The organism is Massilia oculi (assembly GCF_017582745.1).
Lineage (GTDB): Bacteria > Pseudomonadota > Gammaproteobacteria > Burkholderiales > Burkholderiaceae_D > Telluria > Telluria oculi_A.
The window spans coordinates 1-110,992 of sequence record NZ_JAFVIM010000021.1 but is presented as its reverse complement, the minus strand read 5'-3'; the positions used below and the strand labels follow the sequence as shown (position 1 = coordinate 110,992).

Annotated in this window: 108 protein-coding genes and 2 tRNA genes (1 of these 110 cut by a window edge); 52 read left to right on the top strand and 58 right to left on the bottom strand. The window is 67.0% G+C overall.

The window, feature by feature from the left end:
- Both ypfJ and J3U95_RS21475 read right to left on the bottom strand, forming a co-directional pair.
- Window positions 1-742, bottom strand: the 5' portion of a protein-coding gene (ypfJ, locus tag J3U95_RS21480) for a KPN_02809 family neutral zinc metallopeptidase (RefSeq protein WP_208280683.1). It extends 140 nt beyond the left edge of the window; the window shows 742 of its 882 coding nt (coding positions 1-742); its start codon is at window positions 740-742; its stop codon lies beyond the left edge, outside the window.
- 22 nt (window positions 743-764) lie between these two features.
- Entirely contained in the window at window positions 765-947 is a 183-nt protein-coding gene (locus tag J3U95_RS21475; RefSeq protein WP_123069679.1) for a hypothetical protein, read from the bottom strand.
- A gap of 147 nt (window positions 948-1,094) precedes the next feature.
- Between J3U95_RS21475 and J3U95_RS21470 the strand changes: the two genes are divergently transcribed.
- Together J3U95_RS21470 and J3U95_RS21465 are read left to right on the top strand one after the other, a co-directional pair.
- Window positions 1,095-2,030 (top strand): methyltransferase, encoded by a 936-nt coding sequence (locus J3U95_RS21470; RefSeq protein ID WP_208280682.1) that lies wholly within the window; start codon window positions 1,095-1,097, stop codon window positions 2,028-2,030.
- Window positions 2,031-2,220: 190 nt separating this feature from the next.
- Entirely contained in the window at window positions 2,221-3,717 is a 1,497-nt protein-coding gene (locus tag J3U95_RS21465; protein ID WP_208280681.1) for a hypothetical protein, read from the top strand.
- Window positions 3,718-3,738: 21 nt separating this feature from the next.
- Here the strand turns inward: J3U95_RS21465 and J3U95_RS21460 are convergent, their stop codons facing one another.
- Window positions 3,739-4,167, bottom strand: a complete 429-nt coding sequence (locus tag J3U95_RS21460; protein WP_208280680.1) for a winged helix-turn-helix domain-containing protein — start codon at window positions 4,165-4,167, stop codon at window positions 3,739-3,741.
- A gap of 234 nt (window positions 4,168-4,401) precedes the next feature.
- On the opposite strand from J3U95_RS21460, the gene J3U95_RS21455 reads away from it, so the two are divergent.
- Entirely contained in the window at window positions 4,402-5,031 is a 630-nt protein-coding gene (locus J3U95_RS21455) for a response regulator (RefSeq protein ID WP_229520005.1), read from the top strand.
- Window positions 5,032-5,261: 230 nt separating this feature from the next.
- Here the strand turns inward: J3U95_RS21455 and J3U95_RS21450 are convergent.
- The 5 genes from J3U95_RS21450 to J3U95_RS21430 all read right to left on the bottom strand — a co-directional run bounded on the left by J3U95_RS21450 (window position 5,262) and on the right by J3U95_RS21430 (window position 9,018).
- Window positions 5,262-5,351, bottom strand: a tRNA-Ser gene (locus J3U95_RS21450).
- 89 nt (window positions 5,352-5,440) lie between these two features.
- Window positions 5,441-6,163 (bottom strand): MOSC domain-containing protein, encoded by a 723-nt coding sequence (locus J3U95_RS21445; RefSeq protein WP_208280679.1) that lies wholly within the window; start codon window positions 6,161-6,163, stop codon window positions 5,441-5,443.
- Window positions 6,164-6,173: 10 nt separating this feature from the next.
- Window positions 6,174-6,827 carry a MarR family winged helix-turn-helix transcriptional regulator gene (locus J3U95_RS21440; RefSeq protein WP_208280678.1) on the bottom strand — a complete coding sequence of 218 codons (654 nt, stop codon included), beginning with the start codon at window positions 6,825-6,827 and terminating at the stop codon, window positions 6,174-6,176.
- Window positions 6,828-6,868: 41 nt separating this feature from the next.
- The gene (locus J3U95_RS21435) at window positions 6,869-8,398 is read right to left on the bottom strand and encodes a RimK family ATP-grasp domain-containing protein (protein ID WP_208280677.1); all 1,530 of its coding nucleotides are present in this window, start codon (window positions 8,396-8,398) and stop codon (window positions 6,869-6,871) included.
- A gap of 71 nt (window positions 8,399-8,469) precedes the next feature.
- Complete coding sequence (locus J3U95_RS21430; RefSeq protein ID WP_208280676.1) at window positions 8,470-9,018, bottom strand: GNAT family N-acetyltransferase; 549 nt, start codon at window positions 9,016-9,018, stop codon at window positions 8,470-8,472.
- 161 nt (window positions 9,019-9,179) lie between these two features.
- Between J3U95_RS21430 and J3U95_RS21425 the strand changes: the two genes are divergently transcribed.
- Both J3U95_RS21425 and J3U95_RS21420 read left to right on the top strand, forming a co-directional pair.
- A complete protein-coding gene (locus J3U95_RS21425) occupies window positions 9,180-9,869 on the top strand; it encodes a hypothetical protein (RefSeq protein WP_208280675.1) in 690 nt (229 codons plus the stop codon).
- Window positions 9,866-10,330 carry a GNAT family N-acetyltransferase gene (locus J3U95_RS21420; RefSeq protein WP_208280674.1) on the top strand — a complete coding sequence of 155 codons (465 nt, stop codon included), beginning with the start codon at window positions 9,866-9,868 and terminating at the stop codon, window positions 10,328-10,330. The genes J3U95_RS21425 and J3U95_RS21420 overlap by 4 nt, the downstream gene beginning before the upstream one ends.
- On the opposite strand, the gene J3U95_RS21415 is transcribed toward J3U95_RS21420, so the two are convergent.
- The 4 genes from J3U95_RS21415 to J3U95_RS21400 form a co-directional block, all read right to left on the bottom strand.
- The gene (locus J3U95_RS21415; RefSeq protein ID WP_208280673.1) at window positions 10,320-11,066 is read right to left on the bottom strand and encodes a hypothetical protein; all 747 of its coding nucleotides are present in this window, start codon (window positions 11,064-11,066) and stop codon (window positions 10,320-10,322) included. The two genes, J3U95_RS21420 and J3U95_RS21415, sit on opposite strands and share 11 nt — an antisense overlap.
- Before the next feature lie 106 nt (window positions 11,067-11,172).
- Window positions 11,173-11,694, bottom strand: coding sequence for a redoxin domain-containing protein (locus J3U95_RS21410; RefSeq protein ID WP_208280672.1), 522 nt, complete (start codon window positions 11,692-11,694; stop codon window positions 11,173-11,175).
- Window positions 11,691-12,233, bottom strand: a complete 543-nt coding sequence (locus tag J3U95_RS21405; RefSeq protein ID WP_208280671.1) for a carboxymuconolactone decarboxylase family protein — start codon at window positions 12,231-12,233, stop codon at window positions 11,691-11,693. The genes J3U95_RS21410 and J3U95_RS21405 overlap by 4 nt, the downstream gene beginning before the upstream one ends.
- A 250-nt stretch (window positions 12,234-12,483) precedes the next feature.
- Complete coding sequence (locus J3U95_RS21400; RefSeq protein WP_208280670.1) at window positions 12,484-13,926, bottom strand: catalase; 1,443 nt, start codon at window positions 13,924-13,926, stop codon at window positions 12,484-12,486.
- 194 nt (window positions 13,927-14,120) lie between these two features.
- Here J3U95_RS21400 and J3U95_RS21395 point away from each other — a divergent pair, with 194 nt between their 5' ends.
- The 5 genes from J3U95_RS21395 to J3U95_RS21375 are packed head-to-tail and all read left to right on the top strand — an operon-like array spanning window position 14,121 to window position 17,040.
- Window positions 14,121-15,095 (top strand): catalase family peroxidase, encoded by a 975-nt coding sequence (locus J3U95_RS21395; protein WP_208280669.1) that lies wholly within the window; start codon window positions 14,121-14,123, stop codon window positions 15,093-15,095.
- Entirely contained in the window at window positions 15,092-15,667 is a 576-nt protein-coding gene (locus tag J3U95_RS21390) for a sigma-70 family RNA polymerase sigma factor (RefSeq protein ID WP_208280668.1), read from the top strand. Before J3U95_RS21395 ends, J3U95_RS21390 begins: the two co-directional genes overlap by 4 nt.
- Window positions 15,664-15,885, top strand: a complete 222-nt coding sequence (locus J3U95_RS21385; protein ID WP_208280667.1) for a zf-HC2 domain-containing protein — start codon at window positions 15,664-15,666, stop codon at window positions 15,883-15,885. Before J3U95_RS21390 ends, J3U95_RS21385 begins: the two co-directional genes overlap by 4 nt.
- A 52-nt stretch (window positions 15,886-15,937) precedes the next feature.
- Window positions 15,938-16,192: a hypothetical protein gene (locus tag J3U95_RS21380; protein WP_208280666.1), complete on the top strand. Its 255-nt coding sequence runs from the start codon at window positions 15,938-15,940 to the stop codon at window positions 16,190-16,192.
- Entirely contained in the window at window positions 16,192-17,040 is an 849-nt protein-coding gene (locus J3U95_RS21375) for an alpha/beta hydrolase family protein (protein WP_208280665.1), read from the top strand. Before J3U95_RS21380 ends, J3U95_RS21375 begins: the two co-directional genes overlap by 1 nt.
- Here the strand turns inward: J3U95_RS21375 and J3U95_RS21370 are convergent.
- Genes J3U95_RS21370 through J3U95_RS21355 form a run of 4 tightly spaced genes read right to left on the bottom strand, consistent with a single transcriptional unit; the run spans window position 17,037 to window position 20,248 of the window.
- On the bottom strand, window positions 17,037-17,324 hold the full coding sequence (locus tag J3U95_RS21370) for an RNA-binding protein (RefSeq protein WP_208280664.1): 288 nt from the start codon (window positions 17,322-17,324) through the stop codon (window positions 17,037-17,039). The genes J3U95_RS21375 and J3U95_RS21370 overlap by 4 nt on opposite strands.
- A 14-nt stretch (window positions 17,325-17,338) precedes the next feature.
- On the bottom strand, window positions 17,339-18,106 hold the full coding sequence (gene fabI / locus J3U95_RS21365) for an enoyl-ACP reductase FabI (RefSeq protein ID WP_208280702.1): 768 nt from the start codon (window positions 18,104-18,106) through the stop codon (window positions 17,339-17,341).
- Window positions 18,106-19,296 (bottom strand): acetate/propionate family kinase, encoded by a 1,191-nt coding sequence (locus J3U95_RS21360; protein ID WP_208280663.1) that lies wholly within the window; start codon window positions 19,294-19,296, stop codon window positions 18,106-18,108. The genes fabI and J3U95_RS21360 overlap by 1 nt, the downstream gene beginning before the upstream one ends.
- Before the next feature lies 1 nt (window position 19,297).
- Window positions 19,298-20,248, bottom strand: coding sequence for a phosphate acetyltransferase (locus J3U95_RS21355; protein ID WP_208280662.1), 951 nt, complete (start codon window positions 20,246-20,248; stop codon window positions 19,298-19,300).
- 113 nt (window positions 20,249-20,361) lie between these two features.
- Here J3U95_RS21355 and J3U95_RS21350 point away from each other — a divergent pair, with 113 nt between their 5' ends.
- Window positions 20,362-20,934, top strand: a complete 573-nt coding sequence (locus J3U95_RS21350) for an isochorismatase family protein (RefSeq protein ID WP_229520004.1) — start codon at window positions 20,362-20,364, stop codon at window positions 20,932-20,934.
- Here the strand turns inward: J3U95_RS21350 and J3U95_RS21345 are convergent.
- Both J3U95_RS21345 and J3U95_RS21340 read right to left on the bottom strand, forming a co-directional pair.
- Window positions 20,925-22,430: a DASS family sodium-coupled anion symporter gene (locus J3U95_RS21345; protein ID WP_208280661.1), complete on the bottom strand. Its 1,506-nt coding sequence runs from the start codon at window positions 22,428-22,430 to the stop codon at window positions 20,925-20,927. The two genes, J3U95_RS21350 and J3U95_RS21345, sit on opposite strands and share 10 nt — an antisense overlap.
- Before the next feature lie 94 nt (window positions 22,431-22,524).
- Complete coding sequence (locus J3U95_RS21340) at window positions 22,525-22,878, bottom strand: ArsR/SmtB family transcription factor (protein ID WP_208280660.1); 354 nt, start codon at window positions 22,876-22,878, stop codon at window positions 22,525-22,527.
- Between the two features lie 103 nt (window positions 22,879-22,981).
- Between J3U95_RS21340 and J3U95_RS21335 the strand changes: the two genes are divergently transcribed.
- Genes J3U95_RS21335 through J3U95_RS21320 form a run of 4 tightly spaced genes read left to right on the top strand, consistent with a single transcriptional unit; the run spans window position 22,982 to window position 26,015 of the window.
- Window positions 22,982-23,455 carry an arsenate reductase ArsC gene (locus J3U95_RS21335; protein WP_208280659.1) on the top strand — a complete coding sequence of 158 codons (474 nt, stop codon included), beginning with the start codon at window positions 22,982-22,984 and terminating at the stop codon, window positions 23,453-23,455.
- The gene (locus J3U95_RS21330) at window positions 23,449-24,729 is read left to right on the top strand and encodes an arsenic transporter (RefSeq protein WP_208280658.1); all 1,281 of its coding nucleotides are present in this window, start codon (window positions 23,449-23,451) and stop codon (window positions 24,727-24,729) included. Before J3U95_RS21335 ends, J3U95_RS21330 begins: the two co-directional genes overlap by 7 nt.
- 20 nt (window positions 24,730-24,749) lie before the next feature.
- Window positions 24,750-25,466 (top strand): arsenical resistance protein ArsH, encoded by a 717-nt coding sequence (gene arsH, locus J3U95_RS21325; RefSeq protein ID WP_208280657.1) that lies wholly within the window; start codon window positions 24,750-24,752, stop codon window positions 25,464-25,466.
- 30 nt (window positions 25,467-25,496) lie between these two features.
- Window positions 25,497-26,015, top strand: a complete 519-nt coding sequence (locus tag J3U95_RS21320) for an arsinothricin resistance N-acetyltransferase ArsN1 family B (RefSeq protein WP_208280656.1) — start codon at window positions 25,497-25,499, stop codon at window positions 26,013-26,015.
- A 5-nt stretch (window positions 26,016-26,020) separates the two neighbouring features.
- Here the strand turns inward: J3U95_RS21320 and J3U95_RS21315 are convergent, their stop codons facing one another.
- The 7 genes from J3U95_RS21315 to J3U95_RS21285 form a co-directional block, all read right to left on the bottom strand.
- Window positions 26,021-26,659, bottom strand: coding sequence for a LysE family translocator (locus J3U95_RS21315; protein WP_208280655.1), 639 nt, complete (start codon window positions 26,657-26,659; stop codon window positions 26,021-26,023).
- 302 nt (window positions 26,660-26,961) lie between these two features.
- Window positions 26,962-27,051, bottom strand: a tRNA-Ser gene (locus tag J3U95_RS21310).
- Between the two features lie 111 nt (window positions 27,052-27,162).
- Window positions 27,163-28,458 (bottom strand): serine--tRNA ligase, encoded by a 1,296-nt coding sequence (gene serS, locus J3U95_RS21305; protein ID WP_208280654.1) that lies wholly within the window; start codon window positions 28,456-28,458, stop codon window positions 27,163-27,165.
- 127 nt (window positions 28,459-28,585) lie between these two features.
- Complete coding sequence (locus J3U95_RS21300) at window positions 28,586-28,765, bottom strand: hypothetical protein (protein WP_109344119.1); 180 nt, start codon at window positions 28,763-28,765, stop codon at window positions 28,586-28,588.
- Between the two features lie 225 nt (window positions 28,766-28,990).
- Entirely contained in the window at window positions 28,991-30,313 is a 1,323-nt protein-coding gene (locus J3U95_RS21295; RefSeq protein ID WP_208280653.1) for a replication-associated recombination protein A, read from the bottom strand.
- 86 nt (window positions 30,314-30,399) lie between these two features.
- Complete coding sequence (gene lolA / locus J3U95_RS21290) at window positions 30,400-31,053, bottom strand: outer membrane lipoprotein chaperone LolA (RefSeq protein ID WP_370662097.1); 654 nt, start codon at window positions 31,051-31,053, stop codon at window positions 30,400-30,402.
- 2 nt (window positions 31,054-31,055) lie between these two features.
- Window positions 31,056-33,518, bottom strand: a complete 2,463-nt coding sequence (locus J3U95_RS21285; protein WP_208280651.1) for a DNA translocase FtsK — start codon at window positions 33,516-33,518, stop codon at window positions 31,056-31,058.
- Between the two features lie 217 nt (window positions 33,519-33,735).
- Here J3U95_RS21285 and trxB point away from each other — a divergent pair, with 217 nt between their 5' ends.
- The 3 genes from trxB to J3U95_RS21270 all read left to right on the top strand — a co-directional run bounded on the left by trxB (window position 33,736) and on the right by J3U95_RS21270 (window position 37,762).
- A complete protein-coding gene (gene trxB, locus J3U95_RS21280; protein ID WP_208280650.1) occupies window positions 33,736-34,704 on the top strand; it encodes a thioredoxin-disulfide reductase in 969 nt (322 codons plus the stop codon).
- A 24-nt stretch (window positions 34,705-34,728) separates the two neighbouring features.
- Window positions 34,729-35,409, top strand: coding sequence for a Smr/MutS family protein (locus J3U95_RS21275; protein WP_208280649.1), 681 nt, complete (start codon window positions 34,729-34,731; stop codon window positions 35,407-35,409).
- Window positions 35,410-35,575: 166 nt separating this feature from the next.
- The gene (locus J3U95_RS21270; protein ID WP_208280648.1) at window positions 35,576-37,762 is read left to right on the top strand and encodes an ATP-binding protein; all 2,187 of its coding nucleotides are present in this window, start codon (window positions 35,576-35,578) and stop codon (window positions 37,760-37,762) included.
- Here the strand turns inward: J3U95_RS21270 and J3U95_RS21265 are convergent, their stop codons facing one another.
- On the bottom strand, window positions 37,763-38,803 hold the full coding sequence (locus tag J3U95_RS21265) for a DUF1176 domain-containing protein (RefSeq protein ID WP_208280647.1): 1,041 nt from the start codon (window positions 38,801-38,803) through the stop codon (window positions 37,763-37,765).
- A gap of 103 nt (window positions 38,804-38,906) precedes the next feature.
- Between J3U95_RS21265 and J3U95_RS21260 the strand changes: the two genes are divergently transcribed.
- Window positions 38,907-39,512: a trimeric intracellular cation channel family protein gene (locus tag J3U95_RS21260; RefSeq protein ID WP_005669569.1), complete on the top strand. Its 606-nt coding sequence runs from the start codon at window positions 38,907-38,909 to the stop codon at window positions 39,510-39,512.
- A gap of 33 nt (window positions 39,513-39,545) precedes the next feature.
- On the opposite strand, the gene J3U95_RS21255 is transcribed toward J3U95_RS21260, so the two are convergent.
- A complete protein-coding gene (locus J3U95_RS21255) occupies window positions 39,546-39,884 on the bottom strand; it encodes a P-II family nitrogen regulator (protein WP_005669566.1) in 339 nt (112 codons plus the stop codon).
- Window positions 39,885-39,908: 24 nt separating this feature from the next.
- Window positions 39,909-41,957 (bottom strand): NAD(+) synthase, encoded by a 2,049-nt coding sequence (locus J3U95_RS21250; protein ID WP_208280646.1) that lies wholly within the window; start codon window positions 41,955-41,957, stop codon window positions 39,909-39,911.
- A 64-nt stretch (window positions 41,958-42,021) separates the two neighbouring features.
- On the opposite strand from J3U95_RS21250, the gene J3U95_RS21245 reads away from it, so the two are divergent.
- Window positions 42,022-43,173, top strand: a complete 1,152-nt coding sequence (locus tag J3U95_RS21245; RefSeq protein ID WP_208280645.1) for a GNAT family N-acetyltransferase — start codon at window positions 42,022-42,024, stop codon at window positions 43,171-43,173.
- Between the two features lie 106 nt (window positions 43,174-43,279).
- Complete coding sequence (locus J3U95_RS21240) at window positions 43,280-45,598, top strand: arylsulfatase (protein WP_208280644.1); 2,319 nt, start codon at window positions 43,280-43,282, stop codon at window positions 45,596-45,598.
- Window positions 45,599-45,602: 4 nt separating this feature from the next.
- Here J3U95_RS21240 and J3U95_RS21235 read toward each other — a convergent pair whose 3' ends face one another.
- Window positions 45,603-46,853 (bottom strand): acetamidase/formamidase family protein, encoded by a 1,251-nt coding sequence (locus J3U95_RS21235; RefSeq protein ID WP_208280643.1) that lies wholly within the window; start codon window positions 46,851-46,853, stop codon window positions 45,603-45,605.
- 328 nt (window positions 46,854-47,181) lie between these two features.
- Between J3U95_RS21235 and J3U95_RS21230 the strand changes: the two genes are divergently transcribed.
- The gene (locus J3U95_RS21230; RefSeq protein WP_208280642.1) at window positions 47,182-50,151 is read left to right on the top strand and encodes a sensor histidine kinase; all 2,970 of its coding nucleotides are present in this window, start codon (window positions 47,182-47,184) and stop codon (window positions 50,149-50,151) included.
- On the opposite strand, the gene J3U95_RS28580 is transcribed toward J3U95_RS21230, so the two are convergent.
- The 11 genes from J3U95_RS28580 to J3U95_RS21180 form a co-directional block, all read right to left on the bottom strand.
- Entirely contained in the window at window positions 50,148-50,276 is a 129-nt protein-coding gene (locus tag J3U95_RS28580) for a hypothetical protein (protein ID WP_267877804.1), read from the bottom strand. The two genes, J3U95_RS21230 and J3U95_RS28580, sit on opposite strands and share 4 nt — an antisense overlap.
- 131 nt (window positions 50,277-50,407) lie before the next feature.
- A complete protein-coding gene (locus J3U95_RS21225; RefSeq protein WP_208280641.1) occupies window positions 50,408-51,337 on the bottom strand; it encodes an ACP S-malonyltransferase in 930 nt (309 codons plus the stop codon).
- A 1-nt stretch (window position 51,338) separates the two neighbouring features.
- Window positions 51,339-52,226 carry a triphosphoribosyl-dephospho-CoA synthase MdcB gene (gene mdcB, locus J3U95_RS21220; RefSeq protein ID WP_208280640.1) on the bottom strand — a complete coding sequence of 296 codons (888 nt, stop codon included), beginning with the start codon at window positions 52,224-52,226 and terminating at the stop codon, window positions 51,339-51,341.
- Window positions 52,214-52,894, bottom strand: coding sequence for a malonate decarboxylase holo-[acyl-carrier-protein] synthase (mdcG, locus tag J3U95_RS21215; RefSeq protein ID WP_208280639.1), 681 nt, complete (start codon window positions 52,892-52,894; stop codon window positions 52,214-52,216). Before mdcG ends, mdcB begins: the two co-directional genes overlap by 13 nt.
- A complete protein-coding gene (mdcE, locus tag J3U95_RS21210; protein ID WP_208280638.1) occupies window positions 52,878-53,594 on the bottom strand; it encodes a biotin-independent malonate decarboxylase subunit gamma in 717 nt (238 codons plus the stop codon). The genes mdcG and mdcE overlap by 17 nt, the downstream gene beginning before the upstream one ends.
- A 2-nt stretch (window positions 53,595-53,596) precedes the next feature.
- Complete coding sequence (locus J3U95_RS21205) at window positions 53,597-54,496, bottom strand: biotin-independent malonate decarboxylase subunit beta (protein ID WP_208280637.1); 900 nt, start codon at window positions 54,494-54,496, stop codon at window positions 53,597-53,599.
- Window positions 54,493-54,807: a malonate decarboxylase acyl carrier protein gene (gene mdcC / locus J3U95_RS21200; RefSeq protein WP_071363328.1), complete on the bottom strand. Its 315-nt coding sequence runs from the start codon at window positions 54,805-54,807 to the stop codon at window positions 54,493-54,495. The genes J3U95_RS21205 and mdcC overlap by 4 nt, the downstream gene beginning before the upstream one ends.
- A gap of 10 nt (window positions 54,808-54,817) precedes the next feature.
- Window positions 54,818-56,485, bottom strand: a complete 1,668-nt coding sequence (gene mdcA / locus J3U95_RS21195; RefSeq protein ID WP_208280636.1) for a malonate decarboxylase subunit alpha — start codon at window positions 56,483-56,485, stop codon at window positions 54,818-54,820.
- Between the two features lie 34 nt (window positions 56,486-56,519).
- Entirely contained in the window at window positions 56,520-57,944 is a 1,425-nt protein-coding gene (locus tag J3U95_RS21190) for an SLC13 family permease (RefSeq protein ID WP_208280635.1), read from the bottom strand.
- A 243-nt stretch (window positions 57,945-58,187) separates the two neighbouring features.
- The gene (locus J3U95_RS21185) at window positions 58,188-59,102 is read right to left on the bottom strand and encodes a LysR substrate-binding domain-containing protein (protein WP_208280634.1); all 915 of its coding nucleotides are present in this window, start codon (window positions 59,100-59,102) and stop codon (window positions 58,188-58,190) included.
- Window positions 59,103-59,145: 43 nt separating this feature from the next.
- Window positions 59,146-60,072, bottom strand: a complete 927-nt coding sequence (locus tag J3U95_RS21180) for a LysR family transcriptional regulator (protein ID WP_208280633.1) — start codon at window positions 60,070-60,072, stop codon at window positions 59,146-59,148.
- A 272-nt stretch (window positions 60,073-60,344) separates the two neighbouring features.
- On the opposite strand from J3U95_RS21180, the gene J3U95_RS21175 reads away from it, so the two are divergent.
- The 11 genes from J3U95_RS21175 to J3U95_RS21125 all read left to right on the top strand — a co-directional run bounded on the left by J3U95_RS21175 (window position 60,345) and on the right by J3U95_RS21125 (window position 72,330).
- Window positions 60,345-62,627, top strand: coding sequence for a TonB-dependent receptor (locus J3U95_RS21175; RefSeq protein ID WP_208280632.1), 2,283 nt, complete (start codon window positions 60,345-60,347; stop codon window positions 62,625-62,627).
- A gap of 61 nt (window positions 62,628-62,688) precedes the next feature.
- A complete protein-coding gene (locus J3U95_RS21170) occupies window positions 62,689-63,561 on the top strand; it encodes an alpha/beta fold hydrolase (protein ID WP_208280631.1) in 873 nt (290 codons plus the stop codon).
- Window positions 63,562-63,581: 20 nt separating this feature from the next.
- Window positions 63,582-64,781, top strand: a complete 1,200-nt coding sequence (locus J3U95_RS21165) for a substrate-binding domain-containing protein (protein ID WP_208280630.1) — start codon at window positions 63,582-63,584, stop codon at window positions 64,779-64,781.
- A gap of 1 nt (window position 64,782) precedes the next feature.
- Window positions 64,783-65,580 carry an ABC transporter ATP-binding protein gene (locus tag J3U95_RS21160; RefSeq protein ID WP_208280629.1) on the top strand — a complete coding sequence of 266 codons (798 nt, stop codon included), beginning with the start codon at window positions 64,783-64,785 and terminating at the stop codon, window positions 65,578-65,580.
- Entirely contained in the window at window positions 65,567-66,325 is a 759-nt protein-coding gene (locus tag J3U95_RS21155) for an ABC transporter ATP-binding protein (RefSeq protein ID WP_208280700.1), read from the top strand. Before J3U95_RS21160 ends, J3U95_RS21155 begins: the two co-directional genes overlap by 14 nt.
- 8 nt (window positions 66,326-66,333) lie before the next feature.
- The gene (locus J3U95_RS21150; RefSeq protein ID WP_208280628.1) at window positions 66,334-67,368 is read left to right on the top strand and encodes a branched-chain amino acid ABC transporter permease; all 1,035 of its coding nucleotides are present in this window, start codon (window positions 66,334-66,336) and stop codon (window positions 67,366-67,368) included.
- Between the two features lie 4 nt (window positions 67,369-67,372).
- Window positions 67,373-68,464, top strand: a complete 1,092-nt coding sequence (locus J3U95_RS21145) for a branched-chain amino acid ABC transporter permease (protein WP_208280627.1) — start codon at window positions 67,373-67,375, stop codon at window positions 68,462-68,464.
- Between the two features lie 111 nt (window positions 68,465-68,575).
- Window positions 68,576-69,697 carry an FAD-dependent monooxygenase gene (locus tag J3U95_RS21140; protein WP_208280626.1) on the top strand — a complete coding sequence of 374 codons (1,122 nt, stop codon included), beginning with the start codon at window positions 68,576-68,578 and terminating at the stop codon, window positions 69,695-69,697.
- A 316-nt stretch (window positions 69,698-70,013) separates the two neighbouring features.
- Complete coding sequence (locus J3U95_RS21135) at window positions 70,014-70,436, top strand: hypothetical protein (protein WP_208280625.1); 423 nt, start codon at window positions 70,014-70,016, stop codon at window positions 70,434-70,436.
- 15 nt (window positions 70,437-70,451) lie between these two features.
- Complete coding sequence (locus J3U95_RS21130; protein ID WP_208280624.1) at window positions 70,452-70,871, top strand: post-PEP-CTERM-1 domain-containing protein; 420 nt, start codon at window positions 70,452-70,454, stop codon at window positions 70,869-70,871.
- Window positions 70,858-72,330 carry a PA domain-containing protein gene (locus J3U95_RS21125; RefSeq protein ID WP_208280623.1) on the top strand — a complete coding sequence of 491 codons (1,473 nt, stop codon included), beginning with the start codon at window positions 70,858-70,860 and terminating at the stop codon, window positions 72,328-72,330. The genes J3U95_RS21130 and J3U95_RS21125 overlap by 14 nt, the downstream gene beginning before the upstream one ends.
- Before the next feature lie 74 nt (window positions 72,331-72,404).
- On the opposite strand, the gene ppa is transcribed toward J3U95_RS21125, so the two are convergent.
- The 5 genes from ppa to hemC form a co-directional block, all read right to left on the bottom strand.
- Window positions 72,405-72,944, bottom strand: a complete 540-nt coding sequence (gene ppa, locus J3U95_RS21120) for an inorganic diphosphatase (RefSeq protein WP_071363340.1) — start codon at window positions 72,942-72,944, stop codon at window positions 72,405-72,407.
- Window positions 72,945-73,033: 89 nt separating this feature from the next.
- Window positions 73,034-74,230 (bottom strand): heme biosynthesis protein HemY, encoded by a 1,197-nt coding sequence (locus J3U95_RS21115; protein WP_208280622.1) that lies wholly within the window; start codon window positions 74,228-74,230, stop codon window positions 73,034-73,036.
- Window positions 74,231-74,246: 16 nt separating this feature from the next.
- Window positions 74,247-75,482: a uroporphyrinogen-III C-methyltransferase gene (locus tag J3U95_RS21110; protein WP_208280621.1), complete on the bottom strand. Its 1,236-nt coding sequence runs from the start codon at window positions 75,480-75,482 to the stop codon at window positions 74,247-74,249.
- On the bottom strand, window positions 75,482-76,270 hold the full coding sequence (locus tag J3U95_RS21105) for a uroporphyrinogen-III synthase (RefSeq protein WP_208280620.1): 789 nt from the start codon (window positions 76,268-76,270) through the stop codon (window positions 75,482-75,484). Before J3U95_RS21105 ends, J3U95_RS21110 begins: the two co-directional genes overlap by 1 nt.
- Window positions 76,263-77,246, bottom strand: coding sequence for a hydroxymethylbilane synthase (gene hemC, locus J3U95_RS21100; protein ID WP_370662096.1), 984 nt, complete (start codon window positions 77,244-77,246; stop codon window positions 76,263-76,265). The genes J3U95_RS21105 and hemC overlap by 8 nt, the downstream gene beginning before the upstream one ends.
- Window positions 77,247-77,395: 149 nt before the next feature.
- Here hemC and ppc point away from each other — a divergent pair, with 149 nt between their 5' ends.
- Window positions 77,396-80,197 (top strand): phosphoenolpyruvate carboxylase, encoded by a 2,802-nt coding sequence (ppc, locus tag J3U95_RS21095; RefSeq protein ID WP_208280618.1) that lies wholly within the window; start codon window positions 77,396-77,398, stop codon window positions 80,195-80,197.
- Between the two features lie 75 nt (window positions 80,198-80,272).
- Here ppc and rpoD read toward each other — a convergent pair whose 3' ends face one another.
- On the bottom strand, window positions 80,273-83,005 hold the full coding sequence (gene rpoD / locus J3U95_RS21090; protein ID WP_208280617.1) for an RNA polymerase sigma factor RpoD: 2,733 nt from the start codon (window positions 83,003-83,005) through the stop codon (window positions 80,273-80,275).
- 563 nt (window positions 83,006-83,568) lie between these two features.
- On the opposite strand from rpoD, the gene J3U95_RS21085 reads away from it, so the two are divergent.
- The 5 genes from J3U95_RS21085 (at window position 83,569) to budC (ending at window position 87,687) form a co-directional block, all read left to right on the top strand.
- Window positions 83,569-84,078, top strand: a complete 510-nt coding sequence (locus J3U95_RS21085) for a ProQ/FINO family protein (protein WP_208280616.1) — start codon at window positions 83,569-83,571, stop codon at window positions 84,076-84,078.
- Window positions 84,075-84,692 (top strand): 3'-5' exonuclease, encoded by a 618-nt coding sequence (locus tag J3U95_RS21080; protein ID WP_208280615.1) that lies wholly within the window; start codon window positions 84,075-84,077, stop codon window positions 84,690-84,692. Before J3U95_RS21085 ends, J3U95_RS21080 begins: the two co-directional genes overlap by 4 nt.
- Window positions 84,693-84,782: 90 nt before the next feature.
- On the top strand, window positions 84,783-85,502 hold the full coding sequence (locus J3U95_RS21075) for a c-type cytochrome (protein WP_208280614.1): 720 nt from the start codon (window positions 84,783-84,785) through the stop codon (window positions 85,500-85,502).
- A complete protein-coding gene (locus tag J3U95_RS21070) occupies window positions 85,499-86,767 on the top strand; it encodes a c-type cytochrome (protein ID WP_208280613.1) in 1,269 nt (422 codons plus the stop codon). The genes J3U95_RS21075 and J3U95_RS21070 overlap by 4 nt, the downstream gene beginning before the upstream one ends.
- 158 nt (window positions 86,768-86,925) lie before the next feature.
- On the top strand, window positions 86,926-87,687 hold the full coding sequence (gene budC / locus J3U95_RS21065; RefSeq protein ID WP_208280612.1) for a meso-2,3-butanediol dehydrogenase: 762 nt from the start codon (window positions 86,926-86,928) through the stop codon (window positions 87,685-87,687).
- 35 nt (window positions 87,688-87,722) lie between these two features.
- On the opposite strand, the gene J3U95_RS21060 is transcribed toward budC, so the two are convergent.
- From J3U95_RS21060 to J3U95_RS21050, 3 genes are all read right to left on the bottom strand, one after another.
- On the bottom strand, window positions 87,723-88,121 hold the full coding sequence (locus tag J3U95_RS21060) for a VOC family protein (protein ID WP_208280611.1): 399 nt from the start codon (window positions 88,119-88,121) through the stop codon (window positions 87,723-87,725).
- Window positions 88,122-88,228: 107 nt separating this feature from the next.
- Window positions 88,229-89,350, bottom strand: a complete 1,122-nt coding sequence (locus tag J3U95_RS21055; RefSeq protein ID WP_208280610.1) for a type IV pilus twitching motility protein PilT — start codon at window positions 89,348-89,350, stop codon at window positions 88,229-88,231.
- A gap of 69 nt (window positions 89,351-89,419) precedes the next feature.
- On the bottom strand, window positions 89,420-89,902 hold the full coding sequence (locus tag J3U95_RS21050) for a DMT family transporter (protein ID WP_208280609.1): 483 nt from the start codon (window positions 89,900-89,902) through the stop codon (window positions 89,420-89,422).
- Window positions 89,903-90,084: 182 nt separating this feature from the next.
- Here J3U95_RS21050 and J3U95_RS21045 point away from each other — a divergent pair, with 182 nt between their 5' ends.
- The gene (locus J3U95_RS21045) at window positions 90,085-90,855 is read left to right on the top strand and encodes a head GIN domain-containing protein (protein ID WP_208280608.1); all 771 of its coding nucleotides are present in this window, start codon (window positions 90,085-90,087) and stop codon (window positions 90,853-90,855) included.
- Between the two features lie 18 nt (window positions 90,856-90,873).
- Here the strand turns inward: J3U95_RS21045 and J3U95_RS21040 are convergent, their stop codons facing one another.
- On the bottom strand, window positions 90,874-91,416 hold the full coding sequence (locus J3U95_RS21040) for a YaeQ family protein (RefSeq protein WP_208280607.1): 543 nt from the start codon (window positions 91,414-91,416) through the stop codon (window positions 90,874-90,876).
- Window positions 91,417-91,531: 115 nt separating this feature from the next.
- Between J3U95_RS21040 and J3U95_RS21035 the strand changes: the two genes are divergently transcribed.
- The 4 genes from J3U95_RS21035 to J3U95_RS21020 all read left to right on the top strand — a co-directional run bounded on the left by J3U95_RS21035 (window position 91,532) and on the right by J3U95_RS21020 (window position 94,132).
- On the top strand, window positions 91,532-92,563 hold the full coding sequence (locus J3U95_RS21035) for an NADP-dependent oxidoreductase (RefSeq protein ID WP_208280606.1): 1,032 nt from the start codon (window positions 91,532-91,534) through the stop codon (window positions 92,561-92,563).
- A gap of 65 nt (window positions 92,564-92,628) precedes the next feature.
- Window positions 92,629-93,033: a phasin family protein gene (locus J3U95_RS21030; protein WP_208280605.1), complete on the top strand. Its 405-nt coding sequence runs from the start codon at window positions 92,629-92,631 to the stop codon at window positions 93,031-93,033.
- 151 nt (window positions 93,034-93,184) lie between these two features.
- Window positions 93,185-93,532 (top strand): KGG domain-containing protein, encoded by a 348-nt coding sequence (locus J3U95_RS21025; protein WP_208280604.1) that lies wholly within the window; start codon window positions 93,185-93,187, stop codon window positions 93,530-93,532.
- An 84-nt stretch (window positions 93,533-93,616) separates the two neighbouring features.
- Window positions 93,617-94,132, top strand: a complete 516-nt coding sequence (locus J3U95_RS21020; RefSeq protein WP_005669502.1) for a M48 family metallopeptidase — start codon at window positions 93,617-93,619, stop codon at window positions 94,130-94,132.
- Here the strand turns inward: J3U95_RS21020 and J3U95_RS21015 are convergent.
- A complete protein-coding gene (locus J3U95_RS21015) occupies window positions 94,129-94,542 on the bottom strand; it encodes a hypothetical protein (protein ID WP_208280603.1) in 414 nt (137 codons plus the stop codon). The two genes, J3U95_RS21020 and J3U95_RS21015, sit on opposite strands and share 4 nt — an antisense overlap.
- Before the next feature lie 247 nt (window positions 94,543-94,789).
- Here J3U95_RS21015 and J3U95_RS21010 point away from each other — a divergent pair, with 247 nt between their 5' ends.
- The 5 genes from J3U95_RS21010 to J3U95_RS20990 are packed head-to-tail and all read left to right on the top strand — an operon-like array spanning window position 94,790 to window position 100,971.
- On the top strand, window positions 94,790-96,055 hold the full coding sequence (locus tag J3U95_RS21010) for a hypothetical protein (protein ID WP_208280602.1): 1,266 nt from the start codon (window positions 94,790-94,792) through the stop codon (window positions 96,053-96,055).
- A gap of 38 nt (window positions 96,056-96,093) precedes the next feature.
- A complete protein-coding gene (locus tag J3U95_RS21005; protein WP_229520002.1) occupies window positions 96,094-96,507 on the top strand; it encodes a phosphate ABC transporter substrate-binding protein in 414 nt (137 codons plus the stop codon).
- A gap of 7 nt (window positions 96,508-96,514) precedes the next feature.
- Window positions 96,515-99,223 (top strand): bifunctional diguanylate cyclase/phosphodiesterase, encoded by a 2,709-nt coding sequence (locus J3U95_RS21000; protein WP_208280600.1) that lies wholly within the window; start codon window positions 96,515-96,517, stop codon window positions 99,221-99,223.
- Window positions 99,220-100,320, top strand: a complete 1,101-nt coding sequence (locus J3U95_RS20995) for a diguanylate cyclase (RefSeq protein ID WP_208280599.1) — start codon at window positions 99,220-99,222, stop codon at window positions 100,318-100,320. Before J3U95_RS21000 ends, J3U95_RS20995 begins: the two co-directional genes overlap by 4 nt.
- A 33-nt stretch (window positions 100,321-100,353) precedes the next feature.
- Window positions 100,354-100,971, top strand: a complete 618-nt coding sequence (locus tag J3U95_RS20990) for a YdcF family protein (protein WP_208280598.1) — start codon at window positions 100,354-100,356, stop codon at window positions 100,969-100,971.
- Here J3U95_RS20990 and J3U95_RS20985 read toward each other — a convergent pair.
- From J3U95_RS20985 to J3U95_RS20955, 7 genes are all read right to left on the bottom strand, one after another.
- Window positions 100,923-101,525 carry an LOG family protein gene (locus J3U95_RS20985; RefSeq protein ID WP_208280597.1) on the bottom strand — a complete coding sequence of 201 codons (603 nt, stop codon included), beginning with the start codon at window positions 101,523-101,525 and terminating at the stop codon, window positions 100,923-100,925. The genes J3U95_RS20990 and J3U95_RS20985 overlap by 49 nt on opposite strands.
- 10 nt (window positions 101,526-101,535) lie before the next feature.
- Window positions 101,536-102,231: a TetR/AcrR family transcriptional regulator gene (locus J3U95_RS20980; protein ID WP_208280596.1), complete on the bottom strand. Its 696-nt coding sequence runs from the start codon at window positions 102,229-102,231 to the stop codon at window positions 101,536-101,538.
- Between the two features lie 91 nt (window positions 102,232-102,322).
- A complete protein-coding gene (locus J3U95_RS20975; RefSeq protein ID WP_208280595.1) occupies window positions 102,323-103,150 on the bottom strand; it encodes a response regulator in 828 nt (275 codons plus the stop codon).
- Between the two features lie 60 nt (window positions 103,151-103,210).
- Window positions 103,211-104,176, bottom strand: coding sequence for an esterase/lipase family protein (locus tag J3U95_RS20970; protein WP_208280594.1), 966 nt, complete (start codon window positions 104,174-104,176; stop codon window positions 103,211-103,213).
- Window positions 104,173-105,792: a GMC family oxidoreductase gene (locus tag J3U95_RS20965; RefSeq protein ID WP_208280593.1), complete on the bottom strand. Its 1,620-nt coding sequence runs from the start codon at window positions 105,790-105,792 to the stop codon at window positions 104,173-104,175. The genes J3U95_RS20970 and J3U95_RS20965 overlap by 4 nt, the downstream gene beginning before the upstream one ends.
- Entirely contained in the window at window positions 105,789-106,346 is a 558-nt protein-coding gene (locus J3U95_RS20960; RefSeq protein WP_208280592.1) for a hypothetical protein, read from the bottom strand. The genes J3U95_RS20965 and J3U95_RS20960 overlap by 4 nt, the downstream gene beginning before the upstream one ends.
- 47 nt (window positions 106,347-106,393) lie before the next feature.
- Window positions 106,394-107,155 carry an RNA methyltransferase gene (locus J3U95_RS20955; protein ID WP_208280591.1) on the bottom strand — a complete coding sequence of 254 codons (762 nt, stop codon included), beginning with the start codon at window positions 107,153-107,155 and terminating at the stop codon, window positions 106,394-106,396.
- A gap of 182 nt (window positions 107,156-107,337) precedes the next feature.
- Here J3U95_RS20955 and J3U95_RS20950 point away from each other — a divergent pair, with 182 nt between their 5' ends.
- The 3 genes from J3U95_RS20950 to J3U95_RS20940 all read left to right on the top strand — a co-directional run bounded on the left by J3U95_RS20950 (window position 107,338) and on the right by J3U95_RS20940 (window position 110,929).
- Entirely contained in the window at window positions 107,338-108,117 is a 780-nt protein-coding gene (locus tag J3U95_RS20950) for an inositol monophosphatase family protein (protein WP_040777633.1), read from the top strand.
- Between the two features lie 252 nt (window positions 108,118-108,369).
- On the top strand, window positions 108,370-109,722 hold the full coding sequence (locus tag J3U95_RS20945; RefSeq protein WP_208280590.1) for a DEAD/DEAH box helicase: 1,353 nt from the start codon (window positions 108,370-108,372) through the stop codon (window positions 109,720-109,722).
- A gap of 559 nt (window positions 109,723-110,281) precedes the next feature.
- Window positions 110,282-110,929: a hypothetical protein gene (locus J3U95_RS20940; protein WP_229520001.1), complete on the top strand. Its 648-nt coding sequence runs from the start codon at window positions 110,282-110,284 to the stop codon at window positions 110,927-110,929.
- The last annotated feature ends 63 nt before the right edge of the window (window positions 110,930-110,992 follow it).

Sequence of the window (110,992 nt, the reverse complement as noted above, 5' to 3'; positions counted from 1 at the left end):
AGGCATCGTCGCCGATGGCGCTGGCCGCGTTCAGGGCCGTTTCCACATCGCCCTGCTCCAGGATTCTCGCGCGCTGGTTGGTGCGGTTGGCCCACACGCCGGCAAAGCAATCGGCCTGCAGTTCCAGGCGCACCGACAAGGCATTGCCCTGGGTTTCGCTGGCGCGCTGCTGGGCCGCATGTACTTTATTGGAGATGCCCAGCAGGTTCTGCACGTGGTGGCCGACTTCGTGCGCGATCACATAGGCCTGGGCGAATTCTCCCTCGACGTTGAAGCGCTGCTGCATGGTGCGGAAGAAGCCCAGGTCGATATAGACCTTGCCGTCGGCCGGGCAATAAAACGGGCCGGTCGCGCTCTCGCCGGTACCGCAGGCGGTGGCGGTGCGCCCTTCGAACAGCACCAGCCTGGCTGGCGTGTACTGCGCGCCCTGTTCGCTGAACAGCTGGGCCCAGGCATCCTCGGTATAGGCCAGCGTGGTGCGCACGAAGCGCGTTTCGCGATCGTCGGCGCGCTCGGTACGCGGCTGCTCGACCTGCGCCTGCTGTTGTGGCGGCGCGCCGCCCGACAGCAGGCCGAGGATGGTGGCAGGCGAGACGCCAAGGAAATAGGAAGCGACCAGGGCGACGACGATGGTGCCGATGCCGATCGAGCGGCCGCCGAAGCCGAAGCCTCCACCGCCGCCTCCACCGTCGCCACGCCGGTCTTCTACATTGTCGCTTTCACGGTCGCCTTCCCAACGCATCGATGCTCCTTGTGTTTGCTGCTCAGTTGCCGCCGCGCCTGAGATTGCAGGTGTCGGCGCGCTCGCGCGCATCCTTGCCGCGCAAGTCGTCCAGCGCGCCCAATCCGGCGCGCAGCTCGTCGTGCAGCGCGCGCTCGCGGCGTTCGCGCGCGATCTCGCGCGCCATGCGGCTGCGCGGCACTTCGTCCAGTTCCAGGCTCGTCATGATTTCTCTCTCGCTCTCGATTATTCCGGTCGGTTTTCCATCGTCTCCCGGTTGATCACATAATGCACCAAATCCGGCCCGCGCACGAACACATCCTGCGTGCGCGGGCGCACGGAGCGGCCGTGGCGCCTGTGACACGCTGCCGGCATGAACTCATCCAATGCCAACGCCCTCCTCGCCCTCGGCACGGCCCTGCGCCAGGCCGGTTACCGCTTCATGACGGTCACGCCCTCGACCCACCGCCGCATCAACAACCGTCCCGGCAACGAGCGCGCGCACGACCTGCGCGGCGTGTTCGGCTGGAGCCGGCCGTTCGACCGTGAGCTGCTGCCGGCGAGCGTGGTCGCGCTGATGGGCGATGCCGACGTGCTGGAAGAAAAAGAAGGTGGATTGCGTTCGCTGGTACGGGCATCGACCCTGGACGACATGCTGCTGTTCCACTCGGCCTGGCCGACACGCGACGACGACGCCGTGTTCTTCGGTCCCGACACCTACCGCTTCGTCAATGCCATGCGGCGCGGCTTCGACTTCGTCGGCGCCGGGCCGGAACGCGCGGTCGACATCGGCTGCGGCGGCGGCGCCGGCGCGCTCACGATCGCGCGCGCATTCCCGCACGCCGAAGTGATCGGCGCCGACGTCAACCCGAAGGCGCTCGAGCTGGCGATGGTCAACGCCCGCCTGAACGGGGCGTCCAACCTGGCGCTGGCCCAGAGCGACCTGTTCGACGGCCTGCAGGGCGAATTCGACCTGGTGGTGTCAAACCCGCCCTTCGTGGCCGATCCGGATGGTCGCCGCTATCGCGATGGCGGCGGCGAACGCGGCGCCGAACTGTCGCGCCGGATCGTCGAACAAAGCCTGGGACGCCTGCGCCGCGGCGGCAGCCTGATGCTCTACACCGGCGTCGCCCTGTGCGGCCAGCGCGACCACTTCCTGGAAAGCCTGCGCCCGACCCTGGCGGCGCAATGCGACACCTGGACCTACGAAGAGCTCGATCCCGACATCTTCGGCGGCCAGCTGGGCGAGCCGGGCTACGAGGACGTCGAGCGGATCGCGGCGGTGTGGCTGCACGCGGTCAAGCGCTGAGACTGGATTGATGGCTGGCTCGTGACCGGTTCGGGCCCAATCCATGCGGGGTGAATAAACGAAGTCGGGATGACGCGCGAATACTGGTACTCGCCTGGACAAGGCATTACAATCTGGCAACTACTGTAAAATCAGCGCGGACATCGCGCGCCTGCCATTGATGCAAGTCACTCCTCCCCGCAAGCAAGCCTTGCTGCGCTTTCTCCTGTCGGTGTTCCTGGTCCTGGTGGTGGTGTTCTGCACCACCGAAGTCAAGCGCTATGGCGACTTCCTCGAATACGGCCTGACCACGGTGGCCGTCGCCGAGCACGGCACGCCCTACATCGTGGCCAGCGACGTCGAGCGCATGATCGAACTCACGCCGCAGAACGAGGTCGAGTTTCGCACCGTGCTCGGCACGATCCGCGACCGGATCAACGCCGGCGAGCAAGTCCCGATCCCCGGCCTGCTGCTGTCCGAGCGCGGCCACTACATGTCGATCCACTTCGTCGGCTATTCGATGCTGACGGCGGTTCCGTTCGTCATCCTCGACGGCATCGGCGTCAATCCGTGGAAGGCCTACCAGGTGATGAACTACCTGCCGCTGCTGGCGCTGGCCGCGGCCTGCTACCTGCTGCTCGGCTCGGCAAGGCGCGCCTGGGTCGGCATCGCCCTGTTCGTGCTGTGCGGCGCGCTGCCCTACCTCAACTGGACCAGCCCGGAAGTGTTCACCATGGGCTCGCTCCTGGCGGGCCTGATCCTGTTCACCATCGGACGCCCGATCGCGGGCGCGATCCTGGTCGGCCTGGCCGCGACGCAAAATCCGCCGCTGGTGTTCTTCGGCCTGTTCGCACCCTTCATCCGCACGGGCTGGCTGATCGTCTCGGAAGACCTGGCGTGGCAAGCCGCGCTGCGCCGTGTCGTCAACTGGCGCAATGTCATCGCCTGCGCGCTGCAGATGGGGCTGTCGGTGGTGCCGATGCTGTTCAGCTTGTGGGAGTTCCACGAACCGAGCCTGATCGCCAAGTTCTCGACCGACCCGGCGCTGGTCACGCCAGGCCGCCTGGGCTCGTTCTTCTTCGACCCGAACCAGGGCGCCATCATCGCCTTCCCGGCCGTTACCCTGCTGCTGGCGTGGCTGCTGTGGCAGCGGCGCGCGCAGCGCCCGCTGTGGCACCTGGCCGCGACCGTCGGCCTGATGCTGGCGCTGGCGATTCCGGCGCTGTCCACCGTCAACTGGAATTCCGGCGCCTCGGGCCCGATGCGCTATGTAGTGTGGGGCGCCTCGCCGCTGCTGTACCTGGCGCTGGCCTGGCTGGCCCTGCAGCGGCGCTGGCCGCTGGCCCTGATCACGGCGGTGCTGGTGCTGCAGTTCGGCGCCATGTGGCACGCCAAACGCTACGAATACACCTGGTTCAGTCCGCTGGGCCAGTGGGTGCTCGAAACGGCGCCGTCGTGGTACAACCCGGATCCGGAGATCTTCTACGAACGCACCACCCACCAGGACGGCTCGTTCAGCGTGGATGGCGTGATCGCCTATCCGAGCGCCGAACAGCCGCTCAAGACCTTGTACAACGTGCGCAATCCAACAGCGCATGAGACCCTGTGCGGGCCGGGACGCAAGCTGGACGAGACCGACGTGGTGGTGATGGGCCAGGGCTGGCGCTATATCAACGGTTCGCCGGTGTGCGCGGCGGCGGGCGGCTAGCGACGGCATGGCCGCACGCGGTCAGGCGCTGAGCGCCGCCGCCCCGGCGCGTGCCGGCGCGCGCAGCTCCCTCACCTCCCGCGCCTCCTCCTGCCAGCCGTCGTCGGCGCCGTAGCGCATCAAGGGCCGCCGCACGGGCGCGGTGAAGCAGTAGCCCTGGCCGGCGACGTTGACCAGCCAGGGGCAATCGCCCCCGCCACCGAGCACCTTGCGCAGATTGACGACCTGCGCGCGCAGGTTGACGTCTTCCACCACCGTGTTCGGCCACACGCCCTGCATCAGCGCGCGCTTGCTCAGCACCTCGCCGGCGTGGGTGGCCAGCAGCACCAGCAGGTCGAAGGCCCGGCCGCCAATCGCGACCGCCTGCCCGTGGCGCCGCAGGCGCCGGGCCGCCGGCACCAGCTCGAAATCCAGGAATATCAGTGTTTCATATCCAGGTCCGCCTTTCATCTCGCTCTCCCTCGCTGATTGACAATGCCGCCCCGACGCCATGTGCCATCCCGCAACTTGTATTGATTTGTAACCGGGAGGCGGCATAATGGGAGGATAGCGGTCACATTCCACCTCCAGCAGGCCCGATCGGGGGGGAACGTGACGACAATCGCCAATACAATCGTTCAGGAAGTTCATGGGAAGGTCCACCGTCATTTTCGCGCCGGGCATGCGCCGCGCCGGCGAACCGCAATGAGCGAGCGCGCGACGCCGCCGATCCGGGTCCTGCTGGTCGACGACCATCCCTTGATGCGGCGCGGGATCGCGGGCGTGCTCGAGGACGAGCCGGACATCGCGATCGTGGCCGAGGCCGACGACGGCTTCAAGGCCCAGGAACGCTACTTCGACCTGCTGCCCGACGTGACCCTGATGGACCTGGCGATGCCGCGCTGCGGCGGCATCGAGGCGATCCGCGCGATTCGCGCCAGGGACCCGCAGGCCTGCATCATCGCCGTCACCACCTATGCCGGCGACGGCCAGGTGCAGCGCGCGCTGGAGGCCGGCGCCTCGGGCTACGTCCTCAAAAGTTCGCTGGGCACGGGCGTGGCCGACCTGGTACGGGCGGCCCACGCCGGCCGCCGGGTGCTGGCCCCGGACCTGGCCCAGCGCCTGACCCAGGCCAGGCCGGAACAGCTGACCGCGCGCGAACGCGACGTGCTGGCCCTGGTCGCCCAGGGCCTCGGCAACCGCGAAGTGGCGCGCGCACTGGGGATCGCAGAAGAGACGGTCAAGGGTTACCTGAGCAATGTGCTGCAAAAGCTGCAGGCCAGCGACCGCACGCACGCGGTGGTGATAGCGCTGCGGCGCGGGATGCTGGACTGAGAAGCGCCATACACCTCTGTGGCGCCCCGGAATGAAAAAAGCCACCTTGCGGTGGCTTTTTCCATGCTACTTGGCGGAGAGCGTGGGATTCGCCTACATCCTGCAGGCCGCGGCATCGCGAACCCGCGATGCCCTTCGAATCCCCACACATAGGGCGCGCAGGCGCCCTACTCCTCTGTGACGTTCCGGAATGAAAAAAGCCACCTTGCGGTGGCTATTTTCATGCTACTTGGCGGAGAGGGTGGGATTCGAACCCACGGTACGGTCACCCGTACGCCTGATTTCGAGTCAGGTACATTCGACCACTCTGCCACCTCTCCTGAATCGGTGTTGCGTGGTCGCGTAAGCGAGGCCGCATTATAGCGGACGCCTGGCGAAAACTGCAAGGCATGCGCGCCAGGAAAAATTTTTATGCCGGCGGGCCGTTCAGCCGCAGATTCCAGTCCTCGATCCTCCCGCTCGCCAGGCGCCGCTCGAAGGTCATGCGCCAGCGCTCCGCCAGCGGCGCCAGTCGGGCCGCCTTCTCCCACTCGTCACGCAGGCCCGGCGCCTGCGCATCAATCGGGAACATGGCCGCGATCGCGCGCGCCAGTGGCCATTCCGGACATGGCCGGTCGACCAGCTCGAACGCATCGCCCACCGCCAGCCAGCCTTCGCGCAGCACGCGGTAATACCAGCCGGTGCGCCCGCTGGCCTGCAGCGCCAGCGCCGCATCGGGCCGCCCGAAACGCAGGTTGACGCGAAAGCACGGCTGGCGCCCCTGCGACACCTGCACCAGCGTCTCGCCGACCCGGAACACGTCGCCCACGTGCACCTCGCGCTCGCTCATGCCGACGGTCGACACGTTTTCGCCGAACGCCCCGGCCAGCCAAGGCACCGGGCTGTCCGGATACCGGGCGCGCCAATGCGGATAATGCTCGAACGCGTAGTGGTGCAGCGCCTTCTCGGGACCGCCGTGGTAGACGCGGTCGCCCTGCTCGTCGCCCTCGAGGCCATCGAGCGCCAGCCATAAAGCGCCCTGGCGCGCCTGTTTGCCGATGCCGCTCAACACCTCGAGCGTGCCTGGCGTGCCGATCATGCGCGCGCGGCCAGTCAGCAGCGTCGCGATCGGGCGCGGTCGGAATGCTTCCATGCTTGTTCCCTCAGGCGAAGATGGCCCAGTTGCGCTGCTGCGTGACGGGATCGGTCGGTTCGTGCTCGGCGCAATCGATGCGCAGGAAGGAAATCGGCAGCGGCGCACCCACCAGCGCGCAGTGGTGCGGCACCTCGGCGCCCGGGTATTTATTGGCCTCGAAGTGGCGGCACGACAGGCAGGCGCGCAGTTCGGGGAAGCGGTCGGTCTTCTGCAGTTCGGCGATCAGCTTGAACAGGCCGGTGAGCATCTGCACCTGCTGGCCGGACGGCAGCCGCGAGGCCGCATTGTCGGCGAACGACAGCGCGTGGCCAAGGCGCTCGGCCACCCGCTCGCCGTCGGGCGTCAGGTGCAGCGCGGTGGCGCGGCCGTCGTCCTCGGCGCGCGCCTTGCGCACCAGGCCCTTTCCCACCAGCGCGGCCACCGAATCGCTGGCGCTGGCCGCCGAGATCGAGAGCTGCCTGGCGAGCCACGACAGGCGTACGCCGCGCGTACGGTGCTGCAGCAGGTGCAGGATCTCGGCCTGGGCCGGATTGAGGCCTTCGCTGGTCGAGACTTCCCACATGCCGGCGCGCAGCACCGTCGCGATGCGGCCGATGGCGGTGACGATGCGGGCGGAAACGTCGGGCGTGCTGTCCCAGGGGGTTTCGGGTTGGATGTCCATGTGCTTCAGGATAGCAAAGCACGCGGGTTTGTCAAGGAGTCCTAATTAGGATTCGTCCCGTGCAGCGAGTCCAGGCGCCGCACGAAGTCGCGCAGCACGATCCGGTACAGTTCGTCGCCGAGCACGCTGTCCTCGGCGCCGGCATCGATGTTCGGATTGTCGTTCACCTCGATCACCACCGGCCCGCGCGGCGTCATCTTCATGTCCACGCCATACAGGCCGTCGCCGATCAGGTTGGCCGCCCGCAGCGCGTAGTCCAGCAGCTCGGGCGGCGCTTCGTCCAGCGGCACGGCGGCCGCCATGCCGAATTCAGCCTTGCCGCTGGCGTCGCGTTTGGCGACCTGCCAGTGGCCTTTCGACATGAAGTATTTGCTGGCAAAGATGGCTTGCCGGTTCAGCACCCCGATGCGCCAGTCGAAATCGGTGTACAGGTATTCCTGCACCAGGATCAGGGCCGACTGCCGCAGCAGTTCCTGCGCCACGCGCCGGAATTCATCCGCATCGCGCACCTTCACGACGCCGCGCGAAAAGGCGCCGTCCGGGATCTTCAGCACCATCGGATAGGCGATCCTGGCCTCGATGGCGGCCAGCGCGACGGCATCGGCCTTCTGCAGGGTCAAGGTGAGCGGCGTGGGGATGCCGTGCCGCCGCAGCAGGTCGGCCAGATACACCTTGTTGGTGCAGCGCAGGATCGAGGACGGGTCGTCGATCGCCACCAATCCCTCGCTCTCGGCCTTTTTCGCGAACAGATAGGTGTGGTGGTTGATGGCGGTGGTCTCGCGGATGAACAGGGCGTCGAACTCGGCCAGGCGCGAAAAATCCTGGCGTGAGATTGGCGCCAGCTCGAGGCCCAGTTCGCGGCCCACGGCGACGAAGCGCGCCAGCGCGCCCGGATTGCTCGGCGCCAGCTCCTCGTGCGCGTCATGCAGCATGGCGATGCGATAGCGATAGCGGCGTGCGCCTGGTGCGCGTCGCGGCAAGCCTTCCCAGGCGGCCGCCAATGCGGCGCAGGCGCTGCGTTCCGTGTCGCCCAGGCTGCCGGCGCCCTGCATCCGGATCGCGGCGATATGCCATGCGTCGCCGCGTGCGAAGTCGACCCGCAGCAGCGGCGCCGGGAAGGTGTCGAAGATGCTGCGCGCCAGGCCGGCCAGCGGCGTGTAGTCGGTCATCCCGAAACGGATGTCGAGCGAGAACGCGACCGGCATCGGCACCCCGCCGGCGCCGAGCGCCTCGTTCAGCGCGCGGTCGAGTTCACCCGTGTCGAGGGTATAGATCGCCTTGCGCGACAGGTCGTTGATGGTCTTCACCGACGGCAGCACCTGCTGCCCCCTGGCCTGCGCCATCAGCGAGCAGTAGTAGCCGACCGACAGGTATTTGTAGCTGCCGCACAGGTTGATCACCAGGGCGCCGTCGTCCGGCGCGCTCGCCGCCAGGAAGTCGTCGGCCTCGATCACGGTGCAATCGCCGTCGGGCGTGCGCCAGTCGCGCGCGTGGTCGACGACCACCAGGCGGCGCGTTCGCGCCTCGCTGTCGGGATCAGACTCGGAACAATTCGTGGAGTGCGTGGTCATGGTGGCGATGCCGGAGTTGGGTTGCCCGCCACTCTAGCGGCGCAGCCATAAAAACCGTATAAAGAACCGCCCTACTCATGGCAAGCGAGTGTAAACGCCCACAGGTCGACGTCGCGGGTCGCGCCGCCGACGCGCCAGCGGGCAGGCAGGCGTCGTTCGCGGCGAAAGCCGAGGCGCGCCAGCAGCGACTGCGACGCGACGTTGTGCGGCGTGACCTCGGCCTCGATGCGTTCCAGTCCGAGGGTCGCGATGCCATGTCCCAGCAGGGCCTGCAGCGCCTCGCGCGCCATTCCCCTCCCCCAGTACGGCGCGGCCAGCAGGTAGCCGAGCGTGGCGCGCCGCTGTTCGGGCGCGATGTCGTACAGCGCGCAGCTGCCGGCCAGGCGGCCATCGAAGCGCGTTTCGATCGCCAGGTGCAGCGCGCGCCCGCTGGCCAGGTCGCGCCGCGCCTCGTCGATCGCCGCCTGCGCCTGCGCCAGCGCGGTCCAGGGCGGATGGATCCAGTGGCGCATTACCTCGGCATCGGCGTACAGCGCCAGCAGCTCCGGCGCATCGCCTGGGCGCAGTGCGCGCAGGCGCAGGCGCTCGGTGGAAATCACAGGAAAAAGAAGGTCGGGCATGGCGACTCCAGGATTGATCGGGGATCGGCACCTTATCCCGGCAAGACGGATCGCGGTAGCGCGCATTTACACTGCATTGACCTGCCCTGCCCTGTCTTTTTCCCTGTTTTTACGGCCGCCCCGCTACGCTTGCCGTCATCGAACCTGGACTGGAGGCCACCATGATCATCGCCATCGTCAACCAGCATGGCAATCCCGACCGCAGCGTCATCGCGCGCAATCTCGCGGTGCTGCGCGCGCGCAGCGGGCGCCGGGTGTGCCTGATGAATACCGCACGCGACGACGGCTGGGGCGCCGAGCGCGGCGCAGCGGCAGTGCGGCCCTGGATCGACACGCGCCAGGTCGGCAGCCGCGCGATCAAGACGCGGCTGGCCGCGCTGCGCCCGCTGTTCAACGACATCCTGGTCGACGCCGGCGCGCGCGACACCGAGGAATGCCGCTGCGTGCTGGCCTCGGCGCGGCTGGTGGTGGTGCCGGTGCGCGGCGCAGAGATCGATCTCGATTGCCAGTACCGGCTGCTGGCACGCCTGAACGCCGCGCGCGCCTTCAATCCCGGCATGCGGGTGCTGTTCGTCGCGGTCTGCGGCGCCAAGGGTCCCCTGGTGGAAGAGCGCGCGGCCGTGCTGGCGCACGTGGCGCGCGTGCAGGACGCCAGCCTGGCCAACGTCGTCCTGCACCGGCCGGCCGCGCATGACTATGGTCCCGGACGCTGCGTGAGCGACGCCGAAACCTGCGACCCCGAGTCCGCCGCCGAGATGCACGCGCTGTACGACGAGGTGTACGCCACCTTGCCGAAGCTGTCGACATTGCCGGTGGCGCAACTCGGGGCGGCGCACGCACTGTGGGGATGAACAACATGCACATCCGGCGCGCCACCCTGGACGACGTCGCGGCGCTGGTCGGCATCGAGGACGCCAGCTTTCCCGGCAACCGGCTCGACCGGCGGCGCTTTCGCTACCTGCTCGCCAGCGCGCATGGCGCCCTGCTGGTCGACGCCGATGACGACACGTCCTTGCGCGGCTACGTCCTGCTGCTGTTTCGCGCGAACTCGACGATCGCGCGGCTGTATTCGATCGCGACCCACCCGGCCCACCTGGGCCGGGGCGTCGGCGCGCGGCTGGTCGATGCCGCCGAACGGCAGGCGCGCGCGCTGGGCTACACCTGCCTGCGGCTCGAGATCCGCGCCGACAATGCGGCCTCGCTGGCGCTGTTTCGCGGACGCGGCTACCGCGAATTCGGCCGCCACGCCGCCTACTACCACGACGGCATGGATGCGCTGCGCCTGCAGAAGCCGCTCCCGCTTACTGGTTGACCTTGCCCGGCAGGCTCAGGTTGCTTGATGCGACCTTGAACACGTCGGCCACGCAGACCAGCGGATTGTGCACGCTCTCGTTGATGCGCAGGGCCGCGGTCACGCCGTCGAAGCTGGCCGCATTAAGCGCGCCGATGTCGTCGAACGGCACCTTCACTTCGAGCGTGTCGCCCTTGAAGACCGGGCTGTAGGCCGGGCTGTCGATCAGGATCGGCAGGCCGGGCCAGGTCTTCGGCAGCTTCGGCTTGGCGCCTTCCGGGATGTCGACGATCTTGAGCGCGTCCTTGCCGCAGGCGGCATCCTTGGTCAGCACCACCCAGTGCGAGTGCCACAGGTCGCCGTCGTTATCGAGCTTGCCGTCGCCGTTCTCGTCGTACAGCGGGGTGTCGTCGAAATCCGGGTGCGAGGTCACGGCGAAGGCCAGGATGCCGGCGCCGCGCTCGAAGCCCACGGTCGACGGATCCATCGTGGTCGGCCACACGTAAGAAAACACCTTGCTGCCGGCCAGCTTGCCGGTCTTGGCTGGCTTCGATGCGCCGGCCTTGCCCGAGACCGACACGTGGAAGGTCGCGATATTGCCCTCGGTCGTGATCTTGGTGTGGTGGATGTCGAATGGCGCTTTCACGCCTTTGGTCGGGGCACTCTTGATGCCGCCTTTGTGGTCACCCTGGTGGGCGAAGGCGCCGAGCATGGTCAGCGACAGGGCTGCGGCAAGGGTGGTCTGGATCAGTTTCATATCAGGTTCTCTTTCTTGTTCTGCGGGTGAATCGAATCGTTCGATGGTGGCCGGCGGCGCCCCGCTCCCAGGGCGCGCCGCACCGACGCGGTTACTTTTGCTGTTGCTAGCGCACGCTGCAGGCGTCGCCGTCGCAGCCCGCGGCCTCGACGGGTTCGGCCAGCAGCCGGCCGATCAGCGCGCCGACCTGCATGTCCTCGACCCGGCCGAACAGGCTGTGACGCAGCACACCCTGGCGGTCGAACAGCAGCAAGGTTGGCGTGCCGCGCAAGCCATAGCGTTCCATCGTGCGCGGCACCGGTCCCGTGTCGCTGGCGCGGTCGATGCCGACCGGGAAGCCGATGCGGTACTCATGGACGAAGGCTTTCAAGGCGCCCTCGTTCATGGCGTCGTGGTGTTCGAACACCGTGTGCAGGCCCAGCACCGCGACCTCGTCCTGTCCGAACAGCTGGCGGATGCCCTTGGCCTGCGGGATGCCGTGCGAGACGCAGCCCGGGCACAGCATCTGGAAGGCGTACACCGCCACCACCCGGCCGCGCAGGGACGCCAGCGTCGGCGCCTGCGTGGCGTTCAGCCAGCCGCTGACCTCGAACTCGGGCGCGGGGGCGTTGTGGAGTGGCGCGTTCATTTTGCGCGCAGCTTCACGCCAGGGAAGTCGACCGGCACGTCGAAGGCCACGTTCACGTAGTTGGTGAACAGGTTGAGCGCAACGTGGGCCATGATCTCGACGATCGCACCGTCGTCGAAACCGGCGTTGCGCAGGGCCTGCACCTCGGTCGCGTCGACGTGGCCGCGCTTCTCGACCACGGCCAGCGCGAAGCGCAGGGCGGCGGCGGTCTGCGGGTCGCTCGACTGGCCGGCCTGGGCTTGCGCCATCTCCTCGAGCGTGGCGCCGGCTTTCCGGCCGAGTGCGGTGTGGGCCGCCAGGCAGTAGTGGCACTCGTTGCGGTCGGCGATCGCGACGGCGATCTGCTCGCCCAGGCGGGCGCCGATGGTGCCGCCGCCGAGGGCGCCGAACGAGCCCCACATGCTAGTCAGCGCTGCCGGCGAATTGGCCACGCCACGGAACATGTTCGGCACGACGCCGAAGGCGCCCTTGATCTGTTGCAGCAGTTCGCCGCTGGCGCCCTGGGCGGTGGTCGGGTTGACGAGTTCGATACGGGACATGATGTTTCCTTTCAGTCGATTGGCCGGGTCGAAGGGTGCGGCCACATCACCCATTTACAAAGGAGTCCTAACTATTAGCTTTAAAAAAAGGCAGTCATGCCGCCGACCTCGCGACGCCCGGCATGCGGCGGCATGCGCGGGACGTCCTGCTTCTTTACTGCCTGGATGCTGCGGTGTCGGCTGCCTGGCTGCCTGAGAACACAGGATAGCAGTTGCTGGGATAATGTCAAGGACTCCTAACTAAAAATCTTCAAATACCTTCATCGTGGCGGGCGATGGCCAGGGCCACGCCTTCGCCGTAGGCCGGGTCGCACAGGTTGCAGTTGGCGATATGGCGCGCCTTGACCTCGCTCGAGGCGCCCGCGATGGCGCGCGCCGTGTTCTCGAACAGCAGGTCTTGCTGGGCCGGCGACATCTTCCTGAACAACAGCGCCGGCTGCGAATAATAGTCGTCGTCGACGCGGTGGTTCCAGTGGTCGGCCGCACCTTCAAGCGATAGCGGCGGCTCGCGAAAGTCCGGCTGCTCCTGCCATACGCCATGGCGGTTCGGCTCATACGCCGGCGTGCCGCCGCGGTTGCCGTCGACCCGCATGGCGCCGTCGCGGTGATAGCTGTGCACCGGACAGCGCGGCGCGTTCACCGGGATCTGGTGATGATTCACGCCCAGCCGATAGCGCTGCGCGTCGCCATACGAGAACAGGCGGCCCTGCAGCATCTTGTCGGGCGAGAAGCCGATGCCCGGCACCACGTGGGCAGGGCTGAATGCGGCCTGCTCCACTTCGGCGAAGTGGTTCTCGGGGTTGCGGTTCAGTTCCAGCACGCCGACCTCGATCAGAGGATAGTCCTCGTGCAGCCACACTTTCGTCAGGTCGAACGGGTTGTAGCGATACGTGGCCGCCTCTTTCTCGGGCATGATTTGCACATACATGGTCCAGCGCGGGAAGTCGCCGGCCTCGATGCTGTCGTACAGGTCGCGCAGGTGGCTTTCGCGGTCGCGGCCGATCAGGGCCGCGGCGCGCGCATCGTCCAGGTTGGCGATGCCCTGCTGGGTCTTGAAGGTGAACTTGACCCAGAAGCGCTCGTTGTCCGCGTTGATGAAACTGAAGGCGTGGCTGCCGAAGCCGTGCATGTGGCGGTAGCTCTTCGGGATGCCGCGCTCGCTCATGACGATCGTCACCTGGTGCAGCGCCTCGGGCAGGCTGGTCCAGAAATCCCAGTTGCTGTCGGCGCTGCGCATGCCGGTGCGCGGGTCGCGTTTCACGGCGTGATTCAGGTCGGGGAACTTCAGCGGGTCGCGCAGGAAGAAGACCGGCGTGTTGTTGCCGACCAGGTCCCAGTTGCCCTGCTCCGTATAGAACTTCATGGCGAAGCCGCGGATGTCGCGTTCGGCGTCGGCCGCGCCGCGCTCGCCCGCCACCGTCGAAAAGCGCATGAACAGCTCTGTCTTCTTGCCGATTTCCGAGAACAGCCGCGCCTTGGTATAACGCGTGATGTCGTGGGTCACGGTGAAGCTGCCATAGGCGCCGGCGCCCTTGGCATGCATGCGGCGCTCTGGAATCACTTCGCGGTCGAAGTGGGCCAGTTTTTCAAGGAACCAGACATCCTGCAGCAACAGGGGGCCGCGCGGCCCCGCGCTCATGGTGTTCTGGTTGTCGACGACGGGTGCGCCTGCGGCGGTGGTCAATGTATTCATCAAGGTCTCCTTGGATGGTGGGGTTGCTTTGCTTTCGCTCTGCGTTGAAACTGGAGATAAGATTAGGACACCTAATTTTTTTGGGCAAATTGAAAATTGCTCTCGCAGCGATTGGAAAAATAAAACGCCGCAGGCTGTAACGAGTTGGCCGGTACGCCGACTTAACGGCACCAACCATCAAACAGGAGTCCAATATGAACACCACACTCGCCGCAGCCGTGCTGGCGATCGGCGCCGCCGGCGCCCCTCTCGCACAAGCCCAGGACACCAGCCCCGCCGGCCTGGTCGACGCCCTCAACGGCACCTTCGGTTCGCACGCCGGCATGCGCGCCTCGCACGCCAAGGGCTTCTGCGCGGCCGGCGAATTCCAGCCCGCGAAAAGCGCGCGCGACTTCGCCGACGGTCCGCTGTTCGGGAAAAACAGCGTGCCGGCCAATGTGCGCTTCTCGGTCGGCGGCGGCAATCCGAAGGCCTCGGACAAGAGCCGCAGCGTGCGCGGCATGTCGATGCGCGTGGCGGGCGCAAACGAGACCTGGGACCTGCTCCTGATCTCGGAGCCGGCCTTCTTTGCCGCCACGCCGGAATCCTTCGTCAGCTTCCTGCAGGCGCGCGTGCCGGATCCGGCCACCGGCAAGCCCGACCCGGCCAAGATTGCCGCCCACAACGCGGCCCATCCGGACGGCACGCGCCAGCCGGCGCTGCTGGCCGCGCATGCGGCGCCAAGCTCGTATGCCAGCACGCCCTACTTCTCGAACAACGCCTTCGTGTTCAGCGGCCGCGGCAAGAAGGTCCAGCATGCGCGCATCGTCGCCGAACCTTTCGCGCCGGTACAGTTCTTGAGCGCCGACGAAGAAAAGGCCCTGCCCGACCTGTTCCTGCAGGACGAACTGGCCACGCGGCTGGGCGCAGGCCCCGTCGGCTTCACGCTGTATGCCCAGCTGCCGGCCGCCGGCGACTCTCTGCTCGATCCGAGCACCGTGTGGCAGGGCGCCGGCAAGGTCGAGCTGGGCCGCCTGCTGGTCAAGGGACAGGCGCCGCACGATGCCTGCAACGGCGTGGTCTATATGCCGCTGGCGCTGCCCACAGGAATCGCAGCCAGCGACGATCCGATCCTGCACGCGCGCGGCGCCGCCTACGCGGTCTCGCTGTCGCGCCGCCTCGCGCAATGATGGACGGGTCGCGCGATCCGTGGCAGGCCCTGGCCGGCGAGCGCCCCTTCCTGCTGCGCCTGGCGCGCCTGCAACTGGGCAGCCAGGCCGATGCCGAAGACGCCGTCCACGATACCCTGGTCGGCGCGGCGCGCGGCTGGAACGGCTACGCCGGCCGCGCCACCCTGCGCAGCTGGCTGACCGGGATCCTGCGCCACAAGATCGTCGACCTGATCCGCAGCCGGCGTCCCGGACCGATTGCACAGACGCCGGCCTGCGCGTCCGATGGCGAGGACGAATTCGACGGCCTGTTCACGGTCGATGGCGCCTGGCACCCCGACACCTTCGTCGACACCATGTGCGGCGCCACCCTCGCCGCCCAGCGCCAGCTGCTCGACATCGTCGAGCTGTGCATGCGCCGCCTGCCGGAGGACACGGCGCGCCTGTTCCTGATGCGCGAATACCTGGGCATGGAACTGAAGGAAATCGAAGAGCACTGCATGCTCACCAATGCCAACCTGCGCGTGGTGCTGTACCGCGCGCGCATGCGCCTGCGCGAATGCACGGTGCGCAGCTGGGGAGAACCCGAATGACCGACACCACCGATACCACCAGCGCGATCACCTGCCGTGACACCACCTGGCTCGTCTCCGGCGCGCGCGACCAGCCACTCACGCCGCACCAGGCACGCCAGCTGGCCGCGCACCTGGCCGGCTGCGCCGCCTGCCAGGTGGCGTCGCGCCAGTTCGCCCAGCTGTTCGCGCAGCTCGACACCCTGCTCGCGCGCGATGCGGCGCCGGACGATGCTTGACAGGGCGCGCCATTGAATTATCATTAGGAATCCTAATCATATCGAGGCAATCATGACCCCGCTCCCCTCCCCATCCTCCGATGCCGGCGCGCCCATCCTCTATCACGACGGTTGTCGCCTGTGCCTGGACATCGCGCTCACCCTCGGCGCCGCCATTCCCGGCTTGCGGGTGGTCGACCTGTGCCTGCATCCAGGGCTGGTGCCGCAGGCGAAGGAACGCGGCGTGATCGAGTTGCCCAGCCTGGTCATCGGCGCCAAGGTGCTGCCGGTCGCGCCGCATTCCACCCTCGCGCATACCCAGGCCTGATGGCGACCCCGATCACCATCCGCGCCCGGGATGGCTACCTGCTCGAGGCGGACCGCTTCGAGGCCCAGGGACGGCTGCGCGGCCACCTGGTCGTGGCCGGCGCGACCGCCGTGCCGCAAGGTTTCTACCGGCGCTTCGCCGAGCACGCGGCAGCGCGCGGCTATGCGGTCACCACCTTCGACTACCGCGGCATCGGCCGCTCGGCCCCGCCGTCGCTGGCAGGCTTCGGTGGCGATTTCCTGGACTGGGCCCGGCTCGACCTGGCGGCGGTGATCGATTCGGTGCCGCACGACGCCGCCCCGCTGCTGCTGGCCGGCCACTCGTTCGGTGGCCAGGCGCTCGGCCTGCTGCCGAACCACGCGCGGGTCGCAGGCCTGGCCGCCTTCGGCACGGGCGCGGGCTGGCATGGCTGGATGCCGCCGCTGGAGCGGCTGAAGGTGCACTTCCTGTGGCGCGTCGCCGGTCCCTGGCTTGTTTGGCGCCACGGCTACCTGGCCTGGAGCCGGATCGGCATGGGCGCCGACGTGCCGCGCGGCGTCTACCGCCAGTGGAAGGACTGGTGCCGCTTCCCGCGCTACTTCTTCGACGATCCGGCGATGCGCGAGACCGCGCTGGGCTTTGCCCGCGTGACCACGCCGATCATCGCCTGGAATGCGCTCGACGACCGCTGGGCGCCGCCGGCCTCGCGCGACGCCTTCATGGCCGGCTACGACGGTGCGCCCGTGAAGGCGGTGAACGTCGCCGACCTCCGGCTCGGCCACATGGGTTACTTCAAGCCGCAGGCCCGGCCCTTGTGGGATGCGGCGCTCGACTGGTTCGACACGCTCGTGGCCGCAGGCGCCCGCTAGCGGATATCGACCCGCTGGTGCGGCTCGAACTCGTGATAGATGTCTGGTTGGTGCAGCGGGATGTACATGTGCAGGCGTTTGCCGCGGTGGAAGACGCCGCGCAGCGCATTGCAGGCTTCCCAGGCGCGCTCGTAGGAATCGGCGATGTGCAGCACGGCCCACGGGCTGTCGGGCGAACCTTCGCGGATCATCTCGACGTGGCGGATGTGGAAGAACGGCGCGAAGCTTTCGACGATGGCGGTTTCGCAGGCGTCGCCGTGCAGGCCGGACAGGATGACTTTCATGGTTGCTCCAGGGTTCAGGCGATGATGTTCAGGCCGCCGTCCACATAGACGGTGCTGCCCGTCAGGCGGCGCGCGAAATCCGAGGCGAGATAGGCGCATACCTGGCCGACGTCGTCGATGTCGACCAGTTCTCCCAGCGGCGAACGCGCCACCGCATCGCTCAGCAGCAGGTCGAAATCCTTCAGGCCCGAGGCGGCGCGCGTCTTGAGCGGCCCCGGCGAGATGGCATGCACGCGGATGTCGCGCGGTCCGAGTTCGTGGGCCAGGTAGCGGCAGCTCGATTCCAGCGCCGCCTTCACCGGTCCCATCACGTTATAGTTCGGCACCACCTTGTCGGCGCCGTGGTAGCTCATCGCGAACATGCTGCCGCCCTGCGTCATCAAGGGCGCGGCCAGCTTCGCCATGCGCACGAAGGAGTGGCAGGACACGTCCATCGCCTGCAGGAAGCCGTCCAGCGAGCAGTCGAGCAGGCCGCCCTGCAGGTCGGCCTTCGGCGCGAAGGCGATCGAGTGCACCAGGATGTCGAGCCGGCCCAGTCGCGCCAGTTCGGCGAACAGCGCTTCCAGCTGCCCCGGCTCGCGCACGTCGAGCGGCAGCAAGCGCGCGCCGAGCTGCGCGGCCAGCGGTTCGACGTGCGGGCGCGCCTTGTCGTTCAGGTAGGTCAGCACCAGCTCGGCGCCCAGCGCATGGAACGATCTGGCGCAGCCCCAGGCGATCGAATGCTCGTTGGCGACGCCGACCACCAGCGCGCGCCTGCCTTCCAGGATGGGATGATGGTGCATCATGCGGTCTCCAGCAGGTCGAGGGTATGACGGGCGATCATGAGCTCTTCGTTGGCCGGCACCAGCCATATCGAGACCCGGCTGGCCGGCGCGCTGATGCGGGCGACGCCGGGCGGCGGCGCGCCGTTCAGGCCGGGATCGAGTTCGGCGCCGAGCCAGGCGGCGCCCTCGCAGACGGCGGCGCGCAGGCGCGCGCTGTTCTCGCCGATCCCGCCCGAGAACACCAGCGCATCCAGGCCGCCCAGCGAGGCCGCCAGCGAACCGAGCTCGCGGCCGATCCGGTAGACCAGCAGATCGATCGCCAGTTGCGCGCGCGGATCGCTGCTCGCCTCCAGCGTGCGCATGTCGGACGACAGGCCGGACACCCCCAGCAACCCCGATTCCTGGTACATCAGGCGCTGCACGGCGGACACCTTCATGCCCAGTTCCTCGATCAGGTAGATCACCACGCCCGGATCGAGGGCGCCGCAGCGCGTGCCCATCGGCAGGCCGTCGACGGCGGTGAAGCCCATGGTGCTGGCCACGCTGCGCCCGCCGCGCATCGCGCACATGCTGGCGCCGTTGCCGAGGTGGGCAGCGACCACCCGCGCCCCGGCCAGCGCGGGCTCATGCTCCGGCAAGGTGGCCGCGATGTATTCGTAGGACAAGCCGTGGAAACCGTAGCGGCGGATGCCCAGGTCGGTGATCTCGGGCGGCAGCGCGAAGGCCTGGGCCAGCGCCGGCTGCGCCGTATGGAAGGCGGTGTCGAAGCAGCCGACCTGCGGCAATCCGGGCGCCAGCGCCATCAGGGCGCGCACCGGCGCCAGGTTGTGCGGCAGGTGCAGCGGCGCGAGCGGCACCAGCCGCTCCAGGCGTTCGAGCACGGGATCAATCAGGCGTTGCGGGCCGCTGTAGTCGACGCCGCCGTGCACGATGCGGTGGCCCACCGCTCGCACGCGGTAGCCATCGAGTTCACGCTCGGCGAAGTCGATCAGGAAGGCCATGCCGGCGTGGTGGTCGAGCGCGTCCGGCCAGGTGTGCTCGCCGACCGTGGCGCCGCCGGCGTCCTGGGCGATGAAGCGGGTCGCGCCACGGTACAGGTTCTCGATCCGGCCCTTGAAGGCCAGCCCCAGGTCGGGCAGGCGGTGGACCGAGAACTTGATGCTGGACGAGCCGGCGTTGATGACGGCGACGCAGTCGCTGGCTCCCATCTCAGCGCCCCGCCAGCTGGGCGCTGGCCAGTTGGTGGCGCGCCAGCAGCACCGCCACCGCGCACGAGGCCAGGCGCGCCGCGACCGTGTCGGCGCGGCTGGTGAGAATCAGCGGCACGCGGGCGCCGAGCACGATGCCGGCCGCCGCCGCGCCGGCCATGAAGCTCAGGCTCTTGGCCAGCATGTTGCCGGCTTCGAGGTCCGGCGCCACCAGCACGTTGGCGCGGCCGGCCACCGGCGACACCAGGCCCTTGACGGCGGCGGCCTGCAGGTCGATCGCATTGTCCATCGCCAGCGGGCCGTCGAGGATCGCGTCCGTGATCTGGCCGCGGTCGGCCATCTTGCACAGGGCCGCGGCGTCGATCGTCGACGGCATCTTGTCGCTCACGGTTTCCACCGCCGCCAGGATCGCCACCCGCACGCCCTCGAAGCCGAGCACCCGGGCCAGGTCGATCGCGTTCTGCACGATGTCGCGCTTGGCCGCCAGGTCGGGGATGATGTTGATGGCGGCGTCGGTGATGATCAAGGGCTCGCCGCGGCCCGGCACGTCCATCACGAAGCAGTGGGAGAGGCGCCGCGCCGTGCGCAGGCCGGTAGCGCCCGACACCACGGCGCCCATCAGTTCGTCGGTGTGCAGGCTGCCCTTCATCAGCACCGATGCCCTTCCCTCGCGCACCAGTTCCACAGCGCGCGCGGCCGAAGCGTGGCTATGCTCGGTATCGAACAGGGCCAGCGCGCCGATGTCGAGGCCGGCCGCGTCGGCCGCAGCGTGGATGCGCGCTTGCGGGCCGACCAGCAGTGGCGTGATCAGGCCGATGCGCGCCGCATCCAGGGCCGCCTCGATCGCGTAGCGGTCGCAGGCATGCGCCACCGCCACCGTGACCGGCCCCTGCTCGCGCGCGGTGGCGATCAGCCGGTCATAATAGGGATGCGTGGTGTTCACCGGTTCCATGGCTGTCTCCTCGTGCTGTGACCGCAAGATGGTAGCATTAGATGGTACCAAAGCAACGGTTTTATGCTGCATTGCAGCAGAACTTAATCTGGCTTAAGAAAATCCGAGGCCGAATGACGATGAACGCAATCGATGCCCGGGCCAGCAGCCTGGTGCTGGTCGACTACCAGGCCCGGATGATGCCGGCCATCCAAGGCGCGGACGACGTCGTCGCCAGGGCGCAGGTGCTGGCGCGCGCTGCGGCGCTGCTCGAAGTGCCGGTGCTGGGGACGGAGCAGAACCCCGACCGTCTCGGCCCGAATACCGATGCACTGGCGCGGCTATGCGTGCAAACGGTGGCGAAGACGCATTTCGACGCCTGCGCGGATGGCCTGCTGGCGGGGCTCGACGCGCAGGCGCCCGGACGCGGGCAAGTGGTGCTCGCCGGCTGCGAAGCCCACGTCTGCCTGCTGCAAACGGCGCTCGGCCTGCTGCGCGCCGGACGAGAGGTATTCGTGGTGGAGAACGCCAGCGGCTCGCGCCGCCCGTCGGACCACGCCGCCGCCATGCGCCGCCTGCGACATGCCGGCGCGACCATCGTGACCCACGAGATGGTGCTGTTCGAGTGGCTGCACGATTGCCGCCATCCGCACTTTCGCGAGGTGCTGGCGCTGGTCAAGTCCGAGCCCGTCAGCGCTCACCAGTAGCCGAGGACCTTCCACCAGGCGCCGCCGACGATGGCGAACACCGCCAGCTCGAACACGCACATGATGAAGCCGATGCGCCACCACGCCCCCATCGTCACGTAGCCGCTGCCGAAGATGATCGGCGAAGTGCCGGTGGCGTAGTGGGTCAGGGTCATCATGATGGCCGAGGCGGCGGTCATCATCAGCAGGAACAGGACCAGGTACTCGCCCGGCACCAGCGCCGCGCCCACCGACAGGAAGGCGAACATCATGGCGCTGATGTGGGCCGTGGTGCTGGCGAACAGGTAGTGCGAGAACACGAAGGCCAGCACCAGCACGGTCGCCGCCGCACCCCACCCCATGCCGCTGGCGGCGATCGCATCGCGCATGCCGTTCGACGTCCAGGTGATGACGCCCAGTTTATTGAGCTGCTCGGCCAACATGACGAGCGCGCCGAACCAGATCAGCGTATCCCAGGCGCTTTTCTCGGACAGCACATCGTCCCAGTCGAGAGTGCCCGTGATGATCAGGGTGAACAGGCCGAGGAAGGCGACCACGGTGGGATCGAGCGTGAATGCAGGCCCGAATAGCATGGCAGGCACGTTCGCCCACAGCACCAGCAGCAGGCCAAAGGTGCCGAGCATGACCTTCTCTTTGGCCGACAAGGGTCCCATGCGCGCCAGTTCGCTGCGCGCGAAATGCACCGCATCCGGCGTCTTCTTGAGTTCGGGCGGCGCCAGCAGGTAGACGACGAGCGGCATCAGGAACAGGCAGACCAGGCCCGGCAGCACCATGCACAGGGCCCAGGTGGTCCAGCTCAAGTGAAAACTCTGGCCGCTGGCGCGGGCGACGAAGTCGACCACCAGCGGATTGGGCGCGGTGGCGGTCAGGAACATCGCCGATGTGATCGGATTGGCGTGGTAGTTGACCAACGCCAGATAGGTGCCCACCTTGCCCTGCGTGCCCTTGGCCGGGTCGGAATCGAAGGCGCTGGCAATCGACTTCATGATCGGGTGCACGATGCCGCCGCCTCGCGCGGTATTACTGGGCGTGAACGGCGCCAGCACCAGTTCGCACACGGCCAGGCCGTAGCCGATGCCGACCGTGCGCTTGCCCAGCAGCGCGATGAAATGCAGCCCGATGCGGTTGCCCAGGCCCGTCTTCTTGAGGCCGCGCGAGATCAGCACGGCGACCACGATCAGCCAGATGAGCGGGCTCGAAAAACTGCTCAGGGCGTCGGCCATGGCGCCCTTCGACGAGCCGGACGTCACCTGCGACAGCGAGACGATGACGATGGCCATCAGCGCCATGACGCCGATCGGCATCACCTTCAGGATGATGGCGACGATGGTGGTGAGGAAGATGGCGACCAGGCCCCAGGAATCGGGGTTCAGCCCCTCGGGATGGGGCAGCGCCAGTAGCGTGAAGAGGACGGCGGTGGTGACGAGGGCGGGAACCAGGCGGAACGGCACTGCCTGGTTAAAGTAACGAAACATGGCCTGCAATTGCGACAGCATGACGATTCCTTCCTAACAGTACAACCAGATAACGACAACTGGTTAATATGTTAGCAGAGGAATGTTGCATTGCATCAATTGTTGACCGCGATGGTCAGGAACACCGCCGCTGCACAGCGTCTGGCGGTGGGCAAGCGCTGCCCGGCGTGTCGATCCCGCAGGGAACGCCGGCGCAGCAGTTCTCGGTGAGAAAACCGACCAGCCCGCTCATCGTGTCGAACTGCGCCGTGTAGATGACGAAGCGCCCTTCCTGGCGTGCCGTCACCAGGTTGGCGTGAACCAGTTCCTTCAGGTGGAAGGACAGCGCCGACGAGGCGATGCCCAGTTCCTCGCCGATCTTCCCGGCTGGCAGTCCCGCTGGACCGGCCTGGATCAGCAGCCGGAAGATCGCCAGCCGCGATTCCTGGGCCAGGGCGGCGAGCGCCGCCAGTACCTGTTTCGTTTCCATCCTCGACATTCCAGTTGAACCATTTCAGTGCCTCGATTATAGTCGAGGCATCATCTCAATATCTATTGAAATATTGAGATCAACTCCGACACCATCCACTTCCATGAACTTCCTGTTCCTTTGCACCGGCAATTCCTGCCGCTCGATCCTGAGCGAAGCCGTATTCAACCATCTCGCCCCGCATGGCTTCGAGGCCATCAGCGCCGGCAGCCAGCCGATCGGCCGACTCAACCCGGATGCGGTCGCCCTGCTGCGCCGTCACGGCATCGCGGTCGACGGCTATGCCAGCAAATCCTGGCACGACCTGCCGCTCACGCCGGACGTGGTGGTGACGGTCTGCGGCAATGCCGCCGGAGAGACCTGCCCGGCCTACCTCGGCGACGTGGTGCGCGCGCACTGGGGACTGGCCGACCCGAGCGAGGTAACAGGCACGCCAGCGGAAATCGCGGCAGCCTTCGAGGCCACCTACGCGATCGTGCTGGCCCGCGTCCAGGCGCTGTTCGCATTGCCGCTGGCCGAGCTGGCGGGCGACCGTGCAGCGCTGAAGGCAGCGCTGGACCGCATCGGCGCATGCTGACCGCCTCGCTCATCTTCGTCGCCACGCTGGCGCTGGTGATCTGGCAGCCGCGCGGCCTGGGCATCGGTTACAGCGCCGCCGGCGGCGCCGTCGCCGCCCTGCTCCTCGGCGTGGTCCAGCTGTCCGACATCCCGGTGGTCTGGAACATCGTCTGGAACGCCACCGGCGCCTTCGTCGCCGTGATCGTCATCAGCCTGCTGCTCGACCGCGCCGGTTTCTTCGAGTGGGCCGCGCTGCACGTGGCGCGCTGGGGCAAGGGCGATGGCCGGCGCCTGTTCGTCCTGCTGGTGCTGCTCGGGGCCCTCGTTGCGGCGCTGTTCGCCAACGACGGCGCGGCGCTGATCCTGACCCCGATCGTGATCGCCATGCTGGCCGCGCTGCGCTTCCCGCCGCGCGCGACGCTGGCCTTCGTGATGGCGGCCGGCTTCGTCGCCGACACCGCCAGCCTGCCGCTGGTGGTGTCGAACCTGGTCAACATCGTCTCGGCCGACTACTTCGGCATCGGCTTCGCGCGCTACGCCGCCGTCATGGTCCCGGTCAACCTGGTCTCGGTGGCGGCGACCCTGGCCATCCTCTACCTGTTCTTCCGCAAGGATATCCCGCGCCACTACGACCTCTCCCAGCTGCGCCGGCCGGCCGATGCGATCCACGACCGCGCGACCTTCGTCGCCGGCTGGTGGGTGCTGGCGCTGCTGCTGGCCGGCTTCTTCTGGCTGGACGACGCCGGCGTGCCGATCAGCGCCGTCGCGGCCGGCGGCGCCGCCATTCTGCTCGTCGTCGCCGCGCGCGGCCACCGCATCCCGACGCGCGCGGTGCTAAGCGGCGCGCCTTGGCAAGTGGTCGTGTTCTCGCTCGGGATGTACCTGGTGGTGTACGGCCTGCGCAACGAGGGCCTGACCGACGGCCTGGGCGCCCTGCTCGAGCGCTGCGCCGCCTACGGCGTCTGGGGCGCGGCGCTGGGCACCGGCTTCATCGCCGCGGCCCTGTCATCCATCATGAACAATATGCCGACGGTGCTGGTCGGCGCGCTGGCGATCGACGCCACCGCCACGGCCGGCGCGGTGCGCGAGGCGATGATCTACGCGAACGTGATCGGCAGCGACCTGGGACCCAAGATCACGCCGATCGGCAGCCTCGCCACCCTGCTCTGGCTGCACGTGCTGGCGGCCAAGGGCATCCGTATTTCGTGGGCCTACTATTTCCGCGTCGGCTTGGTACTGACCTTGCCGATCCTGCTGCTCACGCTGTGCGCGCTCGCGCTGCGTTTGGGCTGAACCTTTTTTCGAGAACGACCATGGACCAGATTCCCGAGCTTCCGAACATCGATCCGGCGCGCCTCGACCTGCCGGCCGCCGAACGGCTCGCTCCCGCGGACGCCATCGACCATCCGCCGCGCATCCTGATGCTGTATGGCTCGCTGCGCGAACGCGCCTTCAGCCGCCTGCTGACCGAAGAAGCGGCGCGCATCCTGCGCCACTTCGGCGCCGACGTGAAGATCTTCGATCCCACCGGGCTGCCGATGGTGGGCAGCGTGCCCGAAACCCATCCGAAGGTGGCCGAGTTGCGCGAGCTGTGCATCTGGTCCGAAGGCCAGGTGTGGTGCAGCCCCGAACGCCATGGCGCCGTCACCTCGGTCTTCAAGAACCAGATCGACTGGATACCGCTGGAGCAGGGTTCGGTGCGGCCGAGCCAGGGCAAGACGCTGGCCGTGATGCAGGTCTGCGGCGGGTCGCAGTCGTTCAACGTCGTCAATACCTTGCGCCTGCTGGGCCGCTGGATGCGCATGTTCACGATTCCGAACCAGTCGTCGGTGCCGATGGCCTACAAGGAATTCGGCAACGACGACCGCATGCGCCCGTCCGCCTACTACGAGCGCGTGGTCGACGTCATGGAGGAACTCTACAAGATCACGCTGCTGATGCGCGGCAGCAGCGCCTACCTGACGGACCGCTACAGCGAACGCAGCGAGCGCGCGAACCGGGCGATCGACCGCCAGATCGCGCAGCTGTAAGCTGCTTCCACGAGCTGCTACCATGAAGCCATGACCGACATCCGCCCCGCCACCAGCCTGGACGCCGCGCGCATCTGCGCCATCTACAACCACTACGTTGGCACCACGACGATCTCGTTCGAGGAAGAGCCGGTCATGGAGCCCGACATGGCCGGGCGCATCGCGGACGTGACGCGCGGCGGCCTGCCGTGGCTGGTGCTGGAAGTCGATGGGGAGATCGCCGGATATGCGTACGCCACCAAGTGGCGCGCCCGGCCGGCCTACCGGCATGCGGTGGAGAGCAGCGTCTATCTCGATCCCGCGCTGGCGGGCCGGGGCCATGGCCGGCGCATCTACGCGCGCCTGCTCGACGAACTGCGCCTGGCCGGCCTGCATACAGTCATTGCCGGCATCGCCCAGCCCAACGAGCGCAGCGTCGCGCTGCACGAACGCCTGGGTTTCCGCAAGGTCGCCCACTTCAGCGAAGTGGGCCTCAAGTTCGGTCGCCGGATCGACGTCGGCTACTGGCAGCTGATGCTCGCGCTTCCATCGGACATCCAGGCTGGCTGACTACCTCACTTCACCGTCAGCAAGGCGCCGCCCATGCCGACGAACAGCGCCGCCGTGCCACGTTTGGCCAGGCGCGCGCTGGCGGCGCTCCCCTTTACGCGGCGCTTCACCCAGGTGGCCCCGGCCACGTAGAACAGGTGCGACAGCAGCGTGCAGGCGGTGAACGCCGACGTGAGCATGAGGAAGCGCGCGACGTCGACGCGGTCCAGCGGCATGAACTGCGGGAAGATGGCGGTGAAGAACAGGATCGCCTTGGGATTGCTCACTGCGACCAGCAAACCGGCGCGGAAGGTGGCCAGGCGGCTCGCCTGCAGGATCGTCGGCGCGCCGTTGGACCCCGACGCCGGGGTGGACTCGCGTGATGCCCGGCGCCAGGTCTGGACCCCGAGATAGATCAGGTAGGCGGCCCCTGCTACCTTGACCAGGCCGAAGGCCAGCGCCGACGTCTTGAGCACCAGGCCGAGGCCGGCCACCGCGCCGGTGGCGACGATGAACACCCCGAGCGCATTGCCGGCGGAACTGTACAGGGCGCGTCCCGCGCCCTGGGTGCTGGCGGTGGTGATCGCCATCAGCACGCCCGGCCCTGGCGTGAAGGCCGCCGCCAGCGAAACGGAAAGAAAAACCAGCCAGGTCGACCAGGTCATGCGCTCACCTCGACGTTTGAGTTTTGCAGTTCAACAATAACAGCGTGTCGAGTATGCCATGGCAGGCGCGCCGCTGCTGTCGCGTCGATAGATAGGGCTGAAATGAAAACAGCCACCTTGCGGTGGCTGTTTTCATGATACTTGGCGGAGAGGGTGGGATTCGCCTACATCCTGCAGGCCGCGGCATCGCGAGTACGCGATGCCCTTCGAATCCCCCACACGTAGGGCGCGCAGGCGCCCTACTCCTCTGTGACGTTCCGGAATGAAAAAAGCCACCTTGCGGTGGCTGTTTTCATGATACTTGGCGGAGAGGGTGGGATTCGAACCCACGGTACGGTCACCCGTACGCCTGATTTCGAGTCAGGTACATTCGACCACTCTGCCACCTCTCCGGCTTTGGTCGATCCTTGCAGTGGGCTGCAAGAGACCGCCATTATAGACACATTCCCGAAAAATGGAAGGGGAAATTGCACCGAAGTGACATCCCCTCCTTCGGCAAGCGATCAGGCAGCCGGCGCCAGGCGCTCCAGCCCGCCCATATACGGACGCAGCACCTCCGGCACGATCACGCTGCCGTCGGCCTGCTGGTAGTTCTCCAGCACCGCCACCAGGGTGCGGCCCACGGCCAGGCCCGAGCCGTTCAGGGTATGCAGCAGTTCCGGCTTGCCGGCGGCGTTGCGGAAGCGCGCCTGCATGCGGCGCGCCTGGAAGGCTTCGCAGTTCGACAGCGACGAAATCTCGCGGTAGGTGTTCTGCGCCGGCAGCCACACCTCGAGGTCATAGGTCTTGGCGGCCGAGAAGCCCATGTCGCCGGTGCACAGCTGCATCACGCGGTATGGCAGGCCGAGCGAGGTCAGGATGAATTCAGCCTGGCCGACCATCTCTTCCAGCGCCGCGTACGACTGCTCCGGATGCACCACCTGGACCAGCTCGACCTTGTCGAACTGGTGCTGGCGGATCATGCCGCGGGTGTCGCGGCCATAGCTGCCGGCTTCGGAACGGAAGCACGGGGTGTGCGCGGTCATCTTGATCGGCAATTCGTCCAGCGCCACGATCTCGTCGCGCACCACATTGGTCAGCGAGACTTCGGAGGTCGGGATCAGGTAGAAGTTCTCGCCCTCGCCTTCCGCGCCGCCCTTTTTCACCGAGAACAGGTCGGCCTCGAACTTCGGCAGCTGGCCGGTGCCGCGCAGCGAATCGGCGTTGACCATGTACGGGGTGTAGCATTCAAGATAGCCGTGCTGGCCGGTGTGGCTGTCAAGCATGAACTGCGCCAGCGCGCGGTGCAGGCGCGCCATGCCGCCCTTCATCATCGAGAAGCGCGAACCGGTGACCTTGGTCGCGGTCTCGAAGTCCAGGCCCAGGCGCTCGCCGATGTCGACGTGGTCGCGCACCTCGAAGTCGAACGCGGCTGGCGTACCGACCTTGCGCACTTCGACGTTGGCGCTTTCGTCCTTGCCTTCCGGGGTGCTCTCGTGCGGCAGGTTGGGCAGCGCGGCGATGAAGCTCGCCAGCTTGGCCTGGACCTCGCCCAGCGCCACTTCGTTGGCCTTGAGCTCGTCGCCCAGCCCGGCCACCTCGGCCATCACGGCCGTCGTGTCTTCGCCTTTGCCCTTCAGCATGCCGATCTGCTTCGACAGCGAATTGCGCTTGCCCTGCAGTTCTTCGGTGCGCGTCTGGATCGCCTTGCGTTCGGCCTCCAGCGCATTGAAACTGGCCACATCGAGCTGGTACTTGCGGGTCGCCAGGCGGGCGGCGACGTTGTCGATGTCTTTGCGGAGAAGTTGGATGTCAATCATGTCTGGTTGGACTGGGCTGTGTATCGAAAACACAATTGTACCAAGCCGACCGACATTATTTGCGAGATTCGGCAACCATGCTGCCGGGGCCTCGTCAAGCTGCCCCTAAAACCGGCTTGCGCCGGTTTTAGCGGACTGCCAGGCGCGGTGCGCTGACGATCACGGTCTGGATGCTGGCCATGTCGATGGCAGGGACGGTCGATGCGGCGATCTCGACCGGACGCTCGTTGGCGGTGGCGAAGCTGGCGACCAGGCCCAGGGCGGCGACGGCGAGGAACAGGGCTTCGAAGTTTTTACGGATGTTCATGATGGCTCCTTCAGGGGTTAGGTTGATTCGCGAATTGCTTTGCGATGGTGGTACTTTAGCCACCAGCCCCTGGAATCGCCATCGACTTGCGACGAAGCGCATGAAACGCGGCGCAGAATGCATCAATGCGGGACCAAGCGCGAGATGCCGGCGCATTGCGCGCCGTTGAAGGAAGAAAGGAAGGAGGAAGAACTGGCGCCGGGCTCGCCGGCGCCATACGCATGCCTACGAACCGTCTCCGTTGGCGCGCGCCTCGTCGTCAAGGCTGCGCAACCACGCCAGCTTCTCCGCGATCTTGCTCTCGATCCCGCGCGGCACCGGCTGGTACCAGCCGGGTTCTGGCATCCCATCCGGCAGATAGGTTTCGCCGGCCGCGTACGCGTTCGGCTCGTCGTGCGCATAACGGTATTCGTGGCCATAGCCCAGCTCTTTCATGAGCTTGGTCGGCGCATTGCGCAAATGCACCGGCACCTCGCGCGACTTGTCCTTGCGCACGAAGGCCATCGCCGCATTGAAGGCGTTGTAGCCGGCATTGCTCTTGGATGCGACCGCCAGATAAACCACGGCCTGGCCCAGCGCCAGCTCGCCTTCGGGCGAACCGAGCCGTTCATAGGTGGCGGCGGCGTCGTTGGCCAACTGGATCGCGCGCGGATCGGCGATGCCGATGTCTTCCCACGCCATGCGCACGATGCGGCGCGACAGGTACTTGGCGTCGGCGCCGCCGTCGAGCATCCGGCAAAGCCAGTACAGGGCGGCGTCGGGGTGCGAGCCGCGCACCGATTTGTGCAGGGCCGATATCTGGTCGTAGAAATTGTCGCCGCCCTTGTCGAAGCGGCGCGCATTGAGCGTCAGCGCGTTCTCGACGAACTCGGCGGTGATGCGATTGGTGCCGGCGGTATTGGCCGAGGTGCTGGTCTGCTCGAGCAGGTTCAGGAAGCGGCGCGCATCGCCGTCGGCATAGCCGACCAGGGTGTCAATTGCCAGCTCGTCGAATTCCAGGTGCTGCAGCGCTTCCTTGCGGGCGCGCGCCAGCAGCTGGCGCATCTCGACGTCGGTCAGGGCCTTCAGCACGTACACCTGCGAGCGCGACAGCAGCGCCGAGTTGACTTCGAACGACGGGTTTTCGGTGGTGGCGCCGATCAGCGTCACCAGGCCGCTTTCCACGAACGGCAGCAAGGCATCCTGCTGCGATTTATTGAAGCGGTGGATCTCGTCGATGAACAGGATCGTGTGCTTGCCGCGGGCCAGGTACTGCTCGGCCTGCTCGATCGCCGCACGGATATCCTTGACACCCGACAACACCGCCGACAGCGCGATGAATTCGCAGTCGAAGGCGTAGGCGGTCAGGCGCGCCAGCGTGGTCTTGCCCACGCCCGGCGGACCCCACAGGATCATCGAATGCGGCTTGCCGGATTTGAAGACCAGGTTCAGCGGCTTGCCGGGGCCCAGCAGGTGGCTCTGGCCAACCACCTCGTCGATGGTGCGCGGACGCAGGGCTTCGGCCAGCGGCGCGGCCGGCTCGGTCTTGAACAGGTCATCCGTGGACATGGATGTGGAAAGGCGAAAGGTTGTGCATGGGCGTAGTGTAGCCGATGCACGACGGGGCCGCGCGGCGCGCGCACCCCGTTAATGGCTTACTGGCTCACGACGTCGGCGCCCTGCGGCACCGTGAACTTGAACTGCTGCGCACCCAGCTGCGGGTTGCGCTGGAAGTTGGTGAAGGTCAGGCGCGAGGTCTGGCCGAAGGTGTCCTTCAATTCCATCGCCATCGGCACGCCACCCTTGAGGCCGATGCTGATCTGCTCGAACGAGGTGTCCTTGGCCTTCGGCGTGGCGTTCAGCCATTCCATGCCGTCGCGCGCGCCGGCTTCGCTCAGCGTGAAGTTTTCTTCCAGCTTGTTGCTGCCGAACAGGATCGCGGCCGGCGAGCTGCCCAAGGCATTGCCGAGCTTGCGGGTAGTGACTTGGTTCAGGTCCTTGTCGTAGATGTACAGGGTTTCGCCGTCCGCCTGCAGCACTTGCTCGTAGGGCTTCTGGTAGGTCCAGATGAACTTGCCCGGGCGCGCGAACACGAAGCTGCCGCTCGAGGCCGGCGTGGCCTTGCCACTCTTCGATTTACCCAGTTGCTGCTGGGTGAATTCGCCCTTGGCCGACTGGGTCGAGGCGACGAAGGACTTGAACTGGTCGAGGGCGGCGGCGCTCGCCATGCCCGAAAAGGCGAAGGCGCTCGCGGCCACCAGCGCGGCAAAACTGAATTTGGTCATTGCTTGCATCCGGAATTCCTTTATTGTTATTCGGCGCTGGCAGTCGGCACCAGGATGTCGCGATTGCCGTTCGACTGCATCGGCGACACCATGCCGTTCTGCTCCATTTGCTCGATCAGGCGGGCGGCCCGGTTGTAGCCGATGCGCAGGTGACGCTGCACCAGCGAAATCGAGGCCTTGCGGTTCTTGAGCACGACCTGCACCGCCTGGTCGTACATGGCGTCGGATTCCCCGCCGCCCTCGCCCGCCACCGCGCCGTCGGCGCCACCTTCTTCCAGGGTGCCGCCTTCGAGGATGCCCTCAATATAATTGGGTTCGCCCTGCTCCTGCAGATGTTTTACAACTCGATGCACTTCGTCGTCCGACACGAAGGCGCCGTGCACGCGGATCGGCAGGCCGGTGCCGGGCGGCATGTACAGCATGTCACCCATGCCCAGCAGGGTCTCGGCGCCCATCTGGTCGAGAATCGTGCGCGAGTCGATTTTCGAAGAAACCTGGAACGCGATGCGGGTCGGGATATTGGCCTTGATCAGGCCGGTGATCACGTCGACCGACGGGCGCTGGGTAGCGAGAATCAAGTGGATGCCGGCCGCGCGCGCCTTCTGGGCGATACGCGCGATCAGCTCTTCCACCTTTTTGCCGACGACCATCATCAGGTCGGCCAGCTCGTCGATGATGATGACGATGGTCGGCAGTTTTTCCAGCGGCTCGGGCGCGTCCGGCGTGATCGAGAACGGGTTCGGAATGTGCTCCTCGCGCTTGGCGGCCTCGAGAATCTTGCCGTTGTAGCCGGCCAGGTTGCGCACGCCGAGTTTACTCATGAGCTTGTAGCGGCGCTCCATCTCGTTGACCGCCCAGTTCAGCGCATGGCCGGCCTGGCGCATATCGGTCACCACCGGCGCCAGCAGGTGCGGAATGCCTTCGTAGACCGACATCTCCAGCATCTTCGGGTCGATCAGGATCAGGCGCACGTCGGCCGGATCGGCTTTATACAGCAGCGACAGGATGGTGGCATTGATGCCGACCGATTTACCCGAACCGGTGGTACCCGCCACCAGCAGGTGCGGCATCTTGGCCAGGTCGGCCACCACCGGCTTGCCGGCGATGTCCTTGCCCAGGGCCACGGTCAGGCTCGAAGCGCTGTCGCCATACACCTTGGAGCCGAGGATCTCGGTCAGGCGCACGATTTGCCGCTTCGGATTCGGCAATTCGAGGGCCATATAGTTCTTGCCGGGGATGGTCTCGACCACACGGATCGAGGTCAGCGACAGCGAACGCGCCAGGTCGCGCGCCAGGTTGACGATCTGGCTGCCCTTGACGCCGGTGGCCGGCTCGATTTCGTAGCGGGTCACGACCGGGCCCGGATAGGCGGCCACGACCTTGGCTTCGACGCCGAAGTCGGACAGCTTCTTCTCGATCAGGCGGCTGGTGAATTCCAGCGTCTCGACCGCCACCGTTTCCTGGGCCGCCGGCGCATCGTCCAGCAGGGCCAGCGGCGGCAGGCCGGATTCGCCATTCAGGTCCTGGAACAGCGGCGACTGGCGTTCCTTCTCGGCGCGCTCGGATTTCGGCACGCTGACCATCTGCGGCTCGATCTTGATGCTTGGCGCCACCGCCTGGGCCGACGCCAGGGGCGCCGAAGCCGGAGCGGCAGCCGGTTTCGGGGCCGGCGGCGCCATCTCCAGCGATGGCTCGGTCTTCACGACCGGGATCGGCTTGTCGGCATGCTTTTCGGTAAACTTGGCGCGCTCGTTGACCACCACTTCGTCGCGCTTGACGGCGGCGGCCTCGCCATGGCGGCGGTCCTCGATGTCTTCCATGCGCAGGCGGAACCAGTCGATGGTGCCGTCGAACACGGCGCCGATGCGCTCGGCCACGTTCAGCCACGACACCTGGAAGAACAGCGAAAAGCCCAGGAAGAACAGCAGCAGCAGGAGCAGGGTCGCGCCGGTCGAGCCGAAGGCGACGTGGCTCGCGTGGCCGATCAGCTGGCCCAGCACCCCGCCCGGGGCGCGCGGCAGCTCGACGTCCCACGACCACATGCGCAGGTATTCCAGGCCGACGCTGCCGGCGAACATCAGGGCGAAGCCGATCCAGCGCACGTACATCTCGCCGTGGTGCGGTTCTTCCACCTTGGTGCCGAGCTTGTCGGTGAGCCGGCGCCAGCCGCGCCAGACCTGGCGCAGGAAGATCACGCCCCACCACCAGGCCGAGAAACCGAAGATGAACAGCAGCAGGTCGGACAGCCAGGCGCCGGCGCGCCCGCCCAGGTTGGCGATGCGCGGCACCACGTTGGCGTGCGACCAGCCGGGATCGAGCTTGCTGTAGCTGATCAGGATCAGGACGAAATACAGGAAGGCGACGGCGCCGGCGATCCAGCGCGCCTCGGACAGCAGGCGCGCGAGGCGGCCCGGCAGCGGACGGCGGGCGGCGGCGCTGGCCTGGGTGCGGGTGTATCCGGAGGTGCTGGCTTGGCTATTCTTGCTCATTACAGGTACTGCGGAAGTAAGTACTATCGACGATCCACCCATTCTAAGCGATATACGGCCGCGTTGCCCCTACGATTCATGCACATCAGCATGATCGACTATAATCGGCGCTCTTCGGACACCCTCAGCCAGAGTCAGGTGGCCCCTTGATTCCTGTCAGGCCGCCCCCAATTGCCGTGTGTCCATATAACAACCACGTGAAGCAAAGAGCGCCGCCATGACTACTACCAAACACGCCAAAGTCCTCATCCTCGGTTCCGGGCCAGCCGGCTACAGCGCCGCGGTGTACGCCGCCCGCGCCAACCTGAAGCCGATGCTGGTGACCGGCGTCGAGCAGGGCGGCCAGCTGATGACCACCACGGACGTCGAGAACTGGCCGGGCGATCCGCTGGGCGTGCAGGGTCCGGAGCTGATGCAGCGCCTGCTGCAGCATGCCGAGCGCTTCAACACCGAGATCGTGTTCGACCACATCCACACGACCTACCTGAACGAAAAACCGATCCGCCTGGTGGGCGACAGCCATACCTTCACCTGCGACGCCCTGATCATCGCCACCGGCGCCTCGGCCCAGTACCTGGGCCTGCCGTCGGAACAGGCCTTCATGGGCCGCGGCGTGTCGGCCTGCGCCACCTGCGACGGCTTCTTCTACCGCAACCAGGAAGTCGCTGTCATCGGCGGCGGCAATACCGCCGTCGAGGAAGCCCTGTACCTGGCCGGCATCGCCTCGAAAGTCACCCTGATCCACCGCCGCGACAAGTTCCGCGCCGAGCCGATCCTGGTCGATCGCCTGATGCACAAAGTCAGCGAAGGCAAGATTGTCCTGGAATTGAACCAGACCCTCGACGAAGTGCTGGGCGACCAGAGCGGCGTCACCTCGCTGCGCCTGAAGTCGGCGCTTGATGGCGCGACCAAGGAACTGAACGTGCACGGCCTGTTCGTGGCAATCGGCCACAAGCCGAACACCGGTATCTTCGAAGGCCAGCTCGAGATGCACAGCGGCGGCTACCTCGTGACCAAGTCGGGCCTGGAAGGCATGGCGACCGCCACCAGCGTGCCGGGCGTGTTCGCCGCCGGCGACGTGCAAGACCACATCTATCGCCAGGCGATCACCAGCTCGGGCACCGGCTGCATGGCCGCGCTCGACGCCCAGCGCTACCTGGAAGCGCTGGAAGACGATCCAAAGTAATCACGGTAAAAAAGGCAGCAGGCGATGGCGGGCATGAAGGATTTCGGCGAGCTGAAAGGCTTGCGCGACCGGCTCAAGGAAGAGGAGCGCGTGCGCGCCATCGAGCAGGCCGAACGCGAGAAGCGCGAACGTATCGCGCGCGAGCGGGCGGTCGAATTCCGCACCTCGATGGAAGGCGTGCACAAGCTGCCCGAATCGGACCGCTACGTCCACCGCCCGGTGTACGTCGCGCCCAACCGCGCGGCGCAAGCGCGTGCGCAACTCTCCCCCGAGGAAGAAACGGCGGACGTGTTGCGCGCCTCGATGTCGGATGAACTGTCCGACCTGTTCGACGTCGAGGGCATGCTCGACGAAGACCCGTCCATGAGCTATGCCCGCGACGGCGTCGGCCCCGACGTCGTGAAAAAGCTGCGCAAGCGCCACTGGCCCATCCAGGACGAACTCGACCTGCATGGCCTGACCCGCGACGGCGCGCGCGACGCCCTCACCGATTTCCTCCATCGCGCCAACCGGCGCGGGGTGCGCTGCGTGCGCATCATCCACGGCATCGGCTACGGTTCGCCCAAAGGTGAACCGGTGCTGCGCAGCATCGTGCACAGCTGGCTGGTGCAAAAAAACGAAGTCATCGCCTTTTGCGCCGCCGGCCGCACCGACGGCGGCCATGGCGCCCTGATCGCCCTGCTGCGCCCCGCCCTGCACGATTGATGTTGCGCGCGTTGGACGCTATGCTCCATCTCGTGTGACAATCGCTCATTTCAAACGGGCAATTCCGCCAGAAATTGTCTGTTAATTGTAGAATGCCTCGTACCCGGACATTTCCGGACTGACCGCAAAGGGGATGTGTGAATTGAACGCGACGCAAGCAGTTCCAATGGAACACGGACGGCAGGTCGACCTGCAATCCTGCGCCGACGAACCGATCCACATCCCGGGCTCCATCCAGCCGCACGGCGCCCTGCTGTTCTTCCAGGAAGACGGCCGGCTCGAAGGATGGAGCATGAACGCGCCGGCAATGCTCGGCATCGCGCCCGCGCTCGGCCTGCCCTATGCCGACCTCGGCCTGCCGGCTGACGCAGTCGACGCCATCGCCGACTGCATCGCCGCGCAGGGCGACGACGACGCCGCGCCGCTGGTGGCCGGCCTGCGCGTCGGCGACGCCGATTATGACTGCGTGGTGCACGCCGAAGCCGGACGCATCGTGGCCGAATTCGAATTGCGCGAGACCTCGAGCGAGGAAGTGTCGCGCTTCGCGATCAAGGCGCACGGCTCGATCGACCGGCTGCGGCGCCAGAAGACCATCGACGCCCTGCTCGCCTCGGCGGTGCAGCAGGTGCGCGAGTTCACCGGCTTCGACCGCGTGATGGCCTACCGTTTCCGCGCCGACGACAGCGGCGACGTGGTGGCCGAGAGCCGGCGCGACGACCTGGTGCCCTATCTCGGACAACGATACCCTGCGGGAGACATCCCGGCCCAGGCGCGCCGCCTGTACACGCTCAACACCCTGCGCATGATCGCCGACATGGACTACGCCGCCGTGCCCCTGTGCGGCGCGCCGGGCGCCAGGCCGCTGGACATGAGCTTCGCGGTGCTGCGCAGCGTCTCGCCGGTGCACGTCGAATACCTCAAGAACATGCAGGTGCGGGCGTCGATGAGCGTGTCGATCGTGATCAACGGCCGCCTGTGGGGCCTGATCGCCTGCCACCACATGGCGCCCAAGCTGGTGCCGCATGCGATCCGCATGGCGGCCGACGTGCTGGCCCAGGTGATGGCCTCGACCATCCACAGCATCGAGTCGCGCGAAGACGCCTCGCTGGCCGAACAGTCGGCGCGCGTGCGCACCGCGCTGGTCGAATCGCTGCTGCTCGACGACGACCCGCTCGACGCACTGGGCGAACACGCGCGGGCGCTGATGACGGCAAGCGGCGCGCAGGCGATGGTGGCGACCCAGCATGGCAAGATCGCCACCCACGGCGACCTGCCGGCCGGCCTGGCCGAGGCAATCGTTGCCTCGCTGCCGGAAAACCAGCACGACCTGGTGACGCGCGAGATGCGCGCCGACTGGCCGGAGGACCTGCGCGAACGGCTGGGCAAGTGGGTCGGCCTGCTGGCCCTGCCCTTCGACCCGCTCGGCCACGGCTGGTGCATCCTGCTGCGCGTCGAGCAGATCGAGACCGTGGCCTGGGGCGGCCGTCCGGACAAGATCGAAGCCATCGGCCCGCTGGGCGCGCGCCTGACGCCGCGCGGCTCGTTCGACGCCTGGCACGAGACGGTCCGCGGCTGCGCCCACCCCTGGGAGCACAGCGTGCTGGCCAATTCCCGCCTGACCCTCGCCGAACTGGTGCGCGCCGTGAACGCGCACCGCTCGCAGACCGAGGCCACCCGCGCCCAGCTGCTGGCGATGCTCGGCCACGACCTGCGCGACCCGCTACACTCGATCAATATGGCCGGCATGGTGCTGGAACGCACCGGCGGCGCCAGCGGCACCGGCAGCAGCCAGCCGACCCTCGGCAAGCGCATCCAGTCCTCCACCAACCGCATGCAGCGCATGATCAGCCAGGTGCTGGACATGAGCCGCATCGACCGCGGCATGGGCCTGGGCGTGACGCTCGAGCCGGTCGACCTGAAGGCCTTGCTGGTCGACCTGATGGACGAGGCGCGCCTGGCTTATCCGTCGATCCCGCTGGACCTGGTGTGCGACGACCCGGCCACCGTGAATGCCGACAGCGGCCGCCTGGCCCAGGTGCTGTCCAACCTGCTAAGCAATGCACGCCACCACGGCGAGCCGGGCCAGCCGATCACGGTCTGCCTGCGCGCGCGCGAGGGCGCAGCCTCGGTGGAGGTATCGAATGCGGGAAAGCCGATCCCGCCGGAGACCGTGGCGACCCTGTTCAATCCCTTCAAGCGCGCCTCGCTGAACAATCCGCGCAACCGCACCGGCATGGGCCTGGGGCTGTACATCGCGCAACAGATCGTGCGCGAGCACAGCGGCGAGATCGCCTACCGCTACGAGAACGAGCGGGTGGTGTTCACCCTGCGCCTGCCGCTGGTCGACGCCTGATCAGCGCCGCACCTGGCTGACCAGCGTCGGCAGCGTCCAGCCGCCGCCAGCGGCGATGCCGCGGCACATTCCGGTCGTGCTCGATGCCGTGTGCACGAAACGCCGGCCGTCCCACACCCATTCGTCGTGGCCCCAGCAGTCGCCGATGCCGCGGCCCTTGTGCGCCGCGCCGATGACGCCCTTGTCGTAGTCGGTGCCCGATTGCGTCACCAGATGCGGGGAGAACGGCGGCTTACGGTTAGCGACCCAATAGCCGTGACCTTCGTTGTAGGCGCCGCGCCAGCAGCGCGCCGAGACCAGCATCGTCATCGACGTGAGCGGCGCATAAGTGAATTTGCTCTCGCCGGTGGCGATCGCCTCGAGGTCGGCGCAATCCTCGTTGCCGGCGGTCTTGCGCAGGGTCGCCAGCAGGATCCGTTCTTCTTCCTTGCCAGGGGGCGCCAGCTCGCCGGCCGCGACCTGCGACGCCGTGACGAGCGGCGCCGGCAGCGCCGGCAACACGTCCCGCTCCGGCCTGCCGCCCTTGCGCATGGCGGCGCCCGGCGTGCCGAGGCGGCCCTGGAATTCATCCATCTTGAGCAGGACCGCCGACGCGCCTTTGCCGGACAAGGTCCAGGTGCGGCCGTTGGCACGCCAATTCACCTTGCCGGCGCCGGACACCGCGCGCAGCAGCGCCTGGGCCTGGGAAGCGTTCAGGCGGCCGATCGACTCCTCGCCTTTCAGCTCCACCGTGCCGAGCACGCGGCCGTCGACCTGCATTGCCAGCGTTGCAGGGAGATCGATGCCGTCATCGGACTCGCCCAGCCGCAGCTTGGCAACGAAGGGCTCGTCCGGGCCAGCCTTGCGTTCCAGGAGAACGGACAGCGGCGGATTGCGGCCGTCCTCCGCGTGGTAGCCGGCGACGCGGCAGGTGCGGGTGTTGTCGCAGGCGAGTTCCCAGTCGTGGTGCTGGAAGGCCAGTTGCGGCAACCCGGTCGCATGCAGTGGAATGGCGTAGTGGGCGGCGGCCAGGGCCGCCATCGGAATCATGGCGAAGCGCATGCGCGGAGGTCTTTCCGTTGTCGTTGGCAGGGGCGCAGATTTACCTTACGTAAGTCTGCAGGCGCATGGTAGTCTAACAACACTTCCCGCTTCCTGCTGCTGCATGACCCTCATCAAGTTCATCGAAATCATGGCGATCCTGGTCGGCGCGTTTTCCGGCTTCATCGAGGCGCGGCGCAAGCGCATGGATCTGGTCGGGGTCTTCACGGTGGCCTTCATCACCGCCTTCGGCGGCGGCACCCTGCGCGATATCCTGCTCGACAAGCGTCCGCTGTTCTGGGTCACCCACCAGGAATACGCGATCGCGATCTTCGTGCTGGCGCTGGTGGCGTCGCCCCTGATCCGCACGCTGCGCCAGATCGTGTCGGAACGCCTGATCGTGGTCGCCGACGCGGTGGGACTGGGCCTGTTCTCGATCGCCGGGACCTCGGCGGCGCTGGCGGCCGAGATGCCGATCTTCATCGCCTCGATGATGGGCGTGATTACCGGGATCTTCGGCGGCGTGCTGCGCGACATCGTCTGCAACGAAGTGCCGATGGTATTTCGTGACGGCAAACCGTATGCGATCTGCGCCTTCCTCGGCAACTGGCTGTTCCTGCTGATGGGTAAATACGGCGTGTCGCACGACTTCGCGCTGTGGTCGAGCTGCCTGTTCATCAGCGGCTTGCGGCTGCTGACGTGGAAGTTCGATATGCGGATGGGACGGTAAAACATGGGGCGGTGAACGCCGCCCCGAATGCCCTTACACCGCGTCCGCGCCGGTCTCGCCAGTACGAATACGAATCACCTGCTCCACGTTCTGCACGAAGATCTTGCCGTCCCCGATCTTGCCAGTGCGCGCGGCCTTGATGATGGCGTCGACCACCTGCTCGGCCATCGGATCGTCCACCACCACCTCGATCTTCACCTTCGGCAGGAAGTCGACCACGTATTCGGCGCCGCGATACAGCTCGGTGTGGCCCTTCTGGCGGCCGAAGCCCTTCACTTCGGTGACGGTCAGGCCGGTCACGTTCACCTCGGCCAGCGCTTCGCGCACTTCGTCGAGCTTGAACGGCTTGATCACGCAGGTAATCTGTTTCATGGTGCAGGTCCTTTCAGATACGGGTTAATCAGGGATGTTGGCCAGGTCGTCCAGCCACACGGTGGCCTCGGAGTCGGACGGCGCGCGCCAGTCGCCGCGCGGCGACAGCGAGCCGCCGTTGCCGACCTTCGGTCCGTTCGGCACGCAGGAACGCTTGAACTGGCTGGTCTTGAAGAATCGGAACAGGAAGATCGACAGGTTACGCTTGATGGCGCCAAGGTCATACTGGTTGCGCGTGCCCAGTTCCTCGGGCCAGCGTCCAAGTTCGCGATCCTGCCAGGCCGAATACGCGAGGAAGGCCGTCTTGCTCGGCTTGTAGCCGTAGCGCAGCGTGTAGAACAGGTTGAAGTCCTGCAGCTCGTAGGGGCCGATCCGGTCCTGTGTGCTTTGCGCCGGCTTGTCGTCGTTTTCGCCTCCAGGCACCAGTTCGGGGCTGATCTCGGTGTCGAGGATGTCGAGCAGCACCTGCGCCTGGCTGCCCACGACGTCGCCGGTCTCGGCCACCCAGCGCACCAGGTAGGAGATCAAGGTCTTGGGCACGCTGGCGTTGACGTTGTAGTGCGACATATGGTCGCCCACGCCGTAGGTGCACCAGCCCAGCGCCAGCTCGGACAGGTCGCCGGTGCCGATCACGATCCCGTTATGGAAGTTCGCCAGGCGGAACAGGTGGTTGGTGCGCTCGCCCGCCTGCACGTTCTCGAAAGTGATGTCGTATTCGGCCTTGCCTTCGACGTAGGGATGGCCGAGGTCCTTCAGCATCTGGATGCAGCTTGGGCGGATGTCGATCTCCTGCGCGCTGCAGCCGACCGCCGCCATCAGGTCGCGCGCCTGCCTGAGCGTGCGGCCGCTGGTCGCGAAGCCCGGCATCGTATAGGCCAGGATGTTAGTGCGCGGCAGGCCGAGGCGGTCCATGGCTTTCGCGCAGACCAGCAGCGCATGGGTCGAATCGAGTCCGCCCGAGACGCCGATCACCACTTTCTGGATGCCGCTCGACGACAGGCGCTGGATCAGGGCCTGCACCTGGATGTTATAGACCTCGGTGCAGCGCTCGTCGCGCCGTGCGCGGTCGGCCGGCACGTAGGGGAAGCGCTCGATCGTCCGTGCCAGCGGCAGGATGCGATCCAAAGGCAGGTCGAGCTCGAAGCCAATCACGCGGAAGTTCGACACCTCGTTCGCGTGACGCCGCACCGACTGGGCGAAGGTGGTCGCCTTCATGCGCTCGGTCGACAGGCGGTCCAGGTCGACGTCCGCATAGATGATGTGCGAATCGTCGGCGAAGCGCTCGGACTCGGCCAGCAGCTCGCCCTTCTCGTAGATCAGCGACTGCCCATCCCAGGCCATGTCGGTGGTCGATTCGCCGCGGCCGGCCGAGGTGTACAGATAGGCCGCCATGCAGCGCGCCGACTGCTGGGCGACCAACTGGTGGCGGTAGCCGCTCTTGCCCACCACGACGTTCGAGGCCGACAGGTTGACCAGCACCGTGGCGCCGGCCATCGCCGCGAACGAGGATGGCGGCACCGGTACCCAGACGTCCTCGCAGATCTCGACGTGGAAGCGCAGCAGCGGCAGGTTGGCGACCTCGAACAGCTGGTTCGGGCCGAACGGCACGAGCGCGCCGAACAGGTCGATCTGGTCGACCGCCGCGCAATCCGCGGGGGTGAACTGCCGGGATTCGTAAAACTCGCCATAATTAGGCAAGAAGCTCTTTGGCACCACGCCTTGCACCTTGCCGCCCGCAACCACCACGCCGCAGTTGAACAGCATGTGGTTGACCCGCAGCGGCATGCCGATGACCATGGCCAGCGGCAGCGCTTTCGATTCCTCGACGATGGCCGCCAGGCCCTCGAGGCAGGCGTCGAGCAGCGCGCGCTGGTGGAACAGGTCGTCGCAGGTATAGGCGGACAGGCCCAGTTCGGGGAATGCGACCAGGGCCGCGCCCTGCCCGGCAGCCTGGCGCGCGAGCAGGATGGTCTGCAGGGCGTTATACGCCGGGTCGGCGATCCGCACGCGCGGGATGGCCACCGCGACGCGGGCGAAATGGTGCGAATAGAGATTGAAGAATGGGCTGTTCATAAAATGATCTTCGCAGTGAGACAGGTCGAGGCTGCATCGGTGCCTGTCGTCACTCACCTCGTCAATGGAAGCAATTTTGAATTATCGCACGCATATCGTTTCCGATCTGTCCGAAGTAGGCCAAGCCTCCTGGGACGCACTGGTCCAGGCCCAGGCGGCGCCGACGCCGTTCCTCTCCTACGCCTTCCTGCATGCGCTGCACGCCTCTGGCAGCGCCTCGCCCGACACCGGCTGGCAGCCGCAATTCCTGCTGCTGTTCGATGAGCAGGATGTGCTGGCCGCCGCCCTGCCCCTGTACGTCAAGGGCCACTCGTATGGCGAATACGTGTTCGACTGGGCCTGGGCCGACGCTTATCAACGCCATGGGCTCGACTATTACCCCAAGCTCTTGAGCGCCATACCATTTACCCCGGTGGCCGGTTCGCGCCTGCTGGCGCGCGATGCCGGGGCGCGTGCCGCCCTGGTCGACGTGTTGTGCGCCACCCAGCGGGCGACCGAGGTGTCGTCGACCCACGTACTGTTCCCGCCCGAGGACGAGGCAGAGCAGCTGCGCAACGCCGGCTTCCTGCTGCGCAGCGGGGTGCAGTTCCACTGGCTCAATCAGGATTACCGCAGCTTCGACGAGTTCCTGGCCACGCTCGAGCAGAAGAAGCGCAAGAACATCCGCGCCGAGCGGCGCAAGGTCATGGAGGCCGGCGTGACCATGCGCCGGGTCCGCGGCGTGGACGCCACGCGTGAGGACTGGGTGCTGTTCAACCGCTGCTACCGCAACACCTACCGCGAACACCACTCGACGCCCTACCTCAACCTGGATTTCTTCCTGCGCATCGGAGCAACGATGCCCGACAATATCCTGCTCGTGATCGCCGAGAAGGAAGGCCGGGCGATCGCGGCCTCGCTGGTGATCCACGACCAGGACACGCTGTACGGCCGCTACTGGGGTGCGCTCGAGCACCTGCCCTGCCTGCACTTCGAGGCCGCCTACTATCAGCCGCTGGAATTCTGTATCGAGCAGGGCATCGCCACCTTCGAGGGCGGCGCCCAGGGCGAGCACAAGATGGCGCGCGGCTTCCTGCCGACCCGCACCTGGTCGGCGCACTGGCTGGCGCATCCGTCGTTCGCGGATGCGGTCGAACGCTTCCTGGAGCGCGAGGCGGGAGGGATCGACGACTACATGGATGAGCTGAACGAACGCAACCCGTTCCGGACGCGCTGACGGGCGAGCGCCGCTCGCCGCGTGCGGCAATGGTCCAATGGCGGCGCGCGCACTGCCCGCCTAGACTGCGAAGATGCCGCGCAGCCGAAGCGCGAAAGGAGCGGACATGAACCCCGATTTCAAAGGTGTAATCGAACTCGACGTGCGCGACTCCACGCCGGACTGGGAACCGTTCCTGGCCCGGCGCGCGCCGCTGGGTGCGCCCAACGTGCTGGTCATCCTGTACGACGATACCGGCCTGGCGGCATGGGAACCCTTCGGCGGCCGCATCGAGATGCCGACGCTCAAGCGCCTGGCCGACGCGGGATTGACCTACTCGCAATGGCATACGACGGCGCTGTGTTCGCCCACGCGCTCGTGTTTCCTGACCGGCCGCAACCACCACCAGAACGGCTTCGCCACGATTTCCGAGACTGTCAGCGGCTTCCCCGGCTATAACTCGCACGTGCCGCCGCAGTGCGCCACCATGGCCACGGTGCTGCGCGAGGCCGGCTGGAGCACCTTCTGGGTCGGCAAGAACCATAATGTGCCGGTCGACGAATGGACCATGGGCGCGTCCAAGAAGCGCTGGCCGCTGGCGATGGGCTACGACCGCTACTACGGCTTCATCGGCGGCGAAACCAACCAGTGGTATCCCGACCTGGCCGAAGACAACCACTACGTCGAGCCGCCGTACTCGCCGGAAGAAGGCTACCACCTGTCGAAGGACCTGGCCGACAAGGCGCTCGAATTCATCCGCGACTCGCGCCAGACCGAGCCTGACAAGCCCTGGTATCTGTGGTTCTGCCCGGGCGCCAACCACGCGCCGCACCACGCGCCCAGGGAATACATCGACAAGTACAAGGGCTGGTTCGACGACGGCTACGAGGCGTATCGCGACTGGGCGCTCGCGCGCATGATCGACAAGGGCATTCTTCCGCAGGGCACCGGGCTCACGCCGCTCAACCCCATGCGTGAAGGCACGTTCAGCCCACTCGACGCGGTGCGTCCGTGGGACACGCTGAGCGCCGAGGAGAAGGCCTTGTTCAGCCGCATGGCCGAAGTGTACGCCGCCATGTCCGAGTACACCGACGTGCAGATCGGCCGCATCGTCGACTACCTGGAGGAATCGGGGCAGCTCGACAACACCCTGGTCATGTATTGCGCCGACAATGGCGCCTCTGGCGAGGGATCCCCGAACGGCTCGATCAACGAAGGCAAGTTCGCCAACGGCTTCCCCGACGATATCGGCCAGAACCTGGCGATGCTGGACCAGCTGGGCACGCCGGCGACCTACAACCATTATCCGACCGGCTGGGCGGCAGCGTTCTCGACCCCGTTCCGGATGTTCAAGCGCTATTCTTACCAGGGCGGCGTCGCCGATCCGCTCGTCATCTGCTGGCCCAAGGGCATCAGGGCGCGCGGCGAAGTGCGTCATCAGTACCACCACTGCACCGACATCGTGCCGACCATCCTCGAATGCTGCGGCGTGGCGATGCCGGACACGGTCGATGGCGTGCCGCAGACGCCGCTGCCGGGCGTCTCCATGCGCTACTCCTTCGATGACGTTGATGCGCCGACGCACAAGGAGACCCAGTATTACGAGATGCTCGGTACCCGCGGCATCTGGCACAAGGGCTGGAAGGCGGTCACCGAACACGGCCCCTTTTCTGACATCGGCAATTTCGACAATGACCGCTGGCAGCTGTTCCATACGGACGAAGACCGTTCCGAAGCGCGCGACCTGGCCGGCCAGCACCCGGACAAAGTCGAGGAGATGGCCGCGCTGTGGATGAGCGAGGCAAGGAAATACGATGTCTTGCCGCTGTGCGACCTGGGCGTCATGGGCATCCTCAAGATGGAGTTCAAGCCGCCCGTGCCGCCGAGCCGCCAGTACGCCTATTACCCGGGCACCAGCACCGTGCCCGAACATTCCGCCGCCAATACCCACGGCGTCTCGTTCAAGGTGCTGGCGGACGTCGAGTTCACTGCCGACAGCCAGGGCATCCTCTTTGCCCACGGCTCGCGCTTCGGCGGCCATGCGCTGTTCGTCAAGAACGGCAAGCTCATCTACGTCTACAACTTCCTCGGGATCCCTCCCGAGCAGCGCCTGGTCGGCGATGCGCCCCGCTCCGGCAAACACGTGGTCGGCGTCGAGTTTACCAAGGAGAGGATGGGCGAATACAAGGAATCGTATGGACCGGCGCGCCTGTACGTCGATGACCAGGTCGTGGCCGAAGCCCAGATCCGCACGATGACGGGGCACTTCGCCATCACCGGCGAAGGCCTGTGCATAGGCTACGATTCGGGCGACGGCGTGTCGCGCGATTACCGGGCCAAGTTCGCCTTCTCGGGCGGCAAGATCAACAAGGTGGTCTTCGACGTCGGCAGCGACCTGTACGTCGACGTCGAGACGCACCTGGTCGCCGCCATGGCGCGCGACTGAGGGTCTAGCGCTTCTTGCTGGTGACGTTGATGAAGTCCGACTTGCGGATCATCCCGTGCACGCCCTTGGTGCCGTCGACGACCTGGCTCACCTGGAAGTCGGAGGCGGCGCTCAGGTAGGCGTAGGCGGTGGCGCGGTCCATGCCCAGCACCTCGGTCAGGAAGCGGATCGATTCGCGCACCGCGTCCTTCATCGCCTCGTCGAGGTCGGGATTCAGGCCGATCGTCACCCAGTGGTCCGGGGTCTCGCCCATCGGGCGGCCAAGGCTGCCGGAACTCGACGGGATGGCCTTGTCGCCCTTCTTGAGCAAGGTGATGCGGAAGGTCGGACGCAGCGAATGCTCGAGCGCGGTCAGCGCGACTTCGCCGTCGCCCTGCACCATGTGCGGGTCACCCGTATAGAAGTTGGCGCCCTTGACCAGCACCGGGAAGTACACGGTGGTGCCGACGCCCAGGTCGTTGATGTCCATATTGCCGCCATGCAGACCCGGCGGAACCGAATGGACCTTGTCGGTGGTCGCCGCGGCCACGCCCATCGTGCCCATGAATGGCGCGGTCGGGAACGTCACCTCGGTGCCGTCCTTCGTCTTCATCACGCCTTCCCATTTGCCATCCTTGTCGCGGCGGATCGGGGTGAACACCGACACGTTGTGATAGGCGGACGGGTTGGCCGCCGAGGCGTTCGCCAGCGGCTTCGGCGTTTCCGGGAATTCTCCCGGCAGCGCGCCCTTGCCGTGGCGGTTCGACACGACGCCATACGGCACCCGCGGGACCGCCGACAGCAGTTCCACCTTCAGCACGTCGCCCGGTTCGGCGCCCTGGATCTCGACCGGTCCGGTCACGATGTGCGGGCCGTCCTTGTAAAAGTCGTGGGCCATGTTCGAGCCGGTGATGGCGATCGCGTCCTTGAGCACCATATTCGCCGGAATGCCCTTGCTGCCGAAGTACTTGACCGGGTCGCGGCCTTGGTCCTCCACCATGCCTTCGTGCGACAGCGTGTCGAACACGATCGTGGCGCCCGACGGGACCGACAGCACCGGCTTCGTCGTCGCATTGGGCAGATAGCCCCACTGGACAGTGTCGACGGTCGACGGAACGTAGTACACCTCGTGCTGGGTGCCCGGCACGACGATGCGGCCTGGCTTGTCGGCCAGCGGCTGGAGCGGGAAGCCGGCGCCGTCCTGGGCGGATGCGGATGCCGGGCCCAGGCAGGCGATGGCGAGTGCGGTCATGAGGGTGATTGTGCGGAACTTCATATGTACTCCGATAGAACTGTTGAGCAGGAATCCCTGTATCAGCAACATGCATGCCAGACCCCGCTCGGCGTGTTTCCCTGTCGGATGCACCATGAAAGTGCGCCCGGAGGCCTGATGAGTGCACAAAGTATTCCAAAGTGATTCGTCAGAACGCAACAATCCAGCAACTAAGTATTATCACTGAGTACCGGCGCGATACGCCCGACCTGCCCGTGCGCCGGCTCCTGCGCGACGCCGATAGACCATCCGTCCATCTCCCATGGTGACTGCACGGGTCGATTGCCACATAATGCAAACGCACCGATCCCTCCAGAAGGATGCTTCGCTCATGCTCTCGCTACCGGCCCTGCTTCGCCTGATCCCTGCACTGCCGATCGCGGCGCTCCTGTTCTGCGTGCCCGCGGACGCGCGCGGCCTGAAGGATTACCGGCATACGGTCTGGACCCACCTGGATGGCGCGCCGTCCGACATCACCGGCCTGGCGCAGACCACCGATGGCTGGCTGTGGGTGGGCGGTGGCGACGGCCTGTTCCGCTTCGATGGGGTGGGCTTCGAGCGGTATGCGCCGGCCGGCCATCCCGAACTCGCGCACATGCCGGCGCTCGAACTGCATGCCGCGGACAGCGGCGACCTGTACATTGCCTACCATCCCAAGGACGTCGGCGTCATCCGCGCCGACGGCCGCTTCGAGCTGCTGCCGGCGCCCGCCGACTACCGGCGCACGGTCCCGCTGGCAATGGTCGTCGACCGCGATGGCAGCCTGTGGACCATCGGCGCCGGCGTGCGCCGTTACGCCAACGGGCAGTGGACGACCCTCGACGACGGCGCGCCGTGGATGCACGACGCCTTCTACAGCATGCTGCTCGACCAGGAAGACCGGCTCTGGGCCGCCGGTCCGGACGGCGCATACCGTCTCGACCGCGCGCGCGGACGCTTCGAGAAGGTATCGGCGCTGCGCGGCGGGCTGGCAATCCGGCCCAATGGCGACGTATGGCTGCTGGGCGCCTACGGCGGACCGTCGGTGCGCCTTGCCGAGGCCGGGGCAGTGAAGGCGCGGCCGGCGCGCATCGGCGCCGTCGTCTCGCGCGTGGCGGGCCAGTTCGCTTCCAATGGCACGCTGTGGTCGCTCGCCTGCCCCGACAAGATCTGCCTGGTCCATGACATGGCGCGCCATCCGGCCGCCCTGCATGTGACGCGCGTTGCCGACGAGCGCATACCGAGCGCCGAGGGCATGACGGGCCAGGAAAGCCTGGGCATCCTCGAAGACCGCGAAGGCAATATCTGGGTCCATGCGCACAACGGATTGAACCAGTTCCGCCCCAAGCGCTTCCTGGTTCCCTCGCCCAGCCTGGATCTCACCGATCACTTCTACAGCATGGCGACGGACGGCGCCGGCAACGTCTGGATCGCGGAGCGAATCAGCGGCAAGCTCTGGCGCATGGGCGCGGATGGCGTGCCGCTGGCCACGCCGGGAGCGCCGGTCCGCATGCTGGCCGGCGGCCGCGATGGTGCGCTGTTGAAGGCGGACGGTCGCAGCATCACGCGCGTGCTGGGCGATACCGTGGAAACGATCGCGCTGCCGCTGGGCGCCGATGGCAAGCCGGTCGAGCGCCGCCTGCTCGGGCTGCTCGACGACGGCAAGCGAATCTGGACCGCGGCGACGGACCTCGGTGCGATCGCCTGGGAGCGAGGCGAATGGCGCCGCAGCGCCGAGATCGGGCTGCCGGACCGGATCTACTTCAGCCAGGCGGACGGGCCGGGGCGCCTGTGGCTGGTGCGCTTCAATGGCGAGCTGGTATTTTTGGATGGCGACGGCAAGCGCGCGACCTACGACGCCGGCCCGGTCGGCACCGTCACCGGCATCTTCCCCGGCAAGCGGCTGGCGATCGGCGGCGTGGATGGCCTGGCGGTGCTCAAGGACGGCAAGCTGCAGCTGCTGCGCGGCGCCGACGCCGATGTGCTGCGCGGCGTCTCCGGCATCGCGGTCACCGCCGATGGCGACCGCTGGCTGAACGGCATCAAGGGCGTGGTGCGCGTGCGCGCCGCCGACTGGCAGCGGGCGCTCGACCACCCAGGGCAGCCGCTGCGCTACGAATTGTTCGGCACCGCCGACGGCTATCCCGGCCGCGCCAGCATCCTGTGGCGCGTGCCGACGGCGCACAGCGGCGACGGCCGTCACGTCTGGTTCATCTCGTCACGCGGCATCGTGGGGCTGGACAGCGCCGACCTGCGCCGCAATCCCGCGCCGCCGCATCCGGTCGTGCTGGACGTCAGCACCGACGACGCCCGCTTCGATGCGGCGGCCGACCTGCGGCTGCCCCCGGGATCGCAAAGCTTCCGTGTGCGCTTCACCGCGCCGTCGCTGCGCCAGCCCGAAAGCACGCGCTTCGAATTCCGCCTGGAGGGCGTCGACGCCGACTGGCGCGACGCCGGCAACCGCCGCACGACGTCCTACACCAACGTCGCGCCCGGCGACTACGTGTTCCGGGTGCGCGCGTTCAACGAAGACGGGGTGCAAAGCCGCGAAGACGCCGCCGTGCGCATGACGATCGAACCGACCGTGGTGCAGACCCTGCCGTTCAAGCTGGCCGTAGTGGCCGCGCTGGCCGCCCTGCTCGTCATGCTGTACCGGCTGCGCGTACGCCACCTGACGCGCCGGATCACCGAACGTGTCGAGATCAGGACCACCGAGCGCGAGCGCATCGCGCGCACCCTGCACGACAGCTTCCTGCAATCGGTCTACCTCCTGCTGCTGCGTCTGCGCAAACTCACGGCCAGGCTGCCCGAGCAGGATGGCGCGCGCCGGGAGCTGCAGTCGATCCTGGACGACACCGGCAAGGCCCTCGACGCGGGACGCGACGAGGTGCACGCGCTGCGCGTGGCCCGGACAATCGAGGATATCGTGCGCGACTGCGCCGCCAGCCTGCGCCTGCTGCATCCCGAGGTCGGTTTCGAGCTGCGCAGCGATGGCGCGCCAGGCGATGCCGATCAGGGACTGGTCGACGAAGCGGGCGCGGTTGCCTGCGAAGCGCTGCGCAACGCGTTTGCGCATGCGCGCGCGCGCCACATCGTCGTGACCATCGGCAATGGCAAGCGTGAGTTGTCGGTGCTGGTGGAGGACGACGGCCAGGGCATGGATCCAGAGCGGATCGGCCTCGGGCGGCGTGACGGCCACTGGGGCCTGGTGGGGATGCGGGAGCGTGCCGCGCACATCGGCGCGCGGCTGGACATACAGAGCAATCCAGGCAATGGCACGCTGGTGGAACTGAGCGTGCCGCTGCCTCAAAAAACTGCTTAGTTCCAGCCGCCGGCGTTCGAGCGGTACTCGACCTGATAAGGCTGGGCGACTTCCGCCTGCTTGCGCAGGACGCCGCGGGCGCGGCTGCCGGCGGCAGCGACGAGGGCATTGACGATCTTTTTCACGTTCTGACTCCTGAATTGCACCGACGACAACGGCGGCGCCTACGATAACGACTGCTATGCAACCGTTATATAGGCGACCCAGGAGAACTTCCAATTCTGAGTAGCAATATCAGACATCAGCTTCGTGAATGTTAATCGAGTTGCCTCCCTAGCCAGCTATAGATCCCATCGAGCGAACGGAACTCGGAGACCGAGCGGCAGGCGATTCCAGAGTGGCGCGATTGCAACATACGGGCAAGGGCGGCGCCGGGCCCCAGTTCGAGCGCAACCGTCACGCCAGCCTCGACACACGCGTCCATGCATTCCCGCCAAAGGATTGGCTCGGCAATCTGGCGCGGCAGCTCCCGTATTGCCTTCTTCGCATCGGTGACGGGCTCGGCCGAGATACCGGACAACACCGGGAAGGCCGGCGCCGTCCAGCGCTGCTTCTCCAGCAGCGCCGCGAACGGCGCCACGGCGCCCTGCAGCAGCGGCGTGTGCGAGGCCACGGCCACCGGCAGTACGGTCGCGCGTCCGCCGGCCGCCATCGCCGCTGCCGCCAGCGCCTCGCCCTGGGCGGCGGGACCGCCGGCCACCAGCGCATCGTCGCCGGTCACGATCGCCGGATAAAAGCCGAAGCGGGCCAGCAGTGCCTCCACGCTCCCATCCGGCATGCCGGACAGCGCGACCATCGCTTGCGCGGCCTCGCCTTCCAGGCACGCATCCATCATCCGCGCGCGCTCGGCGGCCAGCTTCACCGCATCGCCCGGATCGAGCGCGCCGGCGACGCCATAGGCCGACAATTCGCCGATGCTGTAGCCGGCGACCAGCCCCGGTTCTGGCAGCCGGGCGCGCAAGGCGCCCCACATCGCCAGGGTCGCCGCGACGATCGACGGCTGCGCGACGCGGTTGACGAAACGTTCTTCGCTCTCCACCGAAGCGCGCAGCAGCGGCGCCAGTTGCGGGTCGCCGAACCATGCGTCCAGCAGCCCGCTGGCGCCAGGATCCATGCGCGCCAGCTCGAACATGCCTGCATGCTGGGCGCCCTGCCCCGGGCACAGGATGGCGAGCCGTCCCGCCATGCTAATCGCTTGTTACGGCCTGCAGCAGGCAGGCCGCGCCCAGCAGGTCGGCCGCGCCGCCCGGCGACAGGCGGCCTGCGACGAAGGATCGATGACATTCCACCGCCCGCGCTTCCCAATCCAGGCTGGCGGTGCCGCCGCGCGCGACGAAGGCGCGCGCCTGGCGCCGCACAGCCAGGGCGCCGTCAGGGCCGCCGCGGTGATAGACATTGGTGTCGCTGATGTGGGCCATCAGGGCGAACAGCGCATCGATGCGCGCTTCCCGCATGCCGCGGCCAGCGCCCAGGGTGCGGCGCAGGGCCGGCAGGCCGATATGGAAGACCGACGGGAAGCCGCGCGCGCCCTCTTCGCGTGCGCCGCTCGCCGCGTGGGCCAGTCGCACCCGCGCCCCATTCGAATGCATATCGGGGGTGACACTGTGCGCGCCGAGTTCGCGCCCCCAGCCATCGAGCAGCATGGCGTGCACCCTGCCTGCCGTCAGCACCGCGCCACTGGCGTGGCAGCGCCCGATTGCCGCGCACAGCATGCCGAGGCAAAAGATCGCGCCGCGGTGGGTGTTGATGCCGGCTGTGGCGCGCAGCATGCGTGCTTCGGCATCGATGCCGAGCCGCTTGAGCGCGTGGAACGGCGCGTCATGCATGCCGGCGTGCGTGATGTCCCAAAAATAGCGGCGCAGCGCGAACATGCTGCGCATGAAGGTCGCGGCCGTCATGTCGGCGTGGCTGCCGTTGTCGACCAGCGAGACCAGGCCCGGCTTCGGATACAGGACCAGTTCGGCGTACAGGCTGCGCACGGCCAGGCGCGCGATGCCTTGGGCGAAACTGCGTTCGCCCGAGGCCGCGGGCCGGCGCGCCACATGAGTCGGTTGCAGGACAATCAATTCGGGCACGTCTCTTCCTCCAGCGTCGCGATCAGTTCTTCGGGCAGCACCAGCGCGATCCGGTGCAGTCCCTTGGTCAGCACACGCGTGCCGGGCGCGCCGGCAAAAGCGGCGCGCAGCTCCTTCCAGGCCACCGCGCGCCCGTCGGGAAACACCACTTCGCCGTCGAGCGGCAGGATGCCCGCGTGCCAGGCCAGCAGGTCCAGCCCCTTCATCAGCTGGCGCCGGCTGGTGGGCTGCAGCAGCACGTCGATGTCGGAATGCGGCGTCAGGTAGTACTGGCCGGTCAGCGCCGCCAGCGCCACCGAGCCATACACCGCCAGGCCGACGCTGGCCTGCGCGGCCTGGCTTTCGAGCAGGGCCAGGCTGTCGCGCCACTGCTCCGGCACCGCGTCCAGGGCCGCGACCAGCGGCAAGGCCCGCGTGCGGCGGCCAATATCGGACAGCTCGACCCGGCAGCCGAACTTCAGCTTGCCGCCCTCCTCTGGCCGCGGCGGCAGCGGAAAGCCGATCGCCACCTCGTTCGCCGCCATCTCGGCCTCGGCGCGCCGCACCACGGCCGGCCAGCCGTTGTCGCGCCAGCGGTCGAGCGCGGCCAGCGCCGCCTCGGGGGCGGAAGCGCGCACGCGCTGCCAGCCGCGGCGCGTCAGCCACACCAGGTCATGCCGCGCGAACATGGCCGCCGCTCCGCACCGCTTCGGCGACCGGCTGAGCCATCACGCGCCCGCCGCGCTCGCGGCCCAGCGCCATGCGCCGGTCTTCATCGGTGGCGTCGCGCAGCGCGCGCGCCAGCTGGCCGGCGAGATCGTCTTCCCAGATGCCGTGCAGGCCGCCCATGCGCAGATAGTTTTCGGGGCCAGGCGCGAACACCGGATTGTCCCTGGCCAGCTCGGTCAGGCGTTCCTCGGGCACCTTGGTGATGCGCGCCATCGCCGGCAGGCCCATCACGCGGATGGTCGACTGCGGCAGCGCATAGCAGGCGCTCGCGATCAGGCCGCTGGTGATGAAACCTCCCGACAGCGCCTGGTCGTACACCAGGCCGATCACGGTATGGCCCTGGCGGCGCGCCAGGTCGACGCACTTGCCCAGGTGGGCCATATAGCTGTTAATGCCCAACATCTCGTCGCGGTGGCGCAGGCGCTGGCCCTGCGTGTCGACCAGGATCAGGATCGGTCGTCCCGGATGCTCCTGCACGGTCTTGAGGATCGCCTGCGCCTGGGCCAGCGCGATCTCGATGCCGATCGGCGTGTGGCCGGTAGTGCCGATCACGGCGACCGGCTGGCCTTCGACTTGCGCCGTGCCCGATAGAAAGTTATCGCGTTCGACGATGTCGTGACCGCCCGGGAAAAGCTGGGTCGTGAGTAGCTGCCAATCCATCGTCAATCTCCCGTTGTGGCGCGATATTGCGCCGCCATCTCGAGGAAGGCCTCGGCTTCCAGCATCGGCACCCTGCCCGGCTCCGGCACGCCCAGTTTCTTCCACACGTCCATCGGTTCGGCCAGGCCTGCGCTGTCGTCTAGGCGCCGCGCCAGCATGGCCTGCTCGGCCAGCAAGCCCTCCAGGGTCAGGCGCACTTCGCCGCCACGCAGGTTGGCAATGGCATCGATGGCGGCCTTGCGGAACGCGTCCGACTCGTCCGCCACCAGCACCTGGCAATCGCCCAGCAGGTAGCGGTGCTTGCCGCCCGTGGTGCGCCATACCAGCGCGCGGTCGCGCGAATCGAATTCCTCCACCCCATTCGCGGTCTCGATCACCTCGGGGCCGGACATGGCCAGCCTCCCTTCCTCGGACATGATGACGGTGTTGGCGCAGCGCGCCGCGATACCCATGCCGCCGAAGCAGCCATTGGCGCCGCCCACCACCGCCACCACCGGGATGCCGGCCGCGCGCACGTCCAGCATGGCGCGCATCACTTCCGACACCGCGATCAGGCCGGCATTGGCTTCGTGCAGGCGCACGCCACCCGATTCCAGCAGCAGCAGCACCGCGTGCGCCTGCTCGTCGATCGCGCGGCGCAGCATGCCCACCAGCTTGGCGCCGTGGACCTCGCCCACCGCGCCGCCCATGAAGCCGCCCTCCTGCGCGGCGCCGAACACCAGCTTGCCGTCGAGCTTGCCGCGGCCGACGACGACGCCGTCGTCGAACGATACCGGCGCGTCGAGCTGGGCCAGGTGCGGACTCGCCACCCGTTCGCTCGGCGGCAGGAATTCCTCGAAGCTGCCGGCGTCGAACATCGCCGGAATGCGCTGGCGCGCCGTCAATTCCTGGTAGCTGCTCATGCTGCGCCTCCGGTCAGGGACTCCACCGCCTGGTCCAGCCGCAGGCTGACCACGGCCGGCGTGGCCCCCATATCGTTGATGCTGATGCGCGCGTCGGCGAGACTCCAGCGATCGTGAAAGTCGGCCATCACGGCCTGCCAGGTGGCGCCGAAGCCGACCGCCGCGGTGCGCACCTCGATCTCGCACGCGCCCTGCAGAGGCGACGGCTCGATCAATACTTCGAGATTGCCCGAGCCGACCACGCCCACCAGCTGCGGCATGCCGGCCAATGAACGCCTGCCCTGCTCGAAACGGTATTTCAACGTTTCCATGTTTGTTTCCTCACCAGTTCCTGAAGCGCTTCGGCGGATCGTACAGGCCGCCGGATGCGCGCACCAGGCCCTTCATGTTCTTGGCGGCCAGCAGGTCGCGGGTCGCCATGCGTTTGTCGATGCCAAGGTCTTCGGGACGCTGGACGATGCCGCGATCGCGCAGGTTCTCGACCATGCGCCTGTCGCGCCCCATCCCGACCGGCGTGTAGCCGGCCACGCCGCGGATCGCCTGCTCGCGCTCTTCCTCGGTGCGGCACAGCAGCAGGTTGGCGATGCCCTCTTCGGTCAGGATATGGGTCACGTCGTCGCCATAGATCATCACCGGCGGGATCGCCATATTCGCCTGCTCGGCCAGCTGCCAGGCGTCGAGTTTCTCGACGAAGGCCGGCGCCATGTGCTCGCGGAAGGTCTCGACCATCTGCACCACCAGCTTCTGCCCGCGCGGGATCACGTTGCGGCCCGCGCGCGCCTGTTCGCCTGCCTTGAGCCAGGCCTTGCTCGGGTGACGCCGGCCGCGCGCATCGGCGCCCATGTTCGGCGCGCCGCCGAAGCCGGCGATGCGGCCCAGGGTCGCGGTCGACGAATTGCCCTGCAAGTCGATCTGCAGGGTCGAACCGATGAACATGTCACAGGCATAGTGGCCGGCCGCCTGGGAGAAGGCGCGGTTGCTGCGCATCGAGCCGTCCGGTCCGACGAAGAACACGTCCGGCCGCGCGCCGATGTATTTTTCCATGCCCAGTTCGGAGCCGAAGGAATGCACCGATTCCACGAAGCCGGCTTCGATCGCCGGGATCAGGGCCGGGTGCGGGTTCAGCGCCCAGTGACGGGCGATCTTCCCTTTCAGGCCGAGGCTGGCCGCATAGGTCGGCAGCAGCAGCTCGATGGCGGCGGTGTCGAAACCGATGCCGTGGTTCAGGCGTTCGATCTCGTACTCGGCATAGATGCCCTTGATCGCCATCATCGCCATCAAGACCTGGATCTCGGAAATCTGGGCCGGATCGCGCGTGAACAGCGGCTCGATGTAGTACGGGGTCGGCGACTGCACCACGTAGCCGACCCAGTCGCCCGGGATGTCGACCCGCGGCAGCTTGTCGACGATCTGGTTGACCTGGGCGATCACGATGCCGCTCTTGAAGGCGGTCGCCTCGGCGATGGCCGGCGTGTCCTCGGTGTTCGGACCGGTGTACAGATTGCCCTCGCGGTCGGCCATCTCGGCCGCCACCAGCGCCACGCGCGGCGTGAGGTCGATGAAGTAGCGCGCGAACAGCTCCAGGTAGGTGTGGATGGCGCCGATATTGAGCTTGCCGGCTTGCGCCAGCTTGGCCAGGCGGCCAGCCTGGGGGCCGGAGAACGAGAAGTCGAGCTTGGACGCGATCCCCTTGTCGAACACGTCCAGGTGTTCGGGCAGCGACAGAACCGACAGCAGCATGTGCAAGTCATGCACGCGGCCGGTGTCGACTTTCGTCAGCGCCTTGCCCAGGAAATCGGCCTGCTTCTGGTTGTTCCCCTCCAGGCAGACCCGGTCGCCCGGCTCCAGCACGGCATTGAGCAGGTCGACGATGTGCGCGGCCTGGACGACCTTGCCGTCCAGCGCCCCGCCGAGCGCCGCCTGGACTCTTGCCAGGCGATCGCCGCGGTTGCGTTGCTGGGTGGTCCAGCGGCCTTCACTTTGGTTCATGTGATTTCCCGTTGTTACAAAATATGTGTGCCTGTCAGAACACCACGAACAGCACCCACAGCACGAGCGGCGCCACCAGGGTGACGATGCCGCCATAGATCATCAGCTGCCGCAGGAAGACGTCGCGGTCGATGTGCTGGGCGCTCGCCAGCACCAGCGCGCCATTGGTCGAGAACGGGCTGACGTCGACGATGGTGGATGCCACCGCCATCGCGGCGATGAAGCCGATCGGGTCGACGCCGGTGCCCGATGCCAGGAACGGCACGGCCAGCGGAATCAGGGAGCCCAGCACCGCGGTCGAGGAAGCGAAGGCCGAAACGATGGCGCCGACGAACAGCAGCAGCAAGGCCACGGTGAGCGGCGAGGCCAGGCTGGCGGCGCTGTCGCCGACCCAGGTGATGGTCCCCATCTTCTGCATCACGCCGACATAGGTGGACACGCCGACGATCAGCATGATCTCGGGCCACGAGACCTGGCCGATGGCGCGCTTCTGCACCTGCGGCGACAGGATCGAGATCAACAGGCCGATGGTGATGGCGACGAAGCCGATGTCGAGCTTGTACATCAGGGTCAGCACGGCCAGCGCGATGAGGCCGACCACGGTGAACATCTGGTGGAAGGTCGGGCCTTCGTTCAGGTCGACGGCGGCATGACCGGCGGCGCTGCCCGAGCCGGTGGCGCCCACGGCGCCGACGGCCGCGCTCGAGCGCTCCTTGGTCAGGCGTTCCTCGCTCGCCGACTCGTTCTCGGCATCGCCATAGATTTGCGGGCCCTGCGCCGCGACCGCCACCGGCGGGCCGAATGGAGAGACCGGCATGCCCTTGCCCGAGCGCTCGGCCACCGGCACCTGCTGGCGCATCAGCTTGGCCCCGCCGAACACGAAGAACAGCAGCACCGACACCGCGAGGTTGACGCCCAGGCTGGTGAAGGCGGTGGTCAGGGGCGAGATCGGCAGCCCCGCTTCCAGCACGACCTTGTTGGTGATGCCCCCATAGATGCTGATCTGCGAGAAGCCGCCGCCCTGGGCGCCGTGGATCACCAGCAGGCCCATCATGAGGGGATTGATCTTGTACTTGGCCGCGAATCCGAGCGCGATCGGCGCGATGATCGCCACCGCCGCCGGGCTGACCGCGCCCACCGAGGTGAGCAAGGCGGTGATCGCGAACATCACCCAGGGGATGGCCGCGATGCGCCCGCCGACGGCCCGTACCGCGAGCCGCACCAGCCAGTCGATGGTGCCGTTGTTCTGGGCCTGGGCGAACAGGAAGGTGATGCCGACCAGGGTCAGGAACAGTTCGGCCGGGTAGCCGGACATGATGGTCTTGGTTTCCATGCCGGCGATCAGGGTCCCGACGAGGAAGGCGCCGACGAAGGCGAGGACGCCCATATTGATGGGCATGGCGGTGGCGACGATGAACATCAGCGCCAGCACGCAGATTGCAATGACATGAGAGGACACGGCGAGGCTCCTTCGAGGTGCGGCGCCGGCTCCAACCGGGTGACCGCGGGTGGTACGTCTCCAATACATGATCCCGTATGGGCCATGCTCTTAGTTATGCTGTTGGTAAGCTATTTGTGCTGCCAAGTTAACCGCGATTGGATCGGAGATCAATTACGCTCGGTCGGCAACGTTTACTGTCAGCGAAACTGTCGACCTGGAAGACTGGCGGGATGCTGCGCTGCGGGATCAGGCGTTGCGGTATCAGGCGGTCCTGTGCTTGAGCATGCGGCACACGGCCGCCAGCGCCAGCAGATTGGGGTCGCGTTCCCGCACCCGCAAAAAGCTCAGGCCGATGGTCTGCTGCATGTGGTAGTCGGCTTTCAGGGGGATCAGCTGCACCTTGTCGCCGAAGGCATTGCGCACCCGGCCCGGCAGCAAGGTATAGCCGATGCCGGCCGCCACCAGGTTCATCAGCGAAAAGATGTCGCCCACGCGGGTGACGATGGTCGGCGCATAGCCGGCGATCCGAAAGGCTTCCTGGAAGCCCGCGAGGGTCACGAAGCCATCCTTCAGGCATACGAATTTCTCGGACGCGCAGGCGCGCAGGTCGACTTCGGGCAGAGCCGCGTAGGGCGAACCGGCCGGCGCGGCGAAGAACACGTCGTCCTCGAACAGGGGGATCGATTCGATCTCGGGGTCGGGATCGGGCATCCCCATCAGCGCCGCGTCGATCGCGTTTTGCTTCAGCTTGTGCAGCAGCTCGGCGTTCGAGCCCAGCACCAGCTCGGTCTCGATTTCCTGCTTGCGCAGCTTGATGCCGATGATGACCTCGGGGATCGCCCCGGTGGTCAGCGAATACAGCGAGCCGATCCTGAGATGGTCGGCCGAATAGCCGGCCGCCGAGCGCGTGGCGGCGATCCCGTCCGCCATCAGCTTGACCACTTCGCGACTGACCTCGGCCAGCACCTGGGCCGCCTCGTTCGGGATCAGGTTGCGGCCCTGCAGGCTGAACAGCTGGCAGCTCATGCCTTCCTCGAGCGAATGCAGCGCGCGGTGCACGCTCACCGCGCTGATGTCGAGCATGCGCGCGGCGGCGTTCAGGTTGCCGCCCTCCATATAGGCCAGCAGGATCTCGAGTTTGCGGAAGGTGATGTCGTCGCTGATCTGGCTGCGCATGGGGACCTTTACAAGTGTGAACCGTGCGAGGATACCGCGCTCTTCATTCCGGCGCCAATGCAGGTTGCATGCCATCCTGGACGAACAGGCTTGGCGAGCTGTCGGCATACTCGCGCAGCACGTCCCACACGACCTTCACGCGGCGCAGGCGATACAGGTCGGTCGGCGCCGCCAGCCAGAACGAGCGCTCGGCCGAAAAGCCCGGCAGCACCGGCACCAGCCGGCCGTCGTCCGGCACAGCATAGGGCGGCGCCATCATGAGGCCCATGCCCAGCGAAGCGGCCTCGATCTGGGCCGTCATGCCCGAGCAGCACATGCGCCGGCGCGGCGTGAACCCCAGCTCGTTCAGGTACGACAGCTCACGGCTGGCCAGGCGGTCCTGCACGTAGTCGACGAAGTCGTGGCGCGCCAGGTCGGCCTGGGTGCGGATGGTCGGATGGCGCGCCAGGTAGGCGGGCGACGCATACAGGTAGAAGCGGAACGAGGCCAGGCGCGTGACCACGTAGCGGCCGGTGGTGGGCGGATCGAGCATCACGCCGAGATCGGCCTCGCGGTTGGCCAGGTTGGCGAAGCGCGGCAGCGCCAGCAGGTCGATCTGCAGGTCCGGATGCTGGTCCAGCAGGCCGACCAGCAGCGGCGCCACGACCTTCACGCCGAACACTTCCGGCACCCCGAGCCGCACCACGCCGTGGGCCGCCACCTCGGCCCCGCCGATCTGCTCGGCCGCCGCAAGCGCCGCCCCTTCCATCGCCTCCGCGTGCGGCAGCAGGGCCAGGCCGACCTCGGTCAGCTCGTAACCCTCGCGCGAGCGGTCGAACAGGGTCGCACCGAGCTGGGTCTCGAGCCGATCGATGCGGCGCGCGACGGTCGTGTGCTCGACGTCGAGGCGGCGAGAGGCGCCCGACAGGGTGCCGGCACGGGCCAGCTCGAGAAAAAACCGTAAGTCCGTCCACTCCGGCAGCGTATTCATGAGATCGCTTGTCAGATATCAAGATGGCACATTGTGCGCTCGTGCACATTCCCTCTGCAAGCAATTTACCGACGATGTCTGCAGTACCACAGAAATGGTGCGATGCGGCATCTGTCCCTAGGAAAGCTCACCACAAGGTCCGGCAAGCGGGCTGTGCATTCATGCACAACGGGGTGGGCGATTGTTGACTATTCAACCAAACCCGACCTTGGCACACTGGTTGGCATGCGCTCGATCGCACGCATGCCATACCAAAAAATGAGGAGACTAGAATGCGTCTGACCAGGAAGAAGATGAAGCTGCTGAACCAGTCCGCCGCCGCCCTGCTGGTGCTGTCCGGCGGATCGGCGGGAATGGCCCAGGCCCAGGATGCCGGTGGCGCGCCAGTGGCTTCTGCCGAGGAAAACGTCTCGAAGGTGGTCGTCACCGCGCGCCGGCGCGAGGAGACCCTGCAGGACGTCCCGGTCTCGGTCACCGCCTTCAGCGCCGACCAGCTGTCCAAGCAGGCCGTGCCCGACGTGACCGCCCTGGCCCTGGCGCTGCCGAACACCACCCTCAAGGCCTCGCGCGCCACCAACACCACGCTCACCGCCTTCATCCGCGGCGTCGGCCAGGCCGACCCGCTGGCCGGGTTCGAGTCCGGCGTCGGCATCTATATCGACGACATCTACCTGGCCCGCCCGCAGGCCGCGGTGGCCGACATCTACGACGTCGAGCGCATCGAAGTGCTGCGCGGCCCGCAGGGTACGCTGTACGGCCGCAACACCATCGGCGGCGCCGTCAAATACGTGACCCGCAAACTCGGCCCGCAGCGCGACGTGCGCGTGCGCGCCACGGTCGGCGAGTACGGCCAGAAAGAAGCCGTGGTCACCGCCAGCACCCCGCTCACCGACACCGCCCGCGTGGGCGCCACCTTCGCCCGCTTCAAGCGCGACGGCTTCGGCGACAACCTGTTCACCGGCAAGGGCAACTACGACAAGGACGTCACCGCCGGCCGCGTCTCGGCCGAGTTCACGCCCAACCAGGACCTGTTCATCCGCCTGGCCGGCGACTTCACGCAGGACGACTCCAATCCCAAGAACGGCCATCGACTGATCGTCGGCCGCACCAGCGGGGCGCCGATCCTGCCGGACGTGTTCGACACGCGCGCCAACCTCACCAAGGCGCTGGGCCGCGACCAGGAAGTGCGCGCCTACGGCGGCTCGGCCACCATCGAATACCACGTCAACGACCAATGGAGCCTGAAGTCGATCACCGCCGCCCGCGAAGACAAGTCGTGGGCGCCGATCGACTTCGACGCCCTGCCCGTGGTCGACATGGAAGTGCCGGCGCTGTACACCAACCGCCAGTTCAGCCAGGAGCTGCAGGTGACCTACAACGGGCCGCGCCTGCAGGGCGTGGCCGGCGTGTATTACATGGACGCCAACGCCTTCAACGAGTTCGACACCATCCTGGCCGGCGCCGTGCCGACGTCCACCTATACCATGGGCGACATCGACACAAAGGCCTGGGCCGCCTACTTCGACGGCAGCTACAACCTCACCGACACCCTGAGCCTGTCGCTGGGCGGCCGCTACACGGTCGACAAGCGCGAGGCCGACGTGCTGCGCCAGATCTACTTCGGGCTGGCCGGCTCGCCAAACATGGGCAATCCGGCCGCGATCCTGTTCCGCACCGACACCGACCTGCGTAACGGCCTGCTGGAACGCGAAGACAAGAAATTCACCCCGCGCGTAGCCGTCAACTGGAAGATGAACCCCGCCCATAACGTCTACGCCTCGTATTCCGAAGGCTTCAAGGGCGGCGGCTTCGATCCGCGCCTGAACGTGGTCGGCACCCGCATCCCGCTCGACGTCGCGCGCGCCGGCTATGCGCCCGAGACCATCGAGACCTATGAGCTGGGCCTCAAGTCGGCCTTCAACGGCGGGCGCATCACCACCAACGCCGCGCTGTTCTACAGCGACTACCAGGACGTGCAGATTCCCGGCTCGATCGCGGTCGACACCAACGGCGACGGCCGCGACGACAGCTTCGCCGGCGTCACCACCAATGCCGGCAAGGCCGAGATCAAGGGCGCCGAGCTGGAAGCGATTGCCAACATCACGCCCAATTTCATGATCGCCGGGATGTACAGCTACATCGACGCCAAGTACAAGGAATACATCGTGGCGGGCGTGAACGTGGCCGACCAGCGCATTTTCCAGAACACCCCGAAGAACTCGGCCAACCTGCGCGCCAACTACGACATTCCGATGCCGATCATGGGCCACAACGGCCGCATCTCGCTGATCGGCAGCTATTCGTACAAGGGCGCCACTGCCCAGTTCGAGACGCCGTCGATCCTCGACCAGGAGTCGTACAAGATCTGGGACGCGTCGATCGTCTGGACCCGCACCGACGGTAAAGTGCGCGCCGGCCTGCACGGCAAGAACCTTGGCGACGAGCACTACAAGACGGCCGGCTATCTGTTCCCGACCTTGGGCAACGAAGGCACGGTCACCGCCTTCTACGGCAACCCGCGCACAGTGTCGGCAACGCTGGAGCTGCGCTTCTGACGAAGGAAAAGGCGCGGGCGGGAACGCCCGTGCCACGAACCACCTGAAGGATCCATCGAGCGTGTCAATCTTTTCCCCCATCCGCTACACCAGCAGCGACGGCCTCGCCCTCTACGCACGCGACTACCACGGCGCCGGCGGCCCCGCCCGCCTGCCCGTGATCTGCATCCACGGCCTCACCCGCAACTCGCTCGACTTCGACGAACTGGCCCCGCAGGTGGCCGGCCTGGGGCGCCGCGTGCTGGCGGTCGACGTGCGCGGCCGCGGCCACTCGGCGCGCGACCCGAACCCGGCCAACTACACGCCGATGGTGTACGCCGCCGACGTGGTGGCCCTGATGCATGCGCTGGGCATCGCGCGCGCCGTCTTCATCGGCACCTCGATGGGCGGCCTGATTACGATGACGCTGGCCGCCCAGCGCCTCGACCTGGTGGCCGGCGCGGTATTGAACGACATCGGCCCGGTGCTGTCCCCGCGCGGACTCGAACGGATCGCCGGCTACGTCGGCAAGCCGGCCACCTTCGCCAACTGGGACGAGGCGACTTGCTACGTGCGCGACATCAATGCCTGCGCCTTCCCTGCCAATCCGGATACTGAGTGGAACAAGTGGGCCCAGCGCGCCTTCGAACAGCGCGACGACGGTCTGTTGTGCGCCCGCTACGATCCCGGTATCGCCCACAGCCTGCAAAACGGTAGACTTCCTCCAACCTCGCTGGCCTTGCGCATGGCCTTCCGGCGCCTGACGCGGCATCGCCCCACGCTAATGATCCGCGGCGAATTGTCCGACCTGGTCGAACTCGAGCAGGCGGCCTGGATGCGCAAGGCGGCCCCCAGCCTGGCCTATACCGAAGTGCCGAACGTCGGCCATGCGCCGATGCTCACCGAACCGGAAGCCTTCGAGGCGATCAGCGCTTTCCTGGCGCGGATCCCTTAATAATTACAAGGAGACACACGATGCAACACCTGATCAAACCTCTGGCCCTGTCGCTTGCCTTCGCCTTCGCCGCCGGCGCCGCCCCCGGCGCGCTGGCCCAAGGGAAGGACTTCAAGATCGCCCTCATCGCCGGCAAGACCGGCATCATGGAATCCTATGCGCGCGAGACCGAGGCCGGCTTCATGCTCGGCCTCGAATACCTGACCAATGGCACCATGGCCATCAACGGCCGCAAGATCAAGGTGATCGTCAAGGACGACCAGAGCAAACCGGATCTCGGACGCACCTTGCTGGCCGAGGCCTATGGCGACGACCGGGTCGACATCGCCGTCGGGACGACGTCGTCCGGCTCGGCGCTGGCGATGCTGCCGGTGGCCAAGGAATACAAGAAGGTACTGATCATCGAGCCGGCGGTGGCCGACGCCATCACCGGCGACAAATGGAACAAGTACATCTTCCGCACCGCGCGCAGCTCGATGCAGGATGCATTGGCCGCGGCCAGCACCCTCAAGGGCGGCAGCGTCGGCTTCCTGACCCAGGACTACGCCTTCGGGCGCGATGCGATCAAGGCCGGCAAGGAAGCGCTGGCCGCGACCGGCAGCGCCGCCAAGGTGATCCACGAAGAATACGCGCCGCTGGCGACGACCGACTTCACCGCCTCTTCGCAGCGCCTGTTCGACGCATTGAAGGACAAGCCGCAGCCGCGCATCCTGCAGATCGTCTGGGCCGGCCCCAATCCGATGAACAAGATCGCCGACCTCAAGCCGGAACGCCATGGCATCGTGCTTTCCCCCGGCGGCAACATCCTGCCGGTGATGAAGACCTGGAAGAACTTCGCCGGCACCGAAGGCACGATCTACTACTATTACGGCTTCCCGAAGAACAAGATGAACGACTGGTTCGTGGCCGAGCACACCAAGCGCTTCAAGGCGCCGCCCGACATGTTCACCGCCGGCGGCATGGCGGCGGCGGGCGCGGTGGTGGCGGCGCTCTCCAAGGTCCCGGACGGCAATGGCGACAAGATGGTGGCGGCGATGGAGGGCATGAGCTTCGAGACCCCGAAGGGATTGATGACGTTCCGCAAGGAAGACCACCAGGCGATCCAGCCGATGTACCACTTCCGCATCAAGAAGGACCAGAAGAACGAATGGGACTTGCTGGAACTGGTGCGCGAAATCCCGGCCAGCGAGCTGCCGCTGCCGGTGAAGAACAAGCGCTGACATGACGGCGCCCCCTACTATCGATGCGCGCCGGCCGGCGCTGTCGACCCGCGACCTGACCGTCCGCTTCGGCGGCCACGTCGCGGTGAACGCGGTGACGGCGGATTTCTATCCCGGCACCCTGACCGTGATCGTCGGCCCCAACGGGGCCGGCAAGACCACGTATTTCAACCTGGTCTCGGGCCAGCTGGCGGCGACCGGCGGCAAGGTTGCGCTGCACGGCCGCGACATCACCCGCGATGGCGCGGCGCGCCGCACACGCCTGGGCATCGGCCGCGCCTTCCAGCTGACGAACCTGTTCCCGCACCTGACCGTGGTCGAGAACGTGCGCCTGGCGGTGCAGAGCCGCGCCGGCATGGGCCTGAACTTCTTCTCTATCTGGTCGAGCCACAAGGAGCTGATCGCGCGCGCCGAACATTACCTGGAGCGGGTTGCGCTCATGGGCCGGCGCGACATGTTCGTAGGCGCGCTGTCGCACGGCGACCAGCGCAAGCTCGAGGTGGCGATCCTGCTGGCGCTCGAGCCCTCGGTGATGATGTTCGACGAGCCCACGGCCGGCATGAGCGTGGACGAGGTGCCCGTGGTGCTCGACCTGATCCGCCAGGTGAAGCAGGAGCGCGACAAGACCGTGCTGCTGGTCGAGCACAAGATGGACGTGGTGCGCCAGTTGGCCGACCGCATCGTCGTGCTGCACAACGGCACGCTGGTGGCGGACGGCGATCCGCGCGAAGTGATGCAATCGAAGATCGTACAGGAAGCCTATCTTGGAACACCCGAACCCGAACATGCTCACGCCTGATCCGGCCCGTGATATGACACATGAGGCGCCGCTGCTTCGGCTGACCGGCGTGCACACCCATATTGGCCAGTACCACATCCTGCAAGGCGTCGACCTGGCCGTGCGGCGCGGCGAACTCGCCGTCCTCTTGGGCCGCAACGGCGCCGGCAAGACCACCACCTTGCGCACCATCATGGGCCTGTGGAAGGCCAGCGCTGGATCGATCCATTTCGATGGCCAGGACATCACGAAGATGGCAACGCCCGACATCGCCCGCGCCGGCATCGCCTACGTGCCCGAGAACATGGCCGTGTTCTCCGAACTGACGGTACGCGAGAACCTGGTGCTGGCCGCCCGCAACGGCCCGCTGGACGCGGCCCGCGTGGACTGGATCTGCGGCTTCTTCCCGGCCCTGCGCAAGTTCTGGCACTACCCGGCCGGGAACCTGTCGGGCGGCCAGAAGCAGATGGTGGCGATCGCGCGCGCCATCGTCGAACCGAAGAAGCTGCTGCTGGTCGACGAACCGACCAAGGGCCTGGCGCCGAGCATCGTGCAAAGCCTGATCGCGGCTTTCCGCGAACTCAAGGAGCGCGAGACGACGATCCTGCTGGTCGAGCAGAACTTCAACTTCGTGCGCTCGCTGGGCGACAGCGTCAGCGTGATGGACGACGGCCGCGTGGCCCATGCCGGCAAGATGGCGGCGCTGGCCGGCGACGCCGCGCTGCAGCAGCGCCTGCTCGGGCTGTCGCTCGACTCCCACCAATAGGACCTGACATGAGTGCAATCCTTCCTGTTTCCAAAACCGAGGCAGCTGCCGATGCGCCCCTGCCGGCGGCCAGGCGCGACATCGCGCCGCTGCTGCTGGTGCCGGCCCTGATGCTGGCCATGCTGCCGCTGGTCGGCAGCTTCCCCACCTGGCTCACCCTCACCGTCGCCGGCCTGGCGATGGGCATGATGATCTTCATCATGGCCAGCGGCCTGACCCTCGTGTTCGGCCTGATGAGCGTGCTGAACTTCGGCCATGGCGCCTTCGTCGCCGTCGGCGCGTTTTCCGCCACGCTGGTCCTGCTGCCCATGCGCGGCTGGCTCGAGATGGACTCCCTATTGATCAACCTGGGCGTGTTGGCGCTGGCCGTCACGCTGGCGATGGTCGTCACGGGCATCTTGGGCTGGGCCTTCGAGCGCATCATCGTCAAGCCGGTCTATGGCCAGCACCTCAAGCAGATCCTGATCACGATGGGCGGCATGATCGTGGCCGAACAGCTGATCCACGTGATCTGGGGCGCCGAGACGATCGCCCTGCCGCTGCCGACCGCGTTGCGCGGCGCGATCCTGTTGGGCGACGCGGCGGTGGAGAAGTATCGCCTGGTCGCGGTAGTGGTCGGACTCGTGGTGTTCATTGCGATGTTCCTGGTGCTGGGTCGCACCAAGGTCGGCCTGCTGGTGCGCGCCGGCGTGGAGAACGGCGAGATGGTCGAGGCGCTCGGCTACCGCATCCGGCGCCTGTTCGTGGCGGTGTTCGCGGCCGGCTCGGCGCTGGCCGGCCTGGGCGGCGTGATGTGGGGCCTGTATAAGGAAACGCTCACCGCCGCGATGGGCAGCGAGATCATGGTGATGATCTTCATCGTCATCATCATCGGCGGCCTGGGCTCGGTGGGCGGCTGCTTCATCGGTGCCCTGCTCATGGCGCTGGTGGCCAACTACGCCGGTTTCCTGGCGCCCAAGATCGCCCTGGTGTCGAGCATCATCCTGATGATCTCGGTCCTGCTGTGGCGCCCGGCCGGCCTGTATTCGACGTCGAGGAACTGACCTCATGCTGCACCGACTATTTTCCGGCGACCTGCCGCGCAGCCGCATCCTGAGCGCGCTGCTGCTCGTGATCGTGCTGGGACTGCTGCTCGCGCCTTTCCTGTTTTCCGGCGCGCGCCCGCTCAACACGGCGGCCACGATCTGCGTCTACATCGTGCTGGTGGCGTCCTACGACCTGCTGCTGGGATATACCGGCATCGTCTCGTTTGCCCACACCATGTTCTATGGCATCGGCGCCTATGGCATCGGCCTGGCCCTGGCCCGCGTCGACGAACCCACCTGGGGCGTCATGGTGACGGGCCTGGTCCTGGCGCTGCTGCTGGCCCTAGCCCTGGCCCTGGTGGTCGGCCTGTTCGCGCTGCGCGTGCGCGCCATCTTCTATGCCATGATCACGCTGGCTGTCGCTTCCTCATTTGCCGTGCTGGCCTCGCAGCTATCCGACCTCACCGGCGGCGAGGACGGCGTGACCTTCAGCGTGCCGGAGGTGCTGTCGCCCAGCTACCTGCTGTTCGAGAACGAGGTCTTCGGCCGCTACGTCGACGGCAAGGTGATCACCTATTACCTGGTGTTCGCCGGCTGCCTGCTGCTGTTCCTGTTCCTGCTGCGGCTGGTGAACTCGCCGTTCGGCCGCGTGCTGCAGGCGATCCGCGAAAACGAGTTCCGCGCCGAGGCGCTCGGCTACCGCACCATGGTCTACCGCATCTGGGCCAACTGCCTGGCCGCGCTGGTGGCGGCGCTGGCCGGCGCCCTGATGGCGCTGTGGCTGCGCTACGTGGGGCCGAAGACCTCGCTCGGCTTCGAAGTGATGACCGACATCCTGCTGATCGTCGTCATCGGCGGCATGGGCACCATGTATGGCGCGGTGATCGGCGCCACCCTGTTCATCCTGGCCCAGAACTACCTGAAGGAACTGATGGCGCACGGCGCGACCGCGCTCGAAGGCGTGCCGCTGCTGGCCGCGGCCCTGCATCCTGACCGCTGGCTGCTGTGGCTGGGCGTGCTGTTCATCCTGTCGATCTACTTCTTCCCGATCGGGATCGTCGGCAAGCTGCGCGTGCGGGCCTGGCTGGCGCGGCGCCGCGCGCCCGCCGCCTGACGCCGCCCGCTTTTTTTAAGAATCCGTCTCCCGTCTTTTCCGGCGCACCGCATCCAGAATGCGGTGCGCCGCGTATCTTCATGCTGAACGAATGAACGGGCAGCAGACATCATGCAAAGGAAAATCTTGATCGTGGGCGGCGGCATCGCCGGCCTGTCGCTGGGCCTTGCGCTCGAACAGCGCGGCATCGCGGCCGACGTCGTGGAACGCCTTGCCGCGCCATCGCCGTCCGGCACCGGACTTTACCTCCCCGGCAATGCCACGCGCGCCATCGCCAGCCTGGGCCTGCTCGACCAGGTACGCGCCAACGCCGTGGCCGTGCGCAGCCAGAAGATCCTGGACCATCGCGGCTGGGAACTGACAGAGACCCGCACCAGCGACGTCTGGGCCCGCTGCGGCCCCTGCCTGTCGCTGCCGCATGCGCGGCTGCACGCCATCCTGGGCGCCGCCTTCGGCGAATTCCGGGTGCGCCAAGACGTGTCGGTTCAGGCCATCGACCAGTCCGGCGGACGCTGCGAGGTCGTCTTCACCGACGGCAGGTCGGCCACTTATGACCTGGTGGTGGGCGCCGACGGCATCCATTCGGGCGTGCGCCGGATCGTCCGCCCCGACGTCAATCCGCAGTATGGCCGCCAGGTGTGCTGGCGTTTCATTACCCAGAACATCGCCGGCGTCGCCGGCTGGACCGCCTTGCTGGGCAATGGCAGCACGCTGCTCGCGATTCCCGTGAGCGGCAGCGAGGTCTATGTGTACGCCGACCTGACCTTGCCGCCGGGTGCGGATCCCGAATCCTACCGCCACGCCTGCCTGCCGGAACTGTTCCAGAAATTCGCCGCTCCCGTCTCGCTGCTGCTCGAGCGCGGACACCAGGACGAGGCGGCGGTCCACTTCGGCCGTCTCGGCCAGGTGGTCATGGACGACTGGGCGCAGGGACGGGTCGTCTTCATCGGCGATGCCGCCCACGCCGCCTCGCCCAATATGGCGCAGGGAGCGGCCCTGGCCATCGAGGATGCGGTGGTGCTGGCCGACGTCCTCGCCGCGGGACAGGAACTCGACATTGCGCTGGCGTCGTACACGCGCCGGCGCCGGCAGCGGATCCACTGGGTGCAGCGCCAGTGCGCGGCCAGGGACAAGATGCGCGCCCTGCCCGCCCTGGCGCGCGCCGCCATCTTCGGCCTCTTCGGCGACAAGCTGTACCGGCGCAGCTATACGCCGCTGCTCGCGCCGCTGTAGACCCGGCGCGTCCTCGCACCGCCGGGCCGTCGCCCGGAACATTTCTCCGTCCTCTTCGACCCGGCGTCCATAGCGCCGGGTTGCTGTTCTTCCGCCCTCGCTTCCCTTTCGCGATTGCTTCGCAGCATAGACTTGCGCGAATGCAAGCGTTTTCGTCAAGTTCCGTTGCCGCGTTTGAGGGACACGACACGTTCTGCTCGCCATCCTGAATGCATATCAATAACGCCGAGGTTGCCATTTTTATCATGAATAGGCAAATGGCCTCGTCGTCAGCCAGCGCGAGGAGTCCCATCCTTCTGGCCCATGCACATACACCATGAAAAGACTCACATTCCTGATTGCGACCGCGGCAGTCACCGCCGTCGCATCCTCGTCCCTGGCCGCCAGGGCCGAGGTCGAGGTGCTCGATGAGGGCCCCGGCAACCTGGCCGGCATGTCCGGCTGGGATCGCCTCAATCACAGCCTCCCGCCCGGCGCCGACGCATCCGGCGTGGACACCTTGCTCACCCCCACCGGCGGCGACGCCTTTCCCGCCGAATGGCGGCAATGGAGCCCCGACCTGACGGTCGAAGGAGAAAGACGCTTCGCCTTCCGCTACCTGGGCGACCCCGCCGCCCTCGGCGCCTTCGGCCTCGACACCGTGCGCGTGGTCACCGCCGTGCCCGAGCCGGCCGGCCTGCTGGTGCTGGCCAGCAGCCTGGGCGTGATTGGCCTGATGCAGCGCCGCGAGCGCTATTGAACCCCGGAGAATTCCATGCTAACCACACCTTCCTCATTTGCTTCCACCCTTGCCCCCGCTCTTGCAACCGCGCTCATGGCGCTGTGCGGCATCGCCGGCGCCGCTCCCCAGGCGCCGGCCGTCCAGGGCCTGACCGTCGTGCGCGATGCCGAGACCGGCGAACTGCGCGCGCCGACCGCGACCGAACTGCGCGCCTTGCGCGCCTCTTCCGCCACCACCACGCGCGAGGCGCCGGCGCAGCCGCAGGCGGTGACCGGCACACGTGGCGAAAGCAGCGCCGTGCTGGGCGAGCGCGGCCTCGTGTACGCCGTCGTCAAGCGCGGCGCCGATGGCAAGCTCGACCACCATTGCGTCGACGGCGCCCACACCGCCGCCCGCATCCTCGACCAATCCGCGCCGGCCGCGCAGGGAGCATCCCGCCATGACCATCATTGAACGCCATGCCGGCTTCGCTGCCGGCGCCTGTCTTGGCCATCTCGCCCGCATCGCCGCCATCGCCCTGCTGGCCGCGGCCGCCTTCGCCACCACCGGCAGCGCGCGCGCGGCCACCATCCAGATCATCAACCAGAACGCTCCCGGCGTCGGCTTCAACGATCCGACCCCGGCCCTGCCTGTCGGCGGCAATCCCGGCACCACCCTGGGCGAGCAGCGCCTGCACGCCTTCCGCTTTGCGGCCGACGTCTGGGCCGCGCACCTGGTCAGCAGCGTGCCGATCCGCATCGGCGCCGCCTTCCTGCCGCTCGACTGCAATGCAACCGGCGCCGTCCTCGGCGCGGCCGGCGCCTACCAGGTGGTCGCCAACTTCCCGGCCGCGCCGATCAACGGCACCTGGTATCCGACCGCCCTGGCCGGCAAGCTTGCCGGCCTCGATTTCGCCGCGCCCGGCGACCCGCACATCATCGCGCGCTTCAATTCACGGCTTGGCCTGTTCTCCGACTGCGTTCCCGGCCTCACCTTCTACCTGGGGCTCGACCGCAAGGCCGGCAGCCAGATCGACCTGGTGGCCACCCTGCTGCACGAGATCGCCCACGGCCTCGGCTTCCAGACCTTTACCGACGACGAGACCGGCGCCTTCCTGCTCGGCCGGCCCTCGGTCTGGGATTTCAACCTGGTCGACAACCGCAGGGAACGCCTGTGGGTGATGATGACGGAAGTCGAACGGGTCGCCAGCGCCACCACCTGGCGCGGCCTGTCCTGGAATGGCTGGCATGTCACCCGCTCCACGCCGGACGTGCTGAGCCCGGCATCGGTGCTGACGATCGGCGGAGAAAATGCCGGCGCCGCCGCCGGCGAATACGCGGTGGGCGACGCCAGCTTCGGCCCGGCGATCCGCAACGCGCCGGTCAGCGCGCAGCTGATGCCGGTGGTCGATCAGTTGAACGGCAACGGCCTGGCCTGCTCTGCACTGAGCGCCGCCAATGCGCTGGCGGTGCGCGGCAATATCGCCCTGGTCGACCGCGGCAGTTGCGACTACGTGGTCAAGGCGCGCAATGTGCAGGCCGCCGGCGCCCTCGGCATGATCGTCGCCGACAACGCGGCGGGCGAAGTGGCCGGCATGCCGGGGCTCGATGCGAGCATCGCGATTCCCTCGGCCCGCATCACGCGCGCCGACGGACGGGCGCTCAAGCTGGCCCTCCAGAACCGCTCGTCCAACCGCTCCGGCGTGGTGGCGCGGCTGCAGTCCGATCCGGTGCGGCTGGCCGGCACCGACGGCCGCAAGCGCATGCTCATGTACACGCCGGGCATCAACGCACCCGGCTCCTCGGTCTCGCACTTCACCACCGAGGCCACCCGCAACCTGCTGATGGAGCCATCGATCAACAGCGACCTGCGCTACTCCGTCATGCCGCCGCGCGACCTGACGCTGCCGCTGCTGCGCGACCTGGGCTGGTAGACGGAGTCAGTAAGGCGAAAAAAAACCGGCGCCCTCGCGGGTGCCGGCTCAGTGATGCAGTCGGGCCTGGGCGATTAAGCCTGGGCGCCCTTCTTGTATGCTTCCACGCCATTGACCAGCTCGGCCTTGGCTTCCTCGATGCCGGCCCAGCCTTCGATCTTGACCCACTTGCCCGGTTCCAAATCCTTGTAGTGCTCGAAGAAGTGCTGGATCTGCTTCAGGCGCAGCTCTTCCAGGTCTTCCAGCGACTGGATTTTCTTGTACATCGGCAGCACTTTCTCGACCGGCACCGCGATCACCTTGGCGTCGCCGCCGCCGTCATCGGTCATCTTCAGCACGCCCAGCGCGCGGCAGCGCACCACCACGCCCGGCGGCAGCGGGAACGGGGTAATGACCAGCACGTCGCATGGGTCGCCGTCGTCGGCGATGGTCTGCGGCACATAGCCATAGTTGCACGGATAGTGCATGGCCGTACCCATGAAACGGTCGACGAAGATCGCGCCGCTGTCCTTGTCGACCTCGTACTTGACCGGATCGGCGTTCATCGGGATTTCGATGATGACGTTGAAGTCGTTCGGCACGTCTTTGCCGGCTGGGACGTTATTCAGGCTCATGGATGGTCCTTGGTTGCTGGAGAGTCAATAATAGGCCGTCATTATAGCGAAACCGACATCGCCTGTGCGGCGGGCCGTGCGTGCGCGCCTCAAAGAATGCTGGCCAGTGCGCATTGCCGGTAATGGCTCGCCGCCTCCTGCTCCTGCCCCAGCGCCTCGTGCATCTGGGCCAGCTTGAGGTGCGCCTCGCGCACCATCGACGCATCGAGGGCGTCCGACAGCGCCTGCTCCAGGTAGCGCTGGGCCTTGCCCCACAATTTCTGCTTCAGGCACAGCGAACCGAGGGTCAGGGCCAGCTCGGCGTCCGTCGGGCGCTCGCGGCGCCAGGTCTCGCACGCCTCGATCTGCGCCAGCAGCGACGGCGAGCCGGCCGGGCTGGCGGCGTCGCGGTAGGCGCGCACCACGCGCTCGTCCCAACCCGCCTTGAGCGACTCTTCGGCGATCGCGCGCGCCTCGTCGTGCAGGCCGCGCGCATTGAAGGCGCTGGCCGCGCGCGCCGCGATATAGGGCACCGTGCGGTCTTGCGGCGGCACCGTGGCCCAGATGCGGCGCAGCGATTCGGCGTCGTGCCCGTCGCCGCCCAGCAGCGCCTCGTAGGACAGCTCGCGCAGGCGGCTCGACAGGGCCGGATGCAGCGCGCGGCGTTTATCCAGGATGCGCACCAGGCGCAACACCTCGGGCCAGTTGCGCGCCTGCTGGTTGGCCTTCATCGCCCACTGCAGCGCGTGGATGTGACGCTGGCCGCTGGCATTGAGTTCGGCCACCGCTTCGAGCGCGGCCTCGGGCTGGTGGTCGTCGACCAGCAATTCGGTGACCGTCATCAGGCGCGCGGTCTTGAGGGTGTTGTCGTGGGCGATCCCGGCCAGCCAGGCGTCGCGCCGCGCCGGCTCGCGCATGCGGTGCGCGGCGCGCGCGCCGATCAGGGCCGCCAGGCCCGCGTTCTCGGGCAGCTCGGCGGCGCGCATCGCGGCTTTTTCGGCATGGCCGAAGCGGCCCTCGAACAGGGCCTTGAGCGCGTCGCGCATGCCCTTGTTGCCTTCGCGCTCGGCGCGGCGCTGGCGATAGGCGGCCACGCGCTGCGGCATCTTGAGGGTAGCGTTGATGGCGCGCACCAGGGCGTACAGCGCCAGGAAGGACGCCACCAGCAGCACCACGAACAGGTTGAGCGACATGTCGATCCGGTGCGGCGGATAGAACAGCACCACATTGCCCGGATTGAAGCGCGCCGTCACGGCGATGCCGATGGCGGCGGCCATCAGCGCGACTAACCAGAGGAGTAAACGCATGCTTATTGCTTCACTTTTATTGTTTCGCTTTGTAGTTGCGCACGGCGTTCAGGCTGTCGGCCAGCGTCGGCATCTCGATCGTCAGGTTGTTGGCCTGGACCTGGCGCAGCGCGGCCTGGCTCGATTGCGTCACGCGCGCGCGCGTGTCGAAATACTTGACCAGCATGGCCTGGGCCGTGGCCAGATCGTCGCGGAAGGTCGCCTCGTTGCGCGACAACAGCGCCAGCCGCGCGTTCAAGAGGCGCAGCTTGAGGTTCTCGCGCACGAAGAACGATTCGCTCGGCGACAGCATCAGCGCCTCGGGCGACTCGACGCTGCGCACCCGGATCAGCTGGCGCACGTCGTCCCACATCTCCTGGCTCCACAGGCTCCAGGTGTCGAGCATGCGCTGGCCCACGCCCAGCGGCTGCGCCGGAACGCTGGCCGGCGCCGGCGCGGCCGCAGCCTCGCCCTTGCGGCCGGTGCGCACCGGCGCCATCGGCAGCAGCGGTTTTTCATTGGACAGCATCGGCAGCGAATCGACCTGCCCGATCACGTGGTCGAGGCGCACGGCGACGCCGGCCAGGTCCACCGCCGGCAAGGCCTTGAGCTTCTCGATGTCGCCCGCGATGGCGCGCCGGATGGTGAGGAATTGCGGGGTGTCGGAGCGCGACACCGCGCGGTCGGCGTTCTGCAGCGCGATCAGGGCGCCCTGCACGTTGCCGGCCAGTTGCAGCTGCTGGCTGGCGGTCGACAGCACCTGCTCGATCTCGGTCAGCGCCCACTCGTCGCGGTTCTGCGACAGGTCTTTATAGAGCTGCTCGAGCGCCACCTGCTGGCTCTGGGCCTCGCTCTGGCGGCTTTCGAGCACGCCGACCTTGATCTGGAGCTCCTTCGACTGGTCCGCCACGTCGCGCGCCAGCGCCGCCGTCTCGGCATTGACCGCATTGCCCTTCTGGAGGCTGCGCGCCATGTCCTGGCGCAGCGCGTTGATGCGGTTGTGCGACGAATACGTCTGCAGCGCCAGCAGCACGGCCAGCGCGATCACCGCCAGCGGCAGCGGGCGCGCCAGGCGGTCGAACAAAGCGGGGCCGCCCGGCTCGCCCATGCGAGATGCGACAGGCGCGCCACCGGCCGGAGGCATGCCGCCCGGAGGAACGCCGCCCGCGGCCGCGCCCGACGGCGCGCCGCCCTGGACGCCCTCGGGCTTGTGGAGACTCGGTGCGGGCACATTGGCCTGCGGCTGATCTGGATTGTTCGGCAATTCGTTCATTATTGTGATTGTAACGCTGCTAGTAGACGGGCATCTCCGGATCCCGTCAGGGTCACGTGGCGCAGGCCCAGGGCATGCGCCGTCTCGGCGATCCGCGCATGGGGCACGATCAGGTGCTGTTGCTCGAAACGTGCCTGGAACCCGGGTTCCAGCGCCCCCACCAGGCCGGCCAGGCCACGCAGGGCTTCCGAGCTCGTGATTATCCAGTCGTTTGGCTGCGCCAGCAAGGCGCGCAATCGTGCGGCCAGCCCGGGTGTCAATACAGGGGTGCTGCGGCGGTAGGCCGCTACTGCCTCGACCGTGGCGCCGGCCGCGCGCAGGGCGTCGGCCAGCAGCTCGCGCCCGCCGTCGCCGCGCACGATCAGCACGCGCCGGCCGGCAAACAGGGCCAGGTCCAGGCTCTGGAGCAGGTGTTCCGAATCGCTGTGGGCCGGGTCGGGCGGACTATGAATCGTATGGCCGGGCGCTGCGACCCCATGGCGCGCCAGCGCGGCGCGGCTGCCCTCGCCCACTACCGCCAGCGGCACGGCCACCGGCCAGGCATCGAGGTGGGCGAACGCGGCATCGACCGCGTTCGGCGAAACGAAGACCGCCAGCGCGTAGTCATGCAGGGCGGCCAGCGCCGCGCGCAGCGGCGCCGGATCGTCGATCGGGGCGATCTGAAGCAGCGGCAAGACCTCGACCGTGCGGCCGATCGCGCTCACCGCCTGCGCCAGGCCGTCGGCCTGGGCGCGCGGCCGGGTGACCACGACCACGCGCTCGCTCGGCGCCGGGTCCAGCTCAGGCATCCTCGGCCGCATCGACGCGGCAGGCGGACAGGATCGCGCTGGCGTCCTGCTGCGCCAGCAGCTCGGACACCTGCTCGCCCAGGTATTCCGGCTGCTCGGCGGCGCCCGCCACCTCGGCGTGCGCGCTGCGCTTGCCGTCCGGGGTCGCGACCATCGCGCGCAGGCGCATCTGGCCGTCCTGCACGGTGGCATAGGCCGCCAGCGGAATCTGGCAGCTGCCGCCGAAGATGCGCGACACCTTGCGCTCGGCCAGCACCGCCTGGGCGGTTTCGACGTGGTTCAGCGGCGCCAGCACGGCGCGCAGGTCGACGCCGTCGCTGCGCTGCCCGCTCAGGATCTCGATCGCCATCGCCCCCTGGCCGGCCGCCGGCAGGCTCAGCTCGGGCTCGAGCAGGGCCTTGATGCGCTGCGGCAGTCCCAGGCGCTTGAGGCCGGCGGCGGCCAGGATGATGGCCGCGTAGTCGCCGCGGTCGAGTTTACCCAGGCGGGTGTCGAGATTGCCGCGCAGCGGCTGGATCACGAGGTGCGGGTAGCGCGCCGCGATCAGCGACTGGCGGCGCAGGCTGCTGGTGCCGACCACGGCACCGGCCGGCAGCTCATCCAGGCTGGCGTAGTCGTTCGACACGAAGGCGTCGCGCGGGTCTTCGCGCTCGAGCACGGCAGCCAGCTCGAAGCCCTCCGGCAGCTCCATCGGCACGTCCTTGAGCGAATGCACGGCCAGGTCGGCGCGGCCTTCGGCCATCGCCACCTCGAGTTCCTTGACGAACAGGCCCTTGCCGCCGACCTTGGACAGGGTACGGTCGAGGATCTGGTCGCCGCGTGTTGTCATTCCGAGAATTTCGACGCTACATTCTGGATATAATGCGGCGAGCCGGTCGCGCACGTGCTCCGCCTGCCACATGGCGAGGCGGCTCTCGCGGGATGCGATAATCAATCTGGCTGGCGCCTGGGGCGCCGCGTTGGAAACCTGCTGTATAGCGTTTAACACTCGAGTTCTTTCACTGTCATTGGGCCGACCCGGACGATGCCAGTAGCCGTTCCCTGCATAAGATCATAAATTTTATCATGGGGCATCTTGCAGATCGTGGCCAACCGCCATCGCACAATCTATTACTTGTGGTCGATATGGACAATCCTGCTGCACCCGTAGTACAAGCCGGCGCCGACAAGGACGCCCCGCTCAAGGAAGACATCCGCCTGCTCGGCCGCCTGCTGGGCGACGTGCTGCGCGACCAGGAAGGCGACGCGGTGTTCGACATCGTCGAAACCATCCGCCAGACCGCGGTGCGTTTCCGCCGCGACGACGATCCGGACGCCGGCGAAGAGCTGGCCACCCTGCTGCACAAGCTCACCCGCGACCAGACGATTTCGGTGGTCCGCGCCTTCTCCTACTTCTCGCACCTGGCCAATATCGCCGAAGACCAGCACCACAACCGCCGCCGCCGCGCGCACCTGCTGGGCGGTTCGGCGCCGCGTTCGGGTAGCATCGGCTACGCGCTGGGCAAGCTGTTTGATGCCGGCATCAAGCGCGAGACGGTCGATGAATTCTTCCGCAACGCCCTGATCTCGCCGGTGCTGACCGCCCACCCGACCGAAGTCCAGCGCAAGAGCATCCTCGACGCCGAGCACGACATCGCGCGCCTGCTGGCCGAGCGCGACGCGCCGCAGACGCCGAAGGAACGCCGCCGCAACGAGCAGCTGCTGCACGCCCGCATCGCCACCCTGTGGCAGACGCGCATGCTGCGCTACTCCAAGCTGACCGTGGCCGACGAGATCGAGAACGCCCTGTCCTACTACCGCATCACCTTCCTGCGCGAAGTCCCGGCCCTGTACGACGACATCGAACTGGAAGTCGCCGAACAGTATGGCGGCGATGGATCGGCTGCCGCCGCCCACGCTTCGTTCCTGCAGATGGGCAGCTGGATCGGCGGCGACCGCGACGGCAACCCGAACGTCAACGCAGACACCATGCGCCACGCGCTGACGCGCCAGTCGACCACCATCCTCGACTTCTACCTCGACGAAGTGCACGCGCTGGGCGCAGAGCTGTCGGCTTCCACCCTGCTGGTCAAGGTCTCGCCGGCGCTGGAACAGCTGGCGGACGCCTCGCCCGACGCCTCGCCGCACCGCAGCGACGAACCCTACCGCCGCGCCCTGATCGGCATTTATGCGCGCCTGGCCGCCACCGCGCGCGAGCTGGGCGTGGGCCACATCCTGCGCAAGGAAGTCGGCCACGCCGCGCCTTATCTCGACCCGGAACTGTTCGCGGCCGACCTCGAGGTGCTGGCCGACTCGCTGCGCCAGAACCACGGCGCCATGCTGATCCAGCCGCGCCTGGCGGGCCTGCTGCGCGCCGCGCGCATCTTCGGATTCCATCTGGCCTCGCTCGACATGCGCCAGAGCTCGGACATCCACGAGCGCGTGCTGGCCGAGCTGTTCGCGCGCGCCGGCGTCGAAGCCGACTATGCTGCGTTGAGCGAAGAAGACAAGCGCGCGCTGATCCTGCGCGAGCTGGCGCAATCGCGCCCCCTGTTCTCGCCCTACGAAAGCTATGGCGACGAGACCAATTCCGAGCTGGCGATCCTGCGCTGCGCGCGCGACATCCGCCTGCGCTACGGCCCGCGCGCGATCCGCAACTACATCATCTCGCATACCGAGACCGTGTCCGACCTGCTCGAAGTGCTGCTGCTGCAGAAAGAGACGGGCCTGATGCGGGCCAGCACGGGCTCGAGCGACGTGATGGTGATCCCGCTGTTCGAAACCATTCCCGACCTCCAGCGCGCCGCCGGCATCATGGACGAGTGGATGGCGATTCCGCTGGTGGCCGGCATCATCGAGAAACAGGGCCGGCTGCAGGAAGTCATGCTCGGCTACTCCGACTCGAACAAGGACGGCGGCTTCCTGACCTCGAACTGGGAGCTGTACCAGGCCGAACTCAAACTGGTCGAGGTGTTCAAGCAGCGCCAGGTGAAGCTGCGCCTGTTCCACGGCCGCGGCGGCACCGTCGGCCGCGGCGGCGGCCCGAGCTACGACGCGATCCGCGCCCAGCCACCCGGCACCGTCAACGGCCAGATCCGCCTGACCGAACAGGGCGAGATCATCGCCTCGAAGTTCTCGAACCCCGAGATCGGTCGGCGTAACCTGGAGCTGCTGGTGGCGGCGACGCTGGAAGCGAGCTTGACGCCGCATGACGCAAACGGCGTCGACGCCGAGCGCCTGCAGCGTTTCGAGTCGGTGATGGCCGAGCTGTCGAACCGCGCCTACAAGGCCTACCGCAACCTCGTGTACGAGACGCCGGGCTTCACCGACTACTTCTTCGAAGGCACGCCGATCGCCGAGATCGCGGAACTGAACCTCGGTTCGCGTCCCGCCTCGCGCAAGTCGACCCGCCGCATCGAAGACCTGCGCGCGATCCCCTGGGGCTTCTCGTGGGGCCAGTGCCGCCTGCTGCTGCCGGGCTGGTTCGGGTTCGCGTCGAGCGTGACGAGCTGGCTGGGTGAAGGAGACCACGACGCGAAGCTGGAAGAGCTGCGCGCGATGTACCGCGACTGGCCGTTCTTCGCCACCCTGCTGTCGAACATGGACATGGTGCTGGCCAAGACCGACCTGGCGATCGCCTCGCGCTATGCCGGCCTGGTGAGCGACGCCGGCCTGCGCGAACGCATCTTCCGCCGCATCTCGGCCGAGCATGGCGAGACGATCCGCACCCTGGAAGCGATCACCGGCGCCAGCGAACGGCTGGCCGGGAACCCGCTCCTTGCCCGCTCGATCCAGAACCGCTTCGCCTATCTCGATCCGCTGAACCACTTGCAGGTGGAGCTGATTCATCGCCGCCGCAAGCTGGCCGACAATGCCGATCCGCGCGTGCATCGGGGGATTCATTTGTCGATCAATGGGGTTGCGGCCGGTTTGCGCAACACCGGTTGAACGCGTAACGTCCCAAAAAACAAAAGCCGCCCGGCGCAAACCGGGCGGCTTTTTTACATCCACACCACCAATGAATTACTGGTTGTGCAGGAAGGTCTTGAGCTTGTCCGAACGCGAAGGCTGGCGCAGCTTGCTCATCGCCTTGGCTTCGATCTGGCGGATACGCTCGCGGGTCACGTCGAACTGCTTGCCCACTTCTTCCAGCGTGTGGTCGTTCGACATCTCGACGCCGTAGCGCATGCGCAGCACCTTCGCTTCGCGCGGGGTCAGCGAGTCCAGCACTTCCTTGATCACGTTGCGCATCGAGGCATGCAGCGCGGCGTCCAGCGGGGCCAGGGTCGCGTTGTCTTCGATGAAGTCGCCCAGCTGCGAATCGCCGTCCTCGCCCATCGGGGTTTCCATCGAAATCGGTTCCTTTGCGATCTTCATGATCTCGCGAACCTTATTCTCCGGCATCTCCATCTTGGCGGCCAGGGTCGGCAGATCCGGCTCGCTGCCGGTTTCCTGCATGATCTGGCGCGAGATGCGGTTCATCTTGTTGATCGTCTCGATCATGTGCACCGGCACGCGGATCGTGCGCGCCATGTCGGCGATCGAGCGCGTGATCGCCTGGCGGATCCACCAGGTCGCATAGGTCGAGAATTTATAGCCGCGACGGTATTCGAACTTGTCGACCGCCTTGAGCAGGCCGATATTGCCTTCCTGGATCAGGTCCAGGAATTGCAGGCCGCGGTTGATGTATTTCTTCGCGATCGAGATCACCAGGCGCAGGTTGGCCACCGTCATTTCGCGCTTGGCCTGACGGGCGCGCTTCTCGCCGGCCGCCATCTGCTTGTTGATCTTGCGCAGGTCGGCCAGAGGCAGCGCCACGCGCGCCTGCAGGTCGATCATGCGCTGCTGCAGCTCTTTAATGGCCGGCAGATTCCGGCTCAGCACCGCGCTGTACGGATAGGCGCAGTCGACTTCGCGGTCGCCCCATTGCAGGTCGGTCTCGTTGCCCGGGAAGACCTTGATGAAGTGGGCGCGCGGCATGCCGCAGCGGTTCACGCAGATGTCCAGCACGGCGCGCTCGATCGAACGCACTTCGTCCATCTGGCCACGCAGGGTGTCGCACAGCTTTTCCACGACCTTGGCGGTGAAGCGGATGCCCAGCAGCTCGTACGAGATCACGGCCTGCGCCTCTTCGTAGGCCGGCGAACCGTAGCCTTCGTTCTTGAAGGCGTGGCCCATCAGGTCGAACTGCTGCTCGATCAGCGTGAACTTCTCCAGCGCGCCCTTGCGCAGCTGGGCCAGTTGCTCGGCCGAGTAGCCGGCCGCGGCGCCGCCGGCATTGCCGCCTTCGCCCTCTTCTTCTTCGTCCTCGACTTCTTCTTCTTCCTCGTCGTCCTCTTCCGCGACAGCGGCCGCGTGGGCCACCGAGGCGGCCGGCGCCGGGGTGTCTTCCAAGTCGACGAAGCCATCCACCACGTCGTCGATCTTCAGCTCGTCGCTGGCGATCTTGTGCGACAGCGCGATGATTTCCGAGATCGTGGTCGGGCATGCCGAGATGGCCTGCACCATGTCCTTGAGGCCCTGCTCAATGCGCTTGGCGATCTCGATCTCGCCTTCGCGGGTCAGCAGCGACACCGCGCCCATTTCACGCATATACATGCGGACCGGGTCGGTGGTGCGGCCGAAGTCGGAGTCGACGGTCGACAGCGCGGTCGCGGCGGCGGCCTCGACTTCGTCTTCGCTGGTCGGGGTCACGGCCTGGTCCGACAGCAGCATCATTTCGGCTTCAGGGGCGCGCTCGTAGACAGCGATACCCATGTCGTTGAAGGTCGCGATGATGCCTTCGATCGCTTCCGGATCGATGATGTTTTCCGGCAGGTGGTCGTTGATCTCGGCATGGGTCAGGTAGCCGCGCTCCTTGCCCATATTGATCAGGTTCTTCAGCTGCTGGCGGCGCTTTTCGAGTTCGGCTTCCGAGAAACCGGCTTCGTTCAGCATGCCGAGGCCCTTGGCCTTGCGCTCGCGCGCCTTCGAGGCGGCTTTCAGTTCGGCGCGCTCGACGGCGTTCAGCGCCGCGACTTCGTCGTTCTCCGGCACGAATTCGCTTGGCTTGCGGCCACGGCGGCCCGGGACTTTCACCTGCGGCAGCAGGTAGCCCGAGGTGTCGATCGCAGCCAGCGCGGCGGCGTCGGTGGTCTTGCTGACGGCGCCGACGGCGCTCACGGGGGCGCTGGCCACCGCTTCGACGCGGCGCACGGCGCGGGCGCGCACGACTTTCGGCGCTTCCTCGGCGGCGGTCTGGGCGACCGGGGCCGCCACCGGCGCGGCGGCCGGAGCTTCCGGCTCGGCCGCCTTCAGGGCAGCCAGCTTGCCGCGCTTGCGCACGATGACCGGCGCCACGGCTGGCTTGGCCTGCGCCTGCATGTATTCGGCGGCCAGGTCGATGCCGGCGTCCACGTCGGCAGCGGCAGAGTCAGGAGCAGATTCGTCGGCCGCCGGGGCGGCGGCTTCGGCCACCACTTCTTCGACCGCGGCGGCGATCGGGGCCACGACAGGCGCTGCAACAGCAGCAGGCGCCTCTTCCACGACTGGCGCAGCGACCGGCTCGTCCACCACCGGGCCGCCGGCGGCCAGGATGGCGTCGGCCTGGGCCTTCAGCGTGGCCAGGCGCGAACGGGTCTTGACCACCGTCACCTTGGCCGCCGCTTCCGTTTCGAGGAAGTAGGAGGTCGCGGTTTTCGGCACTGCCAGCGGCGCCGAAGCCTTGGCCGGCGCTTTTTTCGCTGTCAGTGTCAATGTCTTGGCGGTGTTTTTCATACTTAAAACTCTCCAGTCGAGGCGAGTTGCGCGCCTGCGAAGTCAATAATCCAGCGGGACCCGCGTACGGGTCCTGGGAAAGGGGGAACGGAAGTGGCCCTACCTAGGGGCGGACATGCCAGGTTTCAAGCACGACTTACCGGTTTTTGCGCGCGCCAACTCGATTCTGGGCTGCGGACAGATAGGCGATGGTCGATGTTCAAAATCGTGCTGTGCATGTCGGAACGAAAAAAAGCCCGCTAACACGGGCTTGCATCTATTTTTCTAGAAGAATAGGGGAAGGGGCATATTATGCCCCAATGCAAGTTTTGGTGATAATTGATAGATCCGATAAGGGATATACACAATTCACATAGCGCAGCCCTGACATGCCCTCCTGACAAGCTTCCGGGAAGGTCTGCGCCGGCGCAAGCCGGACTCAAGGCAAGAGGCGGATGATACACGATTTCATGCGCCAGCGCTTCCCCCTGCTATAAGTTTCCCAACATTTATAATTGGAACTAGTACAATGCGCGCCCGAGCGCCGTGCTATCCTTCGCAATCTTGTTCTTACCATGAAGTCAATGAATACCACTACCCCTGCAGAGTCCGTCGACACCAACGCCACCACTCCGGAGGCGCAGCAGCCGCAAGCAGCAGCGCCGGCCGCACCGGCGCCAAGCGCCGCGCCGGCGCAAGGCCTGTCGGCACGCGCACTGCTCAAGCAACTCCAGCAGGAGTATCCAGCCTTCCGCGACTGCCTGCCGCTGTCGATCGGCATCGACAAGCAACTGCTGGCCCGCATGCCCGGCCTGGACAAGAAGGTAATGCGCGCCGCGCTCGGCATCCACACCGGTTCGATGCGCTACCTGCGCGCGATGGAAAAGGCCAAAGTGCGCCATGACCTGGACGGCACCGCCGGCGCCGAAGTGCCCGAGGCGCACCGCCTGCACGCCAAGGAGCAGCTGCAGCAGCGCTTCAAGAAGGAAGCCGAACGCAAGAAGGCCGAACGCGAAGCCGCGCAAGAAGAAGAAAACAACCGCAAGCGCCAGGAAAAACTGCAGGCGCTCGCGTCCAAGTTCTCCAAGAATTGAGCGCAGCGTCCGAGATCCCCGAGGACGACCTGCAGCCAGATCTGCCAGCGTACGTCGGCATCGACCTGGCCAATGTGCGCCTGGTGCGCAGCGAGCAGGACGCGCGCGAGGCGCTGGCAGACCTGCTGGGCAGCGAAGCGATCGGCTTCGACACCGAATCCAAGCCGACCTTCGCCAAGGGCGAAGTGTCGACCGGGCCGCACCTGGTGCAGCTCGCGACCCTGGAAACGGCCTGGCTGTTCCAGACCGCGACCCCGGCCGGCAATGCGCTGGCCATCACCGTCCTGAAACCCGTGCTCGAGGACGAGCGCGTGCTGAAAGTGGGTTTTGGTCTGGGCGACGACGTGCGGCGCCTGAAGTCGAAGTTCGGCATCGAGCTGCGCAATGTGCTCGACCTGTCGACAGCCCTGCGCCGGCGCGGCGAGCGCAATCCGCTCGGCGCGAAGAGCGCCGTCGAGCGCTTCTTCGGCCAGCGCCTGCAAAAGTCCAAGCGCATCACCACCACCAACTGGGCCCTGCCCCGGCTATCGGACAAGCAGCTGCAGTACGCGGCCGACGATGCGCATGCGGCCTTGAAGATCTACCGCCATTGGAAGGCGAATCCGCCGGCCTGACCCTCCGCGGGTGACTGTGCACTAAAAGAGGGAGTTCCGTCTCAGAAATTCGCGATATCATTCCCACATCGTCGATGCCGGTGGGAGCTCATGATTTCACGTCGCCTACGCCTGTCCCTCGCCTCTCTGTTCGGTCTACTCTCCTGTGCGGCCACGGCGGCGCCGCAAACCGTCCCCGATACGCTCGACCAGCGCCTGCTGGCCTGCGCCACCTGCCATGCGCGGGTCGATGCGCGCGGCAATCCGGTCAACGACAGCTTCTATCCGCGATTGCAGGGCAAGCCGGCCGGCTACCTGTATCACCAGTTGCTGAACTTTCGCGACGGGCGGCGCCAGTATCCCTTGATGACCTACCTGGTCGACCACCTGCCCGACGCTTACCTGCGCGAGATCGCCCAGCACTTCGCGGCCCTGCCGCCGACCGTGCTGCCGCCCCAATCTTCCGGACTGTCAAGCGCGGCGCTCGAACGCGGGCGCCGGCTCGTGGTCGATGGTGATTCAGCGCGCAAGATCCCGGCCTGCGTCGCCTGCCATGGCGCGCGCCTGACCGGCGTGCAGCCCAACATTCCCGGCCTGCTCGGCCTGCCGCGCGACTACGTCAACGCGCAGTTCGGCGCCTGGCGCAACAAGGTGCGGCGCGCGCATGCGCCGGACTGCATGGCCGACATCACGGCGCGCCTGTCGCTGGAGGACGTGGCGGCCATCTCGGGCTGGCTGGCGGCGCAACCGATGCCGCTCGACCCGCACCCGGCCGACTCCATCGCACGGCCCTTGCCGCTGGCCTGCGGCAGCGATCCGGAGGCGCAATGAAGACCTTGCGGGTTGCCCTCCTCCTTATCGTCGTTCTCGCCCTGGCCGCGGTGGCGCTGGCGTGGCCGCGCGCCGAACATATTCCATCGAGTTCGCCGGCCGCCTATGCTCTGAACACGGCCAATATCGAACGTGGCGCCTACCTGGCGCGGGCCGGAGACTGCATCGCCTGTCACACGGCGCGCGGCGGCGTGGCGTATGCCGGCGGCCGCCCGCTCGATACGCCGTTCGGGCGTTTCTACGGGCCGAATCTCACGCCGGATACTGAAACCGGCATCGGCGACTGGAGCGCCGACGACTTCTGGAACGCCCTGCACAACGGCATCGCCAAAGATGGCCGCCTGCTCTACCCGGCCTTCCCCTACACGAACTACACGAAGGTCACGCGCTACGATTCGGACGCCCTGTTCGCCTACTTCCGCAGCCTGGCGCCGCAGCGCCAGCCGAACCGGCCGCACGAACTGGGCTTCCCCTACGACAGCCAGGCGCTGCTGGCCGGCTGGCGCCTGCTGTACTTCCGCCCTGGCGTGATTGAAGCACAGCCGGCGCGCGGCGTGGAGTGGAATCGCGGCGCCTATCTGGTCGAGGGCCTGGGACATTGCAGCGCCTGCCACAGCGCGCGCAACCAGTTCGGCGCGAACAAGGAAGGACTCGATGGCGGCCTGATTCCCACGCTGGGCTGGTATGCGCCGTCGCTGACGTCCAGCGGCGAGGCTGGTCTGGGTGACTGGGACAAGGACCACATCGTGGCGCTGCTCGGCACCGGCATCTCGCCGCGCGGCTCGGCCACCGGGCCGATGGCGGAAGTGGTGGCGCGCAGCCTGCAGCACCTGACGGCGGACGACCTGGGTGCGATGGCGAGCTATCTGAAATCACTGCCGTCGACGCCCGCCCAGCGACCGGATCGTGCGCCGCCGGCGGACGAGCGGGTGCTGGCGGAAGGCCGCCGCATCTACGAGGCCAGTTGCGCGCAATGCCATGGCGACGATGGGCGAGGCAAGCTGCCCGCCTATCCTCCGCTGGCGGGAAACCGCGCCGTGACCCTGACGCCGGCCGTGAATGCGATCCGCATGACGGTCAATGGCGGCTTCCCGCCCGGGACCAAAGGCAATCCTCGCCCTTACGGCATGCCGCCGTTCGGCCATGAGCTGGACGATGCGCAAGTGGCGGCGGTGCTGAGCTGGATCCGTACCAGTTGGGGCAATGCGGCGCCGCCTGTGACCGCGGTCGAAGTGAACCGGTATCGGGCGATTACGGGAGACTGAAACGGGTGGCGACGTGCTCGCCCCTTGCCGGCCAGAACCGAACGGCCGTGCAAGTATGGCCGTGCTATCGTCGTGACCAAACTCCCGTGAACCGATCAGGCTCATGTTGGCGGCCTGCGCATCGTCGCGCCGCCCTGAGCCGGCCCGAAAGGATAAGCATGACCCGTTTCAACGAAAAAACCGTGCTGGTTACCGGTGCTGCTTCCGGCATCGGCCTGGCGACCGCCCGCCGCTTCCTCGATGAAGGCGCCCGCGTCGTCATGCTCGACATCGATGGCGACACACTGAAGAAGGCTGCTTCCAGCCTGCCCCAGGACCGCGTCCTCGTGCAGGTCGGCGATACCGCCGACAAGGACACCGCGACCGCTGCCGTCAAGGCGGCCGTCGACCGCTTCGGCGGCCTGCATATCCTCATCAACAATGCAGGGATGGCGACCGAGGGCGACATCACGCAGACGAGCGAAGAAGACTTCGAGCGCGTCATGGCGGTCAATGTCGGCGGCTACTATCACATGGCCAAGGCGGCGATGCCCGAGCTGATCAAAGCGCGCGGCGCGATCGTCATGACCTCCTCGGTTTCCGGGCTTGGCGGCGACTGGAATATGTTTGCCTATAACACCTCGAAAGGCGCCGTCAGCAATATGGTGCGGGCGATGGCGATGGATATGGGAAAGCATGGGGTGCGAGTGAACGCCGTCAATCCGAGCTTCACGAAAACCGGCATGACCGAGGACATGGTGAACGATCCTGAACTGGTCGCCAAGTTCAGGGAACGCATGCCGCTCGGCGCGCCGGAGGATCCGGAAGGCGTTGCGGCGGCAATGGCGTTCCTGGCAAGCGAGGATGCGCGGCTGATTACCGGTGTGAATCTGCCGGTGGATGCGGGGCTGATGGCGTCCAATGGACAGCCGCCGCAGTAAGCCAGGCATCCGGCGCGCCACCGGCGCAAACCGATTCAAGCCTCCGGGGCCACCCAGACCAGGTTCCACAAGTGGCCGTCGATATCCTCGAAGCCCTGGTCATACATGAAGCCATGGTCCTCCGGCGGGTGCGGAATCCTGCCACCGGCAGCGACGGCTTTGCCGATGAGGGCATCGACTTCGTCGCGGCTTTCGCAGCTCAGGCAGATGACGATCTCATTGGCTTCCTTCGCCTGAGCGACGGGTTTGTCGATCAGGGACCTGAAGAAAGGTTCGGTCGTCAGCATGGCCTGGATGGTGTCGCCGACGATGTGCATGAATGCCGAGTGCTCGCCGCTGAAGCGGGCATTGAACGTGAAGCCGAGCGCGGAAAAGAAGGCCTTGGACTTGTCCAGGTCCTTCACCGGCAAGTTGAGGATGATCTGCTTGTTCATCGTGTTTCCTTCAAGAAGGTGGAATGGGCAACCGGTGCATCATCCCTACGACGAATGACAGAGCGCGCAATCGACACGCCGTCGACACTATTCTATTGCCGGGCCGATCAAACCATGTCTGCGAACGCGACCCGATCCGTGGTAGCGTTACGCGCATCCTCGACCCGCACCTTGTGCGCAGCAAGCAGCCCCTCGAGCGACGAATTCATCGTATGGCAGCCCGCATCGATCCCCTTGTTCATGTGAGCGCGAATGCCACCCAGATCCCCCGCCTCCAGCATGCGCACGACCGCCGGACTCGGCGTCAGGCACTCGGTCGCCAGATAGTAGCGATTCCCCTCGACCGACGGCAGCAAGGCCTGGCACAGGATGCCACGCAAGGCATGCGCCAATGCCTGCGCCTGCGCCTCCGAATTACCCAGCAAGCGCAGCATCTTCTGCAGCCCGAGCTCGGTCGACCGCGCATGCAGGGTCGCCAGCACCAGCGGCCCCGACTCGGCCAGCGCCAGCGCCTCCTGCGCCGTCTGCGCATCGCGGATCTCGCCGATCACGATGACATCCGGCCGCTCGCGCAGCGCATCCAGCGCCCCCAGGTAGTAACTCTCGACGTCGCCATCCTCCCCCACTTCACGCTGGGTAATGATGCACTTGCGCTGAGGGATCAAGGTTTCGACCGGATCTTCGATGGTGATGATGTGCCCCGAACGCTGGCGATTGATCTCGTCCAGGATCGAGGCAATCGTGGTCGACTTGCCCTGGCAGGTGTCGCCAATGATCAGCACCAGACCGCTGGTCAGCCGCGCAAACTCGCGCTCGTCATCCCACAGGCCAAGGTCGGACAATGCAATCGGCTCCTTCGGAAAGCGCCGAATCACGCACCCGATGCGCTTGCCGCCCTGGAAGCGGAAGCAGTTGGCGCGAATGCGCGCCGTGTGCAAGTCGATCGAGCGGTCGAAGGCGCGCGAGGCGATGCGCTGCGGCCAGTTCGGCTCGATCACGTCGAAGAATTCTTCCAGCTCTTCCTTCGTGATCGGCGAATCGGTCACCGCCACCAGGCCTTTCGGCTGGCGCAGCATCAGCGGGCTGTTCTGGTGGATGATGATGTCCGAGAACACCAGCTTCGAATTGAGCAGGTGCAGGATCTGCTGCACCAGGGTCTCGAACACCGGATGGTCTTCGTTTTCGATGTACGAGAGGGTCGGGATCTGCGAGGACTGGTGGTATTCCATCTGGTGGCAAAGAAAAAACGCGTTCCAGTCATTATAGAACTGGAATGTTGCACCAGAGTAAAAATATCGTCAGCGTGACAAACTCGCAACAATGCGGTCGCCAAACACCGTGATGGTCACACCCAGGGCCACCACCAGCGCGCCCGTCAGGCGCACCGGCGACACTTCACGCTTCACCATATTGATCAGGCCAAAATGATCGATCGCCATCGAGCTGAGCAGCTGACCGGCAATCACCAGCACCACCAGGGTCAACAGGCCGATGCGCGGCGCCAGGAACACGGTGCCCAGCACGAAGGCCGCGCCCATGAAGCCACCCAGGAATTTCCAGGCTGGCTGCGACGGCAAGGCCGCCAGGGTCGCTCCCAGGCCCGCCACACCGCCCTTGGCCATCGCCATCACCAGCAGCGCCACCGTGCCGCAGCTGAATGAAATCAACGCCGCCATGATCGAATTCGCCCCGATCGAGTGGGCCAGCTGGCTGTTCACCGCGGCCTGCGCCGACATCGCGACGCCGATGCAGAACGCCGCCGCCAATAAAATGAGGTTCATCTCCGTACGTCCAAGCAAAAAAACGCACGATTTTAGTGCATTCCGGGCCAGAGCGTCGGCACGCCCGGTCGCGTGCTCGTGCATTTCATCCCCGCAAGGCTGCAATTCGTCGCAAACGCTTCTTGCGGACACGCCCGGCTGGCTACGATGGCTGCCATATCAACGAATCACGGAGTCCACCCATGCAAGCCTTCAAGCCATCATTCGCCGTACGCACCCTGCTGCTGGCCGCCACCCTCGCCTGCGTCGCCGCGCCGACGCCCGCCATGGCCTGGCCCTTCGGCGGCGAAAAAGTCGAAGGCAGCGGCAGCGTGACGCGCCAGGCGCGCCAGGTCGAGCGCTTCACCGGCATCGCACTCGAGTTGCCGGCCCAGCTGGAACTGCGCATGGGCAATACCGAAGGCATCACGATCGAGACCGACGACAATCTGCAGCGCCTGATCGAGACCGAGGTCGACGACGGCGTGCTGCGCATCCGCCCGACCAAGCGCAATATGAACCTGCGGGCGCGCACCATGAAGATCGTCGTCAACGCGCGCCAGATCGAGCGCCTGTCGCTGGGCGGCTCGGGCACCATCGATGCCGAGGCGCTGCGCGCCCAGACCCTGCGCGTCAATCTGGGCGGCTCGGGCAAGATCCGGGTCGCCAGCATGGATGCCGACAAGGTTTCGGTCAGCGTCGGCGGCAGCGGCGACTTCCGCGCCAATGGGGGCAAGGCACGCGACGTGTCGGTGTCGATCGGGGGGTCGGGCAATGTCGACCTGGGCAAGGTCGCGGCCGACAGCGCCAGCGTCAGCGTGGCCGGTTCGGGCGATGTGACGGTCTGGGCCAGGAACGAGTTGAGCATGTCGATCGCCGGTTCCGGCGACGTCAAATACTATGGCGATCCGAAGCTGCGCAGCTCGGTCGCGGGTTCGGGCAAGTCGCGCCGCCTGGGCGACGCGCCGAACTGATCGGGAAAGCGGCGCTCCTTACAGAGTGCCGCGCAGCACTTCGCGCTCGACCTGCACCGTGTCCGTGCCGTCGGTCAGCCACACCTGGCCGTCCTGGATCGTGCACTGCAGCTGCATCGAGCGTTGCGCCATCTTTTCCAGTTGCGCGCTGATCTCCGACGGAATGTTGATCATGCTGACGTTCTTCGCGCGCTCGATCTTGTTGGCCAGGCCCTTGAACCAGATGCTGCTGGTCGCGCTGTAGCTGTACACCACCACCTTTTCGGCGCGGCCGGCCGCCTTCAGCAGGCGCTTCTCGTCCGGCTGGCCGACCTCGATCCAGGTCTGGATCGCGCCGGTCAGGTCCTTCAGCCACAACGCCGGTTCCTCGACGTCGAACAAATCCTTGCCATAGGCGAGCGCCGGGTCGGCGTGCAGGGCGAAGGCCAGCACTCGGATCATCACGCGCTCTTCGGTCTCGGACGGATGCCGGGCGATGGTCAGGGCATGTTCCTGATAATAGTTCCGGTCCATGTCGGCGATCGACAGGTCGGCCTTGTAGATGGTCGCTTTGAGAGCCATTGTTGCGTGCGCTTGTAGGTGCTGGTGGATGAAAACCCGCTATTGTCGCATGCGCGGCGACCGCCGGGTTCCCTGCCGGGTTAGACTGGCCTTCTTACTGAACATGGAGATCGCGATGACCAATGCTTTCCCTCCGAACCAGCAGTTCCTGCTCGCCGCCCGCCCGGTCGGGCTGCCCAAGCGCGAAGACTGGCAGTTCCACGAGCAGGCCGTGCCCGAACCGGGCGAAGGCGAGGTCGTGGTCAAGGTCCTGTACCTGTCGCTCGACCCCGCCATGCGCGGCTGGATGAACGAGGGCAAATCGTATATCCGCCCGGTGGCGATCGGCGAAGTCATGCGCGCCGGCGGCGTGGGCGTGGTGGTGGCCTCGCGTTCGCCGCGCCTCAACGTGGGCGACCACGTGATGGGCGGCACCGGCGTACAGCGCTACTGGTCCGGCCCGGCCGACGACAAGACCGCCAACCTGGCCAAGATCGATCCGCAAGTGGGGCCGCTGACGGCCTGGCTGAACCTGCTGGGCATGCCCGGCATGACGGCGTACTTCGGCCTGCGCGAAGTCGGCCAGGCCAAGGCTGGCGAGACGGTGGTGGTGTCGGGCGCGGCCGGCGCGGTCGGCATGACCGTGGGCCAGGTTGCGAAGCAGATGGGCTGCCGCGTGGTCGGCATCGCCGGCGGGTTTGATAAATGCGCCTTCGTCGTCGACCGCCTCGGCTTCGACGCCTGTATCGACTACAAGGCCGGCAACGTCGGCGCCGCCCTCAAGCAGCATTGCCCGCAGGGCGTCGACGTCTATTTCGACAACGTCGGCGGCGAGATCCTCGACACCGTCCTTACCCGCATCAACATGAAGGCGCGCATCGTGATCTGCGGCGCGATCTCGCAGTACAACGTGACCGAACCGGTCAAGGGTCCGGCCAACTACCTGGCGCTGCTGGTCAACCGCGCGCGCATGGAAGGCATGATCGTGTTCGACTATGCGGCGCGCTATCCCGAAGCCGTGGCCCAGCTCGGCGAATGGCTCAAGGCTGGCGCGATCCAGAGCCATGAATACGTGGTCGATGGCTTCGAGCAGTTCCCGCAAGCGCTGCTGATGCTGTTCGAAGGCCGCAACCTCGGCAAGCTGGTGCTGAAAGTGGCGGACGCCTAGAACTTGTCGCCGGCTCCACGGTCGTACAGGTCAGGGCGCCCCGCCCTTCCTCCATGGAGCTGGCCATGCTGTCCCTTTTCGAGAGTTTCTTCGCCAACCCGGCGCTGCAGAGCCAATTCGGCACGCCGGCGGGCGCGCCGCCGAACGCGCAACTGGCCACACAGCTGGGCGCGCAAGCGAACCAGCTGGCCACGCTGTCGCAGCGCAGCCATGAGCTGCTGGCGCGCCTGACCGACCTGAACCTGCAGATGGCGCGCCACTTCGTCGAGACCGCGCTCGACACCGGCCGCCAGCTCGCCGCCTGCACCGATCCCCTGCAACTGGCCCCCACCGCGATGCGCGGCTGGCAGCCGTTGGGCGAGCATGTGCGCGCCTGGCAGCAGGGCCTGATGGGTGTGATGGCCGAAGCCCAGACCGGCCTCGGCCACGCAGCCGCGCTGGCGCCGGCGCCGGCGAAACGTGCCGCCTGAGCGAGCCGGCGCGCCGCATGGCGACGGGACGGAACTAACGCTCACCACGTTTCTCTAATCGCACGAGCGCAGCCTGAGATGGCTCCAAGTGCGTTCAAGCATAGCGTACGGCCTCTACAACTGACAGCCCCACGGGCACAAGGAGATCGACATGGCGACCAGTAAGGAGAACGGAGGAAAGAGCAGCAGTCAGGGCAGCGCCCAGAAGAGCGGGCCGCCCGCCAAGCGCGGCTTCGCGGCGATGGACCAGAACCAGCAGCGCGAAATCGCCAGCAAGGGCGGCCAGGCGGCCCATCAAAAAGGCACGGCGCACGAATTCGATTCCGAAGAAGCGCGCCGCGCCGGCCAGAAAGGCGGCGAGGCCGTGAGCCGCAACCGTGCCCATATGGCCGACATCGGCCGCAAGGGCGGCGAAAGCCGGCAATCGGCCCAGCGCGCGGCCGCCGCCGCCGCTGCCGCGGCGTCGCAAAAGGGCAACCGCCAGGGCGAAGAAAGCTAGCGCGACTGGCTGTTGGCGATCCACGGGGCGGTCCCGGCGCAGACCCGCGCGGCGGGCCTGCGCCTGTGGTACATTGCCGGGCTTATGCCTACCCTGAAATACCTGACCGCCTACCCAGACACCCTGCAAGCCCAGGTGAGCGGGCTGATCGAACAGAACCGCCTTGGCGACACCCTGCGCCGCCGCTATCCCGAGCCGCACGGCATCCGCACCGACCGCGCCCTGTACGACTATGTGCAAGATCTCAAGGACGACTACCTGCGCCAGGCCGCGCCGGTCTCGAAGGTCGCCTTCGACAGCAAGATCCAGGTGATCCAGCACGCGCTGGGCCTGCACACCGCCATTTCGCGGGTCCAGGGCTCACGCCTGAAGGCCAAGCACGAGATCCGCATCGCCAGCCTGTTCCGCGACGCGCCGCTGCCCTTCCTGCGCATGATCGCCGTGCACGAACTAGCGCACCTGAAGGAAAAGGAACACGACAAGGCATTCTACAAATTGTGCTGCTGGATGGAGCCGGATTACCACCAGCTCGAATTCGACGTGCGCCTGTACCTGACCTGGCTCGACCTGTCCGGCGAGCGCTTGTGGAGCGGCGACTAGCTCGACCGCGCCGCCGGAGCCGCCGGCGCCGCTGGTGACACCCGTGGCTGATGGAGCGACGACCTGTCGGCACCATCCGGCTGCGCCGCGCAAGCGCGCGTGCAGCGCTGCAGCGCCGTATCGCAGGCGCCAAGGCGCGCCATCCGGCGCCCGTCGTCGCCGGCGGCATCGAGCGCGCGGGTCGCCTGGCCCGGCACCGCGCCCTGGGCGGTGCGCGCCAATGGGTTGCGGTATTCCGCGGTAGACCCGGTCAGCCGCCGCTCCAGCGGCAGCGCCTGGGCGCTGGCGCGGCATTCGCGCTGTTCGGAGGCGCACATCGAGGTGCAGAACGCCGGGTCCGCGGCCAGCACCGGTGTGGCCACGGACGCGGCCAGGGTTGCGAGAATGATCGACAAGACTGAACGCTTCATTCCAACCTTTCATGAAAACGTGGCGGCATGCCATCCTGTCATCCTAGCCTGTTTTCGCACGGTGCGCCTCTCGGATGCCACGACACGTGCAGCCGATCGCTATCGTTGCCCACCAACAACGAACGTTTCGTTCAAGTAAATTTCTAACCGCCGGTCACTCGACTTCGCGAACCGGCTCCGATACAGTCTCCACACTCGGAATTGCCGTCATCCCGAGGCCCCTCTCGCCTCCGGCCACTCACATCACATGGTTCAGCAACATACCACGCGCCTGTCCGCCGCGTTCGCTACGTGCGCGCTCGCTTTCCTGTCCTTCCACGCCAGCGGCGCCGAAGCGCCGGGCGAGCCAGCCGCGCCCGCGCCCGTCCTGAAGCTGTCCGGCTTCGGCACGCTCGGTGCAGTGCATTCGGACTCGCGCAGCGCGGACTTCACCGCCTCGGTGCTGCGCGCCGATGGCGCCGGCCATACGCGGGCCTGGAGCGCCGACGTCGACAGCCGCCTCGGCGCCCAGCTCGACCTCGATCTTGGCGCCTGGTCGGGCGTGCTGCAGGTGGTCAGCGAGCAGCGGCTGGACGGCAGCTATGCGCCCCAGCTCGAATGGGCCAACGTGAAATACCAGCTCACGCCCGACCTGGCCGTGCGCGCCGGCCGCATCGCCCTGCCCGTCTTCCTCGGCGCCGAATCGCGCAAGGTCGGCTACACGATTCCCTGGGTGCGCACGCCGGTCGAGGTCTACGGTTCGCTGCCGATTTCCAGCAGCGACGGCCTCGACGCCACCTGGCGCTGGAGCACGGGCTCGGTGCTGCATGCCACCCAGGTATTCGCCGGCCGCACCAACCAGGACCTGCACAACGGGCTGCGCATCAAGGCCGAGGACATCGTCGGCCTGTCGCACAGCATCGAGCGCGGCGCCGTCAGCGCGCGCCTGTCGGCCGCCAGCGGACGCCTGAACACCGCCATCGGCGAAGAACTGTTCGCCGTCCTGCGCGGCTTCGGGCCGGCCGGCGACGTGCTGGCCGACCGCTACGAGATCAGGAACAAGCGCGTCTCCATGGTCAGCATCGGCATGAGCGTCGATCCGGGCGACTGGTTCGTCACGGCCGAGTGCGGGCGCACCCGCACCGATTCGCTGCTGGGCGACGGCACCTCGATGTACGTCGGCGCCGGCCTGCGCCGCGGGGCGCTGACGCCCTACGCCGCTTATGCCCAGGTGCGCGCCGACGTCCCGACCCGCGATCCCGGCCTGCCGCTGGAAGGCCTGCCGCCGCCGCTGGCCGCGGCGGCCGGCCGGATCAACGCCGGCCTGAATGGCTTCCTGGCGACGATCCCGGTGCAGTCCACCTGGAGCGCCGGCCTGCGCTGGGATGCGGCGACCAATGTCGCGCTCAAGCTGCAGCTCGATCGAGTGCGTCCGCGCGGCGGCTCGCGCGGCACCCTGATCAACAACCAGCCCGACCTGCGTCCCGACCACGCGGTGCACGTGGGCAGCGTCGCCCTGGACTTCGTGTTCTGATGCGCGCGCTCTCCCGTTCCTTGCCATCCTTGCGACGCATGCCCGCCACCCTCGCCCTCGTCCTCGGCCTGGCCGCCGCCAACGCGTCGGCCGAGCTAGTGGTGGTGGTCTCCAGCCGCAGCCCGGTAGCGGCCATCAATGCCGATCAGGTGGCGGCGATCTTCCTCGGCCATGCCAGCCGTTTCCCGGACGGCAGCCAGGCGGTCGCCGTCGACCAGCAGCTCGGCGCGCCGCAACGCGACAGCTTCTACCGCGAACTCACCGGCAAGACACCGGCCCTGCTCAAGGCCCATTGGTCGAAGATGGTGTTCACCGGCCGCGGCCAGCCGCCGCGCGAAGCCAATGGCGATGCCGGCGTGCGCCGCCTGGTGGCCGAGAATCCGGCGATGATCGGCTATATCGAGCGCGATGCGCTCGACGCCTCGGTGCGCGCGGTGCTGGTGCTGCCGTGAGGACGCGATGAACACGCTCGCATCCACCGCCACGCCGGCCGCGCCGCCCCCAGCCCGGGCGCGCCGCGTGCCCGCGCGTTGGCTCGCCCTCGCGCTCGAGACCCACATCGCGCTGCCGCTGTTCGCCCTGGTCCTGCTGGGCGCCATCTGGTTCGGCACCCTGCACGTGATCGAGGCCGAGCGCCGCGCCGCGGCGGCCGCCGCGCGCGACGCCACCCACGAGCTGCTCGACACCTACGAGGCCCAGATGGCGCGTAGCCTGAGCAACATCGACCAGACCCTGCGCGTGCTGAAATACGCGGTCCAGCAGAACGGCCCCTCCGGCGCGCTGCCCGCACTGGCGGCCAAGGGACTGCTGCCGCCCGGCCTGGTGTTCCAGGTCGAGATCACTGACAGCCATGGACGCGTGGTGGCCAGCAATCCGGATGTCGGACCGCGCGACCTGTCCGGCGCCAGCTATTTTGAGTTCCACCGCCACATCCGGCACGACCTGCCCTACGTGAGCCAGGCCATCGTCGATCACCAGGCCGCCGAGCCGCATCTGCATTTCTCGCGCCGCATCGACGACGCCGCCGGCCGCTTCGCCGGGGTGGCGATCGTCGCGGTCGACCCGGCCTACTTCACCAGCTCCTACGAACGCTCGCGCCAGGGCGAGCGGGGCCTGCTCGGCCTGGTCGGCCTGGACGGCGTGGTGCGCGCGCTGCGCATCGGCGAACAGGTCTCCTGGGGCCAGTCGTATATCCCCGGTCCCACCGACATGGTCGGCCTGCGCGCCTGCCGCATCGATGGCGAGACGCGCTACACCACCAGCCGGCCGCTGGGCGGCTTCCCGCTGCTGGCGGTGGCCGGACTGTCGGAAAGCGAACAGATGGCCCGATTCAACCAGCAGCGGCGCGCCTGGCTGCTGGGCGCGAGCGCCGGCAGCGCGCTGCTGCTGGCGGTGGTGATCCTGGTCAGCGCCTGGTCCTGGCAGCTGGCCAAGGCGCGCCGGCGCGAGCGCCAGGCACAGGAGACCTATGCCGCGGCGTCGGAAGCCAGCCCCGACGCCTTCTTCGTCCTGCGCAGCATCATGAACCAGCAGGGAGGCGTAGCCGACTTCACCATCGTCACCACCAACAGCCGCGCCGAACAGCTCACCAGCCTGCGCAAGGAGCAGCTCGCCGGCCAGCGCATGTCGGTGATGCTGCCCGGAGCCTTCAACGCCGGCATCTTCGCCGACCTGGCGGCGGTGGCGCTGGGTGGAGTCACGCACGAAACCGAATGGCTGGCGCGCGCGCTGCCGCAGGGCGAGCGCTGGCTGTACCGCCAGGCGGTCGCGGTCGAGGATGGCGTGGTGGTGATCGTGCGCGACATCACCGAACGCAAGCTGGCCGAAGGGCGCATCCGCCACCTGGCCCATCATGACGACCTGACCGGCCTGCCCAACCGCAGCCTGCTGCGCGAGCGCCTGGACGAGGCGATCGCGACTGCCGCCCGCGACGGCGGCGCGGTGGGCCTGGCCTTCATCGACCTCGATGGCTTCAAGCTGGTCAACGACGCCCTCGGCCACAACGCCGGCGACGCCCTGCTAAAGGTGGTCGGCGCGCGCATGGCGCGCTGCCTGCGCGCGGGCGACACGCTGGCGCGCTTCGGCGGCGACGAATTCGTGATCCTCTTGCCCGCCCTGTCGGGCGAGCCGGGATCGGTCGCGCCGCTGCTGGAACAGGTGCGCGAGGCGGTCACCGAGCCGGTGCTGGTCGAGGGCCAGGAAGTGCAGGTCAGCTGCAGCATCGGCGTGACCTTCTATCCGCGCGACGGCATCGACGCCAGCGCCCTCATGATGCACGCCGACGTCGCCATGTACCGGGCCAAGGAGCTGGGCAACGACAACGTCCAGTTCTACGCCAGCGAGATGAACGCCAGCATCGACGAGAAGCTGGTGCTGCTGGAGGGCTTGCGCGCAGCCCTGGACAGCTGCGTGGACGATGACGCAGGCCCCTGCCAGTTCGAGCTGCTGTACCAGCCCAAGGTCGACCTGCGATCGGGCCGCCTGTTCGGCGTCGAGGCGCTGATCCGCTGGCACCATCCGGAACAGGGCCTGGTCTCGCCCGAGCGTTTCATCGGCCTGGCCGAAGAGAGCGGCCTGATCGTCCCGATCGGCGAATGGGTGCTGCGCACCGCCTGCGCCCAGAGCGTCGCCTGGCGCGCCGCCGGCCTGCCGCCGGTCAGCATGTCGGTCAACGTCTCGGCGCGCCAGTTCGAGGACAAGCGCCTGGTCGAGCGCATCGCCGACGCCCTGCGCGCCAGCGGCCTGGCGCCCGAAGGCCTCGAGGTCGAGGTGACCGAGAGCCTGATCATGCGCGACCTGGGCCGCTCGGTGGACAAGATGCGCGAGCTGAAGGCCATGGGCGTGTCGCTCTCGATCGACGATTTCGGCACCGGCTACTCCAGCCTGTCGGCACTGAAGTCATTCCCGATCAGCCGCCTCAAGATCGACAAGTCCTTCGTCGCGGACCTGGCCGACCGCGCCGACGACCAGGCGATCGCGCTGGCCGTGATCTCGCTCGGTCACAAGCTGAACCTGCGCGTGATCGCCGAGGGCGTCGAGACCGAGCAGCAGCGCGCCTTCCTGCGCGCCAACGACTGCGACGAGATGCAGGGCTATCTGTTCAGCCGCCCGCTGCCCGCCCAGGCGCTGGCGCGCCTGCTGGCCGACAACCAGGGGGACCTGGCGTGAGTCCGGTGCGCGACACCACCAGCGTCCTGCTCGGCGCCGAACCGACCCTGCGGCGCATGCTCAATTACTGGATCGCCACCGCCTTGCTCTACCTGGCCGGCATCCTGCTGCTGGCCTGCCAGGTGGCGGCAGGCCACACGCCGCGCGCGCCGGCCCTGGCGCTGGCCATCGCCGCCGCCGGCGGCACGCTGGCCTTCTATGTCCTGATCCGCTTCAGCGCGGCGCTGGGCCTGGCGCCCGGCGTGCTGGCCATGCTGCAGTCGCTGTTCGCGATCGGCTGCGGCATGGCGGGGTATGCGATCTCTGGGCCGATGCGCGCCGCACTGCTGTGCATGACGGTGGTGATCGTCGCCTTCTGCGCCATTGCCCTGCGCCCGCGCCAGACCATGTTCCTGTCCGCCGTCGCCCTGGGCGGCATGGGCGCCGTCATGTGGTGGCTGCAGGCGGGCGATCCGCTGCGCCACCCGCCGGCGGTGGAAGCGATGAACTTCGGCTACCTGGCGGCGGCGCTGCTGTCCACCGCCCTGCTGTCGAGCGAGATGACCAAGCTGCGCCGGCGCATGAAGCGCAAGAAGCAGGAACTGGAAAAAGCCCTCGAGACCATCCGCACCCTGGCCACGATCGACGAACTGACGGCGCTGGCCAACCGCCGCCACATGAACGAGCTCCTGAGCGCCGAGGAGCGGCGCCAGCCGCCCGGCGCGGGCAGCTGCGTGGCCCTGCTCGACATCGATTTCTTCAAGCAGGTCAACGACCGCCACGGCCACGCGCTGGGCGACGCCGTGCTGCGCGAGTTCGCCAGCGCCGCACGCGGCGCGCTGCGCGCGCACGACACGCTGGCGCGCTGGGGCGGCGAGGAATTCCTGCTGCTGTTGCCGGACGCTGCGCCGCACGATGCGCGCCAGGTGCTCGAGCGCATGGCCGATCACGTGCACGCATTGCAGGTCGAAGGACTCGATCCCGCGCGCCGCATCAGCTTTTCGGCCGGCCTGGCCGAGCGGCGCCCGGGCGAGCCCTTCACCGAGGCGATCAGCCGCGCCGACAAGGCGCTGTACCGGGCCAAGGCGTCCGGACGCGACCGGATCGAGGTCGCCTGAAGCCGCGCTGAAAAACGGGCTAGAATCGGGGGCATGCACCCCGACCTGTCCGCCATTGCCGCCTATGTCATGCCCGAGGTGCCCCTGCGCGCCTCCGACGTCGGCTTCCTGTTCGGCACCCGCCACGGCATCGAGGAATTCTGCCTCGCCGCCCGCGATCTGTGGGAGCGCGGCATGTTCCGCGTGCTGCTGGTGTCGGGCGGCGTCACGCGCGGCGATCCACGGCCAGAGGCCGAGGTGATCGGCGCGCGCCTGGTCGAACTGGGAATGCCGCCGTCAGCCCTGGTGCTGGAAACGGCGGCCACCAATACGGGAGAGAACGTGATCCTCGGCCGCACCGCGCTGGCCGCGCGGATGGAGATGACGGACGTAGGCAGCGTGCTGGCAATCGGCAAGGCCTGCGCCATGCGGCGCTACCTGATGACGCTCGAGCGCCACTGGCCGGGACTGGCGCTGTCCGGCTGCCCGGTCAACTACTTCGGCGTGGCCCGCGATTGCTGGCACGAGCACCCGGAATTCCGTGCCCGCGTGCTGGCCGAGTACGAAAAAATCCCCGGCTATCTCGAACGCGGCTTCCTCAGCGAGCTGGCCGGTTACGGGGATTACCCGCGCAGCCCCTTCGCCTCGGCATTGGCCTCGACCGCCGCCTGAACGGCGGGCGTCGGCGCCGCCGCGCGCAGGCGCCGGATCAACTCGACCGGATCGCTCTCGGCCAGCATCAAGCCCTCGTGCTCGGGCCGCACGAAGCCTTCTTCCACCTGGTGGCGCACGAAGGCGCGCAGGCCGTCGTAGAAACCGTTCACGTTGAGCAGGCCGATCGGCTTGGCATGGATGCCCAGCTGTGCCCACGTCACCATCTCGAACAGCTCTTCCAGCGTGCCCATCCCACCCGGCATGGCGATGAAGCCTTCCGACAGGTCCGACATCATCGCCTTGCGCTCGTGCATGTCCTTGACGACGAACAGGCGGGTCAGGCCGGCGTGGCCGACCTCGCGCTCGACCAGCGCGCGCGGGATGACGCCGGTGGCTTCGCCGCCGAGGCGCAGCACCTCGTCGGCGATCACGCCCATCAGGCCGACCTTGCCGCCGCCATAGACCAGGGCGATATTGTGCTCGACCATGGCGCGAGCGAGGGCGCGCGCGGCGTCGGCATACAGGGGGTTGGCGCCGTGCGCGGCGCCGCAATAGACGGCCAGGGTTTTCATCGTGTCAGCCTCAGAAGAAGTCGGCGCCCGGCTTGGCGTCGGCCGACAGTTTTTGGAGATAGTCGTCGGACAGCTTTTCGAACAGCACCCGGGTCTCGCCGCGCAGGTAGGGGCCGACCATCGACAGCACCTGGTAGCAGCCGCGCGCCAGCGCGTCGGCGATGGCCTGCTGCTCGCTGTACTTGCGCGGGTTGCGCACGTATTCGAACGACAGCCAGTAGGTCGCCACCACCACCATATTGGTCGCCATGGCGCCGATCTGCTGGTCGGACGCCTCGAGCGAGCCTTCGCTGCGCAGGTCTTCGCACAGCTGGCGCGCGACTTTGATCTTGTGGGCGTGGATGGCCTTGAAGTGCAGTTCGAGCTTGCGGTTGCGCGACAGCAGGTCGTTCAGGTCGCGGTAGAAGAAGCGGTAGCGCCAGATCAGCTTGAACATATGGTGCAGGTACAGCCACACGTCTTCCATGTTCGAGCGGCGCCCGGCCGGCACCGTCAGGATGCGCTCGATCTCCGCCTCGAACTGGACGAAGATCGAATTGACGATGTCGTCCTTGTTGCGGAAATGGTAATACAGATTGCCGGGCGAGATATTCATCTCCTCGGCAATGACGGTCGTCGTGATATTGGGCTCGCCGAATTCGTTGAACAGCCTGAGCGACAGCTCGAGGATGCGTTCACGGGTGCGGCGCGGGGCTTTTTGTTGCATGTAGGCCGAAGTTAATAGTGCATTCCCGCAAGGATAACATCGAACGGTCGTTCGATGAATCTTTCGATCGGCCCGAATGCATCGCCCCCGTTCAGGCGGCGGCGCGCTGGCTCTGCAGGCGGAAGGCCTCGTCGATCCGTTCGCGAAGGGTGCGTGCGCCCAGTGGCTTGACGTAGTGGTCGTCGGCCACGCCGCTGGCGATCGCCGCCTCGATCTCGGTGAGGTCGGGCTGGCCGGACAGCATCAGGCGCACGGTCTTGGGATAACGCTCGGCGGCGCGCGCCAGCACTTCGGTGCCGCGCATGCCTGGCATGGCCTGGTCGCACAGGATCACCTCGACCGCTTCGTGGTCGAGCACTTCCAGAGCCTCTTCGCCCGAGCAGGCGCTGAGCACGCGGTAGGGTTGGCCCACCAGCATGTCGTTCAGTACGCCCAGCATGAAGCGGTCGTCGTCGACCAGCAGCAGCGTGCGTTCTTCCGGCGCGGCGCCGGGTTGTGGCGCGGGCGCGGGCTGGGGCGCGGGCGCGCTCGCGGCAAGCGGAGTAACCGCGGGGGCGGCAGCCAGGAAGGCTTCGAGTTCGGCGACGAAGCTCTCGGGCTCGATCGGCTTGCTGATGTAGCCATCGAAGCCGGCGGCCAGCACCTTCTCCCGGTCGCCCGCCATCGCCAGCGCGGTCACGGCCAGGATCGGCACGCCGGCCAGCTGTGGCTCGGTCTTGAGCGCGGCCAGCACCGCGAAGCCATCCATGCCGGGCAGGTTGACGTCGCAGGCGATCAGGTCGGGGCGCTCGCTGCGCGCGGCGGCCACGCCGCGCGGGCCGTCGGCGGCCGACAGCGGCGTGTGGCCATAGGCGCCGAGCAGGAACGACATCAGCTCGATGTTCGCTGGGTTGTCTTCGATGATGAGGATACGGGCCACGATGGCGCTCCGGGAATGCGATGTTGTCATCACTGTACCACGCGGCGACGGCGCCGTGAGTCAGTGATGATGGTGCGCTGCGGCAGGCGCCACACGGTCGCTGCGCAAGGCCTCGATCTCGCCCATGACCATGGCCAGTACGCGCGGGTTGCGGCCGAGCGCCACGTGGCCCACGCCGCCCAGCGCCAGGTTGCGTGCGCCCGGCAGTTCGCTCGAGGTCTGCGGCGCGATGATGTTGTCGTGGTGGCTGTAGATCGAGACGATCCGCGCACGTACTTCGGGCGCTTCGCCGCTCGCGAGCGCGCTGAGCCACGCGCATTCGGGCCCGGCCACGCCCATGCGCCGCATCTGGCCCGCATTGATGCCGAGCCCGAACGCGGCCAGGCAGGTGCCATGGTGCGGCGTGCCGAGCGTGATCAGGCGCGCCACCCGCTGTGCGCCGTGGATGCGCATCCAGGCGCGCGCCGCCAGCCCGCCCATGCTGTGCGCGACCACGGTCAAGCGCGCCGCGCCGGCCTGCGCGCACAGCCGCTGCGCCGCTTCCTCGATGCGCGCGGCATAGCCGTCGATGTCGCCGGTCAGCGGTTCCAGGTCGAGCGTGGCGTGGCTGATACGCGCCGCGTCCAGCAGCGGCGCCAGATGGGCCCAGTAGCCGCTGTTGCAGCCGTAGCCGTGCACCAGCAGCACCGGCGGCGCCGCCGAACCAGGATGGATGCGGCTGCGCGCCCGCGCGCGCGGCATGTGCCAGGAGGTGGTCAGCATGCTGGTGCTGAACTCTTCCCAATACATTTTCACGGCGGCGCCCGGCCCGATCCGGAATTCGGGCGGCGTCGGGCTGGCGGCGCGCGCCGCCAGCAGGAAGTTATTGGCATTGATAAGCAGGCGCACCAGCGCCACGCTGCCAAGCCCCAGCGCGGCGGCCTGCCAGCCGCTCAGCCCGAGCCAGCGCACCCCGGCCGCGCCGATGCCGAGCGCCGCCAGCGCCTGCACCAGCAGGATCCATCGCAGCAGGTTGCGCGAGCTCATGCCAGCGCCGCCGCCGGGCGGCCCGTCAGGTTTGCCGCCAGGCCGCTCGCCAGGCGCGCCGTGATGGCGTAGATGGTCAGCTGCGGATTGGCGCCGAGCGAGGTCGGGAACAGCGAGCCGTCATGCACCGACACGTTCGCCAGTCCCCGGTAACGGCCGGCGGGATCGACCACGCCGCGGCGCTCGTCGCCGCTCATGGCGCAGCCGCCCATCGCATGGGCCGAGACCACGCGCGTGACGTGGGCGCGCTGCGGCAGGGCCGCGATCTCGCGCCGCGCCTCGGCCCACGAACGGTAGCGCTGGGCCTTCTCGTGCGCCGGCTGCACGGTGCGGGCGCCGGCCGCGAACTGGATCTCGGCCATCGAGAGCAGCGCGCGCCGCGCGCCATCCCACAGGTAATCGTTCAGTTCGTAATCGAGCTCGCCGCTGCCGTCGCTACGCAGGCGCACGACGCCGCCCGGCGAGTCTTCATGGAAGCCGTCGCGCAGCAGCGCCAGCATGCCGCCCAGGTGGGCGAAGTCGCGCATCGCGGCCGCATGCTGTTCGCCAAAGCCGCTCATCATGGTGGCCGCCAGCAGCGGATGCACGGGCGGCGTCTCGATCTTGTAGCCCATCGGGCCGTCGATCGGGCCCTGCGACAGGAAGTGGTCGGAATACACGCTCTGCGGCGCCCCGGCCCAGCCCTCGACCCGCTTCTCGTAAAATCCGGCCGAGATCAGGGTCGGGTGCAGGAAGGTGCGCTTGCCGAGCTGTCCGCTGGGATCGGGCGCCTCCGAGCGCAGCAGCAGCGCCGGGGTGTTGATGGCGCCGCCCGCGACCACGAAGTGGCGCGCGCGCAGGCGCAGCTGGCGCCCGTTCGGCAGCACGCCATCGGCGCCGAGCGCGCTGCAGACCAGTTCCTCGGCCTGCTGGCCGCGCAGGCGGAGGCGCTCGGCGCGCGCCCGCGTAATGAGGGTGGCGCCATTGTCGAGCGCCGCCGGGATGCTGGTCACCAGCATCGACTGCTTGGCATTGGTCGGGCAACCCATGCCGCAGTAGCCCAGGTTCCAGCAGCCCTGCACGTTGCGGCGAATGGCGGCGCTCGAAATGCCGAGTCTTGCCGCGCCGCGGCGCAGGATGGCGTTGTTCTCGTTCGGACCGACCAGCCAGTCGACCACGCCGGTGCGGCGCTCGGCCATGGCGAACCATGGCGCCAGCTCGTCGTTCGATGCGAATGCCAGGCCGTGGTGGCGGCGCCACCAGTCCAGCGTCGGCTGCGGCGTGCGGAAGCTCGAGGTCCAGTTGACCGGGGTCGATCCGCCGACGGCGCGGCCCTGCAGGATGTTGATCGCCTTGTCCGCCGTCTTGCGCGCGGCCGATTCCTGGTACAGCTGCGGGTAGGCGTCGGCCTCGCGCATCTGAAAATCGCGCGAGGATTTCAGGGGGCCCTCTTCCACCACGATCACCGACAGGCCGGACCTGGCCAGGATCTCGGCGCTGATGGCGCCGCCGGCGCCGCTCCCGACAATGACGACGTCGGCTTCCAGGGTGCGGTCGTGCTCGATCGTCGAGGCGTCGATCGTGCGCCAGCCGCGTTGCAGGCCGGCCTCGATCGGATCGGGAATGCGGGCCGTCATGCCGGCACCCGTGGCGGTCCGGGATAGCCGATCGCCTCCCAGCTGGCCGGCTGGGCATACCAGGCGCCCAGCACCAGGTCGTGCAGCGCGCCATAGGCGCTGCGCATCATGGCGAAGCGGTGCACGCGCCACTCCTGCAGGAAGGCGCTCACATGGGCGATGTCGGCGCTCTCCCAGCCGGTAGGCACGCCGGTGAGCAGGCGCCGCGCCGGCCGCAGGGCCAGCAGGCCGAACAAATCCTGCACTTCTTCCTGCGTGGCCGGCGGCAGGCCGCGGATGGCGGCTTCGACGGCGTCGATGGCGGCGCCCAGCTGGCGCTGGCGGCGGCCCGGGTCGTGGGCCAGCGCGCCGTCCAAAATGGCCGGCGCGATCGCATGCAGGGCGGCGCGCGCCTCGCCGTCGAGCGCGAAGTCGTGCGGTGCTTGCGTGTGCGTGGCGCGGTACCAGGCGCCGCCGGCGCCCAGCGCCAGCGCGGCCAGGCCGCCGACGGCCAGGAAGGTGCGGCGCGAGGTGCGGCCTGACGTGCTGCGTGAGGTGTTGCTTGAATTCGCCATGTCCTTAGTGTACGCCATGCGGCCGTACGGACAGGGTGCAATACGGCTCAGCGCGGCGGCCGCTCCTTCAGGATCGCGCTCGCGATGCCGCGCAGGATGTTGACTTCTTCGGTCTCGAGGCCGGTGCGCGCGAACAGGCGCTTCAGACGCGGCATCAGCTTCTTGGGGTTGTCGGCGTTCAGGAAGCCGATCGCGACCAGCGCCTGTTCGAGGTGGGCATACATGCCGTCGACCTGGGTCCTGCTTGCCGCCTCGCCGTGGAAGCCTACGCCACGCGCATCGATGCCGTCGCCCACCGCGGCCATGCGCGCCTCGTAGGCCAGCACCTGGGCCGCCTGCGACAGGTTGAGCGACGAATAGTCCGGGTTGGCCGGGATGTTGATCAGGACGTTGCAGCTTTCGACGATCCCGTTCGGCAGGCCGACCCGCTCGTTGCCGAACACGATGGCCGGGCGCAGGTCCTGCTGGCTGCCGGCATGAAGAGCGAAGACGCGTGGGGTCCAGACCGGCGGCGAGAATTCACGCAGTCGGGCCGAGACGGCGGCGGCGAAGTTGCAGCCGTCCAGCGCCTCGTTGATGTCGGCGACGATGCGGGCCTGGCCCAGCACGTCGATGGCGCCGCTGGCGAAGGCCACCGCTTCCGGATCGGTCAGCGGGTTCTCGCACTTGGGGGCGACCAGCACCAGGTCGCTGAAGCCCATGGTCTTCATGGCGCGCGCGACCGAGCCGACGTTGCCGGCGCGGCTGGTCTCGACCAGCACGAAGCGGAGGCGTTTGAAAAGAGAAGTGTCGGTTTGGGTCGGGTTCATTTACAATAGCGACCATCGCGCAGTGCGGACGGTTTTTTGTGATCACGGGAACAAGCCCGCGATTGTAGCCGTTTCGGCACTGCCCTGCTCTTTAATCACTCTTCAATAGCTGATCGTTCACGACGCCCCAAGGTGCGTGAGTGGGCGTTCGCGTTTTTCACGGAAAAGCCTCCATGCACCCAATGCTCAACACGGCCATCAAGGCCGCCCGCCGCGCCGCCACCGTCATCAACCGTGCGTCCTTCGATATCGATCGCATCGTCGTCTCTGAGAAGCAACACAACGATTTCGTCACCGACGTCGACCAGGCGGCGGAACAGGCGATCGTCGAAACCCTGCTCAAGGCCTATCCGACCCACGCCATCCTGGCGGAAGAAAGCGGCGCATCCGGCAACCTGAACGACGAGAGTGAATTCGTGTGGATCATCGACCCGATCGATGGCACCACCAACTTCCTGCACGGCTATCCCAATTACTGCATCTCGATCGCGCTCAAGCAGCGCGGCGTGATCACCAACGGCCTGGTCTACGACCCGGTCCGCAACGACCTGTTTACCGCGACCAAGGGCGCCGGCGCCTACCTCAACGACAAGCGCATCCGCGTGCGCGGCACCGAGCGCATCGGCCGCGCCCTGCTGTCGGCCGGCCATGGTCCCGATCCACGCGCGCTGGCCGAATACCTGCGCATGTACGAAGTGGTCGCTTCGCGCAGCCACGGCGTGCGCAGCGGCGGCTCGGCGGCGCTGGAACTGGCGAACGTCGCGGCCGGCCGCATCGACGGCTATTTCGAAAAAGGCCTGAAGGTCTGGGATATCGCGGCCGGCGCCCTGCTCGTGACCGAGGCGGGCGGCATCGTCGGCGAATTCAATGGCGAGTCCGAATACCTGAACAAGGGCGACGTGATCGCCGCCGGCCCGAAGGTTTTCGGCGCGCTGGTCCCGCTGCTTTCGCCTTTCGCGTAAAATACTGGCCGTACTAGTCGGGCCACTGGCAGGCTGCGCTTGCCAGTGGCCCGTTTGCTTTTCCAGGCGTCTTACAAAGCATTACATAGTAATGGCGCAAAAACTTTCTATAGTGAAACTAACTTCATTATAATTCTTGCTAGTCGCCTTGCGCGGCAGCGTCCGGGTGAGCGCTTGACTGCGCGCCCGCATCAACCCGATTCCAGGACTTGCCGCCACTGTGGCGACGGGCCGTTTTTTACTGAAAAATCTATGTCATTCTCTTCACTTGGTCTCTCTGACGCGATCGTGCGCGCGGTGACCGAACAAGGTTATACCGCCCCGACGCCGATCCAGAGCCAGGCCATTCCGGCCGTCCTGAATGGCGGCGACCTGCTGGCCGGCGCCCAGACCGGCACCGGCAAGACCGCCGGCTTCACCCTGCCGATCCTGCACCGCTTATCAAACGACGCGGTGGGCGCCGCCCAGCGCAACAAGACCGCGCCGCGCGCCATCCGCGCGCTGGTGCTGACCCCGACCCGCGAGCTCGCGGCCCAGGTCGAGGAAAGCGTGCGCCTGTACGGCAAGTACACGAACCTGAATTCGGCCGTGATCTTCGGCGGCGTCGGCATCAACCCGCAGATCAAGCTGCTCAAGCACGGCGTCGACATCCTGGTCGCCACCCCGGGCCGCCTGCTGGACCACGCGGGCCAGGGCACCGTGGACCTGTCGAAAATCGAGATCCTGATCCTGGACGAGGCCGACCGCATGCTGGACATGGGCTTCATCCACGACATCCGTAAAGTGCTGGCCCTGCTGCCGCCAAAGCGCCAGAACCTACTGTTCTCGGCCACCTTCTCGGACGACATCAAGGCGCTGGCCGACCGCCTGCTGAACAATCCGCAATCGATCGAGGTGGCACGCCGCAACTCGACCGTGGAAGTGATCGCGCAAAAAATCCACCCGGTGGACCGCGACAAGAAGCACCCGATGCTGGCGCACCTGATCAAGTCGAACAACTGGCACCAGGTGCTGGTGTTTACGCGCACCAAGCATGGCGCCAATAAACTGGTGGAACAGCTGGGCAAGGACGGCATCGGCGCGATGGCGATCCACGGCAACAAGAGCCAGTCGGCGCGCACCAAGGCGCTGTCGGAATTCAAGGATGGCAGCCTGCAAGTGCTGGTGGCCACCGACATCGCGGCGCGCGGCATCGACATCGACCAGCTGCCGCACGTGGTGAACTACGACCTGCCGAACGTGCCGGAAGACTATGTCCACCGTATCGGCCGTACCGGCCGTGCGGGCGCGACGGGCGAGGCGGTGTCGCTGGTCTGCGTGGACGAGCACCAGATGCTGAAGGACATCGAAAAGCTGATCAAGCAAACGCTGCCGCGCGCAGTGATCCCCGGCTTCGAGCCCGACCTGAACGCCAAGCCGCAACCGATCCAGCTGCGTAGCGGCGCGCCAGGCCACTCGAACCGCGGCGGCCGTCCAGGCGGCGGCCGTGGCCACGTCGGTGGTGGTGGTGGCGGCAAACCGCGCCCCCCCGGCACCGGCGCCCCCGCCGCCGCGAAGCGCCACAGCGGCCCCCGCCCCGCCTCCGCCGTCCGCCGCGACCGCTAATCCCACCGAGGGTCAGAGTCGAATTATTGGGAAAGATTGTCACACCACCCAATTCACCGACTTTACCCTCAGCTTGTTTCAGCCAAGTTATTACCCAACAATTAGGGTCAGAGTCGAATTAAGTGACAACTTTCGAATGTTGTCATTTAATTTGACTCTGACCCTAATTAATTTATTCTCTCCGCTCTATTGAATTGCCCGCTCTTCGGGAATATCGATTCATTGCACCAATTTTTCCGCCAGTTTTCTTCAAAGCCCTATTTCCACATCATTTTTAGCCCCCAAAATAATTAGGGTCAGAGTCGAATTATTGGCCAACGACCATAGTTCAACTTAGTAATGGAAACGTATCGAGGCCGGCATTCCGTTAGTAACTTACTCAACAATTAGGGTCAGAGTTGAATTGTTTGACAACTTTAAAAGTTGTCATTTAATTTTACTCTGACCCTCATTGTGTGTGGTGGGGTGGGATTACGAGGGGGAATTGATAATTGGCAAGGTGGGGCGGTGGGGGTTTGGAAGAATGGGGCTTTGGGGCTGGCGGGCGGGGGGGATCGCGATGCTGCGTCGACTTGCGGTGGGGCTGGTGGTGGGGCTTGGCGTGCTGCTTGGCGGCTGCGCTTCGCAGGGGTCGGTCAGCTTGCAGGAGGTGCGCGAATTCGCGGATGCCTCGGCCAAGCTGGGTGGGTATGCGGAATTGTCGCGGCGGTATCGTGACACCTACGAGCGCGAGCAGCCTTATCTGTCGCCGCAGGCCGAACGCATCGCGCGCGAGAACGATGTGCGGCGGCGCGCTGTTTACGACGATTTCGTCGCCATCCAGAAGACGCTGGTCCTGTATATGCAAACGCTCAGCCTGCTCGCGGGCGAGGGGCGCTACGATTTGTCGGAGCGCATCGATGACCTTGGCAATGGGCTCAAGGCGAATGCGGAATCCGGCTTGCAGCAGCGGCATGTGGCGGCGTATACGGGGATGACACGGCTGCTCACGCGCGTGATCGCCTCGGGTTACCAGAACCGCAGCGTCGAAACCATGGTGCGCGACGGCGATGCGGATGTGCAGGTGCTGCTCGATGCCATGATCTCGCTCACCCGACTCTATTACAAGACCAACGAGAATGAGAAGAAGACCGTGCTCGGCATCTTCGATGGGCTTTGTTGCACAAATCGGCCCATCAGCGGCCGAGGCGCAGCACGGGTAAACTGACGGCATGATTGCTCCCGTAAAGCTGAAGTACCGAACGACCAACTGGAAAGACTACAACGCGGC

What these genes read in the sequence shown, in the direction of transcription:
- J3U95_RS21265 (WP_208280647.1), bottom strand. Translation starts at nt 38,803, where the DNA reads ATGCGCTTCGCCATGATTCCGATGGCGGCCCTGGCCGCCGCCCACTAC.
- J3U95_RS21410 (WP_208280672.1), bottom strand. Translation starts at nt 11,694, where the DNA reads ATGAACGCGCCACTCCACAACGCCCCCGCGCCCGAGTTCGAGGTCAGC.
- J3U95_RS21115 (WP_208280622.1), bottom strand. Translation starts at nt 74,230, where the DNA reads ATGCGTTTACTCCTCTGGTTAGTCGCGCTGATGGCCGCCGCCATCGGC.
- J3U95_RS21395 (WP_208280669.1), top strand. Translation starts at nt 14,121, where the DNA reads ATGAACACCACACTCGCCGCAGCCGTGCTGGCGATCGGCGCCGCCGGC.
- J3U95_RS21175 (WP_208280632.1), top strand. Translation starts at nt 60,345, where the DNA reads ATGCGTCTGACCAGGAAGAAGATGAAGCTGCTGAACCAGTCCGCCGCC.
- mdcC (WP_071363328.1), bottom strand. Translation starts at nt 54,807, where the DNA reads ATGGAAACGTTGAAATACCGTTTCGAGCAGGGCAGGCGTTCATTGGCC.
- J3U95_RS21475 (WP_123069679.1), bottom strand. Translation starts at nt 947, where the DNA reads ATGACGAGCCTGGAACTGGACGAAGTGCCGCGCAGCCGCATGGCGCGC.
- J3U95_RS21040 (WP_208280607.1), bottom strand. Translation starts at nt 91,416, where the DNA reads ATGGCTCTCAAAGCGACCATCTACAAGGCCGACCTGTCGATCGCCGAC.
- J3U95_RS21335 (WP_208280659.1), top strand. Translation starts at nt 22,982, where the DNA reads ATGAACTTCCTGTTCCTTTGCACCGGCAATTCCTGCCGCTCGATCCTG.
- J3U95_RS21110 (WP_208280621.1), bottom strand. Translation starts at nt 75,482, where the DNA reads ATGAACGAATTGCCGAACAATCCAGATCAGCCGCAGGCCAATGTGCCC.
- J3U95_RS21360 (WP_208280663.1), bottom strand. Translation starts at nt 19,296, where the DNA reads ATGGGAGCCAGCGACTGCGTCGCCGTCATCAACGCCGGCTCGTCCAGC.
- J3U95_RS21405 (WP_208280671.1), bottom strand. Translation starts at nt 12,233, where the DNA reads ATGTCCCGTATCGAACTCGTCAACCCGACCACCGCCCAGGGCGCCAGC.
- J3U95_RS21400 (WP_208280670.1), bottom strand. Translation starts at nt 13,926, where the DNA reads ATGAATACATTGACCACCGCCGCAGGCGCACCCGTCGTCGACAACCAG.
- J3U95_RS21435 (WP_208280677.1), bottom strand. Translation starts at nt 8,398, where the DNA reads ATGACCACGCACTCCACGAATTGTTCCGAGTCTGATCCCGACAGCGAG.
- J3U95_RS20960 (WP_208280592.1), bottom strand. Translation starts at nt 106,346, where the DNA reads ATGGCGAATTCAAGCAACACCTCACGCAGCACGTCAGGCCGCACCTCG.
- J3U95_RS21295 (WP_208280653.1), bottom strand. Translation starts at nt 30,313, where the DNA reads ATGTCCACGGATGACCTGTTCAAGACCGAGCCGGCCGCGCCGCTGGCC.
- J3U95_RS21375 (WP_208280665.1), top strand. Translation starts at nt 16,192, where the DNA reads ATGGCGACCCCGATCACCATCCGCGCCCGGGATGGCTACCTGCTCGAG.
- J3U95_RS21165 (WP_208280630.1), top strand. Translation starts at nt 63,582, where the DNA reads ATGCAACACCTGATCAAACCTCTGGCCCTGTCGCTTGCCTTCGCCTTC.
- J3U95_RS21415 (WP_208280673.1), bottom strand. Translation starts at nt 11,066, where the DNA reads ATGAAACTGATCCAGACCACCCTTGCCGCAGCCCTGTCGCTGACCATG.
- J3U95_RS21245 (WP_208280645.1), top strand. Translation starts at nt 42,022, where the DNA reads ATGGAAGCAATTTTGAATTATCGCACGCATATCGTTTCCGATCTGTCC.
- J3U95_RS21445 (WP_208280679.1), bottom strand. Translation starts at nt 6,163, where the DNA reads ATGGAAGCATTCCGACCGCGCCCGATCGCGACGCTGCTGACTGGCCGC.
- J3U95_RS21145 (WP_208280627.1), top strand. Translation starts at nt 67,373, where the DNA reads ATGCTGCACCGACTATTTTCCGGCGACCTGCCGCGCAGCCGCATCCTG.
- J3U95_RS21180 (WP_208280633.1), bottom strand. Translation starts at nt 60,072, where the DNA reads ATGAATACGCTGCCGGAGTGGACGGACTTACGGTTTTTTCTCGAGCTG.
- J3U95_RS21075 (WP_208280614.1), top strand. Translation starts at nt 84,783, where the DNA reads ATGATTTCACGTCGCCTACGCCTGTCCCTCGCCTCTCTGTTCGGTCTA.
- J3U95_RS21105 (WP_208280620.1), bottom strand. Translation starts at nt 76,270, where the DNA reads ATGCCTGAGCTGGACCCGGCGCCGAGCGAGCGCGTGGTCGTGGTCACC.
- J3U95_RS20985 (WP_208280597.1), bottom strand. Translation starts at nt 101,525, where the DNA reads ATGAAAACCCTGGCCGTCTATTGCGGCGCCGCGCACGGCGCCAACCCC.
- J3U95_RS21225 (WP_208280641.1), bottom strand. Translation starts at nt 51,337, where the DNA reads ATGGCGGGACGGCTCGCCATCCTGTGCCCGGGGCAGGGCGCCCAGCAT.
- J3U95_RS21015 (WP_208280603.1), bottom strand. Translation starts at nt 94,542, where the DNA reads ATGAAGCGTTCAGTCTTGTCGATCATTCTCGCAACCCTGGCCGCGTCC.
- ppc (WP_208280618.1), top strand. Translation starts at nt 77,396, where the DNA reads ATGGACAATCCTGCTGCACCCGTAGTACAAGCCGGCGCCGACAAGGAC.
- J3U95_RS21260 (WP_005669569.1), top strand. Translation starts at nt 38,907, where the DNA reads ATGACCCTCATCAAGTTCATCGAAATCATGGCGATCCTGGTCGGCGCG.
- J3U95_RS21205 (WP_208280637.1), bottom strand. Translation starts at nt 54,496, where the DNA reads ATGAGCAGCTACCAGGAATTGACGGCGCGCCAGCGCATTCCGGCGATG.
- J3U95_RS21055 (WP_208280610.1), bottom strand. Translation starts at nt 89,350, where the DNA reads ATGGAATACCACCAGTCCTCGCAGATCCCGACCCTCTCGTACATCGAA.
- J3U95_RS21030 (WP_208280605.1), top strand. Translation starts at nt 92,629, where the DNA reads ATGCTGTCCCTTTTCGAGAGTTTCTTCGCCAACCCGGCGCTGCAGAGC.
- J3U95_RS21025 (WP_208280604.1), top strand. Translation starts at nt 93,185, where the DNA reads ATGGCGACCAGTAAGGAGAACGGAGGAAAGAGCAGCAGTCAGGGCAGC.
- J3U95_RS21440 (WP_208280678.1), bottom strand. Translation starts at nt 6,827, where the DNA reads ATGGACATCCAACCCGAAACCCCCTGGGACAGCACGCCCGACGTTTCC.
- J3U95_RS21425 (WP_208280675.1), top strand. Translation starts at nt 9,180, where the DNA reads ATGATCATCGCCATCGTCAACCAGCATGGCAATCCCGACCGCAGCGTC.
- serS (WP_208280654.1), bottom strand. Translation starts at nt 28,458, where the DNA reads ATGATTGACATCCAACTTCTCCGCAAAGACATCGACAACGTCGCCGCC.
- J3U95_RS21020 (WP_005669502.1), top strand. Translation starts at nt 93,617, where the DNA reads ATGCCTACCCTGAAATACCTGACCGCCTACCCAGACACCCTGCAAGCC.
- J3U95_RS21275 (WP_208280649.1), top strand. Translation starts at nt 34,729, where the DNA reads ATGGCGGGCATGAAGGATTTCGGCGAGCTGAAAGGCTTGCGCGACCGG.
- J3U95_RS21300 (WP_109344119.1), bottom strand. Translation starts at nt 28,765, where the DNA reads ATGAACATCCGTAAAAACTTCGAAGCCCTGTTCCTCGCCGTCGCCGCC.
- J3U95_RS21380 (WP_208280666.1), top strand. Translation starts at nt 15,938, where the DNA reads ATGACCCCGCTCCCCTCCCCATCCTCCGATGCCGGCGCGCCCATCCTC.
- J3U95_RS21130 (WP_208280624.1), top strand. Translation starts at nt 70,452, where the DNA reads ATGCTAACCACACCTTCCTCATTTGCTTCCACCCTTGCCCCCGCTCTT.
- J3U95_RS21455 (WP_229520005.1), top strand. Translation starts at nt 4,402, where the DNA reads ATGAGCGAGCGCGCGACGCCGCCGATCCGGGTCCTGCTGGTCGACGAC.
- J3U95_RS21045 (WP_208280608.1), top strand. Translation starts at nt 90,085, where the DNA reads ATGCAAGCCTTCAAGCCATCATTCGCCGTACGCACCCTGCTGCTGGCC.
- J3U95_RS20980 (WP_208280596.1), bottom strand. Translation starts at nt 102,231, where the DNA reads ATGCAACAAAAAGCCCCGCGCCGCACCCGTGAACGCATCCTCGAGCTG.
- J3U95_RS21385 (WP_208280667.1), top strand. Translation starts at nt 15,664, where the DNA reads ATGACCGACACCACCGATACCACCAGCGCGATCACCTGCCGTGACACC.
- J3U95_RS21470 (WP_208280682.1), top strand. Translation starts at nt 1,095, where the DNA reads ATGAACTCATCCAATGCCAACGCCCTCCTCGCCCTCGGCACGGCCCTG.
- J3U95_RS20990 (WP_208280598.1), top strand. Translation starts at nt 100,354, where the DNA reads ATGCACCCCGACCTGTCCGCCATTGCCGCCTATGTCATGCCCGAGGTG.
- J3U95_RS21125 (WP_208280623.1), top strand. Translation starts at nt 70,858, where the DNA reads ATGACCATCATTGAACGCCATGCCGGCTTCGCTGCCGGCGCCTGTCTT.
- fabI (WP_208280702.1), bottom strand. Translation starts at nt 18,106, where the DNA reads ATGCACCATCATCCCATCCTGGAAGGCAGGCGCGCGCTGGTGGTCGGC.
- J3U95_RS21235 (WP_208280643.1), bottom strand. Translation starts at nt 46,853, where the DNA reads ATGAAGTTCCGCACAATCACCCTCATGACCGCACTCGCCATCGCCTGC.
- mdcE (WP_208280638.1), bottom strand. Translation starts at nt 53,594, where the DNA reads ATGGATTGGCAGCTACTCACGACCCAGCTTTTCCCGGGCGGTCACGAC.
- J3U95_RS21345 (WP_208280661.1), bottom strand. Translation starts at nt 22,430, where the DNA reads ATGCTGTCGCAATTGCAGGCCATGTTTCGTTACTTTAACCAGGCAGTG.
- J3U95_RS21330 (WP_208280658.1), top strand. Translation starts at nt 23,449, where the DNA reads ATGCTGACCGCCTCGCTCATCTTCGTCGCCACGCTGGCGCTGGTGATC.
- J3U95_RS21050 (WP_208280609.1), bottom strand. Translation starts at nt 89,902, where the DNA reads ATGAACCTCATTTTATTGGCGGCGGCGTTCTGCATCGGCGTCGCGATG.
- J3U95_RS21085 (WP_208280616.1), top strand. Translation starts at nt 83,569, where the DNA reads ATGAATACCACTACCCCTGCAGAGTCCGTCGACACCAACGCCACCACT.
- rpoD (WP_208280617.1), bottom strand. Translation starts at nt 83,005, where the DNA reads ATGAAAAACACCGCCAAGACATTGACACTGACAGCGAAAAAAGCGCCG.
- J3U95_RS21230 (WP_208280642.1), top strand. Translation starts at nt 47,182, where the DNA reads ATGCTCTCGCTACCGGCCCTGCTTCGCCTGATCCCTGCACTGCCGATC.
- J3U95_RS20940 (WP_229520001.1), top strand. Translation starts at nt 110,282, where the DNA reads ATGCTGCGTCGACTTGCGGTGGGGCTGGTGGTGGGGCTTGGCGTGCTG.
- mdcG (WP_208280639.1), bottom strand. Translation starts at nt 52,894, where the DNA reads ATGTTCGCGCGGCATGACCTGGTGTGGCTGACGCGCCGCGGCTGGCAG.
- J3U95_RS20970 (WP_208280594.1), bottom strand. Translation starts at nt 104,176, where the DNA reads ATGAGCTCGCGCAACCTGCTGCGATGGATCCTGCTGGTGCAGGCGCTG.
- J3U95_RS21140 (WP_208280626.1), top strand. Translation starts at nt 68,576, where the DNA reads ATGCAAAGGAAAATCTTGATCGTGGGCGGCGGCATCGCCGGCCTGTCG.
- J3U95_RS21060 (WP_208280611.1), bottom strand. Translation starts at nt 88,121, where the DNA reads ATGAACAAGCAGATCATCCTCAACTTGCCGGTGAAGGACCTGGACAAG.
- J3U95_RS21240 (WP_208280644.1), top strand. Translation starts at nt 43,280, where the DNA reads ATGAACCCCGATTTCAAAGGTGTAATCGAACTCGACGTGCGCGACTCC.
- trxB (WP_208280650.1), top strand. Translation starts at nt 33,736, where the DNA reads ATGACTACTACCAAACACGCCAAAGTCCTCATCCTCGGTTCCGGGCCA.
- J3U95_RS21070 (WP_208280613.1), top strand. Translation starts at nt 85,499, where the DNA reads ATGAAGACCTTGCGGGTTGCCCTCCTCCTTATCGTCGTTCTCGCCCTG.
- J3U95_RS20955 (WP_208280591.1), bottom strand. Translation starts at nt 107,155, where the DNA reads ATGAACCCGACCCAAACCGACACTTCTCTTTTCAAACGCCTCCGCTTC.
- J3U95_RS21420 (WP_208280674.1), top strand. Translation starts at nt 9,866, where the DNA reads ATGAACAACATGCACATCCGGCGCGCCACCCTGGACGACGTCGCGGCG.
- budC (WP_208280612.1), top strand. Translation starts at nt 86,926, where the DNA reads ATGACCCGTTTCAACGAAAAAACCGTGCTGGTTACCGGTGCTGCTTCC.
- J3U95_RS21035 (WP_208280606.1), top strand. Translation starts at nt 91,532, where the DNA reads ATGACCAATGCTTTCCCTCCGAACCAGCAGTTCCTGCTCGCCGCCCGC.
- J3U95_RS21150 (WP_208280628.1), top strand. Translation starts at nt 66,334, where the DNA reads ATGAGTGCAATCCTTCCTGTTTCCAAAACCGAGGCAGCTGCCGATGCG.
- mdcA (WP_208280636.1), bottom strand. Translation starts at nt 56,485, where the DNA reads ATGAACCAAAGTGAAGGCCGCTGGACCACCCAGCAACGCAACCGCGGC.
- J3U95_RS21255 (WP_005669566.1), bottom strand. Translation starts at nt 39,884, where the DNA reads ATGAAACAGATTACCTGCGTGATCAAGCCGTTCAAGCTCGACGAAGTG.
- J3U95_RS21285 (WP_208280651.1), bottom strand. Translation starts at nt 33,518, where the DNA reads ATGAGCAAGAATAGCCAAGCCAGCACCTCCGGATACACCCGCACCCAG.
- J3U95_RS21270 (WP_208280648.1), top strand. Translation starts at nt 35,576, where the DNA reads ATGGAACACGGACGGCAGGTCGACCTGCAATCCTGCGCCGACGAACCG.
- J3U95_RS21350 (WP_229520004.1), top strand. Translation starts at nt 20,362, where the DNA reads ATGACGATGAACGCAATCGATGCCCGGGCCAGCAGCCTGGTGCTGGTC.
- J3U95_RS21160 (WP_208280629.1), top strand. Translation starts at nt 64,783, where the DNA reads ATGACGGCGCCCCCTACTATCGATGCGCGCCGGCCGGCGCTGTCGACC.
- J3U95_RS21430 (WP_208280676.1), bottom strand. Translation starts at nt 9,018, where the DNA reads ATGCCCGACCTTCTTTTTCCTGTGATTTCCACCGAGCGCCTGCGCCTG.
- J3U95_RS21320 (WP_208280656.1), top strand. Translation starts at nt 25,497, where the DNA reads ATGACCGACATCCGCCCCGCCACCAGCCTGGACGCCGCGCGCATCTGC.
- J3U95_RS21185 (WP_208280634.1), bottom strand. Translation starts at nt 59,102, where the DNA reads ATGCGCAGCCAGATCAGCGACGACATCACCTTCCGCAAACTCGAGATC.
- J3U95_RS21000 (WP_208280600.1), top strand. Translation starts at nt 96,515, where the DNA reads ATGAACACGCTCGCATCCACCGCCACGCCGGCCGCGCCGCCCCCAGCC.
- J3U95_RS21135 (WP_208280625.1), top strand. Translation starts at nt 70,014, where the DNA reads ATGAAAAGACTCACATTCCTGATTGCGACCGCGGCAGTCACCGCCGTC.
- J3U95_RS21155 (WP_208280700.1), top strand. Translation starts at nt 65,567, where the DNA reads ATGCTCACGCCTGATCCGGCCCGTGATATGACACATGAGGCGCCGCTG.
- J3U95_RS21340 (WP_208280660.1), bottom strand. Translation starts at nt 22,878, where the DNA reads ATGGAAACGAAACAGGTACTGGCGGCGCTCGCCGCCCTGGCCCAGGAA.
- J3U95_RS21390 (WP_208280668.1), top strand. Translation starts at nt 15,092, where the DNA reads ATGATGGACGGGTCGCGCGATCCGTGGCAGGCCCTGGCCGGCGAGCGC.
- J3U95_RS21370 (WP_208280664.1), bottom strand. Translation starts at nt 17,324, where the DNA reads ATGAAAGTCATCCTGTCCGGCCTGCACGGCGACGCCTGCGAAACCGCC.
- J3U95_RS20945 (WP_208280590.1), top strand. Translation starts at nt 108,370, where the DNA reads ATGTCATTCTCTTCACTTGGTCTCTCTGACGCGATCGTGCGCGCGGTG.
- J3U95_RS21355 (WP_208280662.1), bottom strand. Translation starts at nt 20,248, where the DNA reads ATGGAACCGGTGAACACCACGCATCCCTATTATGACCGGCTGATCGCC.
- arsH (WP_208280657.1), top strand. Translation starts at nt 24,750, where the DNA reads ATGGACCAGATTCCCGAGCTTCCGAACATCGATCCGGCGCGCCTCGAC.
- J3U95_RS21250 (WP_208280646.1), bottom strand. Translation starts at nt 41,957, where the DNA reads ATGAACAGCCCATTCTTCAATCTCTATTCGCACCATTTCGCCCGCGTC.
- ppa (WP_071363340.1), bottom strand. Translation starts at nt 72,944, where the DNA reads ATGAGCCTGAATAACGTCCCAGCCGGCAAAGACGTGCCGAACGACTTC.
- J3U95_RS20950 (WP_040777633.1), top strand. Translation starts at nt 107,338, where the DNA reads ATGCTCAACACGGCCATCAAGGCCGCCCGCCGCGCCGCCACCGTCATC.
- J3U95_RS21315 (WP_208280655.1), bottom strand. Translation starts at nt 26,659, where the DNA reads ATGACCTGGTCGACCTGGCTGGTTTTTCTTTCCGTTTCGCTGGCGGCG.
- J3U95_RS21010 (WP_208280602.1), top strand. Translation starts at nt 94,790, where the DNA reads ATGGTTCAGCAACATACCACGCGCCTGTCCGCCGCGTTCGCTACGTGC.
- J3U95_RS21005 (WP_229520002.1), top strand. Translation starts at nt 96,094, where the DNA reads ATGCCCGCCACCCTCGCCCTCGTCCTCGGCCTGGCCGCCGCCAACGCG.
- J3U95_RS21460 (WP_208280680.1), bottom strand. Translation starts at nt 4,167, where the DNA reads ATGAAAGGCGGACCTGGATATGAAACACTGATATTCCTGGATTTCGAG.
- J3U95_RS20965 (WP_208280593.1), bottom strand. Translation starts at nt 105,792, where the DNA reads ATGACGGCCCGCATTCCCGATCCGATCGAGGCCGGCCTGCAACGCGGC.